At 67.1% G+C, this 81727-nt stretch carries 73 protein-coding genes, 1 tRNA gene, 1 rRNA gene and 3 pseudogenes (1 of these 78 only partly in view); 38 read left to right on the forward strand and 40 right to left on the reverse strand.

The annotated features are described in order from the left end of the window. On the reverse strand, positions 1-208 hold the start of the coding sequence (locus AC04MD_RS12645; protein ID WP_475497605.1) for a hypothetical protein. It extends 389 nt beyond the left edge of the window; only the first 208 of its 597 coding nucleotides appear in the window; it begins with the start codon at positions 206-208; the stop codon falls past the left edge of the window. Between the two features lie 323 nt (positions 209-531). On the opposite strand from AC04MD_RS12645, the gene AC04MD_RS12650 reads away from it, so the two are divergent. Then, on the forward strand, positions 532-1314 hold the full coding sequence (locus AC04MD_RS12650) for a hypothetical protein (protein WP_475497606.1): 783 nt from the start codon (positions 532-534) through the stop codon (positions 1312-1314). A gap of 352 nt (positions 1315-1666) precedes the next feature. On the opposite strand, the gene AC04MD_RS12655 is transcribed toward AC04MD_RS12650, so the two are convergent. From AC04MD_RS12655 to AC04MD_RS12680, 6 genes are all read right to left on the reverse strand, one after another. Continuing rightward, positions 1667-2665, reverse strand: a complete 999-nt coding sequence (locus AC04MD_RS12655; RefSeq protein ID WP_475497607.1) for an alpha/beta hydrolase family protein — start codon at positions 2663-2665, stop codon at positions 1667-1669. Positions 2666-2723: 58 nt separating this feature from the next. Continuing rightward, a complete protein-coding gene (locus AC04MD_RS12660) occupies positions 2724-2945 on the reverse strand; it encodes a helix-turn-helix domain-containing protein (RefSeq protein WP_475497608.1) in 222 nt (73 codons plus the stop codon). A 1-nt stretch (position 2946) separates the two neighbouring features. After that, the gene (locus AC04MD_RS12665) at positions 2947-3450 is read right to left on the reverse strand and encodes a DUF2975 domain-containing protein (RefSeq protein WP_475497708.1); all 504 of its coding nucleotides are present in this window, start codon (positions 3448-3450) and stop codon (positions 2947-2949) included. A gap of 902 nt (positions 3451-4352) precedes the next feature. Continuing rightward, positions 4353-5831, reverse strand: coding sequence for a SulP family inorganic anion transporter (locus AC04MD_RS12670; RefSeq protein ID WP_475497609.1), 1479 nt, complete (start codon positions 5829-5831; stop codon positions 4353-4355). Positions 5832-6100: 269 nt separating this feature from the next. Then, on the reverse strand, positions 6101-6817 hold the full coding sequence (gene arsH / locus AC04MD_RS12675; RefSeq protein WP_475497610.1) for an arsenical resistance protein ArsH: 717 nt from the start codon (positions 6815-6817) through the stop codon (positions 6101-6103). A gap of 31 nt (positions 6818-6848) precedes the next feature. Continuing rightward, a complete protein-coding gene (locus AC04MD_RS12680) occupies positions 6849-7742 on the reverse strand; it encodes a sterol desaturase family protein (RefSeq protein WP_475497611.1) in 894 nt (297 codons plus the stop codon). Between the two features lie 41 nt (positions 7743-7783). On the opposite strand from AC04MD_RS12680, the gene AC04MD_RS12685 reads away from it, so the two are divergent. From AC04MD_RS12685 to AC04MD_RS12725, 9 genes and pseudogenes are all read left to right on the forward strand, one after another. Beyond that, positions 7784-8119, forward strand: a complete 336-nt coding sequence (locus AC04MD_RS12685) for an ArsR/SmtB family transcription factor (RefSeq protein ID WP_475497612.1) — start codon at positions 7784-7786, stop codon at positions 8117-8119. A 32-nt stretch (positions 8120-8151) separates the two neighbouring features. Beyond that, entirely contained in the window at positions 8152-9177 is a 1026-nt protein-coding gene (gene arsB / locus AC04MD_RS12690) for an ACR3 family arsenite efflux transporter (protein ID WP_475497709.1), read from the forward strand. Between the two features lie 21 nt (positions 9178-9198). Then, positions 9199-9693: an arsenate reductase ArsC gene (locus AC04MD_RS12695; protein WP_475497613.1), complete on the forward strand. Its 495-nt coding sequence runs from the start codon at positions 9199-9201 to the stop codon at positions 9691-9693. A 38-nt stretch (positions 9694-9731) separates the two neighbouring features. Continuing rightward, positions 9732-10736 (forward strand): ArsJ-associated glyceraldehyde-3-phosphate dehydrogenase, encoded by a 1005-nt coding sequence (locus tag AC04MD_RS12700; RefSeq protein WP_475497614.1) that lies wholly within the window; start codon positions 9732-9734, stop codon positions 10734-10736. Between the two features lie 5 nt (positions 10737-10741). Next, complete coding sequence (gene arsJ, locus AC04MD_RS12705) at positions 10742-11977, forward strand: organoarsenical effux MFS transporter ArsJ (RefSeq protein WP_475497615.1); 1236 nt, start codon at positions 10742-10744, stop codon at positions 11975-11977. Between the two features lie 100 nt (positions 11978-12077). After that, positions 12078-12280 (forward strand): annotated as a pseudogene (locus tag AC04MD_RS12710) (IS30 family transposase); the annotation flags it as partial. Between the two features lie 21 nt (positions 12281-12301). Continuing rightward, a pseudogene (locus AC04MD_RS12715) lies at positions 12302-12409 on the forward strand (IS30 family transposase); the annotation flags it as partial. 218 nt (positions 12410-12627) lie between these two features. Next, entirely contained in the window at positions 12628-13419 is a 792-nt protein-coding gene (locus AC04MD_RS12720; RefSeq protein ID WP_475497616.1) for a porin family protein, read from the forward strand. 41 nt (positions 13420-13460) lie between these two features. Continuing rightward, a complete protein-coding gene (locus tag AC04MD_RS12725; RefSeq protein ID WP_475497617.1) occupies positions 13461-14741 on the forward strand; it encodes a glutamate carboxypeptidase in 1281 nt (426 codons plus the stop codon). 437 nt (positions 14742-15178) lie between these two features. Here the strand turns inward: AC04MD_RS12725 and AC04MD_RS12730 are convergent, their stop codons facing one another. The 5 genes from AC04MD_RS12730 to AC04MD_RS12750 form a co-directional block, all read right to left on the reverse strand. Further along, complete coding sequence (locus AC04MD_RS12730) at positions 15179-15646, reverse strand: N-acetyltransferase family protein (RefSeq protein WP_475497618.1); 468 nt, start codon at positions 15644-15646, stop codon at positions 15179-15181. A gap of 171 nt (positions 15647-15817) precedes the next feature. Next, positions 15818-16270, reverse strand: a complete 453-nt coding sequence (locus tag AC04MD_RS12735) for a hypothetical protein (protein WP_245120774.1) — start codon at positions 16268-16270, stop codon at positions 15818-15820. A gap of 60 nt (positions 16271-16330) precedes the next feature. After that, positions 16331-16807, reverse strand: coding sequence for a hypothetical protein (locus AC04MD_RS12740; RefSeq protein ID WP_475497619.1), 477 nt, complete (start codon positions 16805-16807; stop codon positions 16331-16333). Beyond that, entirely contained in the window at positions 16804-17385 is a 582-nt protein-coding gene (locus tag AC04MD_RS12745; RefSeq protein ID WP_475497620.1) for a nuclear transport factor 2 family protein, read from the reverse strand. Before AC04MD_RS12745 ends, AC04MD_RS12740 begins: the two co-directional genes overlap by 4 nt. Next, complete coding sequence (locus AC04MD_RS12750) at positions 17382-18473, reverse strand: hypothetical protein (protein ID WP_475497621.1); 1092 nt, start codon at positions 18471-18473, stop codon at positions 17382-17384. Before AC04MD_RS12750 ends, AC04MD_RS12745 begins: the two co-directional genes overlap by 4 nt. Before the next feature lie 520 nt (positions 18474-18993). Here AC04MD_RS12750 and AC04MD_RS12755 point away from each other — a divergent pair. The 6 genes from AC04MD_RS12755 to AC04MD_RS12780 all read left to right on the forward strand — a co-directional run bounded on the left by AC04MD_RS12755 (position 18994) and on the right by AC04MD_RS12780 (position 27432). Then, a complete protein-coding gene (locus AC04MD_RS12755) occupies positions 18994-20157 on the forward strand; it encodes a serine hydrolase domain-containing protein (protein ID WP_475497622.1) in 1164 nt (387 codons plus the stop codon). A gap of 167 nt (positions 20158-20324) precedes the next feature. Further along, the gene (locus AC04MD_RS12760) at positions 20325-21344 is read left to right on the forward strand and encodes a sensor histidine kinase (RefSeq protein ID WP_475497623.1); all 1020 of its coding nucleotides are present in this window, start codon (positions 20325-20327) and stop codon (positions 21342-21344) included. Continuing rightward, positions 21341-22093, forward strand: a complete 753-nt coding sequence (locus tag AC04MD_RS12765; protein WP_475497624.1) for a LytR/AlgR family response regulator transcription factor — start codon at positions 21341-21343, stop codon at positions 22091-22093. Before AC04MD_RS12760 ends, AC04MD_RS12765 begins: the two co-directional genes overlap by 4 nt. 368 nt (positions 22094-22461) lie before the next feature. Then, positions 22462-24657, forward strand: a complete 2196-nt coding sequence (locus tag AC04MD_RS12770; protein WP_475497625.1) for an AsmA family protein — start codon at positions 22462-22464, stop codon at positions 24655-24657. Between the two features lie 508 nt (positions 24658-25165). Beyond that, positions 25166-26725 (forward strand): hypothetical protein, encoded by a 1560-nt coding sequence (locus tag AC04MD_RS12775; RefSeq protein ID WP_475497626.1) that lies wholly within the window; start codon positions 25166-25168, stop codon positions 26723-26725. A gap of 32 nt (positions 26726-26757) precedes the next feature. Further along, the gene (locus AC04MD_RS12780) at positions 26758-27432 is read left to right on the forward strand and encodes a hypothetical protein (protein ID WP_475497627.1); all 675 of its coding nucleotides are present in this window, start codon (positions 26758-26760) and stop codon (positions 27430-27432) included. A gap of 241 nt (positions 27433-27673) precedes the next feature. On the opposite strand, the gene AC04MD_RS12785 is transcribed toward AC04MD_RS12780, so the two are convergent. From AC04MD_RS12785 to dtd, 5 genes are all read right to left on the reverse strand, one after another. Then, positions 27674-27749: transfer RNA gene (locus tag AC04MD_RS12785), tRNA-Ile, on the reverse strand. Beyond that, positions 27740-29686, reverse strand: a complete 1947-nt coding sequence (gene mdoH / locus AC04MD_RS12790) for a glucans biosynthesis glucosyltransferase MdoH (protein WP_475497628.1) — start codon at positions 29684-29686, stop codon at positions 27740-27742. Before mdoH ends, AC04MD_RS12785 begins: the two co-directional genes overlap by 10 nt. Before the next feature lie 2 nt (positions 29687-29688). Further along, on the reverse strand, positions 29689-31218 hold the full coding sequence (locus tag AC04MD_RS12795) for an OpgD/OpgG family glucan biosynthesis protein (RefSeq protein ID WP_475497629.1): 1530 nt from the start codon (positions 31216-31218) through the stop codon (positions 29689-29691). A 171-nt stretch (positions 31219-31389) separates the two neighbouring features. Next, entirely contained in the window at positions 31390-33243 is a 1854-nt protein-coding gene (gene rpoD, locus AC04MD_RS12800; RefSeq protein WP_475497630.1) for an RNA polymerase sigma factor RpoD, read from the reverse strand. A gap of 100 nt (positions 33244-33343) precedes the next feature. Then, entirely contained in the window at positions 33344-33784 is a 441-nt protein-coding gene (dtd, locus tag AC04MD_RS12805; protein ID WP_475497631.1) for a D-aminoacyl-tRNA deacylase, read from the reverse strand. 91 nt (positions 33785-33875) lie between these two features. Here dtd and AC04MD_RS12810 point away from each other — a divergent pair, with 91 nt between their 5' ends. The 5 genes and pseudogenes from AC04MD_RS12810 to AC04MD_RS12830 all read left to right on the forward strand — a co-directional run bounded on the left by AC04MD_RS12810 (position 33876) and on the right by AC04MD_RS12830 (position 38733). Beyond that, positions 33876-34775: a lauroyl acyltransferase gene (locus AC04MD_RS12810; protein ID WP_475497632.1), complete on the forward strand. Its 900-nt coding sequence runs from the start codon at positions 33876-33878 to the stop codon at positions 34773-34775. Between the two features lie 81 nt (positions 34776-34856). Further along, positions 34857-35363: a PH domain-containing protein gene (locus AC04MD_RS12815; protein WP_475497633.1), complete on the forward strand. Its 507-nt coding sequence runs from the start codon at positions 34857-34859 to the stop codon at positions 35361-35363. Beyond that, positions 35363-36895 (forward strand): PH domain-containing protein, encoded by a 1533-nt coding sequence (locus AC04MD_RS12820; RefSeq protein WP_475497634.1) that lies wholly within the window; start codon positions 35363-35365, stop codon positions 36893-36895. Before AC04MD_RS12815 ends, AC04MD_RS12820 begins: the two co-directional genes overlap by 1 nt. Before the next feature lie 27 nt (positions 36896-36922). After that, positions 36923-37210 (forward strand): annotated as a pseudogene (locus AC04MD_RS12825) (glycosyltransferase family 2 protein); the annotation flags it as partial. Between the two features lie 464 nt (positions 37211-37674). After that, positions 37675-38733 (forward strand): glycosyltransferase family 9 protein, encoded by a 1059-nt coding sequence (locus AC04MD_RS12830; RefSeq protein WP_475497635.1) that lies wholly within the window; start codon positions 37675-37677, stop codon positions 38731-38733. 9 nt (positions 38734-38742) lie between these two features. On the opposite strand, the gene AC04MD_RS12835 is transcribed toward AC04MD_RS12830, so the two are convergent. The 8 genes from AC04MD_RS12835 to def all read right to left on the reverse strand — a co-directional run bounded on the left by AC04MD_RS12835 (position 38743) and on the right by def (position 47009). Next, entirely contained in the window at positions 38743-39573 is an 831-nt protein-coding gene (locus AC04MD_RS12835) for a glycosyltransferase family 2 protein (protein WP_475497636.1), read from the reverse strand. A 109-nt stretch (positions 39574-39682) separates the two neighbouring features. Beyond that, positions 39683-40711, reverse strand: a complete 1029-nt coding sequence (locus AC04MD_RS12840; RefSeq protein ID WP_475497637.1) for a CDP-glycerol glycerophosphotransferase family protein — start codon at positions 40709-40711, stop codon at positions 39683-39685. Continuing rightward, complete coding sequence (locus tag AC04MD_RS12845; protein WP_475497638.1) at positions 40711-41526, reverse strand: glycosyltransferase family 2 protein; 816 nt, start codon at positions 41524-41526, stop codon at positions 40711-40713. Before AC04MD_RS12845 ends, AC04MD_RS12840 begins: the two co-directional genes overlap by 1 nt. A gap of 43 nt (positions 41527-41569) precedes the next feature. Beyond that, positions 41570-42646 carry a glycosyltransferase gene (locus tag AC04MD_RS12850; RefSeq protein WP_475497639.1) on the reverse strand — a complete coding sequence of 359 codons (1077 nt, stop codon included), beginning with the start codon at positions 42644-42646 and terminating at the stop codon, positions 41570-41572. A gap of 98 nt (positions 42647-42744) precedes the next feature. Then, positions 42745-43998, reverse strand: a complete 1254-nt coding sequence (locus AC04MD_RS12855) for an O-antigen ligase family protein (protein ID WP_475497640.1) — start codon at positions 43996-43998, stop codon at positions 42745-42747. 212 nt (positions 43999-44210) lie between these two features. Further along, positions 44211-45506 carry a 16S rRNA (cytosine(967)-C(5))-methyltransferase RsmB gene (rsmB, locus tag AC04MD_RS12860; RefSeq protein WP_475497641.1) on the reverse strand — a complete coding sequence of 432 codons (1296 nt, stop codon included), beginning with the start codon at positions 45504-45506 and terminating at the stop codon, positions 44211-44213. Beyond that, entirely contained in the window at positions 45503-46423 is a 921-nt protein-coding gene (gene fmt, locus AC04MD_RS12865) for a methionyl-tRNA formyltransferase (RefSeq protein WP_475497642.1), read from the reverse strand. Before fmt ends, rsmB begins: the two co-directional genes overlap by 4 nt. Positions 46424-46496: 73 nt before the next feature. After that, on the reverse strand, positions 46497-47009 hold the full coding sequence (gene def, locus AC04MD_RS12870) for a peptide deformylase (protein WP_475497643.1): 513 nt from the start codon (positions 47007-47009) through the stop codon (positions 46497-46499). A gap of 132 nt (positions 47010-47141) precedes the next feature. Here def and AC04MD_RS12875 point away from each other — a divergent pair, with 132 nt between their 5' ends. From AC04MD_RS12875 to AC04MD_RS12920, 10 genes are all read left to right on the forward strand, one after another. Then, the gene (locus AC04MD_RS12875) at positions 47142-48266 is read left to right on the forward strand and encodes a LysM peptidoglycan-binding domain-containing protein (protein ID WP_475497644.1); all 1125 of its coding nucleotides are present in this window, start codon (positions 47142-47144) and stop codon (positions 48264-48266) included. A gap of 78 nt (positions 48267-48344) precedes the next feature. After that, positions 48345-49526: a DNA-processing protein DprA gene (gene dprA, locus AC04MD_RS12880; RefSeq protein WP_475497645.1), complete on the forward strand. Its 1182-nt coding sequence runs from the start codon at positions 48345-48347 to the stop codon at positions 49524-49526. Further along, on the forward strand, positions 49523-49996 hold the full coding sequence (locus AC04MD_RS12885; protein ID WP_062357170.1) for a DUF494 family protein: 474 nt from the start codon (positions 49523-49525) through the stop codon (positions 49994-49996). The genes dprA and AC04MD_RS12885 overlap by 4 nt, the downstream gene beginning before the upstream one ends. A gap of 26 nt (positions 49997-50022) precedes the next feature. Further along, positions 50023-50754 carry a pilin gene (locus tag AC04MD_RS12890; protein ID WP_475497646.1) on the forward strand — a complete coding sequence of 244 codons (732 nt, stop codon included), beginning with the start codon at positions 50023-50025 and terminating at the stop codon, positions 50752-50754. Between the two features lie 51 nt (positions 50755-50805). Further along, the gene (locus AC04MD_RS12895) at positions 50806-51696 is read left to right on the forward strand and encodes an RDD family protein (RefSeq protein WP_475497647.1); all 891 of its coding nucleotides are present in this window, start codon (positions 50806-50808) and stop codon (positions 51694-51696) included. Then, on the forward strand, positions 51693-52676 hold the full coding sequence (locus AC04MD_RS12900) for an RDD family protein (protein ID WP_475497648.1): 984 nt from the start codon (positions 51693-51695) through the stop codon (positions 52674-52676). The genes AC04MD_RS12895 and AC04MD_RS12900 overlap by 4 nt, the downstream gene beginning before the upstream one ends. Before the next feature lie 209 nt (positions 52677-52885). After that, the gene (locus AC04MD_RS12905) at positions 52886-55390 is read left to right on the forward strand and encodes a DNA topoisomerase I (protein WP_475497649.1); all 2505 of its coding nucleotides are present in this window, start codon (positions 52886-52888) and stop codon (positions 55388-55390) included. 32 nt (positions 55391-55422) lie between these two features. After that, positions 55423-55986, forward strand: coding sequence for an L-threonylcarbamoyladenylate synthase type 1 TsaC (tsaC, locus tag AC04MD_RS12910; protein ID WP_475497650.1), 564 nt, complete (start codon positions 55423-55425; stop codon positions 55984-55986). Positions 55987-56046: 60 nt separating this feature from the next. After that, complete coding sequence (locus AC04MD_RS12915) at positions 56047-56760, forward strand: hypothetical protein (RefSeq protein ID WP_475497651.1); 714 nt, start codon at positions 56047-56049, stop codon at positions 56758-56760. A 2-nt stretch (positions 56761-56762) separates the two neighbouring features. Beyond that, entirely contained in the window at positions 56763-57428 is a 666-nt protein-coding gene (locus AC04MD_RS12920; RefSeq protein WP_475497652.1) for a DUF4124 domain-containing protein, read from the forward strand. Positions 57429-57432: 4 nt separating this feature from the next. Here the strand turns inward: AC04MD_RS12920 and AC04MD_RS12925 are convergent, their stop codons facing one another. Further along, positions 57433-58488, reverse strand: a complete 1056-nt coding sequence (locus AC04MD_RS12925; protein WP_475497653.1) for a type 1 glutamine amidotransferase domain-containing protein — start codon at positions 58486-58488, stop codon at positions 57433-57435. A gap of 164 nt (positions 58489-58652) precedes the next feature. Between AC04MD_RS12925 and AC04MD_RS12930 the strand changes: the two genes are divergently transcribed. Both AC04MD_RS12930 and AC04MD_RS12935 read left to right on the forward strand, forming a co-directional pair. Next, on the forward strand, positions 58653-59312 hold the full coding sequence (locus AC04MD_RS12930) for a hypothetical protein (protein ID WP_475497654.1): 660 nt from the start codon (positions 58653-58655) through the stop codon (positions 59310-59312). A gap of 143 nt (positions 59313-59455) precedes the next feature. Beyond that, positions 59456-60643, forward strand: coding sequence for a metallophosphoesterase (locus AC04MD_RS12935; protein ID WP_475497655.1), 1188 nt, complete (start codon positions 59456-59458; stop codon positions 60641-60643). 46 nt (positions 60644-60689) lie between these two features. On the opposite strand, the gene AC04MD_RS12940 is transcribed toward AC04MD_RS12935, so the two are convergent. Together AC04MD_RS12940 and AC04MD_RS12945 are read right to left on the reverse strand one after the other, a co-directional pair. After that, positions 60690-60920 carry a hypothetical protein gene (locus AC04MD_RS12940; RefSeq protein ID WP_475497656.1) on the reverse strand — a complete coding sequence of 77 codons (231 nt, stop codon included), beginning with the start codon at positions 60918-60920 and terminating at the stop codon, positions 60690-60692. Between the two features lie 75 nt (positions 60921-60995). Further along, positions 60996-61772: an SDR family oxidoreductase gene (locus AC04MD_RS12945; RefSeq protein WP_475497657.1), complete on the reverse strand. Its 777-nt coding sequence runs from the start codon at positions 61770-61772 to the stop codon at positions 60996-60998. Positions 61773-61830: 58 nt separating this feature from the next. Between AC04MD_RS12945 and AC04MD_RS12950 the strand changes: the two genes are divergently transcribed. Beyond that, on the forward strand, positions 61831-61959 hold the full coding sequence (locus AC04MD_RS12950) for a hypothetical protein (RefSeq protein ID WP_475497658.1): 129 nt from the start codon (positions 61831-61833) through the stop codon (positions 61957-61959). 363 nt (positions 61960-62322) lie between these two features. On the opposite strand, the gene map is transcribed toward AC04MD_RS12950, so the two are convergent. From map to AC04MD_RS12970, 4 genes are all read right to left on the reverse strand, one after another. Continuing rightward, complete coding sequence (map, locus tag AC04MD_RS12955) at positions 62323-63099, reverse strand: type I methionyl aminopeptidase (RefSeq protein ID WP_475497659.1); 777 nt, start codon at positions 63097-63099, stop codon at positions 62323-62325. After that, the gene (locus AC04MD_RS12960; RefSeq protein ID WP_055937677.1) at positions 63096-63308 is read right to left on the reverse strand and encodes a ParD-like family protein; all 213 of its coding nucleotides are present in this window, start codon (positions 63306-63308) and stop codon (positions 63096-63098) included. The genes map and AC04MD_RS12960 overlap by 4 nt, the downstream gene beginning before the upstream one ends. An 866-nt stretch (positions 63309-64174) precedes the next feature. Continuing rightward, the gene (gene sppA, locus AC04MD_RS12965) at positions 64175-66079 is read right to left on the reverse strand and encodes a signal peptide peptidase SppA (protein ID WP_475497660.1); all 1905 of its coding nucleotides are present in this window, start codon (positions 66077-66079) and stop codon (positions 64175-64177) included. Between the two features lie 50 nt (positions 66080-66129). Then, a complete protein-coding gene (locus tag AC04MD_RS12970; protein ID WP_475497661.1) occupies positions 66130-67527 on the reverse strand; it encodes an MATE family efflux transporter in 1398 nt (465 codons plus the stop codon). A 102-nt stretch (positions 67528-67629) separates the two neighbouring features. Here AC04MD_RS12970 and AC04MD_RS12975 point away from each other — a divergent pair, with 102 nt between their 5' ends. After that, positions 67630-68850: a DUF3667 domain-containing protein gene (locus AC04MD_RS12975; protein ID WP_475497662.1), complete on the forward strand. Its 1221-nt coding sequence runs from the start codon at positions 67630-67632 to the stop codon at positions 68848-68850. Between the two features lie 387 nt (positions 68851-69237). Here AC04MD_RS12975 and AC04MD_RS12980 read toward each other — a convergent pair whose 3' ends face one another. After that, the gene (locus tag AC04MD_RS12980) at positions 69238-69831 is read right to left on the reverse strand and encodes a DUF3106 domain-containing protein (protein WP_475497663.1); all 594 of its coding nucleotides are present in this window, start codon (positions 69829-69831) and stop codon (positions 69238-69240) included. Beyond that, positions 69818-70807 carry a hypothetical protein gene (locus AC04MD_RS12985; protein ID WP_475497664.1) on the reverse strand — a complete coding sequence of 330 codons (990 nt, stop codon included), beginning with the start codon at positions 70805-70807 and terminating at the stop codon, positions 69818-69820. The genes AC04MD_RS12980 and AC04MD_RS12985 overlap by 14 nt, the downstream gene beginning before the upstream one ends. Before the next feature lie 445 nt (positions 70808-71252). On the opposite strand from AC04MD_RS12985, the gene AC04MD_RS12990 reads away from it, so the two are divergent. Genes AC04MD_RS12990 through AC04MD_RS13000 form a run of 3 tightly spaced genes read left to right on the forward strand, consistent with a single transcriptional unit; the run spans position 71253 to position 76086 of the window. Beyond that, positions 71253-73439: a primosomal protein N' gene (locus AC04MD_RS12990; protein WP_475497665.1), complete on the forward strand. Its 2187-nt coding sequence runs from the start codon at positions 71253-71255 to the stop codon at positions 73437-73439. Next, positions 73439-74755, forward strand: a complete 1317-nt coding sequence (locus AC04MD_RS12995) for an MFS transporter (protein ID WP_475497666.1) — start codon at positions 73439-73441, stop codon at positions 74753-74755. The genes AC04MD_RS12990 and AC04MD_RS12995 overlap by 1 nt, the downstream gene beginning before the upstream one ends. Positions 74756-74805: 50 nt before the next feature. Further along, complete coding sequence (locus AC04MD_RS13000) at positions 74806-76086, forward strand: NAD(P)/FAD-dependent oxidoreductase (RefSeq protein WP_475497667.1); 1281 nt, start codon at positions 74806-74808, stop codon at positions 76084-76086. Here AC04MD_RS13000 and AC04MD_RS13005 read toward each other — a convergent pair. The 6 genes from AC04MD_RS13005 to rrf form a co-directional block, all read right to left on the reverse strand. Then, on the reverse strand, positions 76059-76532 hold the full coding sequence (locus AC04MD_RS13005) for a DUF1203 domain-containing protein (protein WP_475497668.1): 474 nt from the start codon (positions 76530-76532) through the stop codon (positions 76059-76061). The two genes, AC04MD_RS13000 and AC04MD_RS13005, sit on opposite strands and share 28 nt — an antisense overlap. Before the next feature lie 71 nt (positions 76533-76603). Continuing rightward, on the reverse strand, positions 76604-78034 hold the full coding sequence (locus AC04MD_RS13010; RefSeq protein ID WP_475497669.1) for a hypothetical protein: 1431 nt from the start codon (positions 78032-78034) through the stop codon (positions 76604-76606). Positions 78035-78166: 132 nt separating this feature from the next. Continuing rightward, the gene (gene rpoH, locus AC04MD_RS13015; RefSeq protein ID WP_475497670.1) at positions 78167-79045 is read right to left on the reverse strand and encodes an RNA polymerase sigma factor RpoH; all 879 of its coding nucleotides are present in this window, start codon (positions 79043-79045) and stop codon (positions 78167-78169) included. A 187-nt stretch (positions 79046-79232) separates the two neighbouring features. Beyond that, entirely contained in the window at positions 79233-80075 is an 843-nt protein-coding gene (locus AC04MD_RS13020) for a metal-dependent hydrolase (protein WP_475497671.1), read from the reverse strand. A 115-nt stretch (positions 80076-80190) separates the two neighbouring features. Next, a complete protein-coding gene (locus tag AC04MD_RS13025; RefSeq protein WP_475497672.1) occupies positions 80191-81420 on the reverse strand; it encodes a dipeptidase in 1230 nt (409 codons plus the stop codon). Positions 81421-81514: 94 nt separating this feature from the next. Beyond that, a 5S ribosomal RNA gene (gene rrf, locus AC04MD_RS13030) occupies positions 81515-81629 on the reverse strand. Between the last annotated feature and the right edge of the window lie 98 nt (positions 81630-81727).

Below are 81727 nucleotides of genomic sequence, written 5' to 3' on the forward strand. Positions count from 1 at the left end.
TGGGAAAGGACGCCTGCGTGCCTCGCAGTCGGGCGGGGTAGCTCGCGCGCACCGATACGCCGAGCGACGCGAGCGCGCCCACCAGATCGGCGGACAGTTGCACGCGGGTATCGCCGCCCAGTGTATTGACGGTGGGCGCCGCGCTGGCGGAGAGGGGGATGAGCGCAGCCGCAGCCAGACTGCAGCACCAGATTCGAAGCGTGGTCATGATCGTATGTCCTGTGAGGTAAGTACTCAGGGAAGAACCTTCAACACCGGCGCGCGCGGAACGGCGATCGCTGCGATGTGCAGTACAGACGGCGCGCGACGTCTGGCGTGAGACATACGCCGACACATGCGTATCGGATGCGATTGCCCTACCCAAACGCGGCACCGGCGACAAGCGGCGTGCGCGTACAGCAACGTGGATGCGGCGTGATGACGTCCGAAAGGGCGCTTACGCACGTCACCCCGTTGAATCCGTATGCGTCACGTGTGCGTAGAGCACGTGCCTACAGCGGGTAGGCGTCATCGTTCTGGTGGGAGAGACACATGCAGATCAAACTTCTTGGCGCTGCCTTGCTGATGGCGGCAGGTCCGGCGTTCGCCGCCGGTCCCGAGCAGGGGAAATTCTCGATGGCGGTGTTCGGTGGTGCCGACAGGCCGGTCAGCGGCGATGTCCACTCGGGCGCCGTTGCACCCGTGCCGGACCTCGGCCCCCTGAATCCCGCGCTGGCAGGCGTCAGCGCGGAGTTGCGCATTCGCTCCCGTACGCACGAGCAGATCTACGGCACTGCCCAGTCGTGGGGCCTGGAACTGGGCTACGGCCTGAGCGACCGCAGCGAAGTGTTCCTCCAGGCGAGAGAAACCAGCGCCGACGATGGGCGCGTGCGCGTCGGCGCCGCCTATGTGCCGGCACTCGCGACCGAGCTCGACGTCTTCGGCCGATTCTCGGGATATGACGCTTACACGTGGGAGGTGGGTTACCGGCACTTCTTTCGCGACGGCAACCGCGTCAGGCCGTTCCTGGCCGCTCGACTGGGTGCGACCGAAACCGATGACATCCGCGCCACCTTCGAAATTCCCGATGCTGCGATCACCATCGAGGATGCAGCGTTCACGGAGAAGAAGTGGGCCGTCAGCACGGGGATAGACGTGGGCGTGCTGATGTCCGTCAGCGAGCGCTTCAGCATCACGGCGCAAGCCGGCGTTCGCTACATCGACGACCTGGAGGGCGATGACAGTGCGATAGGCGGACTGGGCCTGGGTTCGATCAACGACACGGGAAAGCGCGTATCGGTGCCAGTGTCGGTGGCAGCACGGCTCGACTTTTGAGCACGTGGACCAGGCGGACCGTCGCTTGCCGCGCGGGATAGCTGGCGCGGCCTGAAGGCTGGCGGTCCGACCTGGTGTTCAGCGACTGCCAGCGTGGCCGGCCCGGATGTTCCGCACTGCGCTGTGCTGCGGATCCAACAAGGTCGCGATCTGGTGCAGGGACTCGCCCTGCTGCCGACGGTCCCACATCAGTGCCTTCCGGGTTCCGCGTAGTAGATTCTCTTCCTGTATTCACCCGCACCACGCCGGCTGACGATGCAGTTAGTTGTGTGGTGCGTCGATCGTATGAATCCGCTGCCGGAAGCAGACATTGCCACGAGCGTCGGGCCCTACACCGGCACGGGCGACGGGATCAGTTCCCGTCCACCTTGAGGCCGCCCGTACTCTTGAACCAATCCAGTATCTCGGCACGAGCGCTGCGCCAGTTTGTGTGCAAACCATGATTGTCGCCGGGGTAGACCAGCAGCTTGTGAGGACGACCAAGCTGCTGCAGGCGAGCTGCCATGGCGCGCGCATCCTCTACATTGACACGGTCATCCAACTCGCCATGCAGGAGGAGCACCGGCATGTCCGCGGGCAGGTGCTCCGCCCAGTATCGTGCAGAGCGCGCGTCGAGGGCTGCCTGTTTGTTGCTGTCGTAGTCGGGAATTCGGGCGCGATACACGCGTTCCATTTCCGGCCGCCACGCGAGTCCGGCGCGCAGGTCCGAGACGCCTCCAATCGTGGCAATCGCGGTGATGTCCCCACGTCGACGCGCCACCAGGTAGCTCATCATCGCGCCCCGGCTCTGGCCCAGCAGGAAGATCCTGTCCCCATCCACCTCCGGCAGTGCCAGTGAAAGGTCGATCAGATGCATGACGTCATCGACGTCCTTGCCCCCGAACTCGTCCGCGTCGCGATACTGACTGGCCACCACCGTGAAACCCGCCTTCGCCAGAGGCAGCAGCTTCAGGAACACCTGCAACGAGTCCAGCTTGCCGTAGTCGCCGTTGCCGCCACGGTTGTAGACCAGGAGCGGAAGTTTTCCAACTGCTTCGGTCAACCGGGGCCGGATCACGTAGCCGGAAACGATGTGTCCATCGCTCGCGTACGAAACAATGCGGCAATCGAACGCAGCGCGGGCGAACGAAAACACGGTGGCAGGTACCAGGGACTGCAGCAGCGCCTTGGACACAGGCTTGCCGTCGATGCTCCGCGAGGTCGAGTCCAGCCAACTCGCGTAGTCCGGCGTCGCTTCAAGGCAGTCAGCCTGCGAGAGGAAAGCGGTCGGGGCTGCGACAGGGGTACCGGCGACTGCGGGCAAAGCAAGGGCTAACGTCGCCGCAAGCGCGGCAAACAGGGATCGAAGCATGAGTTGGTCTCGTTGAGAGAGGGCGCGACGATGATTGGCGGGACACGGCCGCTCTGGATCACTCGTCCGAGGTTAGTGAGGGATCATGCGCGAGCAACTCGCCTGGCTGGCAATCCAACGCCGAGCAGATTGCCTCCAGTGTTGAGAAACGAATCGCCTTGGCCTTCCCGGTCTTCAGGATCGACAGGTTCGCCAACGTAATGTCGACACGTGAGGCAAGCTCCGTGAGCGTCATTCGGCGCGCGTGCAGGAGTTCGTCGAGGCGCACGACTATGGCCATGTCAGATCGTCCCTTCGAGGTCCATACGCATGCGTGCCCCATGCGAGAACACGCCGGACAGCACGAAAAGGAGCAGTACCGCCAGCCAGGGCGTCGGTGAGAATCCGTCCATAGTCCCGGGTATCGAGGCCAGCTTGGTGATGGCAAGTACGGCCAGCCGGAGCAGTTCGATGGCCAGCACGCTCCAGGCGATCACGTTCAGTCGCTGCGCGTTCGGAAGTATGAAGGCGTCGCCGCCGCGCACGCTATCGACGATCGCCAACACGCGTCGCAGGATGGTGTGGACGATTGCCGCGCCAACGATCCCGATGAGCATGATCGCCCGCATGCCCAGCGGCGCTTGCGGATGCATGGTGGCGAGATCAAAGCCAAGCGGCTTCCAGGGCCAGCCCCCAATGAAGAAGCTGGCACAAAACAGGCAGGCGATTGAGGCGAGATAAAGCAGGTTGAGGACGGTAAGTCCGAGGATGATCGGTCGGGTGACAGCCAAAGCTCGAGCGGGCATGCGGTTCACGGAGGACTCCATGCGAAATGTTGTTAAACGATACGTCGCATATCGTATAACGATAAATATGCAGGAAGTCATGTCAAAGCGCGTCCGCCAACCGGCCACCATCAGGAGAGAACCTGCGGGTGGGCACATCCTCGAGGCGGGTTGGCTTGAGCGGTCGAGCCGGCGCCAACCCACATAGGGCCGCCCGACCCTTCAGCCGAGCCGTGCCTGTCGCTTCCACGCGTCGATAGGCGCCTGTCTGGGCCGACGCCGGCTTCGGGTCGGAAGCGGCCTCGGGGCCTAGCGCGAAGGCCGATCGAGGCCTGCTTGCTGGCTGGGCCTCCGTTTGCTCGGCCATCTCCAGCGCGCCCTCAACTTCGATTGCCAGGTACCGTACCGTGCGCTCGAGCTTGGTGTGGCCCAGAAGGATCTGGACGGCTCGCGGATTTTTCGTGCGTCGATGTATCGGAGATGCCTTCGTCCCGCGCATGCTGTGCGTACCGTAGCGGCGTCGATCGAGAACAATGGCGGTGACCCACGATGAGACTTTACGAGCGTACTGTCTGGTCGATAGAGGTCACACGTACTCGGCTCGGCCCGCAACCGAAGTTCGGATTAAGTCCGTTAGCTCGAACTGCACCGGCCGATCAGTCTTCCGCTGCAGCACGATTGCCGGCTTCGCAATCGCCGAGCCATGGGATACATCACGCAGTCACAAGCCGACGAGATCGCATCCCCGGAGCTTTGCATCAATCGCCAGGTTGAAGAGAGCCAGATCTCGGACGTTCTTGCCAAGCTGTGGCCGGATCCGAATGGACACGGGAGTCTCCTGTCAGGGGACTCCCGTGTCGGTGTGGGCCGGCAAGCGTAGTCGGCTTCCGACCCGACGCTGACATCCAGGACGCACTCCGTCGTCAGTGATTGGGCGTCGTGAGCTCGCCGCCACCACGGTGCGTATTCAGTCTTTCCACCAGCGATTCACTGGCGTGGTTAAGGCCGACCACCTCCACCTCCGCGCCGTGGCGGCGAAGTTTGAGCACCACGCGATCCAATGCAGCCACCGCGCTGGTGTCCCAGAAGTGGGCGTCATCCAGGTCGATGACAACCTTTTTGCCGGCGTGCACGTAATCGAAGCTGTTGGCGAACTGCACAGCCGAGGCGAAGAACACCTGTCCTCGGACCTTGTAGATGCGCGTCCCATCGTCCTGCGCCTCGTCGTCGACCTGCAGCATGGCGCTGACGCGCCGCGTGAACGACAGCGCCGCCAGCAGCACTCCCGTCAGCACGCCCTTCGCCAGATCGTGAGTCGCCACGGTCACGATGACAGTCCCGATCATGATCAGGTTGGCCGTGCGCGGATGCGTCTTCAGTTCGGCGAAGCTCTTCCAGTGGAAGGTGCCGATACTGACCATGATCATCACTGCGACAAGCGCGGCCATCGGGATCTGGGAAACCCAGCCAGACGCGTAGACCACCAGCAACAGCAGCACCACGCCGGCCACCAGGCACGACAGGCGGCCTCGCCCACCGGATGACACGTTGATCACCGACTGCCCGATCATCGCGCAACCCGCCATCCCGCCGAAGAAGCCGGTGACGATATTGGCCGCGCCCTGGCCCGCACACTCGCGGCGGCGGTTCGTGGGCGTATCGGTCATGTCCTCGACGATCTGTGCCGTCATCAGCGACTCCAGCAGGCCCACCACGGCGAGCGTGGCCGAGACCGGCAGCAGGATCTTCAGCGTGTCCAGCGTCCACGGAACATCGGGGAACAGGAATACCGGCAGGCTGTCCGGCAACGCGCCCATGTCGCCGACAGTACGGATGTCCAGGCCCAGCCACAGGCAGACAAGGGTCAGCACCACGATGGCCACCAGTGGCGATGGCACCGCCTTGGTGATCAGCGGCAGCAGGTAGATGATCGCAAGGCCGACTGCGCAAACCGCGTACACGGTCCACGGCATGCCGACCAGTTCAGGCAACTGCGCCAGGAAGATCAGGATGGCCAGCGCGTTGACGAAACCGATCACCACCGAGCGCGACACGAAGCGCATCAGCGTGTTGAGGCGGAACGCGGCGGCCAGCAGCTGCAGCACGCCCGCCAGGATGGTGGCGGCGAACAGATACTGCAAACCGTGGTCCTTTACCAGGTCGACCATCAGCAGCGCCATGGCGCCGGTGGCGGCGGAAATCATGCCGGGACGACCACCTGCGATGGCGGTGATAACGGCGATGCAGAACGATGCGTACAGGCCGACCTTGGGATCGACGCCAGCGATGAGGGAAAACGCGATGGCCTCGGGAATGAGGGCCAGCGCAACGAGGATGCCGGACAGGATGTCGGCACGGACATTCCCGAACCACTGCTCGCGCAGGGGGTAGTTGACAGACATGGAATATCTCCGGCGCCAGAACGGCGCGTACGACCGGATGAAAAAGGACTGACCCTTGGGCCGCGGCAGAGGCGGCGGCAGACATCAACGTCTCTGGGTCAGGGTGGCGTCATCGCGGAAGGCGGGTCGTTTTGAAGATGGCAAAAGTCTATTGCAATGCAGTACAACGCTCAAGCTGGCGCGGCGGCGCCAGCCGCGAACCAGACATCCGTGGCGCTACAGCCGATTTTTCCTCGCGCAGTGACTATCGCTGCGTGGCGGCGGCATCCCTAATCGACCGCACCAGATGACGACGCAAGCGAGCGGGCAGCCAGATCTTCTTTGCGCTCGCTGTAGCGACTGGTCAGATAGGCGCTGTGACCGCGCACCATGAGGGTGAACTTCACCAGTTCTTCCATGACATCGACGACGCGGTCGTAGTAGGACGACGGCTTCATCCGTCCCTGCTCGTCGAACTCCTGCCAGGCCTTCGGCACGGAGGACTGGTTCGGGATGGTCACCATCCGCATCCAGCGGCCCAGCACACGCAGTGTGTTGACCACGTTGAACGACTGCGAGCCGCCGCAGACCTGCATGACGGCCAACGTGCGGCCTTGTGTGGGGCGCACGCCGCCTTCTTCCAGCGGCAACCAGTCGATCTGGTTCTTGAAGACGGCGGTGACGGTGCCATGCCGTTCCGGGCTGACCCACACCTGCCCCTCGGACCACTCCGAGAGCGCGCGCAACTCCTGCACCTTGGGATGGTCCTTGCCCGCGCTGTCCAGCAGCGGCAGGTCGTCGGGAGCGAACACGCGCGTCTCCGCGCCGAAGTGCTGCAGCAGGCGCTCGGCTTCCAGGGCCAGCTTGCGACTGAAGGACTGCGGACGCAGCGAGCCGTAGAGGATCAGGATGCGCGGCGGATGCGTCGCGTCGCCGGTGTCGAGCCGGGCGGCATCGGGGATGTCGAGGGCGTCGGCCGCTACGTTCGGCAGGGTGGCTTCGTTCATGGGGTTCTTCATGCGTGTCGGATCGTGGACATCAGGCCGGGCGTGCGCCGCGGCAGCACCGCGGCAGACCCGTGCGACGCCGCCATGGCGCGTGCTTGAGGAAGGGCCAGGCCAGCAGGGCGCCGAGTCGCCACTCGTCGGGATAGCGCGACGGGTCGAATACGCCCACGCGGGCCGGCGCGTTGCCGCGGCGATATGTCCCGAACACCTGGTCCCACAGCGGCAGCGCCGTGCCGAAGTTGCCGGCCTCGTCCGGGCGCGTGCTGTGATGCAGGCGATGCAGTTCCGCACTGCCGACCAACCGGTCGAACGAGCCGAGCGTTCCGGCGACATTCGCATGTACGGCCAACGATTGGGTCATTCCGAACAGCGCGACGATCAGCATGGCCTCGGACGACAGACCCAGCCACATCAGTGGCAAGACCCGCACCAGCTTGTCGTACACGGCGTTGACCGGGTGCGCGGTGAGTGCGTTGGCCACGTTCAGGCGATCCGGCCGATGGTGGAGCAGGTGGACGCGCCACCACCAGCGACCCGCATGGCTCCAGCGGTGCATCCAGTACGCAGCGAATTCGGCCGCCAACACCCCGGCCAGAACCTGGGCGGCCAAGGGCCAGGCGCTGTCGCCCGGCAGGTGGACCACCACCAGTGCCGTCAGGGCGGCCGCGGCGACGGCGTCGGTCAGCACGTTCAGCGTCCACACCGTGCCGTCGCGCCGTACATGCCGCGGCGTCGCCTGCCAGTCGGTGCGGAACGGCCGCCAGCGCTCGGCCAGGCCCAGCACCGCCACGTTGACCACCAGCCAGCCCGCCAGGGCCGATGCCGCTGGCCACTGCAGTCGCAGCGCCGCGGTCGCCATCACCGGCAGGGCGGCCAGCAACAGCAGGTGCGGCCAGTGCCACGGCACGTGTCTTCGTTCCGTCATGGTCGATTGATAGCCTGACACTGTTCTACTATTCTAGAAACATGGAAATAAAGAACGCAACCACTGCCCTTTCCGCCCTCGGACAGTCCACCCGGCTGGCGATCTTCCGCCTGTTGGTGGAAGCGGGTCCGGCCGGCCGCATGGCGGGCGAGATCGCCGAAGCCCTGGCATTGCCCGGTGCCACGCTCTCGTTCCACCTCAAGGAACTGGTGGCCGCCGGGCTGGTGCAGAGCGAATCGCGCGGCCGGCACGTCTGCTACCGGGCCGACTTCGCGGCGATGAACGCGCTGCTGGCATTCCTGACCCGCAACTGCTGCGGCGGCGACGCGGCGCAGTGCGCCCCTGCCGCAACCTGCGGACCCGAAGGCTGCCCGTGACGTCCGCAGCCGCACCGTCGCTGTCACGCCGCATGGGCGGCTTCGAGCGCCACCTGACCTGGTGGGTGCTGGGCTGCATCGCGGTGGGCACCGCACTGGGCTACCTGCTGCCGGACGCGTTCGCCACGCTGGCGGCGGCGGAAGTGGCCAGGGTCAACCTGCCGGTCGCGCTGCTGATCTGGCTGATGATCATCCCGATGCTGCTGAAGATCGATTTCGCCGCGATGGGTGCGGTCAGGCAGCACTGGAAAGGCATCGGCGTCACGGTGTTCGTGAACTGGGCCGTCAAACCGTTCTCGATGGCGCTGCTGGCCTGGATCTTCATCCGCCATGTCTTTGCCGACCATCTGCCGGCCGGGCAGATCGACTCCTACGTCGCGGGGCTGATCCTGCTGGCCGCCGCGCCGTGCACCGCGATGGTGTTCGTGTGGAGCCACCTCTGCGACGGCGAGCCGCGCTTCACCTTGAGCCAGGTCGCGCTGAACGACGCGATCATGGTGGTGGCGTTCGCGCCGATCGTGGGGCTGCTGCTCGGCATCTCCTCCATCGCGGTGCCGTGGTCGACGCTGCTGATCTCGGTAGGCCTGTACATCATGGTGCCGGTGATCGTGGCGGTGCTGGTGCGGCGCTGGGTGATGCGCAGGGGCGGCGACGCGTCGCTGCAGGCGCTGCTGAAGCGGCTGGGCCCGGTGTCGATGGGCGCGCTACTGCTCACGCTGGTGCTGCTGTTCGGCTTCCAGGGCCGACAGATCGTCGACCAGCCGCTGATCATCGCCCTGCTGGCGGTGCCGATCCTGATCCAGGTGTATATCAACGCGGGCGTGTCGTACTGGCTCAACCGCAAGCTCGGCGTCGCGCACTGCGTGGCCGGCCCCTCGGCGCTGATCGGCGCCAGCAACTTCTTCGAGCTGGCGGTCGCCACTGCGGTAGGCGTCTTCGGCGTGCACTCTGGTGCGGCATTGGCCACGGTGGTCGGTGTGCTGGTGGAAGTGCCGGTGATGCTGTCCGTGGTTCGCATCGTCAACGCGTCGAAGCCCTGGTACGAACGCCGCGCCTAATCCCTTCCTTCAGGACCTCCCATGGACCGCCCCTACAACCTGCTGTTCCTGTGCACGGGCAATTCCGCTCGCAGCATCCTGGCCGAAGCCCTGGCCAACCAGATGGCCAAGGGCCGCTTCCACGCCTACAGCGCGGGCAGCCATCCGCGCGGACGCGTGCATCCGATGGCATTGCGGGTACTGGAGGAGGCAGGCATCGCGACGGACGGACTGCGCAGCAAGCCGTGGGACGAATTCGCCACACCGGAAGCGCCACAGATGGATCTGATCATCACGGTCTGCGACAAGGCGGCCGGCGAAGCGTGTCCGCTCTGGCCCGGACATCCGGTCACGGCGCACTGGGGCATTGAGGATCCCGCCTCCGTCGCAGGCTCGCAGGAGCAGGTGCACAAGGCCTTCGGCAAGGCGCTCCAGTTGCTGCAGCATCGCCTGTCGTTGCTGATGGCGCTGAAGCCGGAGGCGCTTGACCGCCTGGCGCTGGAAACCCGGGTCCGCGAGATCGGCGCGGCGTCGTGATCCACCCTCTTCTTCCCTACTGAACGAAAGCCTCCTTCATGACCCTCCGCGTTGGCATCAACGGCTTCGGCCGCATGGGCCGCCTCACCCTGCGTGCGGCCTGGGAAAACCCCGACCTCCGGTTCGTCCAGCTCAACGACCCGGCAGGCGACGCCGCCACGCTGGCGCACCTGCTGGCGTTCGATTCGGTCCACGGCCGCTGGGACCGCGACGTCCGGGCCGACGGCGAAGCGCTGGTGGTCGATGGCCAACGTATCCCCGTGACGCGGAACAGGGACATCGCGGCCACCGACTGGTCCGGCTGCGACGTGGTGATCGAATCCTCGGGCAAATTCCGCAAGCCCGACGTGCTGCAACCCTACCTGGACCAGGGCGTGAAACGCGTCGTGGTGACGGCGCCGGTGAAGTCGCCCGGTGTGCTGGACGTGGTGGTCGGCGTGAACCATCACCGCTTCGACCCGGCGCAGCACCGCATCGTCTCCGCCGCCTCGTGCACGACCAACTGCTTCGCGCCGGTGGTCAAGGTGATCCACGAAGGCATCGGCATCCGCCACGGCAGCCTCACCACTATCCACAGCCTGACCAATACGCAGGTGATCGTGGATGCGTCGCACAAGGACCTGCGCCGGGCACGCGCATGCGGCAGCAGCCTGATCCCGACCTCGACCGGCTCGGCCACCGCCATTGCCGAGATCTTTCCCGAGTTGAAGGGCCGTTTGAACGGCCATGCCGTGCGCGTGCCGCTCACCAACGCGTCGCTGACGGACTGCGTGTTCGAAGTGGAACGTGCGACCACGGTGCAGGAAGTGAACGCGCTGCTGCAGCGCGCGGCCGAGGGCGAACTGGCCGGCATCCTCGGCTACGAGGCACGCCCGCTGGTGTCCATCGACTACCGCACCGATCCGCGCTCCAGCATCATCGATGCGCTGTCCACGATGGTGATCAACGGCACCCAGGTGAAGCTGTACGCCTGGTACGACAACGAGTGGGGCTACGTGAACCGTACTGCCGAGCTCGTGCAGCTGGTCGGCAAGGCAGGCTGACGCCGATGCTCGCGCGCCTGTCGCCCGATGTCCGCCAGTACCTCCTGATCACCGGCAACTACTGGGCCTTCACCCTCACCGACGGCGCCCTGCGCATGCTGGTGGTGCTGCACTTCCACCAGCTGGGCTACAGCCCGCTGCAGATCGCGATGCTGTTCCTGTACTACGAAATCTTCGGCGTCATCACCAACCTCGTCGGCGGCTGGCTGGGCGCCCGGATCGGGCTCAACCGGACCATGAATATCGGGCTGGCCATGCAGGTCATCGCGCTGTCCATGTTGCTGGTGCCGGCGGTCTGGCTGACGGTGCCGTGGGTGATGTCGGCGCAGGCGCTGTCGGGCATCGCCAAGGACCTCAACAAGATGAGCGCCAAGAGCAGCATCAAGCTGCTGGTGCCGGGCGAGCGGCAGGGCACGCTGTACCGCTGGGTGGCGGCACTGACGGGATCGAAGAACGCGCTGAAGGGCATCGGCTTCTTCCTGGGCGGCGCGCTGTTGACCACCCTCGGCTTTGCGACCGCCGTGGCCGTGATGGCCGGTGCCTTGCTGCTGGTGTGGATGCTCAGCCTGGTGCTGCTGAAGCGCGACCTGGGCAAGGCGAAAGCCAAGCCGAAGTTCCGCGATATCTTTTCCAAGAGCCGCGCCATCAACCTGCTGTCGGCGGCGCGCATGTGCCTGTTCGGCGCGCGCGATGTCTGGTTCGTCGTCGCGCTGCCGGTGTTCCTGGCCGCCACACTCGGATGGGATTTCTGGCAGGTCGGCGGCTTCCTCGCCGCGTGGATCATAGGCTACGGCGTGGTGCAGTCGTTCGCGCCCTACCTGACCGGCCGGAAGGCGGGCAAGGTGCCCGACGGACGTGCGGCGACCGGCTGGGCGTTCGTGCTGGCCGCGGTTCCGGCCGTGATGGCGGCGCTGCTTGCCTACGGCACCTCGCCCAGCGGGGTGCTGGTGGTCGGGCTGACGGTGTTCGGCGTGCTGTTCGCGCTCAACTCCGCCCTGCACAGCTATCTGATCGTCAGCTACGCCAACGAGGACGGCGTGTCACTCGACGTCGGGTTCTATTACATGGCCAACGCGATGGGTCGCCTGCTGGGCACCGTGCTGTCGGGCTGGGTCTTCCAGACGTGGGGCCTGACGGCGTGCCTGGCGCTCTCCGCAGTCCTGATCCTGATGGCGGCTGCAGTCTCTCTGTCACTAACTAGGTCATCACGTACCGCAGCCGCAGTTGACCAGGCGAGATAGGCCGGGCCTCGCAGGGATAACGTCCTGTCTGCTTTGGGTCGCGGATCCATATGATCGATGCAACACATGGATAGCTGCATAGGCGGCAGGCGTGTTGCGGATGAAGCGCAGGAAGAGGATCCACTACACCGACCCCCAGAAGGCGCTGATGCGGGACCACTGGCAGCAGGGTGACCCCTGCATCAGATTGCATTCCTTTTCGACCGGCATCGCTGCTCCGTACGCAACATGCTGGCCGAGCACGGCGGCATTCGTCCGTCGATGAGGCGAAGGTCTCCGCGTATGCTGAGCCTGGCCGAGCGGGGGAGCGCTCCCGCGGACTCGAAGGGCATAGACCTCGCCGATGTCCAAGAGGCCAGACTGGATGCCGTGGCACGCCGGCTTAACGAACGTCCACGCCAAACGCTGGGCTACAAAATGTCGGCAGAGTGATATCGACAACCTGTTGCGTCGACCGGTTGAATCCAAGGCCCGAAGCGGACATGGAGTGATGTCGGAACAGCGTGTTTGGTCGATGATGGACGCGGGTTTGCCTGAGTTGCGCGCAGGCTTGATCAGTCCTAGGCTAGGGCCGATCAATCGCGCTCGTCGGGGGCGCGCTTGCGATGTTTCCCGGGGATTGGATCCAGGCGCGTTGAAGGAGCACTCGCATGACAGCGTTCGCACGTGGTGTTGCGCTCTTCGGGTTGTCGGTCGCCTCATGCTGCGCCTCGGGCCAATCGGGACCGAGTCCGGACGATAAGGCCGACGGGTGGAGCTTCCGCCTGGCACCTTATGTGTGGGGCTCGTCGACCGAGGGTACGTTCGCGCATGAACGCCTGCCGGTGAAGGTGCATACCTCCAAGAGTTTCAGCGAGTCGTTGGAGGAGCTCGACGCCGGCGCCATGGGTGCGTTCGAAGCGCGCAAAGGCCGGCACGGCCTGCTGCTGGACGGACAGTTCGCCAAGCTCTCCACCACCGTCTACGCCCCGGTCGCGGGTACCGCACTGCCAGTACGGTTGAAGACGCGCACCAGCAGCGGACTGATGGCATGGCGTTACGGCCTGGTCGAACGCGACCGCACGCACCTGGACCTGGTGGCCGGTGTGCGCGTGTGGTCGGCGCGCGTGCGCATGGCCTACGCCGTGCCCGTGCCGACGCCACCGCCGATCCCGCAGCAGTACGCCGGCGAGCAATCGCACCGATGGGTGGATGCACAGGTCGGCGTGAAGGGGCGGCACGGGTTCGCGAACGGCATGTTCGTCGGCGGCTGGGTGCTGGCTGGCGCCGGCGAGTCCGATCTGTCCACCGACCTCATGGTGCTGGCCGGCTACGACATCAACGAGCGGCTTTCGATGATCGCCGGCTACCGGCGGTTGGCGACCGACTTCGAAACGTCCGGCGGCTTCCGCTTCGATACCACGATGCAAGGCCCCGGCCTTGGCGTGGAATACCGGTTCTGATCGCCATCATCGCGCCGCGTCCGCGGCCACAGGAGTGACGCATGGATATCGCACGAACCGCGTTGTGCACCGCCACGCTGATGCTGGGCATCGGCGCCACGGGAACGCACGCACAGGCCGCGACGGCGGATACGGCGTTGCGCGCCGCCGCCACGAAGGAACAGGCCGCCGTGATCGACACCCTGCGCGAACTGGTGACGGTGGAATCCGGTTCGACCGATCACGAAGGCGTCGCCACGCTGATGACGTACCTGGACAAGCGCCTGCGGGCGCTGGATGCCAAGGTCGACCGCGTGGCGTCCGCGACGGGCGGACCCGACATGGTGCGCGGCGTGTTCACCGGCACCGGCAGCCTCAAGGTGATGCTGATCGCCCATGCCGACACCGTGTACGACCGCGGCATCCTCGCCAAGGAGCCGTATAACCGGAAAGGCAATCTGCTGTACGGCCCCGGCATCGCCGACGACAAGGGCGGGATCGCGGTGATCCTGCATTCGCTGGCGCTGCTGAAGGCACGCGGCTGGAACGACTACGCCACCGTCACCGTGCTGTTCAATCCGGACGAGGAAATCGGCTCGCCCGGGTCCGGCGAGACCATTGCCACGCTGGCCGAGCAGCAGGACGTGGTGCTGTCGTTCGAACCATCACCGGCCAAAGCAGTGATCGAACACGAAGGCGTGCTGTTGAGTGCGGCCGGCACCTCGCAGGTGCGGATGACGGTGCAGGGCCGGTCCGCCCACGCGGGCGCCGCGCCGGAACAGGGGCGCAATGCACTGGTGGAACTGGCGCACCAGTTGGTGCAGACGAAGGACGTGGCCAACGGGGTGCCCGGCGCGCAGCTCAACTGGACCACGGCCAGTGCGGGCACCGCACGCAACCAGATTCCCGAGCGCGCCGAAGCCGGCGGCGATGCGCGCGTGATGCAGTCCGACAGCAACGACAACCTGCTGGCCGCGCTGCAGGCCAAGGTGAAGGAAGGCCAGCTGGTTCCGGATACCACCACCACGGTGACGCTGGAACCGTTGCGTCCGATCTATGTCGCCGGCGAACGCGGTCGTGCATTGGCCGACCTGGCGCGCAGCATCTATGCCGAACTCGATGGCCGGCAACTGCTGATGCATCCGACCACCAACGGAGGTACCGATGCGGGTTTCGCCGGACGCTCCGGCAAGGCGGCGGTGCTGGAAGGGCTGGGTCTGGCGGGATGGGGCTACCACGCGCGCAACGAGTACATCGAGATCGACTCCATTGCACCGCGCCTGTACCTGGCATCGCGGATGCTGATCGAGCTGGGCAAGCGAGCGTCTTCGCCTGGTCCGTGATCGCTGGCATTGCTGATGTCGATTCGACGGATGTCGATGGTTCTATCTGTCGAGTTCCAACCAGCCTTGGGTGAGCACAAGGTGTCCGCTTCTGGCCGGAAACGGACATCAGCCATCCGTGAAGCAAAGCTCCCTACTAACCAGATCACTAGTTCGATGGGCGAAGGCGCAGAGCGACCATGTGTAAAGAACTGCCGCAAGCGCACTGATGTCAATAAATAGGGCGAACAGGTCTGGCATCCAAGCGGAATCCAGCCTTCGATTCTCAGGACTTCGCCCAATGGCATCCCAGTGCGGCACTCACGCATCCCCAATCACTTCCGCTCCAGCAATTAGTTGAATCACAGACAGATCGATCCTCAGCGTCAGAGACTGGATCGCTAGAGTACTTTCTCTGGAAGTGAGAGATTCGGCGGCCACGGATCTCCTTGCGACTACTACTGGACATGAGCAGGGAGCAATGTGCTCGGCGCCTTCATCACAAAACCACGCTCTACATTGCCATCAAATCCAAGTGACTCGTACATCCTGTGAGCTTCTAGACGGTTCGCGCCTGACAGCAATAGCAACTTGCCGCAAGACCTCTGCCACGCGTAAGAGATTGCAGCAGACATGGTAGCTCGGGCAAACCCCCGCCCGCGGAACTCATCCAGCGTTACCACATGTTCTATTACGCCGATAGGGCGTCCGGCTTTTGCAAAGCTTGGAATAACTGCAACCATGCATGTCGACACTAGCAGGCCATCCACTTCTGCAACAAAAATCGTTGATGTCCTGCTGTGAACAATCTTTCGCCATGAGAATTCGGTCTCCGAATTCGGCTCAGTTACATGATGCAAGTGCAGGCAGGCATATAACCGAGTAATTCCATCGAGATCTGTCTCTCTAGCCTTTCGCACTCGCATGCAGCCTGGCCTCGTGAAGGACTACGTGATGATTTTCTCTTGCTCCACAGCGCCCGGGATTCAAAGCGACTGATAAACCAAGCTTTGCCACGATAGAAGTCCAAAGCAGCGCCAAGATAACGTACGGCAAATGCTGTAGAACTCCAAACGACCTTGTACATGTAAGCTGCCTCAGTCATTGACGACGGCAATTCTTGTCATGAATCCGATGCACGCCGGATCCTTCTTGAACTCTCTGATCCGCCCTTTCTCGAGCCTCGCAAGGGCCACCACAAGAGCTCCAAGTCGCATGTCCCTCGCCTGTTCTGAATCGTCCCCGATCTGAATGAAGAGATGACAAGGGGGCGCCAACGCGTGCTTCGGAAGCGCGATGCCGCCATTGACCCTCGTGCCATTGGGCATAAGCAGAGCGCCGGGCTCGCCTAGGTAGTAGATGTGGTCCTTGCTCTGAAAAACAGCCTGGTAGCTACCCTTTGCCAAGCCGGAAGATACTTTGTTGGCCATCATGACGTCCGCCTCAAGCACGAAGTGACTCGCGCTTGGTACGGGATCGAACGATTTCGGACTCTTGGTCATGCCGCACGCGATCAAGATGATCGCAAGGGCGAGAACAAGCCTTTTCATATCGGCACCCTCATTTGAAACGCCGCACTCGAGACACTATGGAAGATCCATGCCCTGCTGTTAGGGCACGAGCTTACTGCGCAGGAGCAGATCATTCTTCTCCGAGGTCGGGAAGTCGAAGCTCCCGTAGCCCGCCCGGATGATGCCGTCGATGACTGCGCCATTGCCTTCATGCGGCGTCTCGGGCGTGCGTCGGACCACGAAGATCGCGGCTCCCTTGTTCGTATCCTTGGGGAGATACACGCCACAATCCCAGCGATCGGACCAACGCGCGTCCGTATTCCTGGGGGGCGCCACACTCATCTGGAAGCAGCCTGCTTGACCCATCAGATAGACTGCTTTGGCGTCTTCATACCTTCGGACATAGCGCCCTGCAAAGAGGGTGAACGTTGCAGCCTTCTCCTGGAAAACGTAGTCTTCCAGAAGCGTGTACGTTTGACCCGCATCCACGACCTTTAGGTTCTTTGGATAGACATGCTTTGCTACCGCGACCGAAGACATAAGGACCAGGGCAACGCCTATTGAGGTGCGCATCATGATCCGGCTTGGGCCAAGGGCGTGTAATGGGTGAGCAGGACTACCCACCTCCCTTGCCTCTTTTCCAGCATGAAAGTCACCCTTAGTGACGCATCCCGCTCGTTACCGTAGCGCGTCCGGGCGCTGTGCTGCAGGGCAACGATGATGAGACTGTCCTTAGTCTCTTCGAAGGCGACCTCAGACAGGGCGACATCCGCGTGATCAGCGAGTCTCGTCGCCTCAGAGGTCCCGGCGCTAGCCAACGAGCCGACAATGTCGCTGCGAGTTTCAACTTCGCCAGCAGGCGAGACTCGTAGATACTCGGGGGCGAGAAGTCCTTCCAGAGCCCTCTGATCGCCCCTTCCTTCCGCAGCAAGCATCAGTTTTACGGTATCCAATGCGCGAGCGGTGTCTGTAATGGGATACTCAGCGCTGGCCGTTCCGATCATGCCGACTGCGAGCAGGTAAGACAGCAAAGTCAGTAGGATATCTCGAGTACGCGAGCGCCGCGAAACCTTAGCCGCATTGTTGATTCGTACACCTGCCTCGACTGATCCTACGGGCGAAGACGAAGTGACTTCAGATCCTTGTTCGCTCATCGCGAGCTCCTCTTCATGGTGGAAAGATTGCAGTTGTCTCCGGCCATCTGGTAGTCGAACAGGCGACCTCCACTCTTCTTTCCACCTTCGCGAAGAACGAACGTGAGCTCACATTCGCGCAGCTCTCCTGTGACGGCGACATGCCCATACTTGGACACGACGTTAGCCACTCGCTCGTCCTTCTCGCTGTAGTAAACCCAGAGACGGTCTCCGCCCACACGGCGCTCGCCATCGGGGTACCCCATGACCTCGATGATCTCCGGTTCAGTCAATCCCTTCATGCTGTGGACGAGATCTCTGAACTGTTTCGGGTACTTCTTGGCTGCGAAGTTCCGGTCGACTTGGGCCATGAATGCATCTTCAGCTTGAGATGACTCGATGTCCTTGCGTAGATTCTGTTCCTTTCCACGCATCTCCGCCGACAGGGCTTCTCCACGCGCGATGGTCTCGCGCCTCAGGCGGTCGAGTTCGGCGGGTGACTTGTTCGTGGTGAATGCGGGCTCTGTTCCATCGCGCCAGAGCGTGGCGAACGAGAGGTCGTTGAGCCCCATCGGGAGGACATGGTCACCGACCACCACCAAACCCAGCTTGTTCAGTTCGTCCTGACCCTGGCCTCGTCGCCTATCGGCTTCGAGCGCCTTTTTCCAGCGGGCTTCATCGCAGGCCAGCAACCTGGCCTGGGCTTGCCAAGGTGCAGTGATGGCACTCCAGTCCAGTCCAGGCACTTGCTGCGACCTGCCGTTCTGCCGGTAGTGCTGCTCTTGCTGAGTGATACGCATCTGCTGGCTGCCGCATTGGAACTCAAGCGTGAACATCGTCAACCAAGGTCCTCCTGCGGCCTCGTGGATCTGATTGACGCGGATCTGATTGACCTTCGTGGCGGCTTCGGCCTTGAGGGGGTTGCCCGTACGCTGCAAAGCATCGAGGAACGCCTCTGGCGAGGTCCGGCTCTGGACGTCGTCGAAGGCCGCGTAGTAAACGGTCCTGTCGGGTTTCTGCCCCTCGGCGTAGACCATCATCCACATGCCGGCATTGGCCGGCGCCACGGCAAGGAGAAACAGGAGGAGCGAGATAGCGATGGATTTCATAGGTCTGACAAGCCTCGGAGCCGTGTTGGACATGGATGCCGCGCAGTGAGCCATGACATGCTTCAGCAGCACCTGGCCTCGCGGCTGACTGCACTTGAACTCACTGCTCGGCAACCCGATGGCCGTTGCCGTCCTCGGGATGGACGATTCGCCACCGACTGCGAAGGAGGCTCCCAAAGCCGGGTATCCTCGAAGTGCCGTCAACAGCAGTGCCGCGCCCTGGATGCGTGTCCTTCCTGTCATCTGTTCTCCCCGTATCTCTGTGGATGACCCGTGGGTTGCCTGCGGGACCCTCCGCATGTGGAGGCTTGGCGACATGCCGTTGGCACGCTTTAGAACGTTTCGCCACGCGCCCGGGCTGGAAATATGGTCGCGTAAGTCGTCGTGGGGCGACGGCGTCCTGGCGCACGTAATGCACGGGTCAGCGCCAAGGCCGGGGTTTTTGAAGGTCGCGACGCCGACATCTGGCATCGTTCGGACCATCGGCACGACCAGACCTTTAACGCGAGAGGCATAGGGCATGAAGATCACAAGACGCCGCATGATCGAAGCAGGCGCAGGACTCACCGGGGGAATGTTGCTTGCCTCAGGCCCCATGGCACCTCTCGCGCGCGCCCTGGCGCCGGCCGCGTCAGATTCGACCTTGAGGACCATTGTCGATGCGGCGGTGGCGTCGCGGCAGGTGCCGGGCGTCGCCTTGGCGGTCTGGCAGGGTGGCCAAGAGGTCAATTCGTACTATGCCGGGCAAGCCAACCTGGAGACGGCAAACCATGTGACCGCCGAAAGCGTCTTTCGCATTGGGTCGCTCACCAAGCAGTTCGTCGCCGCGTTGCTTCTGAAACTTGAGTCTCAAGGCAAACTCTCGCTAGGCGAGCCCGCACAGCGCTATCTGACCTTCCTCCCCCAGCATGCCCCGTTCTCGATACGCGAGCTTTTGCAGCACACGGCGGGTATAAGCGACGGAGAGTACGACACCGGAGGCGTATCGTCGCAACTCACCCAGGCCGAGCGAATCGCGCGCATGACGCCGCTCTTCGATTTCGCTCCCGGAACCGCTTGGCGTTACAGCAATGCTGGCTACATCCTGGTGGGCGCCATCGTCGAAAAGGTAACGGAGCTCCCCTTGGCGACCGCCGCCTCCAAGCTGATGTTCGAGCCACTCGGCCTGAGCCACACCGCGTTCGACCAGCCTTCCGACGTCGTCATGGCACGCGCGTCGGGTTACACACCGACCGGCACAGAGGCTCAACCATTCAACAATGCTGAGTACCTCGATGTAGCGCTGGCCGGAGCCGCAGGCGCGATGCGTTCAACAGCACAGGACCTGTGCCGGTGGATAACGGCGTTGTTCGGCGGAGCCTACTTGCCTGCGTCGAGCGTGCAATCCATGCTGGTGCCAGCACGTCTTCGTGACGGCGCGCTGGCCGGGACGAAGCGGCACGATCCCCAAGCGCAAGGCATGGGCGATACGCAGTATGGATTGGGCTTCATGTTGGACGCGCACACGATCGACGGGAAGCCCGTTGCCGGCCACCATGGTGGCATCAACGGATTCGCCGCCTACCTCGCGTGCCATCCATCCAGCGGCCTGGCATACGCCTGCCTGTGCAATGCTGACGCCCATCCCGGGCTCCCTTTGCGTGATGTGCGCAGGCAGGTCCTAGGCCCGGTGCTGGCCAAGTAAGAGCCGCCCCCTCGGCCGTGACGCCTCACCATGGCCCCTCTCGGCTCACGTATATTGGGTCGTTCGTTACGAGGCTCTTTACGATGCCTATCCGCCACACCAGATCCGAGGCCCTCCTTCCTCCCGTCTGGCTACCGCTCGCGGCGAGCATTCCTGTCGGCTTGTGCATGGTGGTGTTGACCCTGCCATCGATCGGCGACGAAGTCGCGGAATGGCGACGTATGCTCTGCCTGGTGCTCTACCTGCTACTGTGCCTACCACTATTGTTTCTACAGCGCGCGCTCTGGCGCAGGCGAGCGCCCTGGTGGCTGCTGGTGCCCGCCCTTCTGGTCGCCAGCTATGTATTATCCGTTGGCAGCAACATCGCGGACTTGCTGGTTGCGCGGTCGGCGGGCTGGATACCGTACCAAACCGTGGAACTGGCACGACTGGTCAAAGGCATTGATGCGTTCTGGCTTGCGTTGGTGGCATTTTGTGCACTCCACGCCGTGGTCTGCTACTACATTGAGCTCGGCCACGAGAAGACCCGGAGCGCCGAAGCCAAGGCGCTTATGCATGAGGCGGAGCTTCGGGCGCTCAGATACCAGCTTCAGCCACATTTTCTGTTCAATACGCTCAATGCGATCTCTTCGCTGGTGGTTTCCGGCCAGGTAGAGCGTACCCAGCAGGTCATCTCGAGGCTCGCGGACTTCCTGCGGGCAACGCTCGACGAGCGGATATCGCATGAGGTCTCCCTCGCAGAGGAGATCGCTCTCACTGAGACGTATCTGGCGATCGAGAAGGCGCGCCTCGGGGACCGTCTGATCGTGCACTGGAACATCGGCGCAGACATTCTCGATAAGCGTGTACCGCACCTGCTGCTGCAGCCGTTGGTCGAGAATGCGATCCGGCACGGCATCGCGCTGCGCAGCGAGCCCGGCACCCTGGAGATAGGGCTACTGCAGGAAGAGAAGATGCTGCGGGTTTTCGTCGGTAACGATGGGCAGTTCGGCAGCATGGGGGCGCCGCATAACGGATCTTCTCTAGCCGGGGGGATGCGCAACATCTCTGAGCGCCTGATACGCCTGTATGGAGACGCGCACAACTTGCAAGCAGAGCCAAGAACGGACGGCGGGTTCAACGTGTCGATCGATATCCCCGTGCGCGACATCACAACGCCGGACGCCTACTGGGACTTTCATCGATGATCCGAGTTGCCGTCGTGGATGACGAACCGCTCGCCCGGAGCGGTGTACTTGCGCGCCTGGCACGACATAAGGACATGCATCTCGTAGGCGAATACGCCGATGGCAAGGCGGCTCTCGATGGCATCCTCAAAACTTCGTCCGACTTGGTGTTACTCGATATCCAGATGCCGAACTTGGACGGGTTCGGGCTGCTCGACGAAATCCCGCAGGAGCGGCGGCCGTTGGTCATCTTCCTGACAGCGCATGACAACTTCGCAGTTCGTGCTTTCGATCTGAAGGCGCTTGATTACATCCTGAAGCCGATCGACGACGACAGGTTCTCTGAATCGCTGGATCGGGCACGCGAAGCCATCGCTTCCCGCCATCGCAGCGGAGCGACGACATTGGATCTAAGCGAAGGCCGACACAGGCGAAGGTTCCCTATCCGAACGGGGCGACGCGTGACCTTCATCGATTCAGCTGATGTGGAATGGATCGAAGCCAGCGGCGACTACGCGATCCTGCACGGACACAGGAAAGAGCATCTGCTGCGCGAATCGCTGGCAGAGCTTGCCAAGCAGCTCGATCCCGCAATGTTCATCAGAGCGCATCGATCTACGATCGTCCGCCTGGATTGCGTGGCAGAAATGCAGGCCCTGCCGAATAGGGATGCTCTGATTCGCCTGCGGGACGGCACTCCCTTGCGAGTCAGTCGTACCTACATAGCAAACCTTCTCGAGAGGCTGCACGAGCGATCAATCCGTCGCTGAGGCATATGGAGTACCAGCGTGAACGTCGGCTTCGGACTAGGATGAGCTGTGTCTTCATCGAGAGGCTTAGAGGAAGTCACGGAGGAGCGGTCAACTCTGTAGGCTAAGGCAGCTATTCAAGCAAGCCGACGCCACTTCGTGGCGTGGCCCAATTCAGAAGCTCTTCGAAGTCCGCTTCTGGCCGTAAGCACCCTCGGGAACCAAGCCCTTTACTGGGGCGGCGACAGCGGTTTCGGGCTGGGAGGTTATGTATCCACGAACGGCGTCCGCTCGGCCATGCCCGTCGCGTGCACCTCAAAGACGGGGGATCGCCTTGCGAACGCCCCTTTTGCAGGCCATCGTCACGGCGGCTCGGCAATAATTGGCGCATGTCCATGAAAACCTTCAACTCGTGGTGCGCCAGCCACCGCCGCCAGTTGCGCCGCGCTGGTTTTGTGCTTCTGGTGCTGTACCTGGTGTACCTGCTGGCCGCCAACGTGTTCCTCAACACGTCCATTGGCGAGCAGGTCATCAACCGCAAGCCGGATCGATTCCAGGCGCGCTGGGACTGGGCACTTAGTGCCTACCCGGGACACATCCATGCCCACGGCGTGATCCTGGGCGGCCATGCACGTACCAACCGCTGGTTTGTCGCCAGTCCCCGTGCCGACGGACGTATTAAGCTGGTGCCGCTGCTCTGGCGCGAAGTGGGTTTCGGCACTATCCGTGCCGTGGACGTCTCGGTGCACGTGCAGCGCGTGGCCGAGGATAAACCCACCATCAAGCGCCCGGGCAAGCCGCCGTGGGAACTGAGTTTCGACGCGATCACCACCCCCAGCCTGCTGCGCATGGACTTCTACGATGCCCGCGTACGCGGGCATGGACAGGCGCGCTTTGTCTTCCGCAAACGTCTGCAGGGCGGGGCGATGGAAGTGGGCCCGTCTACCCTGCATATGCCCGATGCGATCCTGCAGGTTGGCGAGGTCGAGCTGCTGCGCGACGGGCAGCTGGACTTCGAGATCTCGCTGCCCTTGCACACGCGCGAGCGCGCGCAGGGGGCCGAGAAAGTGGCACTCATGCATGCGCGCATGCGGGTGGACGGCCCGGCGCCGGGCATCGACCTGGTCGCCCACCACGGTCAGGCATTACCGCTGGGTGCCCGCGGCGCCGCGGGCCGTTTGCGGGCCGACCTGACCCTGAGCCGCGGCGCGCTGATGCCGGGCAGCTGGCTGGACTGGTCGGCGCCGGTCTTCTCGCGCGGCGTCGACGGGGAGGCAGTGCGGCATCCGCTGGGCGTGGCCCTGCGCACTCGGCGCGAAGCGATCGCGTTGGCGGCACGGATACCGCCCACCTCCGAGGGTGCGCCTTGGCTGGCGGCCGACCTGCGAGTGGACGATCGCCGCCTTGGCCCAGACGACTGGCTGCGGCCGCTGCGCGCGTTGGGCGGCACCGTGCGCACCCGCTGGCCGGCGATGCCGCTGCGCTGGATCGACGTGTTCCTGGACGACATCCCGTGGCTGGAGATCAACGGCCGCGCCAACCTGGATGCCGACGTGTATCTGGACGCCGGCGCAATGCAGGTGAGCAGCCGCGTCGACGTGGAAGATGCGCAGCTGCAGGCGCGCGTCCTCGACAACCGGTTCAGCGGGCAGGCCCGGGCACGCCTGCGCATGCGTGGCGAGGACGACGTCTCACGGCACACCACGATCGCGATTGTGATGCAGCAATTCACCTTAGCGCCCATCGCGGCTCCGGAGCGCATCGACCTGCGCGGCCGTGACCTGCGCCTGGACCTGCTGTCCACCGGCCCGCTGGCCCGGTTCCACGAGAACCTGGATGCGCACCTGCATTTCGACGACGCACAGGTGCCGGACCTGCGCAGCTACAACCGCTACCTGCCCACTCAGAGCGCGCAACTGCTCGGTGGCAGCGCCAGCGCCAGCGCCGACATCCACCTGGACCATGCCGGTGAAATGCTCGGTGGACGCATGCAAATGCGCGGCCAGAACGTGCGCTTTGCGCTGGGTCCGTCGCGCCTGGCCGGCAACCTGGTCTTGGACAGCCGCCTGTCGCAGGTTGCGAAGGGCGGACGCCGCTATGCCCTCGACGAAATGGCGGTGCGTCTGGACGGTGTGCGGCTGGAATCATCCGGCGCCGATGCCGGCTGGTGGGCGCGCATGCGGCTAACGAAAGGAGAGATCGACTGGCAGGAGCCGTTCGAAGTGGCCGGCCGCGGCCAGGTGGAGATGCGCGACGCCAGCGTGTTGCTGGGCCTGTTCGCAGAGCGCGACGCTTTCCCCGGATGGGTAGGCAACCTGGTCGATGCTGGCCAGGTGCGGGCCACTGGCGATCTGCGCATCCGCGGCGGTGAGATCGTGCTGGACCGCGTCGAAGCCAGCAACAAACGCTTCGACCTGAAGGCGCGCCTGCGCATCGCCGCCGGCGCGCCAGCGGGCGACCTCTATGCACGCTGGGGCTTGCTCGGGATGGGCATGGAGCTGCATGACGGACAGCGCAAGATGCACATCGTGGGTGCGCGCGACTGGTACGACGCTCGCCCGTCCTTGTTGAAGGAGAGCGAGTAGTCGGTCGCGCGGCGCAGCGGGTGCGTACATGCCGCCGGCTGGGCAGTCGTTTCGGGAGGGAGCGCGGCGACCCGTAGCCTCTGTGGGAAAATCGCGCCTCCCCTTAAGGACGGTTTCCGGTTGGAACTACACCGCCTGCATGTATCGCCCCTGACAAGCCATCCTCGATGGCAGCTGAAATTTCTGGCGGCCGAACCGGCGTGATGGGCTAAATGATGGCGCCCGTCGAGGGCATATTGGGGTAAGCCTCCGGCTTAGAGTCCGCTTCTGGCAGATAGCTACCATCTAAGCATGCAAGGCCGCCCCTGACCGATAGCGGCCATAAGCAGGGCAGGGATTAGGGATGTTTATCGTGGGTGGGGGCATGGCAGCTTCCGACCCATGGCAGACATTGCTGCCCATGTCCAACACGAGCAGGCCTCGAGCCGTGAGCGACTCCCCTGATGCACTTTTACTGCCTGTGGGGTGGTTGCTAAGCTGAGCTGATCGGGATGCTCTGGGGAGAGCAATGTCGCTATCGGGGAAGTGGTCGGCCGGACTGTGGCTGGCCTGCGCGCTGTGGGTCTGTGGTGGAGTGGAAAGCCGGGCAGCCGACGCGTCGCCGGCGGCAACCGTCGATCCGGCGTCGTGGGGCGTGTACGCCGAGCTCGCAGGCAAGACCTGGACAGGGGAGCACGGGTCGGTGGCGTGGGCCTGGGCGGCCGACGGCACGCTGGTGCAGTCGGATGCCGGATCAACCAGCGTCATCCGCCGGGGCGAGCGCCCGGGCCAGCTGATCCAGGAGAGCGGCCGCCTGTATACCTTCGACGGCTACATCGCGGCCGACGGCGCGGTACTGTGGCTGCGACGCGGGCCGATCAAGTCGCCGTTGCGGATCTCGCTGAAGGACGGCCGCGTGGTGGCCGAGTCGGTCAAGGTGGACGACGCGAAGCAGGTGGTGGACGTCGGGCGCGTGCGCACCTATGGACCCGGCACGCCGGCGCGCCCCGTCCCCGCCCCGGCGGCCGGTACCGCCGTGACGGCCGCCACCGCGATCGTGCCGGCCACACCGGCCGCGTCGCCCGCCACCGCGACCGTGCCGGCCGCACCGGCCGTGTCGCCCGCCGGCACCGGTGCGTCAGCACCGCGCTCCGCGTCCGCTGCGCCGGCTGCACCGAAGTCCGGCCCGCGCACGCTTTCCGAGGCGGACCTGGCCGCGTTGCGCCAGCGCATCCAGGGCGACAAGGCGCGGCGCGCACAGGCCTTGAGCCAGGAGCAGGCCGCGGCGGAACAGCTGCGCCAGCAGATGAAACAGATCCAGCAGATGGCCGCGATCGAAGAGGAGGCGTGGGACGAGGAACCCGCCGCGCCCGCGCCGAACCTGGCCGAGGTCTTCCTCACCACGCTCGGCAACGAGATGGCCAAGAACCAGGCCGAGCGCGAAGCGCAGGACGCCTTCATCCGCGACATCGAGCGCCAGCAGGCCGCCGCGCTCGAGCGCCGCCAGCGCGAGGAACAACGCCAGCGCGCCGCTGCCGAGCGGGCGCGGCAGGCGCAGTACGCGTCCGCACCGGCGCCGACGATGGCCCCGGCCGTTCCCGATGCCGCCGCCCAGGCCCGGCAGGCCCAGGCCGCGGCGCGTGACCGCGAGCTGGCCGCGCAGGCGGCGGCCGAGCGGCTGCGTCAGCAGCAGCTGCGCACGCAGCGGCAGGCAGCCGCACCCGCGACCGGCACCGCAGGCGGCGCCACGGCGGAGGCCGCCGCCAAGCCGTTGCGGTTCGTGATGTCCATCGGCCTGCTCAACAAGCCCGGCGATACCGTCAATCCCACCTGCTATTCCAACGTCATCACCCGTCCCGGACCCCCGGGATGGGGAGCGCCCGGGTTCCTCCCGCCGGGCTCCGGCGAACAGGCGCGGGCGGCGGTGTATGCGTTGAAGGATGCGTTCATCGCACGCTGCCGCGCCAGCGGCCGCGAGATCACCAGCGAAGGCAACTTCAACTACGTCTGGAACCAGACCAGCAGCGACGAGCAGACCCTGCAGGGCGCGCGGCCGCGCTTCCGCGAGGACGTGGCGGTGTCGCTGTGAGGCGCGGCGCTTCCTTTACACCGAGACAACCCATGACCCGATCCACCCTCGCCCTCGGCATGGCGCTTTGCGCCGTGTCGCTCTCCCTCCCGCCCACGGCGCGCGCCCAGTCCGCGCAGACCGCCGAAGGCGCCCAGGCGTTCCTGGCGACGATGGCCAAGCAGGGCTTCGCCCGCGCCACGTTCGTGGACGCGATGGGCCGTCCCAACCACGCAGCGGGCACGCACACGGTGGAGACCAGCCGCATCAAGCTGTCCATCAAGGAAGAGAAGAGCACCGGCACCGTGGAGAAATCGCTGGGCGAGTTCACGGTCGCCGGCCTTGCCTACGGCGATGCGCAGGGAGCGGCCGACGCCTGCACGACCCGCATCGACGGCGTGCAGATGCCGGCCAGCGCGTTCGAACACAGCAGTACGTCGTGGGAGGAGCCCGGGTTCCTGACCTCGGTGACGGTGATCAAGAGCGAGTCGTGGAACTACACGGAAGGCTTCAAGGCATTCGCCGGTCCGCACTTCGTCGACTGGCGGCAGGCGCAGGTCGTGCGCAGCAACGACGGCAGCCGCATCGACGTGCGCGCGAAAGGCCAGGCGTTCCCGACCAACATCCTGTCGTTCGTGCCGGGCGATTTCGAACTGGCCGACCGCATCGAGTACGCCGCGAAATTCTTGCGGATGAGCTGCGACGAAGCGGCTGCTACCGGGTTCTGAATTCGGCATTGGTGTGCTTCCGAAGCGGTGCTGTCGGCTTCTGGCCGATAGCGGCAACCCGAACCGGCAAGTCCGCTTCCCGCCGCACGGGCACAAGTTCGCTCCGACCCGGCGCCAGAACATCCCGTCTGGCGGTCATCATCAAGGCAAGCCGTTGCAACTATTGCTTTTTTATCATCATAAGTTGAAACAATGTTTCAACTCATGGGGCCGGTACCAACCTGCTGAGGTCTGTAGCGGTTGGTGGGCCCACCAGGACTCGAACCTGGAACCAAAGGATTATGAGTCCTCTGCTCTAACCATTGAGCTATAGGCCCCCGCCGGCGGCGATTGTACCGGAGGCGGCGAAGGGCAATGGCGACGCGGCCTGCGGCGCGCGCAGTTCCAGCGCACGCGACAGGACGGTGGGCGGCACGAGCTCCTCGGGCGTACGCAACCAGCCCGCCCTGCGCAGGGCGTCGCCCACGCGGGCGGAGGTCGTCAGTATGTTGATCGGGACGGACAGCACCATGCCCAGTACCACCGGCGCCATCCATGCCGCCAGGGCCGGCGACACGAGGTAGGCGAGTACGCCGCCGAACGCGCCGAACACGGTAAGGCCGGCGTAACGGCGCACCAGGCCGGCGAGCGGCACGCTGCCATCGTCGCGGCGCTGCGTTTCCCAGCCCGAATCCCGGCCCGCGAGTACTTCTGCGACGCCGCGCGACTGCACGTACATGGTGACCGGTGCCATCAGGGCGGCCATCGCCGTTTCCAGCAAAGCGCTGCCGGCGATGCGCAATACGCCGCCGCAGCGGCGGCGCAGGGCCGGATCGAGCACGGTGGCGATGCAGCCCATCACCTTCGGCGCGAGCAGCACCGCCATCGTAAAATAGAACACCCACAGGAAGCGCTCGGGATCGCCACCGCGCCAGTACAGCGCCGGGGTGAATCCGGCGAGGTGCGGCTGGTCGAGATGGAATCCGGCCTGCTGCAGCGGGATCGCCAGGCCGACCAGCATCAGCATCGCCCACATCGGTGCGGTGAAGTAGTGGCCGATGCCGACCAGCAGATGCAGGCGGCTGATCCAGTGCAGACCGCGCGCCGGCAGTACCGCGCCATGCTGCAGGTTGCCTTGGCACCAGCGGCGGTCGCGCACCAGCATGTCGGTCAGCGAGGGCGGACCTTCTTCGTAGCTGCCACCCAGGCCGGGCGCCATGTGGATCGCCCAGCCGCCGCGGCGCAGCAGGGCCGCCTCGACGAAGTCATGGCTCAGCACCGCACCCGTGAACGGCTTGCCGCCACCCAGATGGGGCAGGCCCGCGTGGCGCGCGAACGCTGCGGTGCGGATGATGGCGTTGTGGCCCCAGTAGTTGCCTTCCGCGCCGTGCCACCACGCGATGCCGTGCGCGACCACGGGTCCGTAGACGCGTCCCGCGAACTGCTGCATGCGCGCGAAGAACGTACGCCCGTTGACGATCATCGGCAGCGTCTGCACCAGCGCCAGCGTGGGCTGACGCTCCATTGCCGCGGCCAGCCTGATCAGCGTGTCGCCCGTCATCAGGCTGTCGGCATCCAGGATGAGGAAGTGCGGATAGGCACCACCGAAGCGCCGGACCCAGTCGGCGATGTTGCCGGCCTTCCGTTCGGTGTTCTTGTCGCGGCGCCGGTAGTACACGCGGGCCCCGTCGCCGAGCCGCTGCAGCAGTTGCCGCACGGCCGTCAGTTCCTCGCGCTGCACGTCCGCCCGGGTCGTGTCGCTGAGGAGGAAGAAGTCGAACGCATCGCCCTGCCCGGTCGCAGCCAGCGATTCGTGCATCGCCTGCACGCCGGCCAGCACGCGCTGCGGATCTTCGTTGTAGGTCGGCACCAGCAGCGCCGTGCGCGTCGCCAGCGCTGGCGGCGGCGCGTTCTCATCGATCCCCAACGGTTGACGCCGCGCGGACAGCAGCAGCACGAAGCCGGCCAGCGCGCTGGAGAACGACAGCGCGATCCACGAGAACAGGGCGACGAACAGCGCCAGCAGGACCCCCTCGAGCACGTCGATGCCGCCACCGCGCAACACCCACCAGACCTGGTAGGTCGCGAACAGCGTCAGCAGCACCGCAGCGCCCACCACCAGCGCGCGCCGTCCGCCGATCGTGGCGGGCGATGTCGGCAGCGCGCGTGGCGACAGATCGCCGCTGCGGAGATCCTGCACCGGCATGGGCAACGGCGATTCCGCGGGCAGCCACGTCTGCTGCAGCGGAGAAGTCGGGGGACGGGGGTCGCTCATGGTCACAGGCTCCAGCGGTACAGCCAGGTTTCGGACAGCGGCACGTGCCCCTCCAGCACGCGTGCATGCAGTTCAACGTCACGTCCCTCCGCATTCTCTTTGTGCGGAAGGAATTCGAAGCTCAGGCGCCAGCCCTGCGTCTCGGGATTCGGATAGACCACCGCCCCCGACACGTCGCCGCGCGCGGCCCAGACATCGGGAATCAACGTCGCATCGCGCGGTATCGAGGCCAGGCGCCCGCCTTCTAGGTCGATCACCACCAGGCGTCGCGCAGGGTCGGGCGCGGCGCCGATGCGCGTATCGGCGACGATGGCGAGGTCGTTCTTCCAGGCATGCGTGTCGCACCAGTGCATGCGGTAGTCGAACCGGTGCTCGCGGCCGGCGCGCAGCGGTTGCTGCGGGCGCCAGAACGCCACGATGTTGTCGTGGTACTCGTCGCCGGTGGGAATCTCCACCAGCGCCACCGCACCCTTGCCCCAATCGCCCTTCGGCTCGATCCACAGGCTGGGCCGCTGGTGGTAGCGCGCCTCGATATCCGCATAGTCGGCGAAGCCGCGCTTGCGCTGCATCAGGCCGAACCCCTTCGGACGCGCGTCGGCGAATGCACTGAGTTGCACGCGCGGAGGATTGCTCAGCGGTCGCCAAATCTGGTCGCCATGGCCGTTGAGGATGGCCAGCCCGTCCGAGTCGTGCACGGCAGGGCGATAGTCGTCGGTGCCGACGCGGTCGCCCGCATCGAACTCGAACATGCTGGTCAGCGGGGCGATGCCGGCGCGGGCCAGGTCGACGCGCGGATACAGCCTCGACTGCACGTCGATCACCGTCTCGGCGCCGGGCTTCATGTCGAAACGGAACGCGCCGGCGACGCTCGGACTGTCGAGCAGCGCGTGCACGACCAGGTGATCCGCGCCGGGCGCAGGCTGTTCGATCCAGAACGCACGGAAGATAGGGAACTCTTCCGCGCCGGCATCGCCGCTGCCCAGCGCGAGACCACGCGCCGACAGTCCATAGGCGTGGCCCTTGCCCAGCGCGCGGAAATAGCTCGCGCCGAGGAAAGCGATCAGTTCGTCGTACACGTCCGGCCGGTTGAGCGGCGTGTGCACGCGGAAGCCGGCGAAGCCGAGGTCGCTGCCGAGATCGGGTTTGACGCCCGGCGGAAACGAGAAGCGATCGGGCGTGTACGCGATCGGCGCTGCGCGACCGTCATTGACGCCGTACAGCTCGACCCGCTGCTTGAACAGGAAGCCGCGATGGAACATCTGCAGCTGGAACGGCAGGCCTTCCTTGCGCCAGATCGCCTGCGTCGGGTCGAAGCGCAAGTCGCGATAGGCGTCATAGCCGGTCTCTTGCAGCACGGCAGGCAACCGCTCGTCGGGCGCGCGATAGGGCTGCCTCGCCATCGCCTGCGCGAGACGTGGAACCGTTTCCAAGGTGAATCGCGTGGAGGCCGTCGCGCTGTTCGCTGTCGTCGAGGCCTGTGCCATGGCGCGGGGCATGCTGCCCAGCAATGCGATGGCGAGGACGGATTTCACTGCATCCCGTCGCTGCACGCGGAAGTCTGACTCGTGGGGTGAAGAGAAGTGTAGGCAACCGTGCGTGACGAAGATGACAAGGGCCGCAGCAAGGGCGCGCGTGTCGTGCACCAAAAAGAAACGCGGCCCATCGGGGCCGCGTTTCTTTGGTGCAAACCGCGCCGGGAGGCGTCAGTCGATGTCGAGGAAGCTGCGCAGCTGCTCCGACCGCGACGGGTGGCGCAGCTTGCGCAGCGCCTTCGCTTCGATCTGGCGGATGCGCTCGCGGGTGACGTCGAACTGCTTGCCGACTTCTTCCAGCGTGTGATCGGTGTTCATGTCGATGCCGAACCGCATGCGCAGCACCTTCGCCTCCCGCGGGGTCAGGCCGGCGAGCACGTCGCGGACCGTTTCCGAGAGATTGATGTTGGTGGTGTTTTCGATCGGGGACTCGACATTGGTGTCCTCGATGAAGTCGCCCAGGTGGGAGTCTTCATCGTCGCCGATCGGGGTTTCCATGGAGATCGGTTCCTTCGCGATCTTCATGACTTTGCGGATCTTGTCCTCGGGCATGTCCATTTCCTTGGCCAGCTCCTCCGGCGTGGCCTCGCGGCCGTACTGCTGGAGCATCTGGCGGGAAATGCGGTTGAGCTTGTTGATCGTCTCGATCATGTGCACCGGGATGCGGATGGTGCGCGCCTGGTCGGCGATCGAGCGGGTGATCGCCTGGCGGATCCACCAGGTGGCATAGGTCGAGAACTTGTAGCCGCGGCGGTACTCGAACTTGTCCACGGCCTTCATCAGGCCGATGTTGCCTTCCTGGATCAGGTCGAGGAACTGCAGGCCGCGGTTGGTGTACTTCTTGGCAATGGAGATGACCAGACGCAGGTTGGCCTCGACCATTTCCTTCTTCGCCTTGCGCGCCTTGGCTTCGCCATAGGCCATCGCGCGGCTGATTTCCTTGATGTCCGCCAGCGTCAGGTGCATCGCCTGTTCGACGGCGATGGTGGCTTCCTGCTCGGCGACGATCTGCTCGCGCACGTCGCGCAGGCCGGACGACCACTTCTGCTTGCGCTTCAGCACTTCGTCGACCCAGCCCAGGTTGGTCTGGTTACCTTCCCACGCGCGCAGGAATTCCTTGCGCGGCATCTTGGCGACGTTGGCGCACAGGTGCAGCACGCGGCGCTCGTGGTCCTTCACCTGCGCCACGACCTCGCGCAGCTTGCGGACCAACGTGTCGGTCAGCGGCAGCGGCAGCTTCAGGGTGACGAAGGTCTCGGCCAGTTCGGTGCGCAGCTTGGCGACCGCCTTGTTGTCCGCGCCGTTCTTGGCGTACGACTTCTTGAACTTGGTGTAGCCATCGGCCAGCACCTGCATGCGGCGCGCGACCTCTTCCGGATCCGGACCGGTCGGCGCGGCTTCCTCGGCGGTGTCGTCGTCGCCGTCTTCTTCGTCATCGGCGTCTTCGGCCGAGTCGGCGACCTCTTCGGCGGCCGGCACTTCCGGCGCCGGCTCCTCGACGTCGTTGAACCCGACGACGACTTCGGCCAGGCGTTTCTTGCCGGCCTTGTGCAGTTCGTACTCTTCCAGCAGCAGCTCGATGGACCACGGGAAGTTGCCGAGCGACGCCTGCACCTGGCCCAGGCCTTCCTCGATGCGCTTTGCGATGGCGATTTCGCCCTCGCGCGTAAGCAGCTCGACGGTGCCCATCTCGCGCATGTACATGCGCACGGGGTCGGTGGTGCGGCCGCCTTCGGTGTCCAGCGAGGTCAGCGCGGCGGCGGCTTCTTCGGCCGCGGTTTCGTCGACTTCGCGGTTGCCGGTGTTGCCGTCGGCCAGCAGCAGGGTTTCGGCATCGGGGGCAACTTCATGGACGTCGATGCCCATGCCGTTGATCATGCCGATGATGTCCTCGATCTGCTCCGGATCGACCAGGTCGTCCGGGAGGTGATCGTTGACTTCGGCGTAGGTCAGATAGCCCTGCTCCAAGCCCTTGCTGATCAAGAGCTTGATGTCGGACTGCTGCGCAGGACGTTCGTTGGCCATGGAGGTTGCGCCACCGGGAGTGAGGAAGGGAGAACCCCGTATTATACCAGCCCGGACCGGCTTGGGTTCCTGCTGACTGGTGCCCGGCCAGGGGGAAACGTCAGGGGCGGAGCAGGAAGGTCACGGGCCCGTCGTTGACGAGGCTGATCACCATATGGGCACCGAAACGCCCGGTTTCCACCCTCCCGGCGTGGGTTTGACGGCAGATTTCGACCAGTCGGTTGAAGCCTTGTTCAGCCTCGGCGGGCTGTGCCGCGGTGGTGAAACTGGGGCGCATGCCTGAACGGGTGTCCGCTGCCAATGTGAACTGGCTGACCAGCAGCAACCCGCCCCCGGTGTCGGCGAGGGAGCGGTTCATGCGACCGGCCTCGTCGGCGAATACGCGATAGCCCAGCAGCCGCTCCGCCATGCGCGCGATCTGTACGTCGCTGTCCCCCGGCTCCAGTGCCACTAGCGCAAGCAGGCCACCGTCGATGGCCCCGACGACGACGTCATCGACCGCCACGGAGGCCTGGGTCACGCGCTGGATCAGGGAAAGCATGCTCGTAGGTCCGGATGGGCGGGGCGACAGGATAACGGCCCCGTCATCCCGATCCCGCGGGGTGGCCATCCGGGTTGGCTACACTCGACGGATGAAACCGGACACCCTCGCTGCCTTCGGCTACCACGCCGCCGCCCTGGTCGGACGCCTGCCCTGGTCCTGGCTGCGCTCCCTCGGCGACCTGATGGCGTGGGCCTGGCGCAAGGCCGACGCACGCGAGAGCCGGGTGGCCCGCCGCAACCTCGAGATCGCCTACCCCGACCTGCTGCCGGGCCAACGGGAAGACCTGCACCGGGCCATCCTGCGGACGACCGCCCGGCAGGCGCTTGAAACGCTGCGCTTCTGGACCCGCCCGCCCGCCGAGAATCTCGCCCATCTACGCGAGCGCCATGGCGAGGCGCTGTACGACGCCGCGCTGGCCAGCGGCAAGGGCGTGATCGTCGCGGCACCGCACTTCGGCAACTGGGAACTGCTCAACCAGTGGCTCGCCTCGCGTGGTCCGCTCGCCATCGTCTACCGTCCGCCGGCCTCACCCACCGGTGACGCCTTCCTGCTGCGCGTGCGCGGCGCCGACAACATCCGCCAGGTGCGCGCCGAAGGCCCGGCCGTACGGCAGTTGTGGAAGGTACTGAAGGAGGGCGGCTCGGTCGGCATCCTGCCCGACCAGCAGCCCAAGGCGGGCGATGGCGAATTCGCGCCGTTCTTCGGCAAGCAGGCGCTGACGATGACGCTGGTGTCGCGGCTCGCCGAGCGCACCGGCGCGGTCGTGCTCTTCGCATGGTGCGAACGGATCGGACCCGGCCCGGATTTCGCGCTGCATGTCGAGCCCGCATCGCCCGCCATCGCCGATGTGGATCCGGTGGCCGCCGTCACCGCGCTCAACGAAACGGTCGAGCGCATCGCGCGCCGCGATCCCGCGCAGTACCAGTGGACGTACAAACGCTATACGCTGCGGCCTCCGGGCAGCGGCGAGGACACACCGTACCGCTGACCCCGGCAGGGGATGGGGAAAACGACGCAACGACGACGTTTGCTCCACGCTTTCTCACGCACCAAGGACGCGCCAGCCGCCATGAGCGACAACCTGCAGACCCTCGTGGCCGACGATGTACCGCAGCCGGACTGGCAGGCGCTGCCTGTCCGCGGCGCCTGGCTGGCCGCCCTCGGCGGCGCAATGCTGGTGTTCCCGGTGGGCTTCCCCGTCTTCTTCATCGCGCGCGCCACCGATGTGCTGTCGCCCTGGCTGGCGGTACCGATGGCGGCCGTGATCGGTGCCGTGGTGGGCGCCTGGATCGCGGTCAAGCGTCATCGGCGCACGCGCTGGCGGCTCGATGACCGGGGTTTCGCCGTGCGCCGCGGCAACTGGTGGCAGAGCGAAACGCACGTGCCGATCTCGCGCGTGCAGCACCTCGACCTGAAGCGCGGCCCCCTGGAACGCAGCGCCGGCCTGTCGACGCTGGTGGTGCATACGGCCGGCACGCGGATGGCGGCGGTGTCCGTGTCGGGACTGGACGCGGACGATGCCGAGCGACTGCGCGAGCGGCTGGCGACGCAGGTCGACCACGACGACGCGCTGTGATGGACGACGCCCTCCCGAGCACGCCGCCCGACGAACGCCGGCTGCACCCGTGGTCGTGGCTGTTCGTGCTGCTGCAGCAGCTCAAGCAGTTCATCTTCCCGCTGGTGGCGCTGGTGGTGTTCGGCGCGCGCAAGAGCAGCGGCGATGGCGAGATGTGGGCTTCGCTCGCCCCTGTCATCGGCATCGCCGTGCTGGTCGTGCTGGCGATCCTGCAGTACTTCACCTACCGCTACACGATCGGGCGTGACGGGCTGACGGTGCGCGAAGGGCTGCTGCACCGTTCGCGCCGCGAGATTCCGTTCTCGCGCATCCACAACGTGGTCGTGCACCAGTCGTTGCTGCATCGCGTGTTCGGCGTGGCCGAGGTCAGGCTGGAATCGGCCGGCGGCACCAAACCCGAGGCGCAGATGCGCGTGCTCGGCCTGCGCGAGGCGCTCGCGCTGGAAGACCTGGTGAGGCACCAGGCGCACGGAACCGCGCCGCTCGTTTCCGAGCCGGGAGCGACGCCGCGAGACGAAGCCACCACGTTACTGGCGCTGTCCACCATGGAAGTCCTGCGGCTGGGCCTGATCTCCAACCGCGGCATGATCGTGGTGGCTGCGGGCTTCGGCGCCATGTGGCAGATCGTGCCCGACAACATGATCGAGCAGGTCTTCCGCCAGGGCGCGAGGCAAGCGTACGGCTATGCCGAAGGCCTGCACCTGGGTTGGCTGACCGGTGCCGCGGGCGGCATCGCGCTGATCGGCATCGCGCTGGCCATGGTGCGCCTGCTGTCCGTCGCGCTGGCGCTGTCGCAGTTCCATGGTTTCCGGCTGACGGAAGAGCCGCGTCGCCTGATGGTCGAACGCGGCCTGTTCGCACGCCTGCGCACCAGCGTCTCCCGCCGGCGCATCCAAGCGTGGACACTGCACGAAGGCGTGCTGCATCGGCTGTTCGGGCGCCGCTCGCTGCGCATCGACACCGCCGTCGCCGAGAAATCGGGGCAGCAGGACCTGCGCGCCTTGAAGGATATCGCGCCGATCGCCTCGCCCGATGCCTGCGATGCGCTGATCGGCCACCTGTTGCCGCAAGCGCAGTGGCCGCGCGACGACTGGCGGGACGTGCATGCCTCCGCGCGCTGGCGCCTGTGGCTGCCTTCGCTCGCCTGGCTGCTGCCGGCAACCGCGGTCGTGGCCTGGCAGTTCGGCGCCTGGGTGTGGCTGCCGGGGTTGGCGTGGATGCTCGCCGCTGCCTACGCCGCGCACCGGCAGGCGCATCGCATGGCCTGGGCGCTGGACGACCACCTGGTCACCGTGCGCAGCGGCTGGTGGTCGCGCTACTGGCGGTTCGCCGAGATCGACAAGCTCCAGGCGCTGCGCCTGTCGCGATCGCCGTTGGACCATCGTTGCGGCACGGCGACGCTCTGGCTGGACACGGCGGGCGCGAGCGGGATTTCCGCGCCGCTGGCGTTGCGTTTCGTTCCCGAAGCCGATGCCCGCGCCGTCCACGAACGACTGACCACGGCGCTGGCGCAGCGACGCCTGCACTGGTGACCCGATGCCGATCCACGCGCCTACGCCATGACGTCTCCGCTTCCGCTGTCCGCCGTCATCATCACCAAGAACGAGGCCGATCGCCTGGGTCGCTGCCTCGCATCGCTGCGGGACGTCTGCAGCGAAATCCTGGTCCTGGACTGCGGATCCGAGGATGGAACGGTCGCGCTGGCGCAGTCGTACGGCGCGCGTGTCGAACACCAGGACTGGCTGGGCTTCGCCGGCCAGAAGAACGAAGCCATCCGCCGCGCCACCCAGCCCTGGCTGTTGCTGATGGACGCCGACGAGTGGCTCGCCGACGGCAGCGAGGCGCCGCTGCGCGCGCTGTTCGCCCGTGGCGATGTCGAGCAGGCCGACGTGTGGCGCCTGAAGCGCCGCAACTGGTTCCTGGGCCGCATGCTCAGCGGATCCGAGCGTACCGAACGGCTCGTGCGGCCGGACCACCGTTATCTGCCGATGCGCGTGCATGAGAAGCCCGATCTCACCGGCAAGCGGGTGCGGGACTGCGACATCGTCATCGAGCACAACACGGCGCGCACGCTGGAGGCGCACCGCGCGAAGAACGACCGCTACGCGCGCCTGTGGGCCGAACAGCGGCACGAAGACGGCAAGCGCTGCTCCGCGATCAGTCCGTGGACGCATGCGGCGGCCTACTGGCTGAAGATGTACCTGCTGCGCGGCGCCTGGCGCGACGGTCGCCAGGGCTGGTGGTTCCATGCCAGCCACGCGCGCGCGGTGGTCCGCAAATACCGCCACCTGTACGAACTGGGGAAGGCCGCTTGACCACGAACGACGTGACCTCCGCACCGCCCCTGGTCGTGCGCTGCGGCGCCTTCGGCGACGTGGTGATGCTGACCACCATGATCCGGCTGCTGCACGCGCGGTACGGCCAGCGCGTCGACGTGCTGGGGTCCGGTGGCTGGACGGCACCCCTGCTGCAACCGCTGCCGGACGTGGGCCACGTGCAGATCGTCAGCAGCCGCAATACGCCTTACTTGCTCTGCCCCAGCCAATGGGCCGCGGTGCGCTGGATGCGCGCGCGTGGGCGCGGACCCGTCTATGTCTGCGATACCGACGCGGCGACCCTGCAGTTGCTGGCGCGCGCCGGCCTGCATGCGGACGACCGCGTGCAACGCACCCGCGACGACGACGAGAGCGAGGGCATCACGCGCCTGTGGCCCGACCGCTGGCTGCGCATCGGCATGCGCGACCCCGCGCATGTCTATCCGACACACCATGTCGATCCGCTTATATATCGCTATCCGCACCTGCGGATCACGGAGGCGGATCGCCTCGGCCTGGCGCAGTGGCGCACCGCGAACGGACTGGCAGGACCCTGCGTGCTGTTCCAGCCAGGCAACAAGCGCACGCATAAGCGCGGCAATGTGGGGACGGCCTCGCACCCCAAGTACTGGCCGCCGCAGGCGTGGGCCAAGGTGGCGGCCGCGGTATGGCGCGAGACGCCGGACGCCCGCATCGTGCTGTGCGGATCGCCCGCCGAGCATGGCGTGCTCGACGAGATATCGGCGGCAACCCGGCACGACCCGCGCATGTACAACGCCGCGCGCGAACTGCCGATTCCCCGCCTGCTGGCGTTGCTGGAACAGGCGCACAGCCTGGTATCCGTGGACACGGGACCCGCCCACGCCGCCGCCGCACTCGGCTGCCCCCTGGTCGTCATGTTCGGCGCCGCTTCACCGGCGAAGTGGCGCCCGATCGGCCCCGGCGCGATCGCTGTGCTGGGCGGAGAGCGCGGCGAGGCCAGTCGCGTGCGCGACATCCCTCCCGGCGACGTGATCGCGGCGTGGTCGGCACTGCCTGATCGCGGCGCCGGCTGACGCCAGTCTTCAACCCGCTTGGCTGCGCGGCGACTTGTCGATGCCGTAAGGCGTCCAGGTGATGCGCTGCGCACGCGTCTGCGCACGGATCGCCAGGTTGCGCTCCACCGACTCGCGGGTCTTGTAGCCGCGCGCGTGATCCAGGTGCACGCAGACGGCGCGGTGGCGGATCTGCTTGCCGCGGATGCCGTGGTTTTCCAGGCGCTCGCCCAGTTCCCGGTCCGGACCGCCGTACTTCATCCGTTCGTCGTAGCCGTTGATGGCCAGCAGGTCCGCTTTCCAGGCCGATGAATTGCAGTTGTTGAACGTCGGCCGCGTCGTGGTGACGGCGTCCAGCAACTGGCCGGTCACGGCACCGGCACCCAGCTTCAGCGTGTTCGACAGACCAAGGCGATCCTGCGAGCGCAGCCAGCCGCGGTCGAAGGCACGGCCGTCGCGGATGTCGTCGGCGCCGATCGCCTTGCTGAGCTTCATGCTCAGCTTGCAATAGCCCCCGGAGAGGAACCGACCCGGCTCGGCCTGCTCGGCATGGACCTGCACGAAATCGCGGCGCGGGATGCAGTCGCCGTCGGTGAACAGGATGTAGTCGTGCCGCGCCTCCAGGATGGCGACATTGAGGATCTCCTGGCGGCGGTATCCGTCGTCCTCGTGCCAGACATGCCGCAGCGGCACCGGATAGTCGGCGGCGAACCGCTCCACCAGCGCGCGGGTCGATTCGCGCGATCCATCGTCGGCCACGACCAGCTCGAAATCGCGCCACGTCTGGCACCGGTAGCCCAGCAGGACCTTTTCCAGCCATTCCTCGGCGTTGTAGGTGCTGGCGATGACGGTGATCTTCATGGTGTCCCTCCACACGTGCACGGCGGCCACGCCCCCTCGGCATGACGCTCGTTCCCCCATGGATTGTCCCTCGCCCAGATGACAGCCGGTAGTGCCGTCCGTCCCGGTGTCAGGCCGGGCCCCAGTAGCCGATGCGCCGGCGGATCTTCAGCTTGCGCCACAGGTTCATCGGCTTGGGCCTCGGGTTGCGCGCGCCCGCGGCGATAAACGCATCGATGGCCTCCAGCACGCGCTCGCTGGACCGGCCGTCGCGGTACGGATGGATGCTGTCGGCGTACGCCTCGATCGCCTGCATCAGCTCCGGGGGACGCGACAGCGCACGACGGATCGCTGGCTCGAACTGCGCTGCGTCGTCGATGTCGATCAGCTGCGGGCCGGGGCGCCGGTTCTTGAAGGTCACGACAGGCTTGTGCGTCAACAGGAACTCGTTGAGCGCGGACGAGGTGTCCGAGCACATCATGTCCACCTGCGGGAACAGGTCGAGGATGTTGTCGTCGTCGGCGAAGCGCAGGTGCTCGTTCTCCAGCGCGCGGAACTTCGCCACGGTGTCCGCGCTCATCTTCGGATGGAAGGTCACGATCCACTTCCATTCGCCGCTGCGCGACAGCCGCTTCACTTCCTCGTACAGCGTTTCCGCCGCGCTCCATGAGGGCGAGAACGTGGAGTGGTAGAGGATGACGGGTGGCGTGCGTACCGGCGGCAGCCCACCGGCGATCTCCTGCATGAAGGGATCGATCTTCGGCCAGCCCGTCTCCACGACCTTGAAGTGGCCGACCCGCTCCGCGATCTCGGAGAACGCGCGCGTATCGTTCGGCCCGGTGGTGCAGTACAGGTCGAAGAAGCCGCGGATATAGATGTGCCTGGGCTTGCCCGCATCGAAGCCGTGGAAGGTCTCGACCTTCACGCCTGGGAAGAAATGCGGCACGGCATTGCTGCCGGTGATCACCGCGATGGCGTTCCAGCGGCGTACGTCTTCCGTGGTGGCCAGCAGCGTTTCGTCGTTCCGCAGGTCCTCGGCCCCGGGGCCGTCGAAGAACCACGCGGCTTCGCCGCCGCGCGCGCGGATCGCATCCTGCAGCGGACGCAGGATCGCCAGCGCGTAGCGCTCGGACCCGTAGAGCAGGTAGTGCTTGGCCATCAGTGCTCCAGGTTGTGTCCGGCGAGCTTGCGGTGGGCGGCGTCGACCGAGGCGGGATTGTGCTGCATCTCGTAGTAGCGCATGCGCTTGTAGACGGCGTAGCTCGCGGCGGTCTGCGCGATGATGAAACCGCGCCAGCCGTCAAGGAAGGCAAGGCGCAGCAGGTAATCCTTGATGAAGGCGGACAGGTAGACCAGCGGGGTCAGCCACATGCGCACCGGTCGACGCTTGTCGCGCCAGTCCAGCGCCTTCAGCTCGCTGTAGCGCAGGACCTTAAGCTGCTTGTGCACCAGGCTGGGATTGTCGGCATGGTTGAACGGTGCCGTGAACTCCGCCGTGGCGCCGTCGAAGCGCAGGGATTCATGCACGCGCGCATCGGTCCAGCGCGCACGGTCGCGATGATAGACGCGCGCCGAACGCTCGCCGACCATCGGCCGGTACCAGCGCATCGGCGCGCCCATCAGCCAGGTGCGGCGGCGCAGCCAAGCGCCTGCCTTGTCCGACGCCATCAGCGCGGGCAGTTCGCGCGCAAGTTGCGCGGCAAGTTCGTCCGACAGGAATTCGTCCGCATCGAGCACCAGGATCCAGTCGTGGGCGGCACGCGTGCTCGCGACGTTGCGCTGGGGGCCGAAACCCAGCCAGTCCTGGTGCACCACCCTGGCGCCATGCGCCCGTGCGATGGCCACCGTTTCATCGGTGCTGCCGCTGTCGACGACCAGCTTCTCGGCGACGAACGGCACGCTGTCGAGGCAGCGTGCGATGTTCGACGCTTCGTTGTGGGTGATGACGACGAGCGACAGGGGTAAAAGGGACATCGGCGGATTCTACCGCTGCCGAGGGGGCCGCGGCCTTCGCGCGTCAGGCTTGCGCGGCCGGCAGCGCGCCGGCCGGATCGGGATAGGCGTCCACCGCGCGCGGCTGCACCCGATCCTCGGCATGGCGCACGGGAGCGCCGGCCAGCGCGACCACCGCATCGACCAACCGCGTACGGAACGCTGCATCGTTGTCCAGGAAGAAGGCCCGTGCCGCCTCCCGCTTCGCGCGCAGTTGCACTTCATCCATCGCAAGCGCCACCGCCACCGCGGCCTCCAGGGCGTCCGCGTCGACCAGATACCGCGTGGCCAGCTGCTGCCGGTCCGTCCGCGCGAACCGCATCAGGATGCCGCGCTCCGGGGTCACCAGTTCGTTCATGGGCTCCGCATCGGTCGCCAGCACGATGGCGCCCACGCTCATCGCCTCGACGATGTAGTGGCCGAACCCCTCGGTCTCCGAAGGACACAGGTGGAACAGGTTGGCGTTCTGGATCTCGCGCAGTTCCGCGTCGTCCAGGTAGTCCACGCGATGGACGATGTTCGCCGCCTGCGGCCGGAAATCGGCCATGCGCGGGTGCTGCACGACCGTCAGCATCGGCCATTCGGGGTGCCGGACCCACGTCTCCATCACCATCCGCGTGCGCTTGGCGCTGCTGCGCCCGGCCAGGTGCAGGAAGGTGCGCCGGCGCTCGACGCCGGGCAGATGACGATCGCCGCTGGTGAACCCGATCGGCGCGATGCCGCAGCCGTGGTCGTGGAAGATGCCTTCGGCATGCCGGGTCTTGGTCATCACCGAATCGATGTGGCGCAACCGGCGCACGTCGCCCGGGAGGCACCACTCCGGATTCGGGATGAACGCAGTGCGATCCGCTGCGCGCAGGAACTCGGGCTTGATGTGCTCGAGCATGATGTTCAGGTCGTAGCGCTCGCGGCCCAGCGCGCGCCGGCAGGCGAGCCGTGCGCGCTGCGCCCACGGGCCCAGCCATTTCCTCAGCTTGCCGCGTCCGCGGGCGGGCTGGCGATGGACCTCAATACCGGCCTCCCGCAGGGTGTGTTCGATGAGACGCAGGTCACGGCTGAGACCGACACCGTTGTCCCAACCGATCAGGTTCACGCGAGGCATAGAAAGGGGGGCGTGCGGGGGAGCGCCGATTCTAGGAAGCGGTCTCTGACTCGAATGTGAGAGACATCAAGGACGGGCCCGCGACGTTCTACTGCAGTTTACTTATGTGAATCGACCTCGGCGGACGTGTCCCGTTCCGATGCCAGGGCGCCTCCCAGCAGGAGGCCACCGAACACCACGAAGGCGCTGGTGCTGAGCGCATGCGAGAACATCGACTGCGTCATGCCGGACACCATGTAGGTCGCCACCAGCATGCCGACGGTCCAGGACGGGCCGACAGGCATGTGCAGGTGCAACTGCCGGATCCGGCGCGCGGCGATGAGCAGGGGCGTGAGATACTGCAGGCCCAGGCCGACGATGCCCACCAGCCCCATCGTCGCCCCCCATTGCGCCACATCGTTGTGCGCGTGGCCCAGCCCGCAGAAGTGCCGTTCCGCATCCAGGCAATACGTACTGGCATCGATCCGGGCGGCGAAGGTATCGATTCCCACGCCCGTCAGCGGCGATTCGCGGAACGCGTCCCAGGCGACCGACAGCAAGGCCATGCGCGCGCTGATCGGCTGGTCCACCTCGCCAACGGCGAAGCCGGAGACATCGGCATGCAGATGATCCAGGCGGAACTGGCTGGACAGCCAGGGCACGGTCCACATGGCGACGAACAATGCCACCAACAGGCAAACCGCTCCACCCAGGCGCCACCAGCGGCGATGGGATGCGGTGCCGGCCAGCAGCATCAGCATGACCAGCCCCACGCCCGGCAGGACGCCGCGGCTGCCACTGAGGATGACCACCACGTTGGCCAGCACGACGACCAGAGCCAGCAACAACGTCAAAGGCCACCCTTCCTGGGATGGTCGGCAGAAGACGGCCAGCACCAGCAGGGTCAGCACCGCGTTGGCGAACACGATCGGATTCGCGTCACTGCCCGCCCGCTCGACCCCCAGCGACACCTGCGTGTTCGAAATCACGAAAGCGACCAGCAGGCCTGCCAGCGCGCCGTACCACAGGCTCGACATGCGTACGCGCGTGACCCACACGAGCCAGGCGCACCACGGCAGCAGCAAGGCGCGCGATGGATTGTCCAATGCCGCCAGCGATGCCTCGCCGCTCCACACCGACACCGCCGCAATGGCGACCACCCCCAACGCCGCCGCCAACAGGACGTACAACGCAGACGGCGCAGACCGCCCATTGCGCCACGCATCGGGCAGGGCCAGCACGGTGGCAACGAGCATCAATGCAGCGAAGACGGACAGCCCTTTGGGCACCACCAGCAACGCGGCAGCACTGAATCCCGCCAGCCATACCAGCCAGCGCGCGACATCCTGTCGACGTGTACTTCTTCCCTGCATCACTTCGGGTCCTGCGAATGGCAACGGCACGATCATCGGAACGGCAACCGGAACTTCCTGTGTCGAGGAAGTCTGCGCCCTCCATGTCGCCACCACGTCAACGCGGCGTGAACCGATGACGCGGGGCGCCGCGAAGTATGACGCAGGCGACGCGATCCGGCGGCGCGTTTTAGAGTGAGACGATCATCCGGCGCATCGTCCTGTAACGCGACTCACGCTTTTCGCAGCGACGCGTAGAAGAATCCGTCCATGTCCTGCTCGCCCGGCAACCGTTGCCGCCCAGCGCCGGCGACAGCGCCCCACGCATCTCCGATCGCGTCCACCGCTACATCGTGGTGCCGCGCGCGGAATGCATCGAGCTGACCCGCGTTCTCGCTCCGCAGCAGCGAACAGGTCGCGTAGACGAGTTGGCCTCCCGGGCGCAGCACCCGCCATGCCGCATCGAGCAGACGTCCCTGCAGCGCGGCCAATGCCACGAGATCCTCGGGGCGCCGGTGCAGCAGCACATCCGGCTGCCGGCGCACGATGCCGGTCGCCGAACAGGGCGCATCCAGCAGCACCGCATCGAACGGCTGTCCGTCCCACCACGCGACCGTGTCGGTGGCATCGGCCGCACGCAGTTCCGCTGCCACGCCGACGCGCTGCAAGGTTTCCCGCACGCGCTGCAGGCGTCGCTCGTCGACGTCAAGCGCGACGACCTGCAGGGAGGGATCGCGTTCGAGCAGGTGCGCTGTCTTGCCACCCGGTGCGGCGCACATGTCGAGCAGGCGCGCGCCCCGAGGCAGATCGTGGAACAGGTCGGCCACCCGCTGCGCGGCGCCATCCTGCACGGAGACGTCGCCTGCCGCGAAACCCGGCAGGACTGTCGCGGCCACCGGCGCGTGCAGCACCAGGGCATCGACAACGCCGTCGGCAGGCTCGGCGTCGATGCCGGCCTCACGCAGCCGCTGCAGATAGGCGTCGCGGGTGCCATGCCGCCGGTTGACCCGCAGCCACAGCGGCGCCTCCTGGTGGCTGGCCGCGAAGATCGCGTCCGCCTGCGCCGGCCAGTCCACGCGGACCTGCCGACGCAGCCAGGCCGGCCACAGCGCGTCGACCGGCGCCGCCGGCAAGCCTTCGCGCTGCGCGCGCCTCAGCAGCGCGTTGACCAGTTTGTCCTGGTGCGGCCGTCCCAGCGCACGTACGGCTTCGACGGTCGCCGACAGCGCCGCATGCGGCGGCAGCTCCATCACCACCAGCTGCGCGAATCCCACATGCAGCAGCGCGCGCAACTCATTGTCCGCCCGTCCGAGCGGCCGCGACACCCAGGCCGCGAGCGCGGCCTCGCTGCGCGCACGCGCGCGCAACACGGCGAAACAGATCGCCTCGAGCAGCGCGCGGTCGCGCGCATCCTCGATGCGGGGCAGATTCGTGGCCAGTTCGGCCTTCAGCGAGCGGCCGCGATACATCACCGCATCCACGACGCGCGTCGCGATGACGCGCACTGCCACGCCGGCCTGTGTGGTCACGACGACACCAGGTCGCGGCGCGCGTTGAGGTAGTCCGCGGCGGTAATCGCCTTGCCGCCTTCGCGCTGGATCACGCGCAGGCGCAGCACGCCGGCCCCGCAGGCGATGTCCAGTCCTTGCCGGCTGGCGGCCAACAAGGTGCCCGGCGCCGCCGCATGCGCCAGGTCGACCGCGACCGCGCCGTGGATGCGCAGGCGCTCGCCGGCGACCTGCGCTTCGGCCACGGGCCACGGATTGAAGGCGCGCACTTTGCGCGCCAGCACCTCGGCGGGCTGCGTCCAGTCCAGCTTTGCCTCCGCCTTGTCCAGCTTGTGCGCGTACTCGACACCCACGTCCGACTGCGCATGCGGCGGCAGGCGGACGCCCGCCCGCAGCAGGCCCAGAGCATCACGGAGCACCTGCGCCCCCAGGTCGGACAGGCGGTCGTGCACCTGTCCGCCGGTCTCGTCCGGCCCGATCGGCAGGCTCTGCGCCAGCAACACCGGTCCGGTATCCAGACCGGCTTCCATCTGCATCAGGCAGACACCGGTTTCGTCGTCGCCGGCCTCGATCGCGCGCTGAATCGGCGCCGCGCCGCGCCAGCGCGGCAGCAGCGAGGCGTGCACGTTCCAGCAGCCGTACTGCGGGATGTCGAGCACGGCCTGCGGCAGGATCAGCCCGTACGCCACCACGATCATCACGTCCGGCTGCATCTCGCGCAGCGCGTCCTGGGTGGACTTCTTCTTCAGCGACAGCGGCTGCAACACCGGGATGCCGCGCTGGATGGCTTCCAGCTTGACCGGCGACGGCGTCAGCCCGCGCCCGCGGCCGGCGGGCCGGTCCGGCTGGGTATAAACGGCGACCACTTCGTGCTGCGCGTGGGCCGCACGCAGGCAGGGAACGGCAAAAGCCGGCGTGCCGGCAAAGATGATTCTCATGGGGACTGGCTTCGGAAGGGAGAGGGCGGAACCGGCGGGAGCATCCCGTACGTCCGGTTCCGCGGCGCGGCGATCAGGCGACGTGCTTGCGCTGCTTGGCCAGCTTCTTGCGCACCATCTCGCGCTTCAGCGGCGAGAGGTAGTCGACGAACAGTTTGCCGTCCAGATGATCCATCTCGTGCTGGATGCACACGGCCAGCAGGCCGTCGGCGCGCAGCTCCTGCGGCTGGCCCTGGCGGTCGAGGAAACGCACCGTGACCTCGTCGGCGCGGGTGACGTCGGCGAAGATGCCGGGCACCGACAGGCAGCCTTCCTGGTAGACCTGTTCGCCCAGCGTGTCGCTCAGCTCGGGGTTGATGAAGACCTGCGGCTGGTTCTTCTCTTCGCTGATGTCGATGACCATGAAGCGCTGGTGCACATCCACCTGGCTGGCGGCCAGGCCGATGCCGGGCGCGTCGTACATGGTCTCGAACATGTCGTCGAGCAGGCGCTGGAATGCGGGCGTCGTCACAGACCCGGCGTCGACCGGCGCCGCCTTCGTGCGCAGGCGCGGATCGGGGAATTCGAGGATGGGGAGCAGGGCCATGGTACGTCTCGGGATGGGGGCGCCAGTGGAATCCGGCAAGGCCTCACGAATTCTAACGCGGGCGCTTGCGTTGCGCCGGGTTTTCTGGACTATAGTGCTGACCACCTGTCGGGGAATCAGGTAGATACCGCCATGTTTAAATGTTTTCGTACGGTTTTCGCCGTTGCGGTGCTGACCGTCGGCACCTATGCGGCTGCCGCCGAGATGGCGGGAAGCCATCCTGATACCTATGTGGTCAAGCGTGGCGACACGCTGTGGGACATCTCGGCCCGCTTCCTGAAAAAGCCGTGGCTGTGGCCGGAGATCTGGCAGGCCAACCCGCAGATCCAGAACCCGCACCTGATCTACCCGGGCGACGTCATCAGCCTGGCCTACCTGGACCGCGTCGCGGTGCAGCCGGGTCCGCGACAGGAAGCGCCGTTGAACGCGATTCCGCTGTCGGACATCGAGGCCTACCTGAAGGATCGCCGCGTGGTCGACAGCTTCGAGCAGCTGCCGCATGTCGCCGGCCTGGACGAGGATCGCCTGCGCGGTTCGGGCGGCCACAACATCTATGTGCGTGGCCTCGATGGCGCGCAGGCCGGCCAGCGTTTCCTGGTCGTGCGGCCGACCGCCAAGTTCACCGACAACCCGCGCGCGCAGGACCTGGATTTCCGCGGCCGGACGATCCGTGGCGAAGTCGACCAGTGGAAGGACATCGTCGAGCAGAGCGGCAAGGGCGCCTTCCTGGGCTACGAGCTGGCCAAGGTCAACGTGGCCACCTTCACCCGTGGCGTCGTGCCGGGCACCGAGGTCAGCACGCTGGTCGCCGACATCGGCGGTCACGAGGTGCGCGTCGGCGACCGCCTGATCCCGGTCGATGCCCAGCCCTACGACCTGCACTTCTTCCCGCACCCGCCGGCCACCGATCCGGCCGGCAAGCTGCGTGTGCTGGCCGTGGCCGATGCGCTGACGTCGGGCGGCACACGCGACGTGATCGCCATTTCCGGCGGCCGCCTCGATGGCGTGGACAACGGCACGGTGTTCTCGGTCTGGCGCAACGGCACGCACACGGCCAACCGCATGGCACACCCTGAATCCTCGCGCGTCAGCGAGTCGACGAAGTCGGGCGCCGGCCGCGTCAGCCTCCCGGACGAGTACGCCAGCCACGCGATGGTGTTCCGCACCTTCGACAAGGTCAGCTATGCGCTGGTGATGGAGAGCACGGAAGTCACCCGCGTCGGGTACGAACTGAAGCATCCGGACGCGACCTACTGACGCACGTCAGGCAAGTCCTACGCAAGACCGCGACGGCGCCCGAGGGCGCCGTCGTCGTGTCCGGCCTACGCTGGCGGCATGCCCACCCACGACGATCCGATCGCGCTGGTCCGGTTGGTGCTGGCGGGCGGCCCGGTCCTGCCGCGCCGCCGCTTGCTCGAACAGCGGGAAACCCCTGCCCGCGCGCTCGCCGCCGGCGCTGGTGCCTGGCGGGACAACGGACTGGACGGCACCCAGATCGCGCGCCTGCAGGGCGGGGACACCGACGGCGTGCTGGCCCGCACGCAACGGTGGCTGCAGCAACCCGGCCACCACCTCGTCGGCTGGCACGATCCGGACTACCCCGCGCCGCTGCGCACGGTATCCAGCCCGCCGCTCGCCCTGTTCGTCGATGGCGATCCGGCCCTGCTCTGGCGGCCCGCAGTCGCCATCGTCGGCAGCCGCACACCGACCAGCGGCGGCCGCGACAACGCCCACTATTTCGCCCGCTCGCTGGCAACGGCAGGCATCGTGGTGGCCAGCGGCATGGCGAGGGGCATCGATGCGGCGGCGCACGAGGCAGCACTTGCGGCGGGCAGCGGCACCACCGTCGCCGTGGTCGGCACCGGCCCGGACGTGGCCTACCCGCCGGGCCACGACCGGCTCCGTGACCGGCTGGCCGCGAACGGCGCCGTCGTCAGCGAACATCCGCCCGGCACGCCGGCCCTGCGCAGCCACTTTCCCGCCCGCAACCGGATCCTGGCGGGATTGGCGCTGGGCACGCTGGTCATCGAGGCGGCCGAGCAGTCCGGCGCGCTGATCACCGCGCGCCAGGCCGGCGAGGCCGGGCGCGAGGTGTTCGCTGTCCCCGGCTCCATCCACAACCCCCGGGCACGCGGCTGCCATCGCCTGATCCGCGACGGTGCGGCGCTGGTGGAGGAACCGAGGGAAGTCATCGACGCGCTCGCCAATCTGGCGGCCGACCTGGCCAATGCCCTGCGCATGCGACTCGGCGAGGCTGAATCGGGGTTGATCGCGAGTGCCGGTGAGACGCCCGTCCGTCTGGATGCCGACTACCAGTCCTTGTGGACGGCCCTCGGCCACGACCCAACAGGTATGGATCAGCTTGTCTCACGCACCCGATTGACGGCCGCGGAACTGTCCTCCATGCTGCTGGTCATGGAACTGGATGGCTTAGTAACGGCGGAACACGGCCGATACCAGAGAAAGACCGGTTTCTTCACCTCCACAGCGTCGACGACGCAGGCCGAGGGGCAATGAAAGAGAGCATCCTGGACGTACTGCTTTACCTGTTCGAACACTACTTCACCGAAGACGCGGACCCTGTCCGCGACCGCGACTCTCTCCAGAACGGCCTGATCCAGGCCGGCTTCAGCCCCACCGAGATCAGCAAGGCCTTCGACTGGCTCGACGCCCTGGCCGACCAGCGCCCGGCGGCGTCCACGCCGCGCGTCGGTGGCCCGACCCGCGTTTTCCACGGGCCGGAACTCGAGAAGCTGGACGTCGAATGCCGCGGCTTCCTGCTGTTCCTCGAACAGCATGGCGTCCTCGATGCCGACCAGCGCGAGCTGGTGCTGGACCGCGCGATGGCGCTGGACCAGGACGAACTGGACCTGGACGACCTGAAGTGGGTCGTGCTGATGGTGCTGTTCAACCAGCCTGGCTCGGAAGCCGCCTACGCATGGATGGAAACCCAGATGTTTGCCGACGAGCCCGAGCCGGTACACTGAGGCGTTGATCCGCTTCAGGGGGAAGCATGTCGGGTTGGTATTACGCCGACCGGAACCGTGAGCAGCACGGTCCGGTCTCGTCGGATGAACTGGTCACCCACTACCGTTTCGGACGCGTCGCGCTGGACAGCCTGGTCTGGCGCGATGGCTTGCCGCAATGGCAACCATTGCAGGATTTCGCAGCCGAACTGGGATTGAACTCGGCGCCTGCCGACGTCGCCGGTCCGCCGCCGGTCCCGTCCGCCGCCCCTTCCTACACGGCCACCGCCGACCACGACCGCCTGGTGCGCACACCGGCCGCACCCGCGCCGAAGCCGCGCATGTCGGGCGGCAAGATCGCCATGATCGTCGCGGCCGTCCTGCTGGTGCCCTGCCTCGGCATCGGCGCCATCCTCGCCGCGATTTCCATTCCCGCGTACAACGATTACACGCTGCGCGCGAAGGTGTCGCAGGCGATCGCCGAAACGACCGCGCTGAAGCTGCAGGTGGAAGCGATCCGCAGCGGCGAAGGCCGTTGCCCCGGCAATGGCGAAGACGGCATCGGCACGCCGGAAAGCTACGCCGGCACCTACGTCACCCGCGCGATCGTGGGCGAGTTCGACGACGGCACCTGCGGGTTCGAACTGGAATTCGGCAACACCGGCAACACCGAGATCGATGGCAGGAAGCTGTGGTGGGACATGGGCAGCGACCACACCGCGTGGCAGTGCTCGTCGGAGATCGATGACAAATGGCTGCCGCTGGACTGCCGGGGCTGAACACCGTCAGCGCGGCGACGCGGGCCGCGCGTTTTACCGGGGAATGATGCAATGACGCAGTGGTATTACGCCGATGCCAGCGGGCAGCGGCAGGGTCCGTTCACGGCCGAAGAACTGGAAGGCCACGTGCGCCACGCGCGCCTGGGTCCGGCATCGCTGGTCTGGCGGGAAGGCCTGCAGGAATGGCAGCCGCTGAGCACGGTGGCCACCGAACTCGATCTGCAGTTCGATGCGCCGCGCGCGCCGGTCGACGATGCGGCGCTTCCCGCTGCGGACGCGCCCTACACGCCACCGACGGCGGATCTGGCCTCGTTCCAGCCGGCCGTGGCCGGGCACATCGTGCAGGCCGGCCTGTGGCGGCGTTTCGCCGCCAGCTTCATCGACGGCATCGTCACCACCGTCATCAGCTATGCGCTGATGATCCCGCTGATGTTGATCGGCGTGGGCATCATGGGCGCCGGCGGTTCGGACAACCCGTTCGCCACTGGGGCCGGCCTCGCCTCGATGCTGGCGATCTATCCGATCCTGTTCCTCGCGCCCTGCGTCTACTTCGGCTGGATGCAGTCCTCGTCGCTGCAGGCCAGCCTGGGCAAGCTGGCGGTGGGCATCAAGGTGGCGCGTACCGACGGGCAGCGGATGAGCTTCTGGCGCGGCTTCCTGCGCTCGCTGGCCTACCTCGTCTTCACCATGGTCACCTGCGGCCTGGGCGTGCTGATTTCCGGCCTGATGGTGGCGTTCACCGCGCGCAAGCAGGCGCTGCACGACATGCTCTGCGACACCCTGGTGGTGGACAAGTGGGCGTTCACCGACACCCCCGACCGCCAGCGCGACGAGCTCGGGGTGGTCACCATCGTTGTCCTGGCGCTGGCCGGCCTGGCCATCGTGGGCACCCTCGCCTTGTACGGCGTGATGGGCGCCCTGCTGATGAAGGATCTGTCATGACCCAGTGGTACTACGTCGACACGCAGCAACAGCGGCACGGCCCGGTGGACGGCGAGGCGGTGGCGACCCTGTTCCGCGACGGTACGCTCACCCGCGCCTCGCTGGTCTGGCGCGAGGGCATGCAACAGTGGACGGCGCTGGCGAATGTCGCGCCGGAACTGCGGCTGGACCTGACCCCGCCCTCCCCGCCCACACCGGAGGCGGCAGACGCCCCCGTCGCGCCCGTGGTGGAAACCGAGCGTCCGCTGACCGGTCGCGCCGTGTTCACGGCCAGCGAGCCGACCTACACCCAACCGGAGCCCATCGTGCGCGCCGAAGCCGCGGTGTCGCCCGGCGACTCGCCCTACAGCGCGCCGCGTGCGGACATCGGCACCGGCGCCTACGGAAGGCCGGTCGCGCATGGCCACGTGGTCCACGCAGGCTTCTGGAAGCGCATGGCGGCCTACCTGATCGATTACCTGATCACCAGCGTCATCGGCGGCTTTGTCGGCATGATCATCGGCGCCGTCATGGGCGGCATGATGGGATTTGCCGACGACAGCGGGATGGTGCTGCTGCAACTGGTCTCCGGCCTGGTCGGCTTCGCGATAAGTGTTGTCTACTTCTCGTGGTTCCAGTCCTCGTCGCTGCAGGCAACGCCCGGCAAACTCGCCATCGGCATCAAAGTCGTCCGCGGCGACGGCGAGCCCCTGGGCTTCCTGCGCGCGGTGGGTCGCTGTTTCGCCATGATCCTGAGCGGACTGATCCTGTTCATCGGCTACGTCATGGCAGGATTCACCGAGCGCAAGCAGGCGCTGCACGACATGGTGTGCGACACCCTTGTGGTGGACAAATGGGCCTTCACGCCCTACCCGGACCGCCAGCGCGAGGACCTGGGTACCGTGACCCTGGTCGTGCTGATCATCGGCGGGCTGCTCTTCGTGGGGGCCATCCTGCTGGTCGTTGCGGCCATCGGCGCGGCCGCCGCCCTCGGCAGCTGAGCTCGCCCGCCGGCGCCGTGACCGGGGTCGCGGCCCCGGACCGGCGGTGACGATCCGGCTTGACAGCCTGGCCCCGGCCGTGACACCACTATAAAAAGGAAATCTGAACGCCCGGGGCCTCCGCTCCGGGCGTCCGCTTCTCTGGCGCCCGCGTCCCGGGCACCCTAGCCGACCCTGCCGGCCCACCCGAACTCCCCTGAACCCCTGACATGCCCAAGCACCTGCTCATCGTCGAGTCGCCCGCCAAGGCCAAGACGATCAACAAATACCTCGGCAAGGACTTCACCGTCCTGGCGTCCTACGGCCACGTCCGTGACCTGGTGCCGAAGGAAGGAGCGGTGGACCCGGCCAACGGGTTCGCGATGCGCTACGACCTGATCGAGAAGAACGAAAAGCACGTCGATGCGATCGCCAAGGCCGCCAAGGGCGCCGACGACATCTTCCTGGCGACCGACCCGGACCGCGAGGGCGAGGCGATCAGCTGGCACATCGCCGAGATCCTGAAGGAGCGCGGCCTGCTCAAGGACAAGCCGCTGCACCGCGTGGTGTTCACCGAGATCACCCCGCGCGCCATCAAGGACGCCATGGGCCAGCCGCGGCAGATCGCCGGCGACCTGGTCGATGCGCAGCAGGCACGCCGCGCGCTGGATTACCTGGTCGGCTTCAACCTGTCGCCGGTGCTGTGGCGCAAGGTGCAGCGCGGCCTGTCCGCCGGCCGCGTGCAGTCGCCCGCGCTGCGCATGATCGTCGAGCGCGAGGAAGAGATCGAAGCTTTCATCGCCCGCGAATACTGGAGCATCGAGGCCGAGTGCGCGCATCCGCGCCAGGCCTTCACCGCCAAGCTCACCAGGCTGGACGGGCAGAAGTTCGAGCAGTTCACCGTCACTGACGGCGACACCGCCGAGGCCGCCCGCCTGCGCATCCAGCGGGCCGCGCAAGGCACGCTGCACGTCACCGACGTGACCAGCAAGGAACGCAAGCGTCGTCCCGCACCGCCGTTCACCACCTCGACGCTGCAGCAGGAGGCCTCGCGCAAGCTCGGCTTCACCACACGCAAGACCATGCAGGTCGCGCAGAAGCTGTACGAAGGCGTGGCCATCGGCGACGAAGGCACCGTCGGCCTGATCAGCTACATGCGTACCGACTCGGTGACGCTGTCGCAGGACGCGCTGGCCGAGATCCGCGACGTCATCGCGCGCGACTACGGCACGCAGGCATTGCCCGACAAGCCGAACGTCTACGTCACCAAGTCGAAGAACGCGCAGGAAGCACACGAAGCCGTGCGCCCGACCAGCGCGCTGCGCACGCCCGCGCAGGTGGCCAAGTACCTGAGCGACGACGAGCGCAAGCTGTACGACCTGATCTGGAAGCGCGCCGTCGCCTGCCAGATGGTCCCGGCCACCCTCAACACCGTCAGCGTCGACCTGGCCGCCGGCAGCCAGCACAGCTTCCGCGCCAGCGGCACCACCGTGGTCGATCCCGGCTTCCTCGCCATCTACGAGGAAGGCAAGGACACCAAGAACGCCGAGGACGACGACGAAGGCCGCAAGCTGCCGCCGATGAAGCCCGGCGACACCGTGCCGCTGGACCGCATCCACGCCGACCAGCATTTCACCCAGCCGCCGCCGCGCTTCACCGAAGCCGCGCTGGTCAAGGCGTTGGAGGAATACGGCATCGGCCGTCCCTCCACCTACGCCTCGATCATCCAGACGCTGATCTTCCGCAAGTACGTGGAAATGGAAGGCCGCGCCTTCAAGCCCAGCGATGTCGGCCGCGCGGTCTCCAAGTTCCTGTCCGGCCACTTCACCCAGTACGTCGACTACGACTTCACCGCCAAGCTGGAGGACGAGCTCGACGCCGTCTCCCGCGGCGAGGAAGAGTGGGTGCCGCTGATGGAGAAGTTCTGGGGCCCGTTCAAGGAACTGGTGGACGAAAAGGCCGAGACCGTCGACCGCAGCGAAGCCACCGGCGCGCGCGAACTCGGTACCGACGCGAAGTCCGGCAAGCCGGTCAGCGTGCGCCTGGGCCGCTACGGGCCGTATGCGCAGATCGGCGACAAGGACACCGACGAGAAGCTGGAGTTCGCCTCGCTGCGCCCCGGCCAGTCGATGCACACCATCACCCTGGAAGACGCGCTGGAGCTGTTCAAGCTGCCGCGCAAGCTGGGCCAGGACAAGGATGAAGAAGTCAGCGTCGGCATCGGTCGCTTCGGTCCCTTCGCCAAGCGCGGCAGCACCTACGCCTCGCTGAAGAAGGAAGACGATCCGTACACCATCGACCTGGCGCGCGCGGTGTTCCTGATCGAAGAAAAGGAAGAGATCGCGCGCAACCGCATCATCAAGGAATTCGACGGCAGCGACATCCAGGTGCTCAACGGCCGTTTCGGCCCGTACATCAGCGACGGCAAGCTCAACGGCAAGATCCCGAAGGACCGCGAGCCCGCCTCGCTGACCTTCGAGGAGGTGCAGAAGCTGCTCGAGGAAACCGGCAAGCCGGTGCGCAAGGGCTTCGGCAAGAAGGCGCCGGCCAAGAAGGCCGCGGTGAAGAAAGAGGCTGCGCCGAAGAAGGCCGCCGCCAAGAAGGCACCGGCGAAGAAGGCTGCGAAGAAAGCGACGAAGAAGACCGCGGCGAAAACCGCCACCAAGAAAGCAGCCGCGAAGAAGACGGTGAGCAAGGCCGCCAAGGCCGTCGCCGACGACAACGCACCGTTCTGATCCATCGCTCGAAGGACGCGAGCCGACCACACATGCCGATCGAAAGGACCATCGAGGAAGCGGCGGAAACGATCCGCAGCGGCGGCATCGTCGCCTACCCCACCGAAGCCGTGTGGGGCCTGGGCTGCGATCCGTTCGACGAGGGCGCCGTGCACCGGCTGCTGGCGATCAAGCAGCGGCCGGTCGAGAAGGGCCTGATCCTGATCGCCGCCACGCTGGACCAGTTGAAGCCGCTGATCGACGTATCGGCCGTGCCGACCGAGCGCCTGACCGAGGTGCTGTCCAGCTGGCCCGGCCCGCATACCTGGATCATGCCGGCGACCACGCAGGCCCCGCGCTGGATCACCGGCGCGCACCGCGGCATCGCCGTGCGGGTCAGCCAGCACCCCGTCGTCGTCGGCCTCTGCCAGGCCTATGGCGGCGCGCTGGTATCGACCAGCGCCAACCTCAGCGGCCAACCCGCGGTCAGCGAACAGGCGGCGCTGGATCCCGCCCTGCTGGCGCGCGTCGACGCCGTCGTGCCGGGCCCGACCGGCGGCCTGGACCGCCCCACCGCCATCCGCGACGCGCTGACGGGCCAGTCGCTGCGTGACTGACGGCCATACGGGCCGCGCCATCGCCTTTCCATCGACCGCCCCGGCGCGCACCATGGGCCCATGCGCCCTGCCGCCCTGCCCCTGCTGATCGCCTTGCTGCCGGTGTTGCCGCCGGTCGCGCAGGCGCAATCGACGGCAGGCGCCCAGGTGACCATCTACCGCTGCGTCGCCGCCAACGGCACGGTCGCCTTGCGCGATTCGCCCTGCCTGAAAGGCGAGCAGCAGGAAATCCGTGCCATGCAGCGCCCCCAGGATCCCCCGCCACGTCCCGTCGTCGCAGCACCTGCCCCTGCGCCGCCGGCGGCACCGGCACCGCCGCCCACGCGCGTCGTGTACCTCAGCCCGCCCAAGCCGATGTACGAGTGCACCACGCCGGAAGGACAGACCTATACCAGCGACAACGACGACGGCAATCCGCGCTGGGTGCCGTACGGCGGCGCGTATTCGGCGTATCCGTCGTGGCCGCGCAGCGGCGGCAGCGTGTCGGGCAATGTGTCGATCGGCAACGGCAACCTCTCCTTCCGCAGCGGCGATCCTCCGCGCCCGCATCCGCCCGGCGGCGGCGGTCACCATCCAGGCCCCGTGCTCGTCCCCGGTGGTGCGTGGGTGCGCGACACCTGCCACCCGCTGCCGCAGGAAGAAGTCTGCGCGCGCCTCTCCGATCGTCGCTACGAGATCCTCCGCCGCTACGGCGCCGCGCTGCCCAGCGAACGCCGCACGCTAGACTTGGAACAGCGCGGCATCGATGCGCGCCTGGCCAACGACTGCAGGTAATGATGAGTTCTTCCGCCCGTTCCTTCGCACGCCTGCTGCTCGCACTCTCCTGCGGCGGCCTCGGCATCGCCGCGGCGAATGCCGCCGACGTCACCATCTACCGCTGCACCGACGCCAGCGGTGCGCTGACGCTGCAGAACGCGCCCTGCCCGAAAGGCATGAAGCAGGAAGCGCGCACCATGCAGGGCGTGAACACGGTGCCGATGGTGCCGGGCCAGACCGGCACCGCAGCGACGCCATCGTCGCCCGCCGCCGCAACGCCCACTCCGGCGACGGCGACGCCTGCGACCTCTCCCACGGAGAGCACGACGACTTCCTTGCCCGCCACCTCCGATACCCGTGCGCTGCCGCCGCCGATCCTGTTCCAGTGCACCACCTACGACCGGGACAGCTACCTCACCGAGGACCCGATGCCCGGCTCGCGCTGCGTGACGCTGAGTACCGTCGGCCTGGACGGCAATCCGCAGGCCGGCGCCGGCCAGGCCTGCGAAGTGGTGCGCGACACCTGCGCGCGCGTGCCCGATGGCGCGTTGTGCGACGCATGGAAGAAGCGCCGCGACGAAACCGAAGTCGCGTTCCGCTTCGCCCGCCCGGAGAACGCCGAGAAGAACCGCGCCGACTACGAACGCGTCGCGCGCATCGTCGCCGAGAGCCGCTGCGGGCAATAAGCCGTCAGCCGCGCGCCAGCGCCTGCAACTGCCACGCCTCGCCCAGCCGCCCCTGCATGCCGGCCACCAGCGCATGCATCAGCAGCAGGCGCTTGTCCGCATCGGGGTGTGTCGCACGCACGGCACGTGCGGCGTCGGTGCCTTCGCGGTGATAGGCCGCCAGCACCCGGTTCGCGAGTTCGTCGCGTCCCCGCGCGCGCGCGACCGGCGCATGACCCAGCGCGCGCACGATCGCCTCCGCCGTGGACCAGGTCGACCACGGGTTCTGCCCGGTGACCAGCCGGCCATCGACGACCGTGGTGTCCACGTACATGGGGCCTTCGACGTAGTGCGCCCCTTTCTGCTGCAGGCGATCCTGCAGCAGGTAGGGAAACCGCGCGCGCGCATCCTTGATCAGGAAGAGCTCCTCCGCGTTGCTGAAAGCCGCCACGCGACGCCCGCGCAGCAGCGGCGTGCCGTCGTCCAGCACCACCTCCAACAGCGCGGCGGGCCCGTGGCAGACCGCACCGATCACCCCGCCCGCCTGGTAGACCGTGCGCACGATGCGCTGCAGGTCGGGATCGTCGGGGAAGTCGAACATCGTGCCCTTGCCGCCGACCAGGTACACCGCCGCGTAGCGCGTGGCGTCCACCTCGCGCAAGGGCAGACTGCCGTCGAGCTTCCGCCGTGCCGCCACATCGTTGAGGAACGCGTAGTCGGCGACCACCGCGTCCTCGTCATCCAGCCGCATCGGCGGTGAACCACCCTGCGGACTGGCGATGTCTATCTCGTAGCCGTTGGCCTGCAACACGTAGTACGCGCGCGCCAGTTCGCTCAGCTCGAAGCCCGCCTGCTTCTCGCCGCCGGGAAAATGCGCCGTACTGGTGACCACCGCCAGGATGCGTCCGCGCGTCGGCGGCACTGCACGCTGCATGAAATCCAGGTCCGCCACCGTGCTGGTCGGAGCCGGCAGCGGCTGACTGTCCAAGTCCAGTGTCTGCACGTAGAAGAAGCCGCCAACACAGGCCAGCAACACCCCCGCTGCGCAGGCCAGCAGGCCGCAAGTGATCCATCGCTTCATGTCCGCACCCATCGTCCGTCGATGCCGACACGCTACGCACGGCATGTAAAACGAACTTCAATCGCGCCACACTGCAGTGCGGCGCATCGACCTTGCGGACACCCGTGCGGGAACCGTGCGGGATGCCTCGCTAGAATCGGCGTCTTCCACCACCAGGACCTCCGATGCCGCACGACCCGATGCACCGCCTGCTGCGCGAAATGCGCGTGCTGCGCCTCTACGCCGCCGCGATGACCCTGGCCTTCGTCGCCGTGCTGCTGACCGCCTTCAAGGCACCGGACCCGCACTACGAGCGACTATCGGTGGAACGGCTGGACATCGTGGACGCCGACGGCACGCCGCGCGTGGTGCTGGCCAACCAGCAGCGCTTTCCGCCGCCGATGTTGAACGGTGAGACGTTCAAGCGCGCGGTCACGCCCGCGGGCCTGGTGTTCTACGACCGCAAGGGCAACGAGGTGGGCGGGCTGGCGCTGACCGACGTGGAGGCCGGCAAGATCTCCGCGCTCGCCTTCGACAATCCCAACATGGACGCGATCGGCCTGATGACGCGCATCGGCGCCGACGGCGAACCGATCAGCAGCGGCCTGCAGATCAACCAGGCCGTGCCGTCGCACGTGAAGGTGCTGGATGCGGCGAAGCAGGCCACGCGCCGCATCGCCATCCAAAACGACCGCAACGACGCCGAGATCCTGCTGGCCGACGCCAGCGGCAAGGACCGCATCCGTCTGCGTGTGGACCGCGCCGGCGACGCGCGCATCGAGGTGCTGGATGCCGACGGCCACGTGGTGTTCAGTGCGCCGGAGGCAACCGCGCGCACGCCGTAACGCGTCCGCCATCGGTGGCGATGCGCGGACCAACAGGCGCGCATCGCCTCACAATCAGGCATGGCTTCCTGCCCATGAAGCGCCACGCATGCGGCGCGTAACGTCATCCGCATTCCGACGGGGGATGCGCGATGGCGACATGGATGAAGCGGTTGGTACTGGTGCTCGCACTTTGCATCGTGGTCCTGCTCGGACTGGTGGTGGTCGGCGGTTTCCGCCTCAAGGATCCGCACGGCAATATCGCCTTCGGCTGGGACAAGGACGCGCACCGCGTCCAGATCATGGAAAAGCCCGGACTGTCCGCTGAAGGTCCGCACGTGTTCGTCCACGACGGCGGCTACGAGGTCCTCGCCACACGGCAGGACGCGGATGCCTGGCGACTGGTCCGCACGCAATTGCCCCCATCGCCGCTGCCGACCCTGTCGGTGCAGGTCGGCAACGCATCGAAGACGCGGCTCCAGGTGACGCTGCGCCCGGTATCGTCCGCACGCAGCGCGGTGCACCTCGGCAATCCTTCCCGCCTGTTGATGCTGTCCGACATGGAAGGCGAGTTCGACAGGTTCACGTCGCTGCTGCGCGCGCAGGGCGTCATCGACGACGCCCTGCGCTGGCGCTACGGCGACGGCCATGTCGCGATGGTTGGCGACTTCGTCGACCGCGGCGACGACATGACCGCGGTGCTGTGGCTCATCTACCGGCTGCAGGCCGAGGCCGAGGCCGCCGGTGGGCGCGTCCACTACGTGCTCGGCAACCACGAACACCTGGCGATGTCCGGGCGCAAGAAGTACTGGCCCGGCGGCCTGGTCGCGTTCGCCAACGCGCTGGGTGACGACGGCGACGAGCGCCTGTTCTCGGCGCAGTCCGTGCTCGGCGCCTGGCTGGCGGAGCAGCCGGTCATCGCGCGCATCGGCGACCATCTGCTGGTGCACGGTGGCGTCAGCGAACCGGTGCTGGCGATGGACCTGGATGTCGACCAGATCAACGCGCTGGCGCGGCCTCATCTGCATCGCGTGCCGGAGGACCTGCTCGATGACGCGCGCACGCTGCTCGGCCGCGACGGGCTGACGTGGTACCGCGGCATGGCGATGCCGGACGACGCGAAGCAGCGACGCGAGCGCGATCCGGCCGCGCACCTGCAGCGCGTGCTCGCCCGCTACGGCGCCAGGCGCATCGCCATCGGCCACACGCTGGTGCCGGACATCGTGCTGGAACAGCAGGGGCGCCTGTTGCGTCTGGACGTGCACCATGCCGAGCAGACGCCGCAGGCGGCGCTGTACGAAGCGGGCGTGCTGTGGCGGGTGGATGCAGAGGGTGGCCGCGTTCGTCTGTGAGCCATCGTCGCCAGACCTACGGGAGAATCATGCCGGCGTGGACGGATCAGGTCCCCGCGCCTGGCGCCGTGTACCGGAATGCCAGCCACAGCGCGTAGATGGACACCGCCATGCCAAGCGCCGAGATCAGGTAAGACGCCACGACACGGGATCGGCCGATGAGCAACATCAGGCGCAACGGCTCTCCGGCGATCTTGAAGCACAGGGAAAACGCGCATCCACAGACCAGATAGACCAATGCGGGCGGTGTTCCACCAAGCGACAGCGCGAACGCCACCGCGATCGCCGTGAAGAGTCCGGCGCCCCACCAACAGCTTCACGACCGCACGCCCCATCACGCTCCCCCGCACCGCTAGAACCCGTACCGCAGGAACCCGCCATCCACCGCGATGCATTCGCCGGTGACGTAGCTCGATGCGGGCAGGCACAGGAAGGCGACGGCGGCGGCGACTTCTTCCGGTTCGCCGATGCGGCGCATCGGGGTGCGGGCGATGACTTCGTCGTAGTAGTCCGCATCCGACAGCGGGCCGGAGGTGCGGCGCGTGCGGATGTACCACGGCGCCACGGCGTTGACGCGCACGCCGTCCTCGGCCCATTCGACGGCCAGGTTGCGGGTGAGCTGGTGCAGCGCGGCCTTGGTCATGCCGTAGGGCGCGCCGCTGCGCACGGCGGTGGTGCCGGACACGCTGCCGACGTTGACGATGCTCGACGCCGCGTGCCGCGTCAGCAGCGGATGCGCGTAGCGCGACAGCTCGAACGCCGAGAACAGGTTGGTCTCGAAGATGCCGCGCCACTCGTCCTCGGTGTAGTCCACCGCGGCGCGGGTGACGTTGCCGCCGGCGTTGTTGACCAGGATGTTGAGGCCGTCGCCGTGGTCTTCCACCCAGTCGAGGATGGCGCGGCGGTCTTCGTCGTCGGCCACGTCGGCGGCCAGCGTGGCGATGGTGCGCTCGGGGAACTCGTCGGCCAGGTCGGCGCGCGCGTCCTGCAGCGCATCCTCGTCGCGCGCCACCATCAGCACGTCCGCGCCGAAGTCCAGCAGTTCGCGCGCGATCGCCAGTCCGATGCCCGCGCTGGCGCCGGTCACCAGCGCCAGTTGCCCCTCCAGTCGCCACCGGTTCGCCGCCACATGCGCCTCCTTCATCGATGGGCGTAGCATAGCGCCACGTCACAGGAGGACCGTCGCCATGACCCGGATCCGCCTCACCCTGCTCGCCGCCCTGCTGCTGGCCTGCGCCGCCTGCCGCGCCCCCGAACCGCCCCCGACCGACGAACCACCGGAACCGCAGGCGGATGCGGACAGCGTGAAAGCCTGAGTCGCGCGCCAGCATGCGTCGCGTCGGCGATGCACGACGTGCAAATCCGATGCGGAGTCGCCTCCTCTCCCCCGCATGCGGTGGAGAGGGGGCAGTAGCGTCGACCGCCTGCTCCGCATCCGTCCACATTCCAAACAGTACGGCAGGACACGCCTCCTCTCCCCCGCTCGCGGGGGAGAGGATGTCCCCGGTGAAGACGGGGACAGGTGAGGGGGCGACGAAGTCCACGCAACGACGTGTCGGGAACGTTGCCGACGCCGCGGCGCGCGATGCGGCGTAACGACGAGAGACGGCATCGCGCCCCCCTCACCCCAACCCTCTCCCCCGCATGCGGGGGGAGAGGGGGCAGTACGCGCAACGGGGTCAGTGCAGGTCGCGCGGTGGCGTTTCGCCCGGCCGCAAGGTCAGCACGCGCGCGCCCGTGCGCGTCACCGCGACGGTGTGTTCGAACTGCGCGGAGAGTTTTCCGTCGCGCGTGTGGACCGGCCATACATCGGGCTGCGAGCGGATCGCGGCGCGGCCCTGGTTCAGCATCGGCTCGATGGTGAACACCATGCCCTCTTCCAGCACCAGGCCCGTGCCGGGCTTGCCGTAGTGATGCACGTGCGGGGCTTCGTGCATCTCGCGGCCGATGCCGTGGCCGCCGTATTCCTTCACCACGCTGTAGCCTTGCTCGCGCGCGTACTGCGCGATGGCGTGGCCGACGTCGCCGAGGCGCGCGCCGGGACGCACGGCGGCGATGCCTTTCCACATCGCCTGGTAGGTGGCCTGCACCAGCCTGCGCGCGGGATAGGCGACCTCGCCGACCAGGTAGGTGGTGCTGGAGTCGGCGATATAGCCGTGCTTCTCCAGCGTGATGTCGAGGTTGACGATCTGCCCGCTGCGCAGCACGTCGTCGTGCGAGGGCATGCCGTGGCAGACCACGTCGTCGATGGACGCGTTGAGCACGTAGGGGAAGTCGTACTGCCCCTTGCTGGCCGGGCGCGCGTGCAGCTCGTCGACGATCATGCGTTCGACCAGGTCGTTGATCGCCATCGTGCTCATGCCTTCCAGCGTGAGCCGGTCGAGGCGGTCGAACACGGACGCCAGCAGCGCGCCGGCCTCCGCCATGCGCGCCAGTTCGTCGGCGGTCTTGATCACGTGTGGCCCGCGCGCAGCGGCGCCGGTTGCACGCCGGCCGCGCGCAGTTCGTTGGCGACGATGTCCTGGAAGCTCAGTTCCGGGTGCATCTCGCAGAGCATGCCGACCTTGATCCAGAAATTGGCCTGCGCGTTGATCGAGCGGTGGCTGACGGTGCAGGCGCGGCGCAGCTGGTCGTGCAGCGCGTCGTCGATGTTGACGATACCCATGGGAGACTCTCGGGAACGAATATATGAATCATATACGATCCATAGTCCCGCCTCCAGCGTCGCCGCCCGGCAGCAGGCGGACGTGATCCCGCATCCGGCGTCCGGGGATCGCCACGCGGGTCCAGGCCCCGCCGCCTCCGATCGGCCGTCCCGCCGGCTCACCGTCCCGGATCGGTTTGGCAGGCACGGGCCTGCGCACGCGGCCGCTGTCCCTGCCGCTCCTACATACGTCCCTCCCTGCCGAACCCATCGCGTCGCCGGCACGACCGAGGCCCGTCACAGGCGTCCGGATGTCGCGACGGCGGATCCCGATGCGGGTCGCCGCCTCCCTGTCCGCGTCCGGAACCCCACAGGCCAGGTCCACAACCCGGCGTTCCGGGTTCCGAACCCCGAACACCACCTGCCGAACCCGACGCATCGCGCTCCTGACCCGGTACGCGACGTTCCGAGCGCGACATGCCGCGTGTGCTATCCCGACGCACCACGTTCCGGACGCGGCGTTCCGGGTTCTGAGCTCGGAACGCGACGTCCGAGACCCGATCCGTCGCGCTGAAGACTCGGTGTCCCGCGTTCCGGACGCGGAGCGCCGCGTTGGGCAACCCGATCGTCCACGCGCTGGACCCGGTACACCGCGTGTCGAACCCGACACACCGCGCTGCCGACCCGACCGTCCGCGTTCGGGACACGACACGTCGCGCGGCGAACACGAGGCGCGGGACGTTGCACGCGGGACACCGAGCAAGGGATGCGACCACTCGTGCGACGGACACAGCGTGCGAGTCCGTCTGCGGCGCGCGCAGGCCCACAAACGCAACGGGCCGCGCGGTTGCCCGCGCGGCCCGTCGATCACACGATGGAACTGAGACTCAGAACCCGCAGAAGCAGTACGCCAGGCTCTTCACCGGGGCGCCGTTGCGATCGTTCACCGCCTCGTCGACGAAGCGCAGCTGCGCTTCCATCTCCGGCAGGCTGCGCGCCAGCAGCGCGCGGGCGAAATCGGAGTCCTTCAACCACGCCGCACCGATCCGGCTGCCGGCGAAGCCGCCCATGAACTGCGAGAACGGCGACGACATCTTCTCGATGTAGCGCACGCGGTACGTGTCCGGCGCGCCCAGCTTGGCGCGCTTGGCCGCATCGGCCAGCGCCACGTCCAGGCCGGCCAGCTCGTCGACCAGCCCGCGCTCCTTCGCCTGCGCACCGCTCCACACGCGACCGCGCGCCACCGCATCGATCTCCTCGACCGACTTCTTGCGCGCCTCGGCGACCTTGCCGGTGAAATCGGCGTAGCCCTTGTCGATGACCGACTGGATCACCTGGCCCACGGCCGGGTCCAGCGGACGGGTGATGTCGAACGCGCCGGCGAAGCGGGTGGTGCCCACGCCGTCGGTGCGCACGCCGATCTTCTCCAGCGTGCGCGGCACGGTGGGGATCACGCCGAAGATGCCGATGGAACCGGTGATGGTCGACGGATCGGCGTAGATGCGGTCGGCATTCATGCTGATCCAGTAACCGCCGGACGCAGCCAGGTCGCCCATCGAAACGACCACCGGCTTGCCGGCCTTCTTCAGCGCGGCCACTTCGCGGCGGATCTGCTCGGAGGCGTACACGCCGCCGCCCGGCGAATCCACGCGCAGCACCACGGCCTTCACGTCGTCGTCGTCGCGCGCCTCGCGCAGCAGCGCCGAGGTGGACAGGCCACCGACGCGGCCGGCCGGCTGGTCGCCGTCGGTGATCTCGCCTTCGGCCACCACCACCGCGACCTGCGGACGCTTGTCGAGCGGATTGATCTTGGCGTCGAGGTGGGTCAGATAACCGGCCAGGCCGATGGCGCGGAAGCCGGTCTCGGAATCCTCGTCGGCCACGCCGCGCTCGATCAGCAGGTTCTCGACTTCTTCCTGCGTCTTCAGGCCATCGACCAGCTTCTGCTGCAGCGCGTACTTGGCCAGATCGCCACCGGCGGCGGCGATGCCTTCGGGCAGCGTGTCGATGCCGGCGGCCAGCGCGTCCGGCGTGGTCTTGCGGACCTTGGCGATGTCGGCCAGCAGGCGCTGCCACACATCGTTCATCCAGAACAGGTCGGCTTCCTTGGCTTCCTTCGACGCGGCGTCGAGCACGTAGGGCTCGGCGGCGGACTTGTACTCGCCCACCTTGAACAGGTGCACGTCCACGCCGAGCTTTTCCTGCAGGCCCTGGCGGTAGTACTGGCGGTAGCGGCCCAGGCCCTCGAGCATCAGGCTGCCCATCGGGTCCAGGTAGACCTCGTCGGCCTGCGCGGCCAGCAGGTACTGGGTCTGGCTGATGTTCTCGCCGAAGGCGACGATCTGCTTGCCGGAGGCGCGGAACTTCGCCAGCGCGGCGGCGACTTCGCGCAGCGAGGCGTAGCCGGTGGGCTGCAGCTGGTCCACGCGCAGCAGCATGCGCTCGACCTTGTCGTCCTTCTGCGCCGCCTCGATGGCGCGCAGCAGGTCGCGCAGCTGCACCTCCTCGGCGCTCTTGTCGCCGAACGCCTTGGCCAGCGCGCGGGTGGCGGGATCGGCGGTGAACTGCTCCACCAGGCGGCCTTCCGGCGCCAGCACGAAGGTGGTGCGCTCCATCAGCGGCTTCACCCCGCCACTGCCGGCGGCGATGACGAACACGATGAAGATCAGGAACAGCAACCCGAAGAAGATCAGGTTGAGGACCAGCTTGCGGGTGAAGTTCATCACGTCCCAGAGGCCGACGAAGAAGGCGACGACCGGGCTGCGACGGGGGGCTGGTGCGACTTGGCTCATGGGGGACTCCGGGAAACTGGGTTCACTCTAGCGTGTAGCGCGTGAGGCTTTCATGCCCCGTTGGTCACCGTGACCGCGGCGGGGGTGGCTGCGGCGGCCTGCCAGCGCTTGCTGCTGCGCTCGAAGCGCCAGCCCAGCAGCACCGCGGCGGCGGTCAGGCCGACGATCAGGCCCAGCCACATGCCCTGCGGGCCCCAGCCGAGGCCCAGGCCCAGCCCGGCGCCCAGCGGCATGCCCAGGCCCCAGTACGAGACCACCGCCAGCCACATCGGCACGCGGGTGTCCTTCAGCCCGCGCAGCGCGCCGGCCGACAGCACCTGGATGCCGTCGGGGAACTGGAACGCGGCGGCGAACAGCAGCAGCGTGCCGGCCAGCGCGGCGACGGCCAGGTCGTCGGTGTACAGCGACACCACCAGGTCGTGGCCGAGCAGCAGGAACAGCGCGGAGAGCGCCTGCGTGGCCAGCACGATGACGTAGCCGGCGTGCGCGGCGCGGCGGATGCCGAGCGTATTGCCCGCGCCCACCGCATGGCCCACGCGCACGGTGGTGGCCTCGGCCACGCCCATCGGGATCATGAAGCACAGCGCCGACACGTTGATGGCGATCTGGTGTGCGGCCGCCGGGATGGCGCCGAGGCGCGCGATCAGCAGCGCGGTGACGATGAAGAGGCTGCCCTCCATCAGCACGGTGATGCCGATCGGCAGGCCGGTGCGCAGCAACTGCATGATCGGCGCGCTGCGCGGCGGATCGAGGTGCGCGAACAGCTGCAGGTCGGCGAAACGGCGCGCGCGCGCCAGGTAGATCGCGAACGCGATCGCCTGTAGCCACATGGTCAGCGCCGAGGCGATGCCCAGGCCGCCCGCGCCCATCTCCGGAAAGCCGAACTTGCCGAACGCCAGCACGTAGCCCACCGGCGCCAGCACGAACAGGCCGCCGAAGCCGAGGATCATGGTCGGCAGCGTCCAGTGCGTGCCTTCGCTGAGGTAGCGCATGCAGAAGTAGAACGTCAGCGCCGGCACGCCCCAGCGGATGCCGTGCAGGAAGGCGGTCGCGCCGGGAATGATGTCGGGCGCGATGCCGAACGCGGCCAGCGCATACGGCGCCACGCTGAGGAAGGCGAACATCAGCAGGCCCAGGCCCAGCGACAGCCACAGCGCCTGGCGGAACAGCGGCGCGATCTCGCTGCGGCGGTTGGCGCCGTCGAGCTGCGACACCGACGCGGTCAGCGAGATCAGCGTGCCGATCGGCACCATCATCGGCAGCCACAGCAGCGCGGTGCCGACGGTCACCGCCGCCAGCGTGGCGGTGGCGTGGTGGCCGGCGATGACGTTGTCGACGAAGCCGATCAGGCCGGTGGAGACGTGGCCCAGCACGAGCGGCAGGGCGAGCGTGCCCGTGGCGCGCACTTCCTGGCCGAAGCGCGGGGTCGGGGAGGGGGAGACGGACATGAGGATCAACCGCCGGACTGCGGTCGCGCGGCGTCGCGCTGGCACCGGGTCACGGGAGGCCGGTATCTTACCCGCTCGCCCGCCGCGCCACCCGAACGCCCCATGACCCCATCGCACGATGCCGACGCCGTGCACGCCAGCGCGTGCGACAACTGCAAGACGCCGCTGCAGGGCGGCTTCTGCCACGTCTGCGGGCAGAACGCGCACAACCCGCTGCGCAGCTTCGGGCATGCGGTGGAGGAGGTGTTCGAGTCGTTCTGGCACCTGGACGGGCGCATCTTCCGCACCCTGCGCACCCTGCTCTCGCCCGGCAAGCTGGCCAATGCCTACCTGGCCGGCCACCGCGCGCCGTACGTGGCGCCGCTGCGGCTGTTCGTGATCCTGAGTGTGCTGACGTTTTTCGTGGGCAAGTTCGCCACCGGCAGCGGCGACCCGTTCAGCCCGCCTGCGGTTGCCGACGGCAAGGGCGGCAACACGACCGTCCAGGTGACCGGCGCCGGTGACGAGGGCGTGGATTTCGGCGCCCTGACCGATGTGGATGACGTCATCCGCCTGCGCGACCGCACCATCGACGGGCTGCTGGCCGCACGTGCCGCGTTGCCGCCGCCCCTGGCGTTCGCGCGCGAACAGGTGGAGAACAACATCCGCAGCACCCAGGCGCGGGCACGCGCGCGCATCGCCGAGCTGCGGCCCGACCACCCGGCGCTGGCCGAACCCGACCGGATCCCGAAGAACGGGCCGATGCCGGACTCCACCGGCTCGCTGTTCTCGCAGAACGGCAAGCCCTGGCACCAGACCGACAATCCGGTCCAGGTGGACTGGCTGCCCGCGTTCGGCAACCGCTGGTTGAACAAGAAGATCGCGCGGGCGCAGGACAACATCCCGCGCCTGCAGAAGGACCCGGAGCTGTTCAAGAACGCTCTGATGGGCGCCGTGCCGTCGGCGCTGTTCGTGCTGGTGCCGGTGTTCGCGCTGCTGCTGAAACTGGCCTACCTCGGCACGGGCCGCGTGTATCTGGAACACCTGGTGGTGGCGCTCTACAGCCACGCCTACCTGTGCCTGTGCGTGCTGGTGTTCTTCGCCCTGTCCTTCGTCGACGGCCTGCTGCCGGAACAGGCGACCCTGGCGCGCGCACCGGTGTGGATGGCCGAACTGCTGATCATGTGCTGGATGCCGGTGTACCTGTTCTGGATGCAGCAGCGCGTCTATCGCCAGCACCCGGCCGTGACGCTGCTCAAGTACCTGGCACTGGGCATGCTGTACTTCTTCCTGGTCGTCACCGCCATGGTCCTGCTGTCGCTGACCAGCCTGGTGAACGCATAGCGGCGTGCCGAGTCTGACGAGACACGCGCGCATTCGTCGCGTGCGCCATGCGCACGAGAGGAATCGCGCGGTGGTGGGGTCATGAGGCCGTGCGCGCAGCGCACGCTACGGCGAAGGCCTTGAGGAGCCCGTGGCGATTTGAGGGGCCGCGCCGTCCCGGGAGCACCGTGCCTTGAATGTCGTTGGCGATGGATCGTCAGGCCGCGGTGATCAGGCCCGGGCGCGAAAAGCGTGGCTCGACGGGCTCACTACGAAGGGAATCCCGTTGTCCGGTCGAATCGCGACTTCGTAGCGTGCGCTATGCGCACGAAAGGAGTCGCGCGGCGATGAGGTCATGAGGTCGTGCGCATGGCGCACGCTACGGAACGCTGTCGATCCGCAGCGGGGTCAGCGATCGCGCCGCTGCCGCAGCCACGCGCGGCGCTGGCCGTCGGGCACGGCGAGCAGTTCACGACGGAACGCATCGCGGTCCTGCGGCGGCAGGCGTTGTGCCAGCGCGGCGAGATCGTCGCGCTGTTCCGCATCGAGTTGCCGCAACAAGGCCAGCAGCCCATCGCGCTCGCCGGGCGGCACGTAGGCGAACAACGGCTGCAGCCGCGGCCAGTCCGCGCCGAGCGCCGGCCCCAGTCGCCAGCCCTGCCGCTGCATGCCGTCCAGCACGCGGAACTGCGTGCGCAGCGCGGCCTGGTGTTCCGGCGGCAACGCGGCGATCTCGCTGGCGGCGGCGCGCAGGCGCGCACGCTGGATCTCGTCCAGCGCGCGCCACGCGGCATAGCGCGCGCGCCGGTCTTCGCGTTCCTGCCGAGGCAACGCATCCCACGCCAGGCGACGCTGCTGCCAGTCCGCCTGCGCGCCAGGCGACATCGCGGCCCAGCGGGTCGCATTCGATGCGTCCTGCGCGGACGACACCGCGATACCGGCCATCGCCGCCACGATGGCGAAGGCGATCACGACACGCAGCCGCCGATCACGGTGCTGCATCGGTCGCTCCCGCGTCCGTGTCGGCATCGGTCGTGGCGTTCGCGGCGGTCGCGCCCGCACCGGCGAGATACCAAGCGAGGAAATCCGCCTCGCGCGCCCGCGTTTCGTCGTCGGGATCGGCCAGCAGCGCGAAGTCGGCATGCGCCTCGGCGGCGACGACGTCGTCCGCGCGCGCGGCGGGCGCCTCCGCGGCAGGCAGCGCATCGGTCGTGATCTCCGGATCCGGCGGCAGCGCCGAGACGCCTTCGCCCTCGGCGCTCGCCGGCGCCTGCGTCGACGGCGGCGCCAGCATTGCCGCGCCACGCCACCACCACAGCCCGGCACCGGCGGCAGCAAGCAGCAGCACCACGACCAGCAGGATCCACGGCCAGCGGCGCGGCGCGGGCGTCGGCGCGAAGGTGGGCGTCTTCGCCGACGCTGGCGGCAGGCGGGTGCCGGCCAGCGCTTCTTCGCGCAGGCGCGCGAGGGTGGCGAGCCGGTCGGCCGGCAGTTCGCGCAGGTGCTGCTGGATGGCCTCGGCCAGCGCACGCCAGGCGCCGGCGTCGGGATGCCCCAGCGCATCGCGCGGGCAGGCGCGGGCCAGGGCGTCGCGGTACGCCGCGCCGTCGAGGCCGAGGGCGTCGGCGGCCTCGGCTTCCTGCAGGCCGCCGGCGAGGCGCAGCAGCAGCGCCGCCCGGTCGGCCGTCGCAGGGCGGGCCAGCGCGGCGAAGGCGTCGGGCCAGCGGGCGGTGGGCCCGTCGGCGCGCAGTTGCGGCGTCGCCGCCAGCAGCGCCCAGAAGCGCACCGGCCAGTCGGCCATCGGCAGGGCGGCGGCCTTGCCGCGGAACGCACGCTGGGCGGCCGCGAGGGCCACGTCGCCCCGGTCGGCGTCGCCGCACTGCAGTTCGGCGAACACGGCGCCGCGGCGTTCGCAGCCACGGAGGAAGGCGGCGAGCGCGGCGGGCGCGGGAGAGGTCGGGGAGTCGGAAGAGGCCATCGTGGAACCGGTCGGTGATGCGTGGATCATAGTCACCCGGCGCGCCCGTACGGACGCTTGACAGGCGGTCGAAATCTGCTCTCCCCGGCGCAGCAAGGGTTTCCAAGAAAAACGTTGTGCACAGCAGTCACCAAACCGTCACGGGACCCCATCGCCCCGCCCTCCGCGCCATTGTGTCAGCCACGTTTCACGGCTAACTGCATGATTCGACTGGGAAAAGGCCTGCTGGCACTTTTTTGACCAACCTGACGCGGACGCTTGCAGCAGCGTCATCGCGCCGTGAAGCATTCCCGCCATGCACAGATTTATCCACAGCGCGTGTGGATAAACCGGAATCTCCTTCCGGGATCAGTACTTGCGTGAATCTCGTCAAGATTCTGACAGGACATGGATGCAACTGCGTGAGATGTGACCCCGGCCCGGAGGGGCCGATACACTGGCCGGAATGCCACCCCTTTCCGTCCTCCAGGTCGCCCTGCCCGTGCCGCTGCCACGGCTGTTCGACTACCTGCCCCCGCCCGGTCACGCCGCCTCGCCCGGGGACGTCGGCAAGCGGGTGAAGGTGATGTTCGGCAATCGGGCGCTGACGGGCTTCATCGCCGGCGTCGCCGCCCCGGCCGACCCCACCCTGGAGCTGCGCCCGGCCGACGCCCTGCTGGACGACGCGCCCCTGCTGCAGGGCGAGCTACTCGACTCGCTGCACTGGCTGGCGCGCTACACCCACGCGCCGCTGGGCGAGGTGGTGGCGACCGCCCTGCCCGTCGCGTTGCGCCAGGGCGACCCATTGCCGGACACCCATGCCTGGCACTGGCGCCTGACCGAGGCCGGCCAGCTGCAGCGCGACCGATTGCGGGCCGGCAGCCGGCCACGCCGCTTGGCTGACCTGCTGGCGGCGCACGGCACGCTGGACGAAGACGTGCTGGATCTGCACCTGGGCAGCGGCCGCGCCACCGCCCGCGACCTGGGCAAGCGCGGGCTGGCCGAACGCTTCCCGGCCGCCGCGGCGCAGACCGCGCCCGCGCCGCGCCCGGGGCCGGCGCTCAACGAGGAACAGCAGGTGGCGGCCGTGGCGATCGTCGGCACGGCCGGCTTCGGTGCGCTGCTGCTCGACGGCGTGACCGGCAGCGGCAAGACCGAGGTCTACCTGCACGCCATCGCCGACTGCCTGCGCCGTGGGCGGCAGGCGCTGATGCTGGTGCCGGAGATCGGCCTGACCCCGCAGACGCTGGCGCGATTCCGCGAACGCCTGGGCGTGCCGGTGCATGCGCTGCACTCCGGCCTCAACGATGGTGAGCGTGTCCGCACCTGGGCGGCGTGCCTGCGCGGCGAGGCACGGGTGATCGTGGGCACGCGCTCGGCGGTGTTCACGCCGCTGCCGGAGGCCGGACTGATTGTGATCGACGAAGAGCACGACGGCAGCTACAAGCAGCAGGACGGCATCCGCTACCACGCACGCGACTTCGCCCTGGTACGCGGCAAGGCGCTGGACGTGCCGGTGGTGCTGGGCAGCGCCACGCCGTCGCTGGAGACGCTGCACAACGCACGCACGGGCCGCTACGCGCACCTGCGCCTGTCGCGGCGCGCGGGCGAGGCGCAGCCGCCGGCGGTGCGCGTACTCGACGTGCGCAAGCGCGCGCAGCAGGCCGGCCTGCTGGCGGACACGCTGCAGGCGATCCGCCAGGCGCTGGATGCCGGCGGGCAGGTACTGGTGTTCAAGAACCGTCGCGGCTACGCGCCGGTGCTGCTGTGCCACGACTGCGGCTGGAGCGCGCACTGCAAGCGCTGCGACAGTCCGATGACCGTGCATGCCGGCGGCAAGCGCCTGCAATGCCATCACTGCGGCGCACGCCAGGCGGCGCCACCCGCCTGTCCTGATTGCGGCGGACTGGCCCTGCAGCCGCAGGGCATCGGCACCGAACGGCTCGAGGAACTGCTGGCCGAGCAGTTCACCGACGTGCCGGTGCTGCGGGTCGACCGCGGCACCACGCAGAAGCGCGACGGCCTGGCGCAGCAGCTGGCGAAGCTGGGCGATGCGCCCGGCATCCTGGTCGGCACGCAGATCCTGGCCAAGGGCCACGACCTGCCGCACCTCACGCGCGTGGCGGTGGTCGGCGTCGACGAGGGCCTGTTCTCCACCGATTTCCGCGCCGGCGAGAAGCTCGCGCAGCAGTTGATCCAGGTGGCCGGACGCGCCGGGCGCGCCGGCAAGCGCGGCGATGTGTGGCTGCAGACGCACCATCCCGACCATCCGCTGTTGAACACGCTGATCAGCGGCGGCTACCACGCGTTCGCCGAGGCGGAGCTGGAACAGCGGCGCATGGCCGGCTTCCCGCCGTTCGCGCACCTCGCCCTGCTGCGCGCCGAAGCCCAGCACGTCGATGCCGCACAGCAGTTCCTGCAGGCCGCGAAGCAGGCGCTGCGCCGGCACGATGCGGTACTGGAGATGCACGGCCCGCTGCCGGCGCCGATGCCGCGCCGCGCCGGCCTGCATCGCGTGCAGCTGCTGCTGACCTCGCCCGAGCGCCGCACGCTGCATCGCACGCTCGATCTCGCCCTGCCGGACCTCCACGCCCTGCCGGAAGCGCGCCGCACGCGCTGGTCGCTCGATGTCGATCCCATGGACCTGTACTGATGACGCAGACCCCGCGTACCGCCCTGACCCCCGCCCAACGGCTGCGCAGCATCTTCAGCGGCTCGGTCGGCAACCTGGTGGAGTGGTACGACTGGTACGTGTACGCGGCGTTCTCGCTGTACTTCGCCGAGGTGTTCTTCCCCGGCGGTGACCGCACCAGCCAGTTGCTGAAGACGGCGGTGATCTTCGCGGTGGGCTTCCTGATGCGTCCGCTCGGCGGCTGGCTACTCGGCCGCTACGCCGACCGCCACGGCCGCAAGCGCGCCCTGATGCTGTCGGTGGTGATGATGTGCGGTGGCTCGCTGATCATCGCCTGCACGCCGGGCTACGCCAGCATCGGCATCGCCGCGCCGATCCTGCTGGTGCTGGCGCGGCTGCTGCAGGGCCTGTCGGTCGGGGGCGAGTACGGTACGTCGGCGACCTACCTCAGCGAGATGGCGACGCGCGAACACCGCGGCTTCTGGTCGAGCTTCCAGTACGTCACCCTGGTGATGGGCCACCTGATCGCGCTGGGCGTGCTGATCGCTTTGCAGCGCGTGTTCCTCACCGACGACCAGCTGCGCGAGTGGGGCTGGCGCATTCCGTTCGCGATCGGCGCGGTGGCGGCGCTGGTAGCGCTGTGGCTGCGCCGGAACATGGTGGAAACCGAGTCGTTCCAGCGCAACGACGCGGCGGCGACGGGACAGCAGCGCGCCGAGGGCACGCTGCGTGCGCTGATGCGGCATCCGCGCGCGGTGTTCGCGGTGGTCGGCCTGACCATGGGCGGCACGCTGGCGTTCTATACGTACACCACCTACGTGCACAAGTTCCTGGTCAACAGCGCCGGCATGGCGGCCGAGACGGCCAGCCTGATCAATGCGTCCACGCTGTTCTTCTACATGCTGCTGCAGCCGGTGGTCGGCGCGTTGTCGGACCGGATCGGGCGACGGCGCATCCTGATCGCGTTCGGCGTGCTGGGCACGCTGTGCACCGTGCCCATCCTCAGCCAGCTGCAGGACGTGCAGAGCGCCACGCAGGCGTTCTGGCTGGTGATGGCGGCGCTGGTGATCGTCAGCGGCTACACCGCGATCAATGCGGTGGTGAAGGCGGAACTGTTCCCGGTCGAGATCCGCGCGCTCGGCGTCGGCCTGCCGTACGCGCTGACGGTGGCGATCTTCGGCGGCACCGCCGATGCGGTGGCGCTGTGGTTCAAGCGCATCGGCCACGAGACCGGCTTCTACTGGTACGTCACCGCCTGCATCGCCTGCTCGCTGCTGGTGTACCTGTGGATGCCGGACACGCGCGAGACCTCGCTGATCGACCGCGACCCGACCTGATCGGCATGCGCCGCATGCGACAATCGCGTGCGGTGCCAGGAGAATCGAGCATGCAGGCAGCACGTCCCCATGTGGTCATCGTCGGCGGCGGTTTTGGTGGCCTCTGGACCACGCGCGCCCTGGCGAACGCACCGGTCCGCATCACCCTGATCGACAGGCACAACCACCACCTGTTCCAGCCGCTGCTGTACCAGGTGGCCACCGCCGGCCTGTCCGCCCCCGATATCGCCGCGCCGCTGCGCCACATCCTGCGCAAGCAGAAGAACGTGGAAGTGCGGCTGGCCGAGGTGGCGTCGATCGCGCCGCAGGACAAGCAGATCGTGTTCGCCGACGGCACGACGCTCGCGTTCGACCACCTGCTGCTGGCGACCGGCGCGACGCATGCCTACTTCGGCCACGACGAATGGGCTCGGCACGCGCCGGGACTGAAGACGCTCGACGACGCGCTGCAGTTGCGCCGCCACCTGCTGCTCGCGTTCGAGCGCGCCGAGACCGAAACCGATCCGGCGAAACGCGCCGCGTGGCTCAGCTTCGCCATCGTCGGCGGCGGCCCGACCGGCGTGGAGCTGGCGGGCACACTGGCCGAGATCGCACGGCACACGCTGACCAACGAGTTCCGCAACATCGATCCCTCGCAGGCCCGAGTGCGCCTGGTGGAAGCGGGACCACGCGTGCTGGCATCGTTTCCCGAGGCGCTGTCGGACAAGGCCCGCAAGCAACTGGAGAAACTCGGCGTGGAGGTCGTCACCGGCACGCCGGTCAGCGATATCACCGACGACGGCTACCGGCTGGGCGACACCTTCGTCCCGGCCAAGACCGTGGTCTGGGCCGCCGGCGTGGCCGCATCACCGCTGGCGCGCTCACTTGGCGTGCCGCTGGATCGCGCCGGACGCGTGCTGGTGCAACCCGACCTCAGCGTGCCCGGACATCCCGACATCTTCGTCGCCGGCGACCTGGCCGCGGTGACCTCGGACGGACGTCCCGTACCCGGCGTGGCGCCTGCCGCCAAGCAGATGGGCCGCCACGTCGCGCAGGTGCTGCGCGCGCGCCTGTTGGGCAGCGCATCGCCCGGTGCGTTCCGTTACCAGGACTACGGCAACCTAGCGACCATCGGGCGCATGGCGGCGGTGGTGGATTTCGGACGGCTGAAGTTTTCCGGCCTGCTGGCGTGGTGGTTCTGGCTGACCGCGCACGTGTTCTTCCTGATCGGCTTCCGCAACCGCCTGGTCGTACTGCTGAACTGGTGCTGGGCGTACTGGAGCTACCAGCGCGGCGCGCGGATCATTCTGGGCAAGGACGAGGGTCAGGCCGGGTCGACGCGACAGGCGTAGCAGCCGCGGCGCGCATTGTGGACGTGCAGGTAGGCGACGCTGGCGGTACCAAGCAGGCGTCGCAGATGCGGCACTGCATCGATGCCTTCCACGACCTCGGCATCGAGCATCACACCCTCCGCGTCGTAGGCCCGCAGCGAGAGCAGGCGATGCGGAAAGGTCGTGGGGAGCATGTTGCGGAATTCCACCGCTGGTGCCTGCATGCCGTCTTCACTGACGAAAATCGGGCCACTGCCGCGATAAGCCCCGGCGACATCGTGGTGCAGATAGGGAAGCAGCAGCAGGGTCTCGCCCTGTCGCGCGTCCTGCAGCGTGACGCGGCAGGGGAACCCTCGATCGCTGTCGGCGACGACGCGGCGGATGTTGCGTGCCGCCAGCGTGGCATCGTCGAGGGCGAACAGGGGACGGAACGGTTCGGGCGACAGCCCGCGGATCACGAACGACATGGCATCACTCCGGAGAAGTGATGCCATGCTCGCGTCGCCGCGAGGGCGGCGCTATCCGGATCTTGTTCGGCTTACTTCCCGTCCAGCGGATAGCGCTTGCCGTCGGCCATGACCAGTTCGCCGTCGCCGATGCGCTCGCTGTCGGCATCGACGGTAATGAACTCGGCTTCGAGCCGGCCGGCGCCCTTGCTGCCTTTCAGATCGAAGATGTAGCGCTCGCCTTCCGCCGCCCACGATGCATCGCGGTCGAAGGCGGCTTCGCGAATGTCGCCGATATGACGCTGCACGACCGGATGCGCCTGCATGGCCGCGTTGGCCTGCAGCACGAACATGCCGTCCTGGCGCGCGAAGGTATCCGGAGCTTCACCGCGATCCGTATCGATGCGCGGCGCGGCGAGTTCGCCTTCCATCGGCGCCTCGCCCTCGAAGGCGATCTCGCGGCCATCGGCCAAGGTCAGCACGCCTTTGCCCAGGCGTTCGGTATCGGCATCGACGGTAATGAACTCGGCGAGGAGGCGTCCACGTCCCTTGTCGCCGGCCAGCGTGAACACGAACTCGTCCGCGCCCTCCGCTTCGCCGGTGCCGGCGAGGTCGAGTTCGAACGACTGCAGCGTGCCGATATGCTGCTGCACGAGTGGGTAGCGCTGCGCCGCGACCCGCGCCTGGCGGGTGAAGATGTTGTCGCCCGCGAGCATGTCCTCGAGTCCGACACCGTCCTCGGACTCGTTCTCCCCACGGGGCTCGCCTTCGAACGACAGTTTGCGGCCGTTAGCCAGCGTCAGCACGCCCTTGCCGAGGCGCTCGGTGTCGGCGCTGACGGTGATGAAGTCGGCTTCGAGCCGCCCACGCCCCTTGTCGCCGGCGACATCGAACACGAAGGTGTTCATGCCCGGCGCGGCGCCGGTGGCGTCGGTATCGATCTCGAACGTGGTGATCTGGCCGATGTGCTGGCGGATCAGCGGATACCGCTGCGCAGCTTCCTGCGCCTGGCGGACGAAAAGGCCGGCGCCGGCTTCGATGTCCGCGTCATGGTCATGGTCGTGTCCATGCGCTTCGTCCTCCGCGGCCAGCGCATCGGCGTCACCTTCGATCTCGTGCCGGGTGCCGTCGGCCATGACCAGCATGCCCGGACCCAGCGCTTCCTCGGAGGGACTGACAGTGATGAAGCGCGCAGTGACACGCCCCTTGCCGCGACTGCCTTCGACGTCGAACACCAGCACGTCAGGACCCGGCTCGCCCATGCTGGCGGCGTCGTCGAGCGCGACCTTGCGGATCGCGCCGAGATGCGCGGCGACCACGGGATCCACCTGCATCGCGGCCCGCGCCTGCGCGTCGTACTCCTCGCGATCGATGGAGAAGCGTACGCCTCCCTGTCCTTCGCTCGACTTCGTGTTGCCATCGTCGGCCGCGTGCGGCGCGGCGAAACCCGACGCAGCCGCGAGACCGCTCGCCGCTGCCAACATCCACACGAACAGTCCCCGTCGCTTGTTGCCCCACCCCATGCCCTGCTCCTTCTGGTTATCGCGCCGCCCATGGCGGGTCGCGGCGTAGTGGAGCACATCCCCCGATGCGTACGCCACAAAAGAGAAGAGGCCCCGATGGGCCTCTTGCAGATCACATAACGAACGGCGAGATCAGGCGGCGAACAACGCCTTCATCTTCTTCAGCGCGTTGGCTTCGACCTGGCGGACACGCTCGGCGGAAATGCCGTACTCGTCGGCCAGTTCCTGCAGGGTCACCTTGCTTTCGCCATCCAGCCAGCGGCGCTTGATGATGTCGCGCGAGCGGTCGTCGAGGTTCGCCATGCCTTCGCGCAGCAGTTCGAGCTGGTTGTCCTCGCTGTCCGCGCGCTCGTACGCCTGTGACGGGTCTTCATCGCGTGCGACCAGATAGCTGGCAGGCGACGGCGGTGCGTGCTCTTCGTCCTCATCCGACGGTGCGTCGAAGCCGATATCACGGCCGGACAGGCGCGATTCCATTTCCATCACCTCGCGCTCGGACACGTTGAGGTCCTTGGCGATGGCGCTGACTTCCTCGGCATTCATCCAGCCCAGGCGCGTCTTGGACTTGCGCAGGTTGAAGAACAACTTGCGCTGCGCCTTGGTCGTGGCGACCTTCACGATGCGCCAGTTCTTCAGGATGAACTCGTGCATCTCGGCACGGATCCAGTGCACCGCGAAGCTCACCAGGCGCACGCCCATGTCGGGGTCGAAGCGCTTCACCGCCTTCATCAGGCCGATGTTGCCTTCCTGGATCAGGTCGCCGAGCGGCAGGCCGTAGCCGTTGTAGCCACGCGCCACGTGGACGACGAAACGCAGGTGCGAATGCACCAGTTCGCGGGCGGCGTCGAGGTCTTCGTCCTCGCGGTAACGGTTGGCGAGCGCACGCTCGTCTTCCACCGTCAGCACCGGAATCTGGTGCACGGCGCTGATATAGGCGTCGAGCGAACCCAGGGCGCTGGGAATCGGCAGGTTGTTGGTGACCAGGGCGGTAGTGGGAGTGTTCTGGCTCATGGGCAGGGATGTTAGCAGTCGGGGGGTTCGACTGCTAACCGTGCCGGAAGTTCCGGATCGTCCCAGCGATGCAACAATCGCGGCGCCAAGAGCTCGCAGGAATTCTCTTTTAAATCAAAGATTTATGTCCGCCAAAAGATCGCCGCGTGCGAGCGCCCGGACGCTCCTGCTCCAGACGAGCCTGTATTCAGCTGCGGGACGGCATTGGAACAACGCTCGGGGGCTGCTGCTGCACCTGCCGCTGGAGCACGCTTGCAGCTAGGGCGTCACCGCCATCGAGCCCGGCGGGATGGAAACCTGGACGGAGGTAGTCGAACAGGTGCTTCAGCGTCCATCGCGCCATCCCGTGACCGTGCCCGAAGTGCGACACGGCCTGCCTGAGGGTCGCTTTGCGCCACAGCGCCCGGTCCTGCGCCAGCAGTGCCATGGCCAGCACGGTCATCAGCAGATAAAACAGGGTCGCCGTCGTCACCGCACCCAGTGCACGTACCGGGTAGCTCGGCGAGATCGCGTTCAGAAGGTCGAACGCGACGGCGCGATGCTCGATCTCTTCGGCGAAATGCCACTCCATCAGATCGCGCACGCGTGGATCTGCTTCCGCAAGGATGGATTGCGACAGGAATTCATACCCCAGAAACGCATTGATGTGCTCGACGCAGCTCACCAGGGACACCCTCAGCCACAGCGGCGCCCACCGGTCCATGACGCCGAATATTCCGCGGTCGATCGCATGCTCGAACCGGCGATATGTATATCCCTGCACGTCCAGGTTGCGCCAGTAGCGCTTGTGCGCGACACCGTGCTGCGCTTCCTGCCGGATGAATGCCTGGCAGCGCGCACGCAAAACAGGTTCCGCGATGCGGGGCAGGCTGGCATTGAGCGTACGGATGTAGAACGCCTCGTTGGCCGGAACGAGGATGGTGTACGCATTGAGGAGCGAGGACACCACTTCATTGCCCGGAAGCCAGTGCTTGGGGACATCAGCGGGGAATTCAGTCGTGAAACGGCGTGGTGTGATCGATTCGTCCATGACTCAGTACCTCCGCATGGCATCGTGCCTGCACGATGCGCGCCGCTCGCGCATCACGTTGTGAAGAACGGCTTGAGAGTAAGAAGGACTAGCGGAGTAGTCCTGCTGTTACGGGTCAGGATGCAGCAGCAACCGCCTGTGCCTGCCGCATGACACGCAACAGGTTGCCGCTCCATATCTTGCGGATATCGGCTTCCGAATAGCCCGCGGCCAGCAACGCCTCGGTGATCCGCGGAAGCGCACTGACATCTTCCATACCCGCCACGCCGCCGCCGCCATCCCAATCCGCACCGATACCTACGTGGTCGACACCAGCCACCTTCAGGATGTGAAGCAGGTGCTTCATGTAGTCGTCGAAGGTGGCCCGCTTCATCGGGTAGCGCAGCTCGATCACGCGCCGCTCTGCCAGATAGGCGGGTACGCGATCCACCGCCAGTCGGCTCTCGGGGCCGAACTTTTCGCCAAGCGCATCCATCGCGGCCTCGCGCTCAGGAATCTTCGGGATACTGATCAGGTATCCGCCGAACGCATTCACATGGATGACGCCGCCTTTCGCCGCGAGTTGGCGAAGACGTGCGTCGTCGATGTTGCGGGGATGGTCGTACACCGCATCTGCGCTGGTGTGCGAGAGCACGATCGGAGCCCGCGATTGAGCGAGTAGCTGGTCGAACACGGCATCACTGGCGTGCGATGCATCCAGCACGATGCCCAGGCGATTCGCCTCCTGCACCAGTGCCCGGCCGGCGGGACTCAAGCCCTGCCACTCCGGGCCGGCCGGATCCGTCGACGAATCACCGAAATCGTTGTTGCGTACATGCGTGATGCCCAGCATCCGCAGGCCAAGCCGGTGGTAGGCAGAGAGCAGACTGGGGTCCTTGGCCAGCGGTGCCGCGTTTTCCATGCTGATGAAGGAAACACGCTTGCCCGCGGCCGCGATGCGTTCCGCATCGTCTGCGGTATGCGCGAGTTCCATGGTCTCTGCATGCGCCGCGAGCATTTCGCGAATGCTCATCAGACGCTCGATGCCGTGGTCCCGTGCTTCACGCTTGCCGGCCTCGTCCCGTGCGCCCTGCGCCGTATAGATGACCCAAAAGCCGCCATCCAGCCCGCCGGCCTTCATGCGTGGGAGATCCACCTGCGAGAGATCGCCTTCGTGCGTGTGATCGTCGCTGATGTCCCAACCAGGCCTGCGCAAATTGGCGGGCGTATCGAGATGCGTGTCGAGCACCAGGGCATCTGCGTGGATGCGAGCCGCAACGGCGGACGTGCCTTCCGCCGCTGCAGCCAGCGGACTGATGGCGGTTGCGACAGCAAGTGCGACGCGAACAGATCGAGACAGCTTCATGCATTCCTCCCCCACGGACTCGTATGCCGATTGTTGGCGAAAGGGACGCAAGAAAAAACCCCCGTCCTGTCGGACGGGGGTTTTTGGGTAAAGCCCCTGGCGATGACCTACTCTTGCATGGCTTAAGCCACACTACCATCGGCGCGGCTGCGTTTCACTTCCGTGTTCGGGATGGGAACGGGTGGGACCACAGCGCTAATTTCACCAGGGAGAGGGTTGGAGCGTCGCCATCCAGGGAACGGATTAAGGCGCCAATCTCTCATAGGGTCTTGTGACGTAGCGGGCATTGGATTTTCTCTGACGATAT

It is taken from the genome of Pseudoxanthomonas sp. LjRoot206, from assembly GCF_056175725.1.

Excerpts from the sequence above, each read along its gene's own strand:
- AC04MD_RS12960 (WP_055937677.1), bottom strand. The coding sequence starts at position 63,308 with ATGGGTATCGTCAACATCGACGACGCGCTGCACGACCAGCTGCGCCGC.
- AC04MD_RS12765 (WP_475497624.1), top strand. The coding sequence starts at position 21,341 with ATGATCCGAGTTGCCGTCGTGGATGACGAACCGCTCGCCCGGAGCGGT.
- AC04MD_RS12780 (WP_475497627.1), top strand. The coding sequence starts at position 26,758 with ATGACCCGATCCACCCTCGCCCTCGGCATGGCGCTTTGCGCCGTGTCG.
- AC04MD_RS12770 (WP_475497625.1), top strand. The coding sequence starts at position 22,462 with ATGTCCATGAAAACCTTCAACTCGTGGTGCGCCAGCCACCGCCGCCAG.
- arsH (WP_475497610.1), bottom strand. The coding sequence starts at position 6,817 with ATGAACGAAGCCACCCTGCCGAACGTAGCGGCCGACGCCCTCGACATC.
- sppA (WP_475497660.1), bottom strand. The coding sequence starts at position 66,079 with ATGAGCCAAGTCGCACCAGCCCCCCGTCGCAGCCCGGTCGTCGCCTTC.
- dtd (WP_475497631.1), bottom strand. The coding sequence starts at position 33,784 with ATGCTTTCCCTGATCCAGCGCGTGACCCAGGCCTCCGTGGCGGTCGAT.
- AC04MD_RS12875 (WP_475497644.1), top strand. The coding sequence starts at position 47,142 with ATGTTTAAATGTTTTCGTACGGTTTTCGCCGTTGCGGTGCTGACCGTC.
- AC04MD_RS13000 (WP_475497667.1), top strand. The coding sequence starts at position 74,806 with ATGCAGGCAGCACGTCCCCATGTGGTCATCGTCGGCGGCGGTTTTGGT.
- AC04MD_RS12930 (WP_475497654.1), top strand. The coding sequence starts at position 58,653 with ATGCCGCACGACCCGATGCACCGCCTGCTGCGCGAAATGCGCGTGCTG.
- AC04MD_RS12900 (WP_475497648.1), top strand. The coding sequence starts at position 51,693 with ATGACCCAGTGGTACTACGTCGACACGCAGCAACAGCGGCACGGCCCG.
- AC04MD_RS12920 (WP_475497652.1), top strand. The coding sequence starts at position 56,763 with ATGAGTTCTTCCGCCCGTTCCTTCGCACGCCTGCTGCTCGCACTCTCC.
- dprA (WP_475497645.1), top strand. The coding sequence starts at position 48,345 with ATGCCCACCCACGACGATCCGATCGCGCTGGTCCGGTTGGTGCTGGCG.
- AC04MD_RS12655 (WP_475497607.1), bottom strand. The coding sequence starts at position 2,665 with ATGCTTCGATCCCTGTTTGCCGCGCTTGCGGCGACGTTAGCCCTTGCT.
- AC04MD_RS12885 (WP_062357170.1), top strand. The coding sequence starts at position 49,523 with ATGAAAGAGAGCATCCTGGACGTACTGCTTTACCTGTTCGAACACTAC.
- AC04MD_RS12730 (WP_475497618.1), bottom strand. The coding sequence starts at position 15,646 with ATGCGAGTGCGAAAGGCTAGAGAGACAGATCTCGATGGAATTACTCGG.
- AC04MD_RS12935 (WP_475497655.1), top strand. The coding sequence starts at position 59,456 with ATGAAGCGGTTGGTACTGGTGCTCGCACTTTGCATCGTGGTCCTGCTC.
- AC04MD_RS12925 (WP_475497653.1), bottom strand. The coding sequence starts at position 58,488 with ATGAAGCGATGGATCACTTGCGGCCTGCTGGCCTGCGCAGCGGGGGTG.
- AC04MD_RS12985 (WP_475497664.1), bottom strand. The coding sequence starts at position 70,807 with ATGGCCTCTTCCGACTCCCCGACCTCTCCCGCGCCCGCCGCGCTCGCC.
- AC04MD_RS12750 (WP_475497621.1), bottom strand. The coding sequence starts at position 18,473 with ATGAAATCCATCGCTATCTCGCTCCTCCTGTTTCTCCTTGCCGTGGCG.
- AC04MD_RS12745 (WP_475497620.1), bottom strand. The coding sequence starts at position 17,385 with ATGAGCGAACAAGGATCTGAAGTCACTTCGTCTTCGCCCGTAGGATCA.
- tsaC (WP_475497650.1), top strand. The coding sequence starts at position 55,423 with ATGCCGATCGAAAGGACCATCGAGGAAGCGGCGGAAACGATCCGCAGC.
- def (WP_475497643.1), bottom strand. The coding sequence starts at position 47,009 with ATGGCCCTGCTCCCCATCCTCGAATTCCCCGATCCGCGCCTGCGCACG.
- AC04MD_RS12695 (WP_475497613.1), top strand. The coding sequence starts at position 9,199 with ATGGACCGCCCCTACAACCTGCTGTTCCTGTGCACGGGCAATTCCGCT.
- fmt (WP_475497642.1), bottom strand. The coding sequence starts at position 46,423 with ATGAGAATCATCTTTGCCGGCACGCCGGCTTTTGCCGTTCCCTGCCTG.
- AC04MD_RS12820 (WP_475497634.1), top strand. The coding sequence starts at position 35,363 with ATGGACGACGCCCTCCCGAGCACGCCGCCCGACGAACGCCGGCTGCAC.
- rpoH (WP_475497670.1), bottom strand. The coding sequence starts at position 79,045 with ATGAGCCAGAACACTCCCACTACCGCCCTGGTCACCAACAACCTGCCG.
- AC04MD_RS12700 (WP_475497614.1), top strand. The coding sequence starts at position 9,732 with ATGACCCTCCGCGTTGGCATCAACGGCTTCGGCCGCATGGGCCGCCTC.
- AC04MD_RS12975 (WP_475497662.1), top strand. The coding sequence starts at position 67,630 with ATGACCCCATCGCACGATGCCGACGCCGTGCACGCCAGCGCGTGCGAC.
- AC04MD_RS12915 (WP_475497651.1), top strand. The coding sequence starts at position 56,047 with ATGCGCCCTGCCGCCCTGCCCCTGCTGATCGCCTTGCTGCCGGTGTTG.
- AC04MD_RS12845 (WP_475497638.1), bottom strand. The coding sequence starts at position 41,526 with ATGTCCCTTTTACCCCTGTCGCTCGTCGTCATCACCCACAACGAAGCG.
- AC04MD_RS12890 (WP_475497646.1), top strand. The coding sequence starts at position 50,023 with ATGTCGGGTTGGTATTACGCCGACCGGAACCGTGAGCAGCACGGTCCG.
- mdoH (WP_475497628.1), bottom strand. The coding sequence starts at position 29,686 with ATGAGCGACCCCCGTCCCCCGACTTCTCCGCTGCAGCAGACGTGGCTG.
- AC04MD_RS12740 (WP_475497619.1), bottom strand. The coding sequence starts at position 16,807 with ATGATGCGCACCTCAATAGGCGTTGCCCTGGTCCTTATGTCTTCGGTC.
- AC04MD_RS12980 (WP_475497663.1), bottom strand. The coding sequence starts at position 69,831 with ATGCAGCACCGTGATCGGCGGCTGCGTGTCGTGATCGCCTTCGCCATC.
- AC04MD_RS12670 (WP_475497609.1), bottom strand. The coding sequence starts at position 5,831 with ATGTCTGTCAACTACCCCCTGCGCGAGCAGTGGTTCGGGAATGTCCGT.
- AC04MD_RS13010 (WP_475497669.1), bottom strand. The coding sequence starts at position 78,034 with ATGGGGTGGGGCAACAAGCGACGGGGACTGTTCGTGTGGATGTTGGCA.
- AC04MD_RS12895 (WP_475497647.1), top strand. The coding sequence starts at position 50,806 with ATGACGCAGTGGTATTACGCCGATGCCAGCGGGCAGCGGCAGGGTCCG.
- AC04MD_RS12950 (WP_475497658.1), top strand. The coding sequence starts at position 61,831 with ATGACCCGGATCCGCCTCACCCTGCTCGCCGCCCTGCTGCTGGCCTGC.
- AC04MD_RS12905 (WP_475497649.1), top strand. The coding sequence starts at position 52,886 with ATGCCCAAGCACCTGCTCATCGTCGAGTCGCCCGCCAAGGCCAAGACG.
- AC04MD_RS12755 (WP_475497622.1), top strand. The coding sequence starts at position 18,994 with ATGAAGATCACAAGACGCCGCATGATCGAAGCAGGCGCAGGACTCACC.
- AC04MD_RS13025 (WP_475497672.1), bottom strand. The coding sequence starts at position 81,420 with ATGAAGCTGTCTCGATCTGTTCGCGTCGCACTTGCTGTCGCAACCGCC.
- AC04MD_RS12835 (WP_475497636.1), bottom strand. The coding sequence starts at position 39,573 with ATGAAGATCACCGTCATCGCCAGCACCTACAACGCCGAGGAATGGCTG.
- AC04MD_RS12650 (WP_475497606.1), top strand. The coding sequence starts at position 532 with ATGCAGATCAAACTTCTTGGCGCTGCCTTGCTGATGGCGGCAGGTCCG.
- AC04MD_RS12995 (WP_475497666.1), top strand. The coding sequence starts at position 73,439 with ATGACGCAGACCCCGCGTACCGCCCTGACCCCCGCCCAACGGCTGCGC.
- AC04MD_RS12685 (WP_475497612.1), top strand. The coding sequence starts at position 7,784 with ATGGAAATAAAGAACGCAACCACTGCCCTTTCCGCCCTCGGACAGTCC.
- AC04MD_RS12850 (WP_475497639.1), bottom strand. The coding sequence starts at position 42,646 with ATGCCTCGCGTGAACCTGATCGGTTGGGACAACGGTGTCGGTCTCAGC.
- rpoD (WP_475497630.1), bottom strand. The coding sequence starts at position 33,243 with ATGGCCAACGAACGTCCTGCGCAGCAGTCCGACATCAAGCTCTTGATC.
- AC04MD_RS12720 (WP_475497616.1), top strand. The coding sequence starts at position 12,628 with ATGACAGCGTTCGCACGTGGTGTTGCGCTCTTCGGGTTGTCGGTCGCC.
- arsB (WP_475497709.1), top strand. The coding sequence starts at position 8,152 with ATGGGCGGCTTCGAGCGCCACCTGACCTGGTGGGTGCTGGGCTGCATC.
- AC04MD_RS12855 (WP_475497640.1), bottom strand. The coding sequence starts at position 43,998 with ATGCAGGGAAGAAGTACACGTCGACAGGATGTCGCGCGCTGGCTGGTA.
- AC04MD_RS12735 (WP_245120774.1), bottom strand. The coding sequence starts at position 16,270 with ATGAAAAGGCTTGTTCTCGCCCTTGCGATCATCTTGATCGCGTGCGGC.
- AC04MD_RS12665 (WP_475497708.1), bottom strand. The coding sequence starts at position 3,450 with ATGCCCGCTCGAGCTTTGGCTGTCACCCGACCGATCATCCTCGGACTT.
- AC04MD_RS12810 (WP_475497632.1), top strand. The coding sequence starts at position 33,876 with ATGAAACCGGACACCCTCGCTGCCTTCGGCTACCACGCCGCCGCCCTG.
- AC04MD_RS12990 (WP_475497665.1), top strand. The coding sequence starts at position 71,253 with ATGCCACCCCTTTCCGTCCTCCAGGTCGCCCTGCCCGTGCCGCTGCCA.
- arsJ (WP_475497615.1), top strand. The coding sequence starts at position 10,742 with ATGCTCGCGCGCCTGTCGCCCGATGTCCGCCAGTACCTCCTGATCACC.
- AC04MD_RS12840 (WP_475497637.1), bottom strand. The coding sequence starts at position 40,711 with ATGGCCAAGCACTACCTGCTCTACGGGTCCGAGCGCTACGCGCTGGCG.
- AC04MD_RS12760 (WP_475497623.1), top strand. The coding sequence starts at position 20,325 with ATGGTGGTGTTGACCCTGCCATCGATCGGCGACGAAGTCGCGGAATGG.
- AC04MD_RS13005 (WP_475497668.1), bottom strand. The coding sequence starts at position 76,532 with ATGTCGTTCGTGATCCGCGGGCTGTCGCCCGAACCGTTCCGTCCCCTG.
- AC04MD_RS12815 (WP_475497633.1), top strand. The coding sequence starts at position 34,857 with ATGAGCGACAACCTGCAGACCCTCGTGGCCGACGATGTACCGCAGCCG.
- AC04MD_RS12775 (WP_475497626.1), top strand. The coding sequence starts at position 25,166 with ATGTCGCTATCGGGGAAGTGGTCGGCCGGACTGTGGCTGGCCTGCGCG.
- AC04MD_RS13020 (WP_475497671.1), bottom strand. The coding sequence starts at position 80,075 with ATGGACGAATCGATCACACCACGCCGTTTCACGACTGAATTCCCCGCT.
- AC04MD_RS12970 (WP_475497661.1), bottom strand. The coding sequence starts at position 67,527 with ATGTCCGTCTCCCCCTCCCCGACCCCGCGCTTCGGCCAGGAAGTGCGC.
- AC04MD_RS12660 (WP_475497608.1), bottom strand. The coding sequence starts at position 2,945 with ATGGCCATAGTCGTGCGCCTCGACGAACTCCTGCACGCGCGCCGAATG.
- AC04MD_RS12680 (WP_475497611.1), bottom strand. The coding sequence starts at position 7,742 with ATGACGGAACGAAGACACGTGCCGTGGCACTGGCCGCACCTGCTGTTG.
- AC04MD_RS12725 (WP_475497617.1), top strand. The coding sequence starts at position 13,461 with ATGGATATCGCACGAACCGCGTTGTGCACCGCCACGCTGATGCTGGGC.